This window comes from Pseudarthrobacter raffinosi, assembly GCF_023913835.1.
In the GTDB taxonomy this organism is placed as follows: domain Bacteria; phylum Actinomycetota; class Actinomycetes; order Actinomycetales; family Micrococcaceae; genus Arthrobacter; species Arthrobacter raffinosi.
Genome location: NZ_JAMXBG010000002.1, coordinates 1 through 115,343, shown reverse-complemented (window position 1 = coordinate 115,343; position 115,343 = coordinate 1). Strand labels below are relative to the sequence as shown.

Below are 115,343 nucleotides of genomic sequence, written 5' to 3'. Positions count from 1 at the left end.
GGCCTTCAGCCTTGTACTGGGCCAGCTGTTCCTCGGTGATGTGACGGTCAAACCCGTCATAACCCAGCTTGGGGTCGCGGGAAGCCGCACGGTGGCGGGCTTCGATTTCAGCCGGCGTGGAGTAGGACTCGTAAATGTGGCCGCCGGCCTTCAGCCGAGCGATGACATCCTGGTAGAGGTCGCTGCGCTGGGACTGGCGGTACGGCTCGTGCGGGCCTCCCACCTCGACGCCTTCGTCCCACGTGATGCCCAGCCACTTCAGCGCATCCAGCAGCTGGTGATAGCTTTCCTCGCTGTCCCGCGCCGAGTCCGTGTCCTCGATGCGGAAGACCAGGGTTCCCTTGGTGTGCCGGGCATAGGCCCAGTTGAACAGCGCCGTCCGGATCAGGCCCACGTGCGGGGTGCCCGTAGGTGACGGGCAGAACCGCACCCGGACCGGGGTTTCGGCAGTGACGGACGGGATGGCGGCAGGGTTCAGCGCGGAGGCAGTAGTCATAGTGGTTCCAACTTTACCCGTCAGCGGCGGACCACCGGGTTGGACAGCCGACCGATGCCCTCGATCTCCACGTCGTAGCGGTCCCCCGCGGTGACGAGGTCGACGCCGGCCGGAGTGCCGGTCATGATGACGTCCCCGGGGAGCAGGGTGAAAGCCTGGGACACGATGGAGACGATTTCCCGGACGCCGCGGATCATCTGGCTGGTGCTGCCGTCCTGGCGCAGTTCGCCGTTGAGCCAGCCCTTGATGGCCAGGTCTTCGGTGTCCAGCTCGGTCTCGATCCACGGTCCGAGGGGTGCCGACGTGTCGAAGCCCTTGGCCCTGGCCCACTGCAGGTCCGTTTTCTGGACATCGCGGGCGGTGAGGTCGTTGCCGCAGGTGTAGCCGAAGATGACGTCGTCGACGCGGTCTTCGGGGACGTCCTTGCAGATCCGGCCGATGACCACACACAGTTCGGCCTCGAACGAAACCTCGTCTGAGAATTCCGGCAGCACAATGGGGTCGCCGGGGCCGATGACAGAGGTGTTCGGCTTCAGGAACAGCAGCGGCTGCTGCGGGACTTCGTTGCCCAGCTCGGCGGCGTGCTCGGCGAAGTTGCGGCCGACGCCGATCACCTTGCTGCGGGGAATGATCGGGGCCAGGAGCCGGACGTCTTCGAGCTTGTGCTTGACGTGGGTGCGCTCCACCCCGTTGAAGAAGGGGTCGCCGTTAATGACAGTGATTTCCTCACTGCCGGGCTCACCTTCAACAACGCCGTAGAGGGGATCAGAATCGACTACAAACCTGGCAATACGCATGGTGGCTAGCCTACCGTCTTGAGCGGCAGCGGCTGCCCTGCGTCACGTCTAACTGTCACGCGTCAGCCCGCCCACGCAGGTAGTCAAGCTGCGCGGCCACCGACATTTCGGCTGCCGGCCGGACGGAAGGTTCGACGTCGGCGTACACGTCGTCTGCGACATCAACCACCGTCGCGTCCCCGCCAAGCCGGACAAGTGCAGCGCGGATCTGCGCCAGCCTCTCGTGCCGGTGCTCGCGGTAGGCACGCGTGATGGCCGCCAGGGAGGGCAGCACCGGACCGTGTGCCGGTAGGACGGTGGCCTGGCCAAGGGCTTCGAGCCGGTCCAGGGACCGCAGGTAGTCCCCCAGTTTGCCGTCCGGGTAGTCCAGCATGGTGCTGCCGCGGCCCAGAATGGTGTCGCCGGTCAGCAGAGAGCCATGCGGGCCGTCGTCGGGTAGGAAGAAGCAGACCGAATCCGAAGTGTGGCCCGGAGTGGCCACGACTCGGATGGTCACTCCCGCCGCCTGGATAGTTTCGCCGTCCTGCAGGGGCTCGCCGCCACCGTGGCAGTGCCGGGGATCGGCCGCGCGGACCGGGGCGCCCGTGAGTTCGTGGAGCCGCTGGGAACCCGCAGTGTGGTCGGCGTGCCGATGCGTCACGAGAATGAGTTCCACGGGGCCCACATCTGCGAGGCGGTGGAGGTGGCCTTCGTCCGCAGGACCCGGATCCACCACCACGGATGTACTGGCACCGGGGGCGGAGATGACGTACGAATTGGTGCCGTCCAGGCTCATGGGCCCGGGGTTGGGTGCCAGGAAGAAAGCCGTCAGCGGGCTGGCAGCGAGAGGAGTGCCGCTCGAGGTGGAGTTCACTGCACCATCTTCGCATCAGGACGGCACGGAATAACCGCACCCCGGGGTCGGGTTATGGCTGGTGTACCCACCGCCCAGAGAGAGCAGCCCGGCACACCCATGAGCACTTCACCCACCATTTCGTTGTCTGAACTGTTGTCCGGCGCCGACGCCGTGGGGCACGACCACGCGCTGACGGAGAAGAACAGCGGCCTGCAGCACATCCACAACCACGCGACCGGCGCCATTGTCTGGTTTCCCACGTGGCGGAAGTTCCGTGAGACCACCGACTGGCGCGAGGAAGTCGATGCTTTCGCCGAGGACCTCAAGTCGGGTTCACAGCTGGTGGAAAAAGTGGCGTCCCGTTCCGTAGCCGGAGAGTTGGAGTCACTCCTGAAGCGCGCAGCCGCAGCAAGTGATGCGAATATCTTTGTCCAGGACAACCTGACCAGGCACCTGACCCGGACCTGGGCTATTGCCGACGCCGTAGCCGAGGTAACAGGGAAGGACCTGCCCGGCGGCGGCACCATACCGTCCATCTTTGCTGACTACCCCTACGACGTTTACGCACAGGACGGCGGCGCCTTCGCCACCGCACTCTGGAACGACGTCATCGATGCCCGCCGCAACCGCGCCCTGGCCGACGAAGCGGCACGCAAAGCCCTGAAGCCGGTCTCGCGCAAGGCCCTGAAGAACGCTGCCCGGAAGGCCGCCCGCCGCTGAGGGTGCCTGGAATCAGCAACGCGGGGTCACTTAACGCCCATTCCGATGGGGATATCGGGCGTTAAGTGACCCCGCGTTGTGGTGGCCGGGGCGCGAAGGTGGTGCTTAGGCCAGGCGGGTCAGCCAGCCGTGGGTATCCGGCACGGTTCCGGTCTGGATGCCGAGGAGCTGTTCGCGGATGGCCATGGTGGTCTCCCCCGCCTTCGCGTCCTCGGAGCCGATGAATTCGGTGGTGTCCTTGAGGACACCGATCGGGGTGATCACCGCTGCGGTGCCGCAGGCGAAGACCTCGGCGATCTCACTGGAGGCCACGCCGTCGCGCCATTCATCAAGGGTGATCTTGCGCTCCGTCACCTCACGGCCCATGTCCTTGGCAACCTGCATCACGGAGGAGCGGGTCACGCCTTCCAGGATGGTCCCGCTGAGCGCGGGAGTGGCCAGTGAGCCGTCCTTCATCACGAAGAAAACGTTCATGCCGCCGAGCTCTTCCACGGCGTCATCGTTGAAGTGGTCCAGGAACAGCACCTGCTTGCAGCCGTTGGCTTCGGCTTCCTGCTGGGCGATCAGGGAGGCGGCGTAGTTGCCGCCGCACTTGGCCGCACCGGTGCCGCCGCGGCCTGCGCGGGCGTATTCGCGGGAGATCCAGATGGACACGGGCTTGAGTTCGCCGCCGAAGTAGTTGCCGGCGGGCGATGCGATCACTCGGAAGGACACCTCCCGCGCTGCCCGGACACCCAGGAACGCCTCGGTGGCGATCATGAACGGGCGCAGGTACAGGGCCTCGCCGTCACCGCCGGGAACCCATTCCTTGTCCGCCTGCACCAGTTCCCGGATGGCGCCGAGGAAGTATTCCTCGGGCAGTTCCGGAAGGGCCAGGCGTCGGGCCGACTTGTTCAGGCGGGCCGCGTTGGCCTCCGGACGGAAGGTCCAGATTGAGCCGTCAGCGTGGCGGTATGCCTTCAGGCCTTCGAAGATCTCCTGGCCGTAGTGCAGCACCGCGGCAGACGGGTCCAGGGAGATGGGTCCGTAGGCCTCAACGCGGGCGTTGTGCCAGCCACCCTCGCCTTGCTCGTCCACGCTGTAGTCGACGACGGCGGTGTGGTCGGTGAAGTAATTGCCAAATCCCGGGTTGGCCAGGATGGCTGCACGCTCTTCAGCTGACTTCGGGGTTGCCGAGAGCTGCTGGTTAAATTCGACGCCATGGGCGGTCTGAGTCATGGTTCCTCCACGATCGGCTGCCTTCTGAATGTGGTTCAACACTGAACCGCAGGGCAGCATTTGGTGATTCGAAACAAGCTTACGCCCGTTGGCAGGACCTTCCGGCCGGGCCTAGAGCGCTGCGGCGATGGCGTCCCCGACGGCGCTGGTACTGCGGGCGCCGCCGTCGCGGGTTTCGACGTCGGCGATCACCGCAGCTTCGATCCTACGGGCAGCGGCGGTGTAGCCGAGGTGGTCCAGCAGGAGCACCGCCGACAGGATGGCCGCGGTGGGATCTGCCTTCTGCTGTCCGGCGATATCCGGGGCCGAGCCGTGGACCGGTTCAAACATGGACGGGGCGGTGCGGTCCATGTTGATGTTGCCGGACGACGCCAGCCCGATGCCGCCGGTGATGGCTGCTGCGAGGTCGGTCAGGATGTCGCCGAAGAGGTTGTCCGTGACAATGACATCGAAGCGGGAGGGGTCGGTGACCATAAAAATGGTGGCCGCATCGACATGCAGGTAATCGTGGGTGACCTCCGGGAATTCCTGGGCCACCGCCTCGACGGTGCGTTTCCACAGGTGGCCTGCGTAGACCAGGACGTTGTGCTTGTGCACCAGGGTCACATGCTTGCGTTCCCGGGCGCTGGCGCGGCGGAAGGCATCGCGGACAACGCGCTCCACGCCATATGCCGTGTTCAGTGAGACCTCGGTGGCCACCTCGTGGGGTGTGCCGGTGCGAAGCGAGCCGCCGTTGCCCACATATGGACCCTCGGTTCCCTCACGGACGACGATAAAATCGATGGTGCCGGGATTGGCCAGCGGGCTCCCGACTGTTCCGTACAGCCGCGACGGCCGCAGATTGACGTAGTGGTCCAGGCTGAAGCGGAGCTTGAGCAGCATCTCCCGCTCGATGATGCCGGACGGAATCCGGGTGTCGCCGGGGGCGGCACCGACAGCACCGAAGAGGATCGCGTCCCGTGTACGCAGGTCGGCAAGGACATCATCCGGAAGGGTCTCGCCGGTGGCCAGCCAGTGCTCGGCACCGAGCTGGTAGTGGGTCTGCTCGAGGACAACGCCTTCAGCGGCGACAGCCTTTTCGAGGACTTTCAGTGCCTCGGCAATGACCTCTGGGCCAATGCCGTCACCGGGAATGACAGCGAGATTGATCGTGGATGCACTCATGCTCCAAGAATATTTAGATCATCCGCATGCCGGACAATCAGTCTCATTTACTGAGACGGAGGAGTGGGTCCTCCGGTGAGGCCACCACCACCACGTTGGTGCCCCAGGCATCACCCGTATAGCAGGAAATCAGGACCAGCCTGTGGGGTGCCACCTGCCAGATGGGGCTGTCTTTGAGGCCGGACTTGACGTAGTTAGTCACCGAGTCCACCAGGTAGGCCACTTCGCCCGTGGCTGTGGCCACGGTCAGCCTGTCACCAGCCGCCGCGTGTGTACTCAGCCGGTTGAACGGCGCATCCCGGTCCGTCCAGCTGTGCCCGGCGATGTACGTGGTATTGACCGAGCCCACTCCGGGCACGCCGTAGGGCAACAGCCAGTAGCCGTCCATGGTGGGGGGCGGCACGATGGTCTGGGTGGCTTGGTCCTCGCCCGTGGGTTCGAGCGGATGGACCACCACATCGATGTCTGCGGCCGGGTACACCAGCCGCTGCGGCGGCGACGCTGCCGGACCCGCCGGGACCGGGGCGCCGGTGTCCGTGGAGGGCGTGGGGGTGGACGGCGCTGGGGCCTGGGTGGTCGGCTGCACAGCAACCCCGGTCACGGTCGGCGACGGTCCCGGCCCGGCCAGGAATGGCAGAAACGCGAACGCCAGGTAGGCCAGCACACCGCACAGCACCACAAAGACGATGCTTTTGGTGGTGAAGAGCCTTCGATCGCTGTCCATGGTTACCCCGTTTGTGAGTCGGATTTGCCTGGTTTGCCGGCAGGCGCCGTGCCCTTGCGGCCACGGCGCCTGCCGGTGATTCAAACAGCGCCCCTGCGGGCGCCAGTAGCCGGCGTCATTCCTTCCGGGGCCGGGATACGGTACCGCTGGCTGCCAGGGTCCTGCGGGCAGCCACTCCCGCTGCAGCGAGCAACATTACGACGATGCCAGCGGCCCAGGGGGCGATGGAAACGTCAGTCGAACCTGCCATTGCTGTCTGGACATTGAAGCCAGGGTTGTTAGCGGCTACGGCACCTTGACCCGCCGGCGCACCCACAACAGCACCTCTGGGAGTTTCGCCCGGCGTCACCGGAGTAACAGCAGGCGGGACCACCGGAGGAACAACAGGCGGGACCACCGGAGGAACAACAGGCGGCACTACTGGCGGCACCGTTGTGGGAACGCAACCGTTGTTAAAGGTTGTCTGTCCCTTAGCCGTCCAGTTCTGGCCTGCAGGCAGCACGTTGCCGTTGTTCGGCGGGATGATGTCTTCAGTGTGCTGGTGGTTGGCGTTGGCGTGGCCGTTGAGCCCCTGCAGGGCGATCGTAATCGGCACGTACGGGTTCTTGTCCGAGCCGGTGGCGTGGCAGATGCTGATCTTGTGATCGCCACGGCCGTTACCCTCGCCTGGTGCGGCGCAGCCTGCATTCCAGATGCTGGCCTTGTCAAGGTTCTGGCCTCCGGGACGAACTTTCCCGTCGTTGGCCGGAATGATGTCCTCATCGTGCTGGTGGCCCACGTGGGCGTTGAGCGCGTTGAGGCTGATGGTCACCGGCACGTAGGGATTGCTTTCCGAGCCGGTGGCGTGGCAAATGGTGATCTTTTTCTCGTCCTCAGAAGGCGACGCGGTGGCCGGCGCTGTGGCACCCAATAGCGCAAGACCCGCGACACCAAAAGCGGCAAGGATCCGTTTCATTTCCGTCTCCATCCATTGTCTGGTCCAAACTGATCAGACGTGTGGAGGAACGGCGCCATCCCCGACACGGAGGGCTAAAGGCAAACGGACAGCATCGGGGCGACGGTTCTCCCAGATGCGAATCATCAGTTTGCTAACCAGATAAGGCTAGACAGACGGACACCAGGATGTCTCCAGTACTCAGTACCCGCCTTACAAGGTGGACCCTACTGACCGGACCCGGAACCGTACTCAGTCCGCGTACCAGCAAGTAGCCAGCCGGGACATACCTAGGCTTCGGCCGGCTCCTCATACTTGGGGAAGACGGGCGCCGGGGCCGGCAGCGGCGTACCGGCGACAATCGGCGTGGTGAGCGCGGAGAACTGGCGGGATCCGCCGTCGGGCTGTCCCAAGGTGTCCAACAGCGCGGCGGTAGCCGTGGGCATCACGGGCTGGGCCAGGATAGCCACGATGCGCAGCACTTCCAGCGTCACATACAGCACGGTGTTCATGCGTTCGACGTCGGTCTTCCGCAGTACCCAGGGAGCCTGCTCGGCAAAGTAGGCGTTGGTGTCCCCCAGGACGCCCCAGATGGCCTCGAGTGCGCGGCTGAATTCCTGCTTTTCGAAGGCAGCCCGGGCCGTCTCCAGGAGTCCGTTGGCCTGTGCCAGGATCGCGGTGTCTTCAGCCGTGAAGGCACCCGGAACCGGGACCCGGCCCTCGCAGTTCTTGGCCACCATGGACAGCGAACGCTGCGCCAGGTTGCCGAAGTTGTTGGCCAGGTCCGAGTTCATGCGGCCCACGATGGCCTCATGGTTGTAGCTGCCGTCGGCGCCGAACGGGACCTCTCGGAGGAAGAAGAACCGTACCTGGTCCAGCCCGTACTGCGCCACGAAGTCTGCCGGTGCCACCACGTTGCCGAGCGACTTGGACATCTTCACACCGTTGTTGTGCAGGAAGCCGTGGATCATGACGCGCTTGGGCAGCTCAATGCCGGCGCTCATCAGGAACGCCGGCCAGTAGATGGCGTGGAACCGTGAGATGTCCTTGCCGATCACATGCACATCGGCGGGCCAGAACTTCTTGAAGGACTCCGAGTCGACGTCCGGGTAGCCGACGCCGGTCAGGTAGTTGGTGAGCGCGTCCACCCAGACGTACATCACGTGCTTGTCGTTGCCGGGGACGGGGACACCCCAGTCGAACGTGGTGCGGCTGATCGACAGGTCTTCGAGGCCGCGCTTGACGAAGCTGATGACCTCGTTGAAGCGGGACTGCGGTGCCCCGAACTCCGGCTGGGCCTCATACAGCGCCAGCAGGCGGTCCTGGTAGGAGGACAGCCGGAAGAAGTAGCTCTCCTCAGCCGTCCACGTCACCTCGGTGTCCGTCTCCTTCGAGTACCGCACGCCGTCGTCCTTGACCAGGGTGTCGTCCTCCACGTAGAAGGCCTCGTCCCGGACGGAATACCAGCCCTCGTACTTGGACAGGTAGATATCGCCGTTGGCTTCCATCTTCTTCCAGATGGCCTGCGACGCGGCGTAGTGGTCAGCGTCCGTGGTCCGGATGAAGCGGTCGTAGGTAATCCCCAGCGCGGCGTGGGCAGACTTGTAGACTTCCGCGTTGCGGTCCACCAGCTCCTTGGGCGTGACGCCTTCCTTCTCGGCCGCCTGCGCAATCTTCATGCCGTGCTCATCCGTGCCCGTCAGGAACATCACGTCAAAGCCGTCAAGCCGTTTGAAGCGCGCCATGGCGTCGGTGGCGATGTACTCGTAGGCATGTCCGATGTGCGGAACACCGTTCGGGTAGGTGATGGCCGTGGTGATGTAGAACGGGGTTTTGGCTGTTGCGCTCACGTGCGGACGTTACCTTTGGTGCGGAGGGGCAGGGCTAGATCAGTTCAGTCAGCGTATCGCTCAGGCGGACCAGTTCGTGGTCGTGTGAAGCGACCAGTACAGCGATGCCGTCCGAGGTGGTGTCCTTGAGGATGCTGATGATGCGGTTGGCTGAGGCTCGGTCCAGGCTGGCCGTGGGCTCATCAACCACCAGCACGCGCGTACCCAGGATCAGGGCGCGGGCGATCGCCACACGCTGGCGTTCACCACCGGACAGCTGGGCCGGACGGTGCCGCATCCGGCGGCCCAGGCCCACCAGGTCCAGGAGGTCCTTGGCCATGTCGCGGCGCTGGTCCACCTCGCCGTCGGGCACGGCCGGCAGGAGGACGTTCTCGAGGGCGCTCATGCCGTCGATCAGGGCGCCGCCCTGGTCAACGTAACCGATCAGGGCCCGACGTCGGTCGGCGATTTCGTCGTCGCCCATGCTTTCGAGGGAATCACCTTCCCAGAAGACACGGCCCGACGTCGGCAGGGTCAGTCCCGCACCCACTGTCAGGATGCTGGTCTTGCCGGATCCGCTTCGGCCGGCCACGCAGTGCATCTCGCCGGCGTGCAGCGTGAGGTCGAAGTTCTCCACAACACTGACGGCTTCGGCACCGCTTTTACCGCCGCCATAGCGGATGGTGATGTCGCTCAGTTCCAGCGGGGTCCCGTGGTCCGCGGCCTTGACGATGGTGTTGGCACGGGTCTGCAGGGGCGACTCAGCCGGGCCGGACCTCCGGCTCCGGTAAACGTTCGTCTCGTTTGTCATTGGACCACTTTCGTTGCAATCGGTATCCAGCAAAGTACAGCCACGAGGCCGGCGACGCCGGCCCATAGCGCGGCATACGGGGCAAGGAGGAGCCCGATGCCCAGCGCGCCCAGGACGCCCAGCGGCAGGGCCACCGTGCCCACCAGCGCGTTTTCGAAAAGACGGACCTGGCGGAGCATGTCCGGGTTCCAGCCCATGGCCTCAAGGATGCCCAGGTACTGGCGTTTGGCGTTCAGCTCAAACCGGCCGGTGACCAAGGTCAGGACCAGCCCCACTGCGACGCCGGCGAGTGCCAGGAGCATGCTGGGCATTGCCACGCTTGCTGCGGCCAGGCCGCTGAGGGCGCTCGCTCCGGCAGCACGGGGGATGTCGATGAGCAAGGCAACCAGCCCGCCCACCGCGGCTCCGAACACTCCGACTGCGACGGCCAGGGACAGGGTGTTGAACTTGTTCGTGCTGAGCTGCCGGTTGGCAAAGGTCAGCGGGGAGTCCACCGGGATCAGCCGCTCGTCGTGCTGCGGTTCCTGGTCCACCTCATCACGGTGGCGCAGCTGTTGGGCGGCGAAGAAGGCCGCTGCCGCATACAGGACCAGGACGGAGGCTGAGACGATGGCTGTGGTCACGCTCCAGCTCACCAGGCTCAGGACGATCCCGGCTACCGCGAGCAGCGCAGCGCCGACACCGAATTCCTCAAGCACCCAGTTCCTGATGCGCACTTGGGTCCAGCCCATGGCGCGGAGGGTCCCGGCTTCACGTTTGCGTTTGCGGATGTAGCTGACGGTGGAGGCGCCGGTCAACAGCGCGGCTCCGCACAGGGTCAGGAAAAGCAGTGTCACGTTGGTCCCGGTGAGGGAGCCGGAGACTGCGTCCGCTGCATTCTGCCGGACCCAGGACTGCTGGACAGTGCCCAGCGCTGACTCCTTGCCGGCGTCGTCCTTGGAGTATCCGGGGACAAAAATGCTGGCGTCCTCTCGGGCGGAACCGGCCACAACAGTAGCCTCAAGACCCATTTCGCGGATCTCGCTGGCGAGCTTTTCGACGTCGGGCTGGGCTTCCTTCCAGCTGCCAGGAGCCTTGGCCCGGACACGTACGGCATCGATCACGGCGGCGTTGTCCTTGTAGCCGCGCGCTGCGGCCAGGCCGTAGAAGTCGGTGATGGCACCGGCCGACTGGCTCGCCAGTCCGGTGGCACTGAGTGAAGGCTTGAGTTCGGTACCGGTGACCGTCTTGCCTTCCGCGTCCTTGGTGAGGGTAAACGGAGTGGGGTCGTAGCCACCCAGCGGAAGGCGGTTGACGTCGCCGGCAGCTTTCTCAACAGCCGCGGGGTCGAAGGTCCCATAGACCATGGCCAGCGGAGCCGCGAGCTTTTCCCCTGTTGCCAGGTCTTCCCGGTAGGAACGTTCATCCACGGGCTCACGCTGGGTCTGGTCCACCGGGGCGCCGTTGGCACCCTTCTCCGGCAGGCGGTTTACAGTGACCCAGTCGCTGGGAACGGCGGTCTTCTGGACCGCACCATTGGCCGCGGCGTCGCCGTCCGTGTACTTCGGCGCGGCAGCGAAGTCGGTGCTCCACTTGGCCGGGGTGTAGAGGCCCTGGTTGAAGTTGCCGGCGCTGCCGAGGAGACCGGAGTGGTCGGTGGAGCCGGGCCAGGACAGCGCGAACGGGTCCTTGGACACAAACGGCAGGTAGTCCTTGCCGAGGGAACGCGTGGCGGTGCCGACTTCCTTGACAACCTTGCCCGCGGCGTCGATCTCCTCGATCTTTACGTTGTACTTAAGGTCCAGTGACGTGCCGGAACGGACAACCAGGGGAATGGCCTGCGAGTCCGCGGTCAGCTGTCCGCTGCGCTTCGCCTGCTGGTACTGCGTCATCAGCGGTGCCCAGTACTTGAGCTTGACACCGAGGAAGTCAGGGCCCTCGTTGAGCTCTTCCAGGCTGATGCCGTTGGTGAAGAGGCTTTCGAAGTGCCGGCCGATTGCTCCGGCGTTCCGCGCGTCAGCGGGCGGGGCCTTCTCCAGCGGGGCGAGGAAGTCGCCCGCCGAGCCGAGCAGTGCCCGCTCGGAGACGGGGTCGACGGCGACCACGGACTCGGTCACTTCGGGAGACAGGGGCAGTGACACCGAAAGGTTGAACAGGTTATGTTCGGAGCCGCCGGCTGGAGCGGGGAATTTGATGCCTGTCTCGCCTGCGGGTGGTGCGATCCGGATGCTGGTGCCCCCGGCAGCCTTCTCCTCGACGAGTTTGGCCTTTCCCAGGCTGCCCTCGGCGGTGGACTTGAACAGGGTCTGCTCGGAGACACCGTCGGAGCTGACGGCGCTGGCGGTCAGGCGGTAGTTCTTGGGGGTATCGCCGAGCACGGACTCAGCAGCGGGCCATTTGCTGGGATCTGTGGCGCCGGCGGCCTGGTCCGTGGTCGCTGTGCCTGCCAGCCCGGAGTTGTAGCCAAGGTAATCCATGGCGTCGAGCCGTGGCGCTTCCAGGTTCTGCGTCACGCGGGACACCAGGCTGATGGGTGCCGCCACGGACGTTCCGGAAAGCTTCCGGATGTTCTCGAGCTGGTCAAAGCCGATGCCGCCGCCACCGTTGGCGATCTCCGGCTGCATCAGCGCCCCGGAGCCTGCCTTGGCCTGGACCAGGACGTCGTAGAGACCCCGCGAGTTCTCATCCACCGTTCGATTGAGTGCGGCCTGCGACTGGCCTTGGACGAGGACCGACAAGCACATGGCTGCGATCAAGATGGCCGCGGTCAGCAGCAGCACTTTGCTTCTGATGAACCTCTGGACGGCGTTCATTGGGCTCCCTGAAACCTGGATTGCGTGCGCACACCGGGATCCGCAGGCGGCGGATATATAGGATTTCCTGCCTGGTGTGCAAAAAGTATTGGCCGGTCTGCCGGCGTGGTCCTGAAACAGGACCCAGCCATTGTAAGCAGACCGGCCAATCATACGTGGCCGACGTTAAGGTTCGGTCACGCGTAGTTGATGGCGGTGCGGTTCTCAGTCCTCGAGGTCCACTTCGCGGACCATTTCGGCGCCGATGCCTGCCTTGATGGCGTCAAGCACCTGCTGCGGAACGGAACTGTCGATGGTCAGCAGTGCCAGAACCTGGCCGCCTTCCGCCTGCCGTGCCACCTGCATGCCGGCAATGTTGATGTTGTTCATGCCCAGGATGTGTCCGATGGTTCCGATCACCCCAGGCCGGTCGGCGTAGGCCACCACCACGAGGTGCTCGCTGATGGGGATCTCAACGTCGTAGCCGTTGACGCCGACGAGCTTCTGGATCTGCTTCGGACCCGTGAGCGTACCTGCCACGGAGATCTGGCTGCCGTCGCTCAAAGCACCCCGGATGGTGAGGACGTTGCGGTAGTCCTCCGCTTCCGCCGTCGTGATGAGGCGGACGTTGATGCCGCGCTGTTCGGCGATGACCGGGGCGTTGACGTAGGAAACCTGCTCGGTCACCACATCGGCAAAGATGCCCTTGAGCGCGGCGAGTTCCAGGACCTTGACGTCCAGCGCCGCGATCTCGCCGGCCACCTCGACGTCGATCTGGGTCAGGGAGGCGTGGGTCAGCGCGGTGAAGATCCGGCCCAGCTTTTCGATCAGCGGGATGCCCGGACGGACATCGGAGGCGATCACGCCGCCGGCCACGTTCACGGCATCCGGTACGAGTTCGCCGGCCAGCGCCAAACGCACGGACTTGGCAACCGAGACGCCTGCCTTCTCCTGGGCTTCATCGGTGGATGCGCCCAGGTGCGGGGTGACCACCACGTTGTCCAGGGCGAAGAACGGAAGGTCCGTGCTGGGTTCCTTGACGAAGACGTCCACGGCTGCGCCGGCGATCTGGCGGTCCTGCAGGGCTGCGTAGAGAGCCTCTTCGTCCACGAGGCCGCCACGGGCCACGTTGACCACGTAGGCGGTGGACTTCATCTTGGTGAACGCGTCGGCGCCGAGCATGCCGACGGTTTCCGGCGTCTTGGGCATGTGGATGGTGACGAAGTCCGACTGGCTCAGCAGTTCATCGAGGGTGACGAGCTTGACGCCGAGCTGCGCGGCGCGGGCCGAGGTGATGTACGGATCGTAGGCGAGGATTTCGGTGTCGAAGCCCTGGAGGCGGGCAGCAACGAGGGCGCCGATGCGGCCCAGGCCGATGATGCCGATCTTCTTCTCGAATAGTTCGATGCCGGTGTACTTGGAGCGCTTCCATTCACCGTTTTTCAGCGCGGAGCTGGCCTGCGGGATGTGGCGTGCGAGGCTCAGGATGTGGCCCACCGTCAGTTCCGCTGCCGAAATGATGTTCGACGTCGGGGCGTTGACCACCATCACGCCGGCCTGTGTGGCGGCCTTAATGTCAACGTTGTCCAAGCCAACACCGGCGCGGGCGATGACCTTGAGGTTCTTCGCGGCGGCAATGGCTTCGGCGTCCAGGTGGGTGGCGGAGCGGACCAGGATGGCGTCCACGTCCGCGATGGCGGCGAGCAGCTGGGACCGGTCGGAGCCGTCAGTCTGGCGGATCTCGAAGTCCGGGCCGAGGGCCTCGATGGTGGCGGGCGAAAGTTCTTCGGCGAGCAGTACTACGGGTTTTGACACGAGTGATCCTCTGCGTTGCAGTCCTTGGGATGGAACAAGTCTAGGCGGACGGAAAGGCCGGGCTCACATTGTTAAGTGAACCCGGCCTCATGATGGCACCCCGAGGGGCACCCGCACAGCAGACTTAGCGGGCTGCGGAGCCCTCTACGTAGTCCTCGTCCGTCTGCTGCCAGGCGAACAGTGAGCGCAACTCGCGGCCAACGGCCTCGATCGGGTGCTGCTCAGCCTTGGCACGCAGGGCCTTGAACTCTTCGCCGCCGTTGTCCTGGTCGTCGATGAAGCGCTTGGCGAACGCGCCGCTCTGGATGTCGGCGAGGACAGCCTGCATGTTTTCCTTCACCTCGGGGGTGATGACGCGCGGGCCGGAGACGTAGTCGCCATACTCTGCGGTGTCGGAAACACTCCAGCGCTGCTTGGCGATGCCGCCCTCCCACATGAGGTCAACGATGAGCTTGAGCTCGTGAAGAACCTCGAAGTAGGCGATCTGCGGCTGGTAGCCGGCTTCGGTCAGGGTTTCGAAGCCGTACTGGACCAGCTGGGACACGCCGCCGCAGAGGACGGACTGCTCGCCGAAGAGGTCGGTTTCGGTCTCTTCGGTGAAGGTGGTCTTGATGACCCCGGCGCGGGTGCCGCCGATGGCCTTGGCGTAGGACTTGGCCAGGTCCCAGGCTGCGCCGGTGGCGTCCTGCTCCACGGCGATGATGTCCGGGATGCCTCGGCCGGCTTCGAATTCGCGGCGCACGGTGTGTCCCGGGGCCTTCGGGGCGATCAGGATGACGTCAACGCCCTCCGGTGCCTCGATGTAGCCGAAGCGGATGTTGAAGCCGTGGGCGAAGGCCAGGGCCTTGCCCGGGGTCAGCTTGTCCTTGATGGAGTCGTTGTAGATCGAGCGCTGGTACTGGTCCGGCGCCAGGATCATGATGACGTCGGCCCATTCGGCGGCGTCGGCAACGGTCAGGGCCTTGAAGCCGGCTTCTTCGGCCTTGGCGATCGACTTCGAGCCTTCCTTGAGGGCGATGACAACCTCGACGCCGGAGTCGCGCAGGTTCAGCGCGTGGGCGTGGCCCTGGGAGCCATAGCCAACAATGGCGACCTTGCGACCCTGGATGATCGACAGGTCGGCGTCGTCGTCGTAGAACATTTCAGTCACTTGGGTAACTCCTCTTGAGTGATTCACTGGTAATTAGTCTGGGGTGTTGCGGTACTGCACGGGCATTGCGCCGCAGGTGGGGCCGTGCCCCGCCTTAACTAAGCGCTGCGCAAAGCCCTGTCACTCATGGAGCGGGATCCCCGTCCAACGGCAAGGGTGCCGGACTGCACAATTTCGCGGATGCCGAAGGGCTCAAGCACTGAGAGCAGCGCCGTGAGCTTTTCGGGGTGGCCTGTTGCTTCAATGACCACGGAGTCTGTGGAGACGTCAACCACTGAAGCACGGAACAGGTCTGCAGCCTGGGTCACCTGCAGACGAGTCGCGGCATCCGCACGTACCTTGACCAGGATGTGGTCTCGCTGCACGGAAGATTCGGAGGTGAGCTCAACAATCTTGATCACGTTGACCAGCTTATTGAGCTGCTTGGTGACCTGTTCAATCAGGTCACCGTCGGCGTCGACGACGACGGTCATCCGGGACATGCCCGGAACTTCCGTCGGGCCCACGGCCAGGGAGTTGATGTTAAAGGCGCGTCGGGCGAACAGGCTCGCGACGCGGGTCAGTACACCGGGCTTGTCTTCAACCAGAACGGACAGTGTGTGGCGGGTCATGTTCAGTCCTCCTCTTCCCATTCCGGGGTCATGTTGCGGGCAACCTGGATCTGGTCGTTGCTCACGCCGGCGGGCACCATCGGCCACACCATGGAGTCGGGGCTCACGACGAAGTCGATAACCACGGGGCGGTCATTGATTTCGAGGGCCTTCTGGATGGTGGCATCAATATCCTCGTCCCGCTCGCAGCGGAAGGAGGCACAGCCGTAGGCCTCCCCCAGCTTGACGAAGTCAGGGATGCGGACGGATTCGTGGCCGGTGTTGAGGTCCGTGTTGGAGTAGCGCCCCTCGTAGAACAGGGTCTGCCACTGCCGGACCATGCCCAGCGAGGAGTTGTTGATGATGGCAACCTTGATTGGGATCTTGTTGATGGCGCAGGTGGCCAGTTCCTGGTTGGTCATCTGGAAGCAGCCGTCGCCGTCGATGGCCCAGACCACACGGTCCGGCTCCCCCACTTTGGCGCCCATGGCAGCCGGTACGGCATAGCCCATGGTGCCGGCGCCGCCTGAGTTCAGCCAGGCGTGCGGGCGCTCGTACTTGATGAACTGTGCCGCCCACATCTGGTGCTGGCCAACGCCGGCAACGTAGATGCCTTCGGGGCCGGTCAGCGCGCCGATGCGTTCGATGACGCGCTGCGGGGCGCTGAGCCCGTCCTCCGGCTCGGTCCAGCCCAGCGGGTAGGTTTCCTTAAGGTTGTTAAGGAACGCCCACCAGGTGGTGAGGTCCGGCGTGCCGGCGGATTCGAACTGGGAGCGTACAGCCTCGGTGAGCTCGGGGATGATTTCCTTGACGGATCCCACGATCGGCACGTCGGCGGTACGGTTCTTGGAGATCTCGGCGGGATCAATATCCGCGTGGATCACCTTGGCGTTCGGGGCGAAGGACTTCAGGATGCCCGTCACCCGGTCATCGAAGCGGGCGCCGAGCGTGATGAGCAGATCGGACTGCTGCAGCGCCGTGACCGCGGAAACCGTGCCATGCATGCCCGGCATGCCCACGTGCTGCGGGTGCGAATCGGGGAACACACCGCGTGCCATCAGGGTAGTGACAACGGGCGCACCCGTGAGTTCCGCCAGTTCGCGGAGTTCCGCGGCAGCGTGTGCCTTCACCACACCGCCGCCCACGTAGAGCACGGGTTTGGTGGCCGAGGCGATCAGCTTGGCAGCTTCGCGGACCTGCTTGTTATGGCCGCGCGTCACCGGGCGGTAGCCGGGGAGGTCGATCTTCGGCGGCCAGGAGAAGGTCATCTGACCCTGCTGGGCGTCTTTGGCGATGTCCACCAGGACGGGTCCCGGACGTCCGGACGAGGCCAGGTGGAAGGCCTCCGCCATAACGTGCGGGATGTCGTTGGGGTCGGTCACCAGGAACGAATGCTTGGTGATCGGCATGGTGATGCCAACAATGTCGGCTTCCTGGAAAGCATCGGTGCCGATCACACCGCTGGAGACCTGGCCGGTGATGGCCACCAGCGGCACGGAATCCATGTGGGCATCCATGATCGGGGTAACGAGGTTGGTGGCACCGGGGCCCGAGGTGACGATACAGACGCCCACCCGGCCGGTAACCATGGCATAGCCTTGCGCGGCGTGGCCGGCTCCCTGTTCGTGACGGACCAGTACGTGATTCATGCTGGAGGCCATCAAGGGGTCATAGGTAGGCAGGATAGCGCCACCAGGCAAACCAAAAATATCGTCGACGCCGAGTTCTTCGAGCGATCGGACAATAGCTTGCGAGCCGGTCATCACCGTTGGGGGTACAACGTTGTTCGGCCCAAGGACAGGAGAGACAGCGGCAAGATCAGCGACGACGGCGGCCTGGTCAGCCGTTCGGTCGGCGCGTTCCGGAGCCTTGGGGGCTCCAGCGGACTTAGTAGCCATCAGCGAGGGGCTGATCGGCGATCCTTTGCTCATCGGACTCTTCCTTGTGGATCATCTGTGTACTCGGAAATGCGGAAATAAAAAAACCCCTCAGCCTGGCGGCTTTTCGAGGGGTTGCGCGTGACGGTTCGTTACCAGTCGGGCTAGTGAGCCACGCGCTTGGTAAGGACGACGGCTGCATCTGCAGCGGCGCAGCTGGTAACGAATGCGATCATGCGTTCAGTTTTCCCTCTGTGTGAGATACATGTCAACGAGGACTGTGCGCATCTCACAGTGTGGACTTCATTGTCCACTGGTTGGCCACGTTCCCCAACTGGGTCGCAGTAACTGTCGTTATGAGCGCTCATAACGACAGTTACTGCTACCTAGTTGGGCTCAACCAGCAGCCGAGGTTGAGGAACGAAATCGTGCTACCCGCAGTATGCGCCGGTGGAGGCGCTGTGGACCAGCTTGGCATATTTGGCGAGCACGCCCTTGGTGAACTTGGCAGGGAGGGGCTCCCAGCCGATCTTGCGGGATTCGAGCTCGGCCTCATCAACCAGCAGGTCGAAGCTGCGTGCTGCGATGTCGACGCGGATCCGGTCCCCGTCCTTGACGAAGGCGATGGGGCCGCCATCGACAGCTTCCGGTGCAACGTGGCCGATGCAGAGGCCGGTGGTGCCGCCGGAGAAGCGTCCGTCGGTCAGCAGCAGCACGTCCTTGCCGAGGCCCGCACCCTTGATGGCGCCGGTGATGGCGAGCATTTCCCGCATGCCGGGGCCGCCCTTGGGACCTTCGTAGCGGATGACCACAACGTCGCCCTTGTGGATGGCGCCGTTGTCCAGCGCATCCAGTGCGCCCTGTTCGCGCTCGAACACCCGGGCGGTGCCCTCGAAGACGTCGGCGTCGAACCCTGCGCTCTTGACCACGGCACCTTCGGGCGCCATGGAGCCGTGCAGGATGGTGATGCCGCCGGTCTTGTGGATCGGGTTGTCCAGCGCACGGAGGATCTTGCCGTCCAGGTCCGGCGGGTTGATGGCCGCCAGGTTTTCGGCCACGGTCTTGCCGGTGACGGTGAGGCAGTCACCGTGCAGCAGGCCGGCGTCGAGCAGTGCACGCATGATGACCGGCACGCCGCCGATCTTGTCGACGTCGGTCATGACGTAGCGGCCGAACGGCTTCAGGTCGCCCAGGTGCGGGATCTTGTCGCCGATGCGGTTGAAGTCCTCCAGGTTCAGCTCGACTTCAGCTTCGCGGGCGATGGCCAGGAGGTGCAGGACGGCGTTGGTGGAGCCGCCGAATGCCATGGTGACGGCGATGGCGTTTTCGAACGCCTTTTTGGTCATGATGTCCCGGGCGGTGATGCCAAGGCGGAGCAGGTTGACCACTGCCTCGCCGGACTTGCGCGCAAATTCATCACGACGGCGGTCTGCCGAGGGCGGGGCGGCCGAGCCGGGCAGCGACATGCCCAGTGCCTCGCCGACGCAGGCCATGGTGTTGGCGGTGTACATGCCGCCGCAGGCGCCTTCGCCGGGGCAGATGGCGCGCTCGATGCGGTCAAGGTCGCCGAGGCTCATCTTGCCGGCGGCGCAGGCGCCGACGGCTTCGAAGGCGTCGATGAGGGTGACTTCCTTTTCGGAGCCGTCCTCCAGCTTGACCCAGCCCGGCATGATGGAGCCGGCATAGACGAAGACGCTGGCCAGGTCCAGGCGGGCGGCTGCCATGAGCATGCCGGGGAGGGACTTGTCGCAGCCGGCCAGGAGGACCGAGCCGTCGATGCGCTCGGCCTGCATGACGGTTTCGACGGAATCGGCGATGACTTCGCGGGAGACCAGGGAGAAGTGCATGCCTTCGTGGCCCATGGAGATGCCGTCGGAGACGGAGATGGTGCCGAACTGCATCGGGAAACCGCCGCCTGCGTGGACGCCTTCCTTGGCGCCCTGGGCCAGCCGGTTCAGGGACAGGTTGCAGGGAGTGATTTCATTCCAGGAACTCGCAACGCCGATCTGGGGCTTCGCGAAGTCGTCGTCGCCCATGCCGACTGCGCGGAACATACCGCGCGCGGGGGCGGCATGGATCCCGTCGGTGACGACCCGGCTTCGGGGCTTGATGTCGATCTTGTTCTCGGTTGCTGTTTGGGTGTCCTCACTCATGGGTCAAAGTCTATGACTCCGATCGGGACGCCAACGACCCGAACAGCACGTTTGGCCCATTTTCAGGAATATTTCGATCCAACAGTGGACGCTCGTCTCAAATTCTGAGACGGACCCTTACGGGCCTGCCGGAACCTAGACAGCCCCGTTCGCACCGACGTACCGTCAGGGAACGGCAACCGTGCCATCCGGACTGAAGGGCCCTGCTATGGATTTTGTCTTCTGGATTATCCTCATTGTGCTGATCGTGGGCGTTGTGTGGTGGCTGCTGAACCGCAGCAGCTCCTCGAGCACCGGTGACTCCACGCCCATCCGGACGGACGGCGGACTCTCCGGCGGAAGCGCAGCTGCCTCGGCGGAAGCCGCAGGCACGGCGGGCATCCCCAGTGCTGCGGGCTTCGGCGCTGCTGAGCCGACACCACCGACGACGGCGGACGAGGCGCCCGTGCGGTCCAGCACGGCAGAACCCCAGGAAGCCGGGGGTGGGCACAAGGCCGGCCTTGGAGAACCCAGCTTGGAAAAGGACACCATCGTCGGGCAGGACGCCGGTGTTGACCCCGACGTTGTCGGTTCCACTGTTACTGCTGGTGCCGCAGATACCGCTGGCGCCACAGACACTTCTGGTCCCGCAGAAACCGCTGCAGCCGATGCACGGGAACGCCCGTCCGCCGAAGAACTGTCATCCCCCGAGTCGGCTGGCTCTGGGGAACCCGGCCGACCTGGGCAGCTGGCTGGGCAAGAGGAGCCGGCTCGCCCGGAGTCGCTAGCAGCCCAGGAACCTGGCAGCAAGGAGAGTGTGAGCCGGCAGGCAGACGAAGCCGAGTGGGAAACCCAGTGGTCAGAGGCAAGCGCACCAGCCCAACCCGCCGCCAGCCACCGGCCGGCAGGCGAAGCGTCCACCGTAATTGCCGACACCCCAACGTCCGAAGCACCACCGGCCCAGGGCGCTGGATTTGTGCATCACCCGGAATACACGGAGCCCCATGCGCCCACGCTGCCCGGCGCAGAAACGGCCGCTGCGGAAGCCGAAGCCGCTGATACGCAACCCGAAGTGGCCGCCGCCGATTCAGCCCCGCACGCGGCAAGCGCCGCTCCCATGCAGGCTGCAGGATCCATGGAGGCCGCAGTAGCCACAGACACCGCAGTATCACCAGAGGCCGCTGAAGCCCGGACCATGGAGCCGGCAGCCGTGGCGGACTACGAAGCTGCACCGGAACCGACCGGGCATCTGGCCGCGGACCAGCCCTACGGCGCAGGTTCCGCGTCGCCCGGCCCGGATGGAAGCGGTCCGGCGGATTTCGAGGTCAAGGCCGACGCCGGAACAATGGTCTATTACGAGGAGGGGCATCCGGACTATGTGCAGACGAAAGCCGACGTCTGGTTTGAGTCGGCGGCCCATGCGGAAGCTGCCGGCTTCCGCGCCCCCCGGCGGACGCGTATCTGACCGGACGCAGACGCACTTTCGGGCCTTCGCGGCGGCCAAGCCCACTGCGGGCGCCTTCGCAGTGTGCCTGGCCGTGCTGCTGTCGGGCTGCACGGGGGACGCCAACGATGCCCCCACCGGCAATATCACAGGAACCGGGACCGGGGCCGGCCCGGGTAACGCCACGCCACCGGAGGTTGTGGCACGGCTCGATCTCCAGCTCGACATTCCCTGGGCCGCGGTATTCCTGCCGAACGGAACCGCCGTCGTCTCCGAGCGTGACTCTGCGCTGCTGAAAGCTGTCCGTGATGGCAGGGCGACCACCATCGGCCAGGTCCCCGGCGTGGCTCCTGGCGGTGAGGGAGGCTTGCTGGGACTAGCCCTCTCCCCCGGCTTTCCGTCCGACAACTACCTTTACCTGTACTTCACCTCGGCACAGGACAACCGCATCGCCCGGCTGAAGCTGACGGAACAGCCTGACGGATCCCTGGACCTTGGCGACCCCGAGGTGGTCTTTTCCGGAATCCCCAAGGCATCAACCCACAATGGCGGCCGGATCCGCTTCGGCCCGGACGGGTTCCTGTACGTGGGCACAGGCGACTCCCAGCGCCGCGAACAGCCACAGGACCGCAACGCTCTGGGCGGGAAGATCCTGCGGCTGACTCCGGAGGGTGACCCCGCACCTGGCAACCCTTTCGGCAATGCCGTGTACAGCTTGGGGCACCGAAACGTCCAAGGACTGGCGTGGGACAGCGCCGGCCGGCTCTGGTCCAGCGAGTTCGGCCCGGACGTCAACGACGAGCTCAACCTCATCGAGCCGGGAGCCAACTACGGCTGGCCCGCAGTAACCGGCGCACCTCACCGGGAGGCGTACCGCGACGCGAAGGTGGTGTGGCCTTCGACGGCGGACTCCTCACCCAGCGGCCTGGAAATTGCCGGGTCGACGGCCTACCTCGGCGCCCTGCGCGGCCAACGCCTCTGGACGGTGTCCTTGTCCGGCGAGGAGGCAAGCGCTCCTGTGGCCTATTTCACACGCGAATACGGCAGGATCCGGGACGTCATCCGGACTCCCGACGGCGGCTTCTGGCTGCTCACCAACAACAAAAACCCTGATTTTGTGCTGGTTCTGGCCCCTCCCGGCTGAACCTGGGGAGCATTGGGGCCTCGATTTCACATGGGTCGGAAGTTCGTGTAGAGTTTCATGTCGTTGCGGAGATCAACCGGGAAAGAAAAAGCCCGGTAGGTCACCACATAGGAGATGCACCTCTAGCTCAATTGGCAGAGCAATTGACTCTTAATCAATGGGTTCCGGGTTCAAGTCCCGGGGGGTGCACCAAAGAAACCCCGTCTTCACTGGCCACAAGCCGTGAAGACGGGGTTTCCTTTTTGCCCCTCGATCGCTGTGGGGTATTTGCGGGCTATTTATTCCCTGCTGCTCCGGGGAAAGAGCTGGGACACGCCGACATCACAGCCGACTGCCGCGAGACTCCGAATCCAACCACCTTTGGCTACCTCAGGCGGTGTCCTGCCGGCCCCGACCACACTTACAAGGCGAAGGCCGAGGCAGTGTTCAAATCCTCGAGAAGCGCCTGCCCTTCTGTGCTGGACGAGAGAGCTTTCAGTCACTAACCGCTTGGACGTGCTTTATCCGGAGATCGCCGCCGAATGGGACGCCGACCTCAACGCGGAGGTCCTCACGGGCAAACTCAGCGCGAACGCCTTCTATCCAAAGCACACCAGCATCGAGTTCGTCGATTTCCTGGGCCGGGACGCCGACGCCCACCCCGGGTTGAACTGCATGTTATCTGCGACAGCTATCACCCCGACCAGCTGTTCCCGGCTGAACATGGTGGAGATCTTCTTCGGGATCATCACCCGCCAGTGCCTCAAACGCGGGGCATTCAGCTCCGTGACAGAGCTGGGAGAATCTATGGAACGCTAGGGTGCGGAATGTGGCGGTACGTCCCTCATGCTCACCGTGATTGCCCAGCACGACAACCTGCCTGTGTCCGCCACCGGGCATGGTGACGGTATCAAATGTTAGTGCCCGAACCGGCGGTGATCGGAACCGAGGAATTAGCCATGGCTTCGAGACCCGCTGTCAGTCTGCATTCCGCCAGAAACGGGACGGAACTCCCACGTATAAGAGCCGTCAGCCTTGAGGCTCATCCGTAGGTGACCCCATGTGTCGCTAAACTTCCGCTGCACATAAGAGGGGCTGCTGGTGAACGCCCGGAGGCCGATTCCACCAGTGGACACCTGAAATTGTTGCATCCCGTCCGCAACGCACTGGTCCTCGTTGTTAATCGGGCAGGTCCGCTCATAATTGTGCTGTGAGCCGGACAGCAGCACACGAACGCGGTTCGCCCAGAACACGTCAATCCACGGCTTCGCCTTAGAGAAGCGGGTATGGCTCGACGTGTTGCTGGTGAAATACGGATCATGGTAGATAACCGCCAAATGCTTTCCAGCGGCCTTCGCCGCTTTCAGGTTGGCATCCATCTCCGAGGTCATCGCCTGCGCCCGCTTAGCGTTATAACGCCACGTGGCCGTAGGCGCGACAAGAATGTGCCAGTTGCCCTTGTCGAACGAATACCATTCAAGAGCGTCTTGGAACCGTACAACATCGGAGCTGGTCGCGCTCTTCACCGTGGACACGCACTGCCCATCCATGTACCGGTCAACGTCGTCATTCTCGCCGGGTTCAACATCATGATTCGGGCCAGCGGTCCAGTACGTCTTGGCCTTAGCCGGACCCCACAACTGGTTGTAAGCCTCGAGCTCGGTACAGGTGCCCTTGTCATACTGGAAATCGCCCAGCGCAAGGAAGTTGTCCAGCGAACCGTCGTTGAGACCGTCGATGATGCTAGCCGCATTTTTACCACTGTGCGACGTGGACGACGTGTTACCCGCAGGGTTTATGTCCCCGGTGGCAGCGAACTCAAACGACTCATCGGATGGCGGCCGCAGGGCAGCGGGAGTTGGATCGCCAGCCGCATAGACGCGAACCCAATCCACTCGCATCTCGCCGGCGCCGTTAACAGTGCTGTCTGGCTCCCAGTCCAGTTGTAGCGTCTGGTGCATCGGTCCGGGAGGCTGGTGCGTCGGGTCGTTGTCCTCAAACCACTTCACCCCATCGACGTAGCCGACGATCCCATTCGGAGACCAGTCAACCGCGTAGTTGTGGAACTGTGAAATGTCCAGAGCCTTGGCTGCCGACGTCTGCGAGTTCGAACATCCATAGTGGTAGAAGAACTTGATGACGTTCCAATCACCGGTCTTCTCTGCATAATTAACTTCGCCTTCACACGGCCAAATCCCACTATCCGGCCACAGGAGCAACACCATACGGTACTCGTTGTCACCCGAACCCGCCGCGCGGGCCTCCCACCTGCCGTACTTCTGGCGTCCAAACTTCGCGCTCATTCCAGCAGTCGTGCCGTCCGGGGTTCCAGTCATGACCATTTTGGAACCGTCTACCGTGACCTGCTGGGGACTCCGAATGCCATTCCCCGCGTGCCCGACACTGTTGTACACGGACCACTTCGCGGCGTCCGGTGCGCCGGTATAGTTGAACTCGTCGCCAGCGGTCGGCGTGCCCCAGTTCAGATCTGTCGCGGCCGAGCCTGTCGTTGGCGTAGTCGGCGTCGGCGTAGCTGATGCTGATGTGGCGGCCGGCGCCGCTGTCGTTACTGCCGGATCAGTTGAAGGGGCCGAGCAGCCGGCAAGGAGGATTGCCACGACCCCAAGGGCGACCAAGTGTTTCCGCATACGTCAGATGATAAGGGCATCGCGCGGCGAGACCTACGGCCAGATGCCGGTCGTGATGTTGAAGCAGCCCCTGAAGCCTTGATAGGTGCCGAGAGGATATGGACACTCCTATACCCAATGACGGGGATATATCCAGGCCACCGGTCTTCAGTTGAGACGTCCGGAACGTGCATGGTGGGTCCCGACGGGCCTCCTTCGGCGAACCACCATCGATTGCACCTCTTGGAAGTGGGCCCTGAACCGCTGCAAAATCACGCGGCCAAGACGCCACTTCTGGACGTTTCAGGGCACAAACCAAAAAGGGCACCACCACTGCGGAATTTTGCAGTAATGGTGCCAGTCAGATTTACCGGATTCCCGGGTTTGCTAGCTGAGCGGGGCACCGTCCACCAGGGCGCTGGTTGACGGCGAGGCGAACTGGCTGGCCAGCTCCCTGACCACAGCCTGGAGCTCCTGCCGCAGGGCGTCAGGGTCAATAGTTGCCGCGGCAAGCACTGAGCGTTCCATCTCAACGGCTGCGGCTGCGGCTTCCCGTCCGCTGTCCGTGAGGGACACTACCTGGCTGCGGCGGTCCGAGGTGCTGCGGACGCGGGCAATGTGGCCGTGGGACTCCAACCGGCTCAGGGTTTTACCCATGGTCTGGGCCTGAACGCGCACATATTGGGCAAGTTGGGCCTGTGTCATCGGCCCCTGCGCTGAGAGGACTTCGATAGCGATCACGCCGGCGTGCGTCAGTCCGATGGCGCTTAGCTTTTCGTTCCAGGAGTGTTCTACGAGGCGTGCCGCAGTGGACAATAGGCGCCCAGTGGGCCAGCGATCCATGTCAGGCATACCAGCAAGTATAGCTAAGGCTGGTTAGCACCGGTCCTGGATGCTTACTAAACTGGTGTGTTCCGCCTGCAACGAGGAGATTAACAGTGGCTGACAGACTCTTGACCGGCGACGTAGCGCCCGGCTTCACCCTGAAGGATTCGTCGGGTAAAGACGTCAACCTGGCTTCCGGCCACAGCGGCAGCACCATCCTGTATTTCTACCCAGCCGCCGCCACCCCCGGCTGCACGAAACAGGCCTGCGATTTCCGCGACAGCCTGGCATCCTTCACGTCGGCCGGTTATCGGGTCCTGGGCGTCTCCCCCGATTCGGTGGACAAACTTGCTGCCTTTGCCGCCAACGAGGACCTTAGCTTTCCGTTGCTTTCGGACGAGGACCATGCCGTGGCCGAAGCCTATGGTGCCTGGGGCGAAAAGAAGAATTACGGACGGACCTATGAGGGACTGATCCGCAGCACCGTGGTCATCGATCCCGATGGAAAAGTGGCGCTTGCCCAGTACAACGTCCGGGCCACCGGCCACGTCGCAAAACTCCGGCGCGACCTCAAAGTGGACGCGTAACGCATTACGCGGGAAGTGGCGCCGGTACGGGCGCCAGGAACCGGCTGACCGGAGCCCCGCCGGCCCGAGGCTACAATGGAAACTGGCATCCGCCGTCGTACGTTTTTATCCGTAGGCCATCTGGCCAAGGTTGAGACAACGGCGGCAACTGCCAAGCGCGAGTGGTGAAATTGGCAGACACGCAGGATTTAGGTTCCTGTGCCTTCGGGCGTGGGGGTTCAAGTCCCCCCTTGCGCACACTTACACAGAGATCCCGGGCCCACAGGCCCCGGGATCTCTGTCATTTAACTGTCCCAGCCACGGCATTCTCCCCCGGTTTGGCGCGCAATTAAAAACTCTTGGCGATCCACCCATCCGCTTCCGTGCTCCGGCCGAATACCCATTGAGACACCAGCCAAGGGCAGGTGCCCAACAGTCGGAAAAGGCCACGCGGCAGGCACAACGTCTGCCGCAGGCAAGAATCGGCACAAACAAGGAGAACCGAAATGCAGTCATTCAAGCGCACATCCTTCACCGTCGCAGGCGTTGCAGCTGCAGCCCTGCTGAGCCTTACCGCCTGCGGTGGAACAGCAACCACAACCCCGAGCTCCTCCGCTCCGGCCGCCGCACCGTCAGCAACGAAGATGGCCCCGTCACCGTCCGCCAGTGCTGCTGCCATGGATCCGGCCGCAAACCTCGTTGGCGCAGGCTGCGCCGGCTACGCAGAGAAGGTCCCCACCGGGGCAGGCTCGGTTGCCGGGATGGCCCTTGACCCGGTAGCGGTCGCGGCATCCAACAACCCCATCCTGACCACCCTCACGGCAGCTGTCTCCGGCAAGCTGAACCCGAAGGTTGACCTGGTTGACACCCTTAACGGCGGCGAATTCACGGTCTTCGCTCCGGTGGATGACGCCTTCGCCAAGATCGATGCCGCCACCATCGAAACGCTCAAGACGGACGACGCCCTGCTGAGCAAGATCCTGACCTACCACGTGGTCCCCGGCCAGATCACCCCTGACAAGATCGCCGGCACACACGCCACGGTCCAGGGCGGATCGGTCACCGTGACCGGCAGCAAGGATGCCCTCATGGTTGATGGCGCCAGCGTGATCTGCGGCGGCGTCCAGACCAAGAACGCCACCGTTTACCTGATCGACTCGGTGCTGATGCCCAAGTAGTCCGGCTTTCAAGCCCAGAGGCCTGTTCCGCAGCCGGAACAGGCCTCTGGCGTGTGTCCAGGGAGCACCGGGGTGTGTCAACTAGACTGTGTCCTTGGCCCGCAGTCCGCGGCGCCGGCCGGAAGCAGCCAGAGGTGATAGACGAGTGCCCAGAAGTACTTCGCGGCGAACGGTCATCAAGACCGGCGCCGTTTTTATGGCGTTAGGCCTGACCTCCTGTACCGGCAACCCACCGCCTTCGCCCTCGGCAACGTCTCCTTCGACGGCGCCCGCCGGCGCTGAACCCACCGAAACGTTCACGTTCGGCACGGCGTCCCAGCCCCTCGGCCTGGACCCCGCGCTCTCGAACGATGTGGAAAGCTACCGGATCACCCGGCAGATCCTCGAAGGCCTGGTGGGTGTGGACCAGACCACGGGCAAGCCCACGCCGCTGCTGGCAACGGAATGGTCCGAAGAAAACGAAGGCCGCTCGTACACGTTCAAACTCCGCAGCGGCGTCTCGTTCCAGGACGGCATGCCCTTCAACGCCGACGCCGTGTGTGCCAATTTCAACCGCTGGTTCGCCTTCTCGGCGGAACTGCGGCGGCAAGCGCCGGGAAGCTCGTTCAAGAGCGTGTTCAAGGCACATTCCGAGGACGCTGCGCTCTCCATTTTCAAGAGCTGCACGGCCCTTTCCGCTGACACTGTCCGGATCGACCTGACCCAGCGCTTCACTGCGTTCCTCCAGGCGCTCACCCTGCCGGCGTTCGCCATCGCATCCCCGGCCGCCCTGACGGCGGGCACGGCGGATGTCCTGGATCAGACCCGTGGCGGAAACCCGGTCTCCCGGTTCGCCACCAACCCCGTCGGCACAGGACCGTTCAGCCTGGCCGCCTGGGACGAGGCGAGAGTCCGGCTCATCAGCCACAAAAACTACTGGGGTGACCGCGGGCAGATCTCCACCATTAATTTCGTCACGTACGACCACCCCCAGACGCGGCTTCAGGCCCTCCTGGACGGCAAGATCGACGGCTACGACGCCGTCACGGTGGGCAACTTCGATCAGCTGGTCAAGCGGGGCATGCAGATCGTCCAGCGTGATCCCTTCTCGGTGATGTACCTGGGCATCAACCAGGAAATTCCGGTCCTGCAGAACGAAAAAGTGCGGCAGGCCATTGAGCTGGCCATCGATAAGGAAACCCTGATCCGCAAGTTCTTCATCGACAACACCGCCAAGGCCTCACAATTCGTTCCTCCGAAGATCAGCGGTTTCAATAATGACGCTCCCGCACTGGGCCACGATCCTGTCAAGGCCAAGGCCTATCTGACCGAGGCCGGCTACACCGGGGAAGAGCTCAGGTTCTACTATCCGCTTAACGCCACCCGCCCGTATCTGCCCACGCCGGAGAAAATCTACGCCGAAATCAGCAGGCAACTGACCGCCGTCGGGTTCAACATTAAGCCTGTCCCGGTGGACTGGTCCGAAGGCTATCTCCAGAAAGTGCAGTCACCCGGGGACCACGGGCTCCACCTGCTCGGCTGGAATGGCGCGTATGCCGATGCCGATAACTTTGTGGGCCCGCTGTTCGGCGAAAAGAACGGCGAATTCGGCTACCAGGACCCGCAGGTCTTTTCCAAGATCAACCGCGCCCGCGGCCTCCCTGCCGGCAAGGAACGCGACGAGCAGTACCACACCATCAACGCCCAGATCGCGGCCACCGTGCCGGCAGTTCCCATCGCCTTCCCCATCTCGGCGCTCGCACTCTCGGACCGCGTCAGCAGCTACCCGGCGTCCCCGGTACTGAGTGAAGTTTTCACAAAGGTACAGCTAAAGCCTTGACGGCCCGGCCCAATTTCAGTATGCGGGCCGCCCGGGGATATTCTTTGACAGCCAGAGCCGCTGCTATCGGAGACTGATTGTGACCTTCATATCCAAGACCCAACATGCCGACGTCGTACTGATTGGCGGCGGCATCATGAGCGCCACGCTCGGGGCATTCATCAAGCAGCTTGAACCGAACTGGACCATCTCCCTGTTCGAACGCCTGGATCAGCCCGGGCTGGAAAGCTCCGACCCCTGGAACAACGCCGGAACGGGCCATGCCGCCCTGTGCGAGCTCAACTACTCCCCCGCAGCCAAAGACGGCTCGGTGAACCCGGCCAAGGCCCTGCTCATCAACGAACAGTTCCAGCTGTCCCGCCAGTTCTGGTCCCATCTTGTGGAAGAATCCCTGATCGGCTCGCCGAAGGGCTTCATCAACACCGTCCCGCACATGAGCTTTGTCATCGGCGAGGACAACACCAAATTCCTCAAGACCCGCTACGAAGCGCTCAAGCCCCACACGCTGTTCCGCAGCATGGAGTACTCCGAGGACCAGGCCCAGATCGCCAAATGGGCGCCGCTGATCGTCAAGGGCCGCGACGCGAAGCAGCGTATCGCCGCCACCCGGGCAACCGAGGGGACCGACGTCGACTTCGGGGCACTGACCCGTGAGCTCACCACCTACCTCGGGAACAACGGCGTCGAAATCAATTACGGCCATGACGTCAGCGGCATCTCCAAGGCGTCCGACGGCGGCTGGGACCTTTCGATCAAGCACCCGGCTTCCGGGGAACACGGCAAGATCCACGCCAAGTTTGTGTTTGTGGGCGCCGGCGGCGGCGCACTGCACCTCCTCCAGGCCTCCGGCATCCCGGAGAGCAAGGGCTTTGGCGGATTCCCCGTGTCCGGCCAGTTCTTCCGCTGCACCGACGAGAAACTTGCCGCCCAGCACAGCGCCAAGGTATATGGCCAAGCTTCGGTGGGCGCGCCGCCCATGTCGGTCCCGCACCTTGACACCCGGTACGTCGACGGGAAGCGTTCCCTCCTGTTCGGCCCCTATGCCGGCTTCTCCACCAATTTCTTGAAGAACGGCTCGTACCTTGACCTGCCGTTGTCCATCCGGCCCAGCAACATCATCCCGATGCTTGCAGTCGCCAAGGACAACATGGACCTCACCGCGTACCTCGTCAAGGAAGTTGCCAAGCGCCACGGGGACAAGGTGGAAGCGCTGCGCGAGTACTACCCCGAAGCCAAGGACGGCGACTGGGAGCTGATCACCGCCGGCCAGCGTGTGCAGATCATCAAAAAAGACCCGAAGCGCGGCGGCGTGCTGCAGTTCGGCACGGAAGTCATCGCCGGCCGTGACGGCACCATCGGTGCGCTGCTGGGCGCCTCGCCCGGCGCGTCCACAGCGGTGCCCATCATGATTGAACTGCTGCAGAAGTCCTTCCCGAAGAACTTCAAGGGCTGGCAGGGCAAGCTCAAGGACATGATGCCGGGCTACGGCGTGAAGCTGGATGAGAATCCGGAACTTGCTGCCGAACTCGAAACGGCAACGGCCAAGGCACTGCAGCTGGAGAGCGTTTCCGCCAACCACTGACGTCCGGCCGCCCGCCGGGCGTCAGGCCGGGCTGGACGGTCCGGGCCTCAGGCCCGGCTGGACGGTCCGGTCCGGTCCGCAGGAGTACGTCAACCCCACAGGAGAGACCCGCGATGTTCCGGCTGGCACAACTTTCATTGGCAAACCGGGCGCTGATCGCGCTGATCACCGTCTTCGCGACGGTGTTCGGCGTGATCACCATGTCATCGCTGAAACAGGAACTCATCCCCTCCATTGAGTTCCCGCAGATCACCGTCCTCTCCGCCATGTCCGGCGCCTCGCCCGAAGTGGTGGACAAGCAGGTCAGCGCACCGCTCGAAACCGCCCTGAACGGCGTCGAAGGCCTGGAGTCCACCTCCTCGACGTCACGCAACGGCGTCTCGCAGATCTCCATGGTGTTCACCTACGGGACAAACCTCGACCGCGCCCGGAACCAGATCGACCGCGCCATCTCCAACGCCAAACGCTCCCTGCCGGAGGACGTGCAGCCGCAGGCCATCGCGGGCAGCATCAGCGACTTCCCCATCGTGTTCCTGGCAGTGTCCTCGGACAAGCCCCTCAGCGAACTCAACGCCGACCTGGCACGCCTCTCCGTTCCCCGGCTCCAGAAGATCGACGGCGTCCGGGGAGCCGACGTGACCGGCGGCGCCACCCAGCACATCGAGATCCTCCCCCGGCCCGAGGCGATGGCCGCCAAGGGCACCACGATCGAGTCCATCCGGAACGCCCTCTCCAACAACGGCGCGCTGATCCCGGCCGGGACCATCCAGGAGCAGGGCAAGACGCTATCCCTCCAGATCGGCAGCCCGGTGGATTCCCTGGACGCCATCAAGGCGCTACCCGTGGGCGGAGCCAAGGATGCCGCGACCATCGGCACGGTAGCCGACGTTAGCCTGCAGGATGACGAACGGACCTCCATCACCCGGACCAACGGCCAGGAAACACTGGCCGTCTCCGTGACCAAGAAGCCCGACGGCGACACCGTGGGAATCTCCCACGCCGTGAACGACTCGTTGGCGGCCCTGGAGGCCGAGCTGGGGTCCAACGCAAAGTTCACGGCGGTGTTCGACCAGGCCCCGTTCATCGAGAAGTCCATCAAGGACCTCACCACCGAGGGCCTCCTCGGGCTGGGCTTCGCCGTCGCCGTCATCCTTGTCTTCCTGATGTCAGCCCGCTCCACCCTTGTTACCGCGGTCTCCATTCCGCTGTCGCTGCTGATCACCTTCATTGGCCTGTCCGCGACGGGCTATTCACTGAACATCCTGACCCTGGGCGCGCTGACCATTGCGATCGGCCGGGTGGTGGACGACTCGATTGTGGTGATCGAAAACATCAAACGCCACCTCAGCTACGGGGAGGAGAAAGTCCCCGCGATCCTCACCGCAATCCGGGAGGTGGCCGGCGCAATCACCGCCTCCACCTTGACCACTGTGGCGGTCTTCCTGCCCATTGCCTTCGTGAGCGAGCTCGCCGGCGAACTCTTCCGGCCGTTCGCCCTGACAGTCACCATGGCGCTGCTGGCATCCCTGCTGGTATCGCTGACCATCGTTCCGGTCCTGGCCTACTGGTTCCTCAAAAGCCCCGCCGGTTCCGCCCCCGCCGGTTCTCCCGCCGCTGGTTCGCCCGCTGCCCGCGAAGCTGCCGCCCGGGCTACTGCCGCCGCCCGTGCCCAGGCCCAGGAAGCCGAACAGAAAAGCCGGCTGCAGCGTGCCTACCTGCCCGTCCTCAGCAAGACCCAGAAGCACCCGGTGCTGACCCTCGTCGCCGCCGTGCTGGTACTCGGCGCCACGGCCGCCATGACGCCGCTGCTGTCCACCAACCTCCTCGGCGATTCCGGCCAGAACAGCCTGACTGTCCGCCAACTGATGCCAGCGGGCACAAGCCTGGCCGACACCAGCGCAGCCGCCATCAAGGTCGAGGACGTCCTCCGCGGCATCGAGGGTGTCAGGAATGTCCAGCTCACCTCCGGAAACGCGCAGGCAGGTTTTGCCGCCCTGACGTCCTCCGGCGCCGCCAACTCCACGTTCACGGTGGTGACGGATGAAAAGGCCAATCAGGCGAAGCTCCAGGAAACCGTCCGGACCGAAGTGGGCAAGGTGGCCGGTTCCGGGAAGATTACCGTCGGCACGCAGCAGGGTGGCTTCGGGACGTCCTCCACGGTGGACATCACCATCAAGGCGGCAACGTCCGAGGACCTCCGCACAGCCAGCGAGGCCATGGTGGAAGCAATGACCGGCGTGCCGGCGACCAGCGAGGTGGCAACCAACCTCGCGGCCAGACAGCCGGTGGTCCAGGTCAAGGTTGACCGGGCCAAGACCGCCGCGGCCGGACTGAACGAGGAACAGGTGGCCGGCGTCCTGGCTGCCACCATCAGCCCCATCCCCGCCGGCACGGTCCGGATCGACACCAACGACTTTCCGGTCCAGATCGGCAAGGGCACCCGGTTCACCAGCATTGACGCCGTGCGCAACATCGCGCTCCCTGCATCCGGCGCCCCCGTCACCCTGGGCAGCATCGCCTCAGTGGAACAGGTTGACGTGCCGGTCTCCATTACCGCCAGCAACGGCCAGCGGACCGCCAAAGTGTCAGTCACGCCATCGGGCTCCAACCTCGGTGCGGTGAACGCGGAGGTGCAGAAGCGCCTCACGGAGGTCAGCCTCCCCGCAGGGGTCACCGCCGAACTCGGCGGCGCCACCACCCAGCAGGCCGAGTCCTTCCAGCAGCTGGGCCTGGCGCTCCTCGCCGCGATCGCGATTGTCTACGTCATTATGGTGGCCACCTTCAAATCGCTGATCCAGCCCCTGATCCTTCTGGTGTCCGTTCCCTTTGCCGCCACCGGCGCCGTGGCCCTGCTGCTGGCCACGGGCGTTCCGCTGGGCCTGCCGTCGCTGATCGGCATGCTGATGCTTGTGGGCATCGTGGTTACCAACGCCATTGTGCTCATCGACCTCATCAACCAGTACAGGCAGCCACGGGACGGCCGCGGCGGGATGAGCGTGGCGGACGCAATCACCCATGGCGCCAGGCAGCGGCTCCGCCCCATCCTGATGACCGCGCTGGCCACCGTTTTCGCCCTGACACCCATGGCGCTTGGCCTGACCGGGGGCGGCGGCTTCATTTCCCAGCCGCTGGCCGTGGTGGTGATCGGCGGCCTGGTTTCTTCCACAACGCTGACCCTGGTGCTGGTTCCCGTGCTGTACCGGCTCGTGGAGGGACGGCGGGAGACAAAAGCACTGCTCCGTGCCATGCAGCAGCGCCCGGAATTTGCGGCAGCCGACGACGTCGATGCCGAGTTCCGCGACTGGACCACCGGCATGGTGCCCCGCGTCAGTGGCCGCCGTGCCGCTCCGGGCGACCCCCTGTAACACCTGGAATATTCTCGCCGGCGAGGCGTTATATCCGTCGATACATGCAAACGCATGAAAATCGGGTATAGTAGAAGCAAGCTCAGAGAAGCCCAGGAAACGGAAGGCACACCATGCAGATAGGCGTATTCAGCGTCAGTGACATCACCACTGACCCCACCACCGGCCGGACCCCCACGGAGAACGAACGCATCAAGGCGGCCGTGGCGATCGCCAAAAAAGTCGAGGAAATCGGCATGGATGTCTTCGCCCTCGGCGAGCACCACAACCGCCCGTTCTTCTCGTCCTCGCCCACCACCACGCTCGCGTACATCGCAGCGCAGACCGAGCGGATCACCCTCTCCACTGCCACCACGCTGATCACCACCAACGATCCGGTCAAGATCGCCGAAGACTTCGCCATGCTGCAGCACCTGGCTGACGGCCGCGTAGATCTGGTCCTGGGCCGCGGCAACACCGCTCCGGTATACCCGTGGTTCGGCAAGAACATCCAGGACGGCGTGGAACTGGCCATCGAGAACTACAGCCTGCTGCGCCGGCTGTGGGACGAGGACACGGTGAACTGGTCCGGCAAGTTCCGCACGCCGCTGCAGAACTTCACCTCCACCCCGCGACCGCTCGACGGCGTGGCCCCCTTTGTGTGGCACGGCTCCATCCGCACGCCGCAGATCGCCGAAGTGGCCGCCTACTACGGCGACGGCTTCTTCGCGAACAACATCTTCTGGCCCAAGGAGCACTACCAGCAGCTGATCAGCCTCTACCGTGAGCGCTACGAGCACTACGGTCACGGCAATGCGGACCAAGCCATCGTGGGCCTCGGCGGCCAGTTCTTTATGCGGAAGAACTCCCAGGACGCCGTGAAGGAATTCCGGCCCTACTTCGACAATGCGCCCGTCTACGGCCACGGCCCTTCGCTGGAGGACTTCACCTCCCAGACACCGCTCACCGTGGGCAGCCCGCAGGAAGTCATCGAAAAGACCCTGACGTTCCGCGAGTACTTCGGCGACTACCAGCGCCAGCTGTTCCTGATCGACCACGCAGGCCTGCCCCTGAAGACAGTGCTGGAGCAGCTTGACCTGTTCGGCGAGGAAGTCCTCCCGGTCCTCCGCAAGGAATACGCTGCCCTCAAGCCCGCCCACGTGCCGGATCCGCCCACGCATGCCGGCCGCGTTGCCGCCCTGATGGCTGCACCGGCGCCTGAGACTGCCCCTTCGGAGGCCTGATGGCTGCCGACGGAAACGAATCACCCATCCGCTTGGCGGCGGAAACCTGGGAATCCCTGTTCCGGGCGCAGGTTGCCGTCATGCGCAGGCTGCAGGCCGGAGCTGCCTTCCGAAAGGTGGCCATCAACGAGTACGACGTCCTGTTCACGCTGTCCCGGTGTCCGTCCGGCTGGCTCCGGCTCAATGAACTCAATGACCATGTCCTGCTGAGCCAGTCGAGCCTCAGCAGGCTGGTTGAGAGGCTGGAGAAGCGCGGGCTCGTGGTCCGGATGGCTGCCCCCGACGACGGCCGCGGCGTGCTGCTGAAGCTCACCGAGGAAGGGGCCGCCCTCCAGAAGGAGATCGGCCGGGAGCACGTGCGGGACATCTCCAGCCTGGTGGGGCCGGCCCTGACGGCTGCCGAGCAGAGGGAACTCCAGCGACTGACCGAGAAACTCCGGCATTCCGTGGGAGCGCGGCCGGCAAAGTAACTGCCTGGGAAATATCTGGCCGGGAAGTAACTGCCCGCCAGTAACCGGGCCGTGCGGGAATCTCAGCCCAGCATGACCAGCTTGGCCGGATCTTCCGGAGGCAGCTGGCCGTTGACCACAGCGCTGACGCGCAGCTCGTTCAGCGTGAGGCGCCCGCCCACTGTGGACAGGAATGCGGTGTCCGAGGAGTCCCGGCCAGCGGTGATTCGCAGCATCGACTCCCGCGGGGCCAGCCCCGTGGGGTCGATGACGTGCCAGGCGCCATTGACATGTGCCTCGGCTACCGCGTGGAAATCCATGGGGCTCAGCCCCGGCGCGTACACGGCGGTGAGCCGGGCCGGGACGTCCTTGGAACGCAGCAGGGCGATGGCCAGGTGCGCGAAGTCCCGGCACACCCCCCTGCGGTGCAGGAGGGTTTCCACGGCGCCGTCAGTTCCCCTGGAGGACCCGCTGATGTACCGCAATTCCCCGAAGACCCAGCTCCGCACGGCCTGGAGCAGTTCGGCGCCGTGCAAGCCGCCGAATTCGGCATATGCCGTGGGCAGGAGCCGGTCCGACTCCGCGTAGCGGCTTGGCCGCACGTAGCGGATGAGCTCAGCCAGGGTGGCTTCTTCGGGAACGGCCTGCCCGGCCACCGTCGCTGAGTACTCAACGGTGACCTCGGCCGGTTCAGTCAGCTCCATGTAGTGCAGGCGGCCGCCATGATGGTCCGTGAGTTCCTGCAACGGAACCGGCTGACCGTCGGCCGTGACAGTCAGGGATTCATCAAACGAGGTATAGCCGGGATTCCTGGCTACGGCGATGGCCAGGGCTGCCTTCGTGTCGGCGATGGTCCTGAAAACCATACGTGCTGAAACGGTGCGTTCCATGTATCTCCGGGGTGTGAGGTAGTGGCAGAACTTTCCGCGCTGGCCCGGGGTTGAGGGGCAAGGGGCAGGACTAGTTTTTGATCTCCAGAGACATTAGCATCCGTTGGACGTTCGCGAATTCCGAGTTCTCGTCCACGTACTTTTCGGCCTGGCCCAGGGTGTCAAACGCCTTCGCGGGGGCCACCTTCTCATCCGGGGCGAAGGCCTTCAGGACTCCGAGGTCACCGAACGAGTAGTCCCCCTTTCCGGCCGGGCCACGGACCACATTCCGCAGTTCGCAGGCCTGGCCGTCAGCCCCGCCCACAATGTTGGTGATGCCGTAGGAACCGAAGTAGCGGTAGCCCTGGATGACGCGGAACACCACGTGCGGGGCGATGGTGCCTTCCCCCGTCAGGCTGGGAAGCTCCACCGGCACGCTGCTGATCACAACGTACGGTTTCCGGGCAGTCTCGGGGCACTCGGACGACGACGACGGCATTCCTGTCCGCAGTGTGGCCACCACCGTGCCGTCCGGCTTTTTCACCTCGATCTTCAGGGCACCCGGCAATGTCCCGTCCTCGGGCGTGACGGACTGGGCGATCCATTCCTCCGGCAGGTCGAAGCTGACGGTCTTCGCCGGATCGGTAAAGGTCTTCCAGGCAGCAGCTGTTGCGGCCGGGCCGGGTGCTCCGGACGTCGACGCACCTGCTGTGGCAACAGGACCCGACGACGGGGAACCGGTAGCGCCGGCGGTTGAGGTCGTACTGGCGCCTGGGCTGGCCGATGTCTCCGGCTGCGCCGTCCATGCCGAATCGCTGTTACCAGGCGCGCTGCAGCCGGCCGCCAGTCCACCGGCCATCAGCAGCGCTACCGTCCGCACTCCCCACATTGCCGCCTTGTGTGTCATGCAGCCAGCCTATCGGCGGGCGACGGTGGACAAGGGCCGGAGCCTCGTGTCGCCGTCGGACATTCCCCGCGCGCAAGGGACTAGGCTGGTGCCTATGGCGGATGAGCAGTACGGCGCGGACCTTGAGAGCCTGGCGGACATCTCCGCCATCGACATTGCGGACTGGCGGCTGCGGACATTTGCCCTGTACGACACGGTACGGAAGGTTGCCGCTGAAGATCCGGCGGAGGCCCATTCCCTTTGGCGGCATGAACGCGACCGGATGTTCGCAACGCATCCGGCCTCGGCCCTCAGCGCTAGGGAAAAATCGCAGTTCTCCGGCCTGAAGACGGCCGATTACGATCCCATCTACCGCTTCTATGTGCCGCTGACCCTTGAGGGAGCCGGCCGGGAAATGACCGTGGAAACCGCCACTGACGGCGTGGTCCGGTTTGTCCGGCTGGGCACGTTCGATCTTCCCGAGCTGGGCCAGCTCGGCGTGTGGAAGTTGCACGGCTACGGCGGCGGAATCTTCGTTCCGTTCCGGGACGCCACGGCCGGCCAGCCCGGTGGAAGCTACGGCGCCGGCCGGTACCTCCTGGACACCATCAAGGGCGCGTTCCACGGGGTCCATGGCTCGGGGGCGGGCGCGGAGTTTGTCCTGGACTTCAACTTTGCCTACAACCCGTCCTGCGCGTACAACGAGGCTTGGGCCTGCCCGCTACCCGGCCCGTCCAACCGCCTGGCTGTGGAGATCCCGGTGGGCGAGCTGTACTGAGCCTGCCGCAGCCGGCCACCGGCCGCCGGAGGACGTAGGATGTCATCATGACTGCCAGCGCCCCCCGCCGCCTTGCCCGTGTCCGCCCCCTGTCCCCGGCTGTTGCCGACGAACATTTCTTCGTGGCCAATGACGCCCCCGACTTCGGCTCCGACGCAGGCCGGTCCTGGACAGTTGTTGATTCCCCCTTCGAGGCGTCCCGCGCGAACGCCAACCACCCGGCCCGGCCCGGCTGGGAAGCCGGGACTGCAGTAGACCAGGACTCGTTCACCTTCCTGGCGCCATCCGTCCCCGCCAACGTCTTCGGCATGGCGCACAACACCGGCCAGGCCGGCCGGGACCTCCCCCCGCAGGCCTTCCACAAGGCGGCATCGAGCGTGATCGGCCCGGGCGAGGCCATCGAGCTGAGCTCCACGGTGGGTTACGTTGACCCGGAAGCCGAACTGACCGTCGTCGTCGGCCGTTCTGTCCGCGGCCTTACGCTGGAGACGGCCCGCAGCGCCATCCTGGGCTTCACCATCGGCAACGATGTCTCGGCCCGCGATCTGCAGAAGTCGGACGAGCTGTGGATCAGCGCCAAGAGCCAGGACACCTTCACTCCCGTGGGCCCATGGATTGTGACGGACCTCGACGACTCGGACCTGTCCATCAGCATCGTCCACAACGGCACCGAACTGAAGGCCGCCAGCAGCACCGATCTCGGCTGGAAGGTGGACGAAATCCTCGTCTACCTCAGCTCCTTTATGACCCTGCACGCCGGCGATCTGGTCCTGACGGGCTTCCCGGCAGAGTGTGCCCGCATCCACCCCGAAGACACAGTGGTGTGCCGCGTGGAGGGCATTGGCGAGCTCAGCAACCCGGTCAAGGCGGCGTCCTGGGAGGAACCACCGGCCTGATATGTCAGGCTTGACCCATGGAGACCCCTGCTGCGCCCGCCGCCCAGCTGACGCAGCAGCCCACGCGCGGTGCGCCAGCCACCAAGCATTACCGCGGAATCTTCAGGTTTCCGCTGGTGCGGCAGCTCCTCCGCTTCACGGGCGTCGGCATTATCTGCACCGCCACCTCCCTGGCGCTCTATGCGTTGCTGCGCCCCTGGCTGGGACCGCAACTGGCCAACGCGGCCTCCCTGGTGCTGACGTCTTTGATGAACACGGCACTGAACCGCAGGCTGACGTTCAAGATCTCCGGGCAGCGCCGGATGGCCCGCGACCACCTCAACGGCGTGATCGTCATCGTCGTGGCGCTGGTCATCACCGGCGGCAGCCTGGGCGTGCTGCACTGGCTGCACCCGGACGCCACCGTGTCCGATGAGCTGTGGACCACCACCCTGTCGGGCTTCGTGGCCACCGCCGTGCGGTTCACGATGCTGCGGCACTGGATCTTCCGCCGCGCCCGCCACATCTGAACCGCTCCCCTACGCTCTCCCAAGTAGGTAGCGCTATCTGTCGTTTTGAGCCTCCAAAACGACAGATAGCGCTACATAGTTGGGCAGGTTGGGGGTCGCTAGCTGCGGCCGAGGGTCCGGACACTCCCGACGGCGGTGCCCACGGCTGCCGCCGCTTGCTCCAGTTCCTCGGATGTCACCGTTGAGGTGAAGCTGAACCGCACAGCTGTCTGCGCGACCTCGGCGTCATAGCCCAGCGCGGTCAGCACCGGCGACGGCGCGTCCGAGCCGGCGGCGCACGCCGAACCGCTCGAGCACACCACGCCCTGCCGCTCCAGCTCCAAGAGCACGGATTCGCCGCTGGTGCCGGGGAAGCAGAACGACGCTACTGACGGCAGCCGTTCCGTCCGGTGCCCGGTGAGCAGGGCTCCCGGGACTGTGTCCAGGATGGTGGCGATGAAGTGTTCGCGGAGGCCTGCCACTCGGGCGGCCAGTTCCGGCCGTTCGGCGTGGGCGAGCGTCAGGGCGGTGGCCAGCGCCACTGCTCCTGCCACGTTTTCGGTCCCCGACCGCCGGCCGCGTTCCTGCCCGCCGCCGTGCACCAGGGGCTCGACGCGGGTCCGGCCGCGGAGGTACAGCACGCCGCAGCCCTTGGGTGCGCCGAGCTTGTGGCCGGAAATGCTCAGGGCATCCACGCCCAGCGCCTTGACATCCAGGGGCAGCCAGCCGGCGGCCTGGACGGCGTCGGTATGGAACGGGATGCCCATCGCGGTGGCCACTGCAGCCAGTTCCGCAACCGGCTGGATGGTGCCTACTTCGTTGTTCGCGTACATAATGCTGACGACGGCGGTCTCCGCCCGGAGCACGGCGGCGAGCGCCGCGGGCGCCACCCGGCCGGCGCTGTCCACGGGAACCACATCAACGGCGAAGCCGTGGAACCGCTCCAGGTACCGGGCGGACTCTTCCACGGCGGGATGTTCGACGGCGCTGATCACCACGCGGTTCACCGACGGATCCGCAGCCTGCCGGGCCAGGGCGATGCCCTTCACGGCCAGGTTGTCCGCCTCCGTACCGCCCGAGGTGAAGGTGACCTCACCCGGCCGGCAGCCGAGCACCTTGGCCACGGCGGCGCGGGCGCCTGCGAGCGCCGACGCAGCGGCCTCGCCCAGGGTGTGGTGGCTGGAGGGGTTGCCGAACTCGCCGCTTAGGTAGGGCCACATGGCCTCGAGGACTTCGCGGCGGACGGGCGTGGTGGCGGCGGCGTCGAGGAAGATCATGGCCGAATCAGCCGGCCCTCAGTTCGACGTCAAGGCCCAGGTCCAGGGCAGCCACGCTGTGGGTGAGGCCACCGATGGAGATGACGTCCACGCCCGCGGCCGCGATGTCCGCCACGGTGGACAGGTTGACGTTGCCACTGGCTTCCACGATGGCGCGCCCTGCCACCTGCTTGACGCCTGCACGGAGCTCCTCGAGGGTGAAGTTGTCCAGCATGATGGTGTCCACGCCGGCGGCGAGGACAGGCTCGATCTGCTCGGCGCTGTCCACTTCCACCTCGAAGTGCGTGGTGTGCCCCAGCTGGGCCTTGGCCGCGACAAGCAGGGCGGTGAGCTTGGCGGGGTCCCCGCCGGTCATGACGGCCAGGTGGTTGTCCTTGGCCAGCACGGCGTCGGAGAGGCTGTAGCGGTGGTTGGCTCCCCCGCCGCAGCGCACCGCGTAGCGCTCCAGCACCCGCAGGCCGGGGGTGGTCTTGCGGGTATCGGTGATGCGCGCTTTGGTACCTTCGACAAGCTCTACGAATTCCGCGGTCTTGGTGGCGATGGCGCTCATGCGCTGGACCAGGTTCAGCGCGACCCGTTCGGCGAGCAGCACGGAGCGGGCGCTGCCCCTCACCCGCGCGAGATGGGTGCCGGCGTCGAACGCTTCACCGTCTGCAAGCAGTAACTTCACGTCAGTCTCCGGATCAATGTGCTTCATGGCGTCGCGGAACACCGTTCCACCGCTGAAGATGCCGGGCACGCGGGCGTTGAGCACTGCCGTGGCGCGGGCGTCAGCCGGGATCAGCAGCTGGGAGGTGATGTCGCCGCTGGGCGCGTCCTCGGCAAAGGCCCGCTCCAGGATGTCCCGGACGGGTGCTGCGGGGAGGGTCAGGCTAGTCATGGACGAGGCTCGCTTTCCGGCTCATGGTGTAACGCTTATCAAAATGTTCGACGGCGGCCACGCTGTCGCTGCGGTAATGCGCCCCCAAGGATTCCCGCCGCTCCCGCGCGGCATGCACCAACAGCTGCGCAGCCAACAAAAGATTGGCATCCTCATGCTCCCGAGGATCGAGGGAATCAGGCACGTTGACCGGATTGTCAGCAGAGGCCCACGCCCCAAGCAAGCCAGAAGCCTCCCGCAACAACCCGCCACTACGCAAAACCCCAGCGTCGGCAGTCATCAACCGCCGAAGAGCCACCCGGGAAAACGGCTCGGGCTCCGCAAACGACGTCTCGACAGGCCCAGGCGACGGAACGGTCTCAAACTCCCAGGCTGGCACCTTGAGGGCCGGCTCGTCAGTAGCCGCACCCAACGGGAGCGCCGAATCGTCGTCCGAGGGTGCTCCGGAAGCGTGCGTCAAGGGGAGGCCGCCAGCGGCCGAGGGCCCACGCGATCCGGGTTCCCTGGCCGAGCTTGCGAGGTTAGGGAGATCGTGGGGAGCACGCGGAGGAGCAGCGTCGGGCGACACCCAACCCGCGCCGTCGCTCAAGAATGCGGAGACTGCCCGCCGCCCAAAGACAAGTCCTTCAAGGAGAGAGTTGCTGGCAAGCCGATTAGCCCCTTGAACGCCGGTGCAAGCAACCTCACCGGCGGCAAGCAACCCAGGCACCGAGGTCCGCCCGTAGAGGTCGGTAAGGACCCCACCCATCCAGTAGTGCGCGGCTGGGGCCACGGGGACGAGTTCGCGGGTCCAGTCGACGCCGGCTTCGCGGGTGCGTTGGGTGATGGTGGGGAACCGCTTGGCCAGGTAGCCCTCGCCCCTCCGGGCTTCGACCACCATGGCGTCAAGGAAAACGTGCCCGTTTGGATCCCCAAGGGTCGCGAGGTGCAGGGCGATGCTGCGGGCGACGACGTCGCGCGGGGCGAGCTCCGCGTCGACGTGATAGGCGGGCATAAAACGTTCGCCGTTAGCGTCCAGCAGGATGGCGCCTTCGCCGCGGACGGCTTCGGAAATCAGGAGCGGTTCGGTGCCGTTGCCGGCTGCCTCAAGGGCATCGGCTGGCAGCACCATGCAGGTGGGGTGGAACTGGAAGAACTCCAGGTCCGCCACGGCGGCTCCGGCCCGCCAGGCGAGCGCCAGCCCGTCGGCAGTTGCCACGGCAGGGTTGGTGGTCTGGGCGAACAGCTGGCCCGCTCCCCCGGTGGCCAGGAGCACGGCATCGCCGTGGACGCCGAGTTCCCGCCCGTCGTGGAGGAAATTCACACCCGCCACGCGGCCATCGCTCTGCGACAAGGACGTGACCTGGGCGTGCCCGATGACCTGGATCCGGCCAGCGGCCTGAGCATCCAGGACGGTCCTGATAAGTGCTCTGGCCACGCCGGCACCGGTGGCATCGCCGCCGGCGTGCAGGATCCGCGGCGCGGAATGGGCGGCTTCGAGCCCGAGCGAGGGGTCGCCGTCGTCGTCCATGTCGAAACGCACGCCGAAGCGTTCCAAGCCGGCGATATCCAGGCGGGCCTCCGTGCAGAGCACGCGGACAGCCTCCTCGTCGCAGTGCCCGGCCCCGGCCTTCAGAGTGTCTGCGAGGTGCGCGGCCACAGTGTCCCCGGGCGCGGGTTCGTCGAGGACGGCGGAGATGCCGCCTTGGGCGTAGTACGTATTGCTGTCCGCGAGCGCGCCCTTGGTCAGCAGCACCACTTCGGCGCCGGCATCGGCGGCCAGCAACGCGGAGTAGAGTCCCGCAATGCCGCTCCCGACGACGATCAGCCGCCGGGGTGCCGGACCACCGGCTGGGCTCTCTGCGCTCATGTGGGGCTCGTTTCGGTTTCCGGGGTTACAGGAGGTGGACTAGAGCGGACACGCTACACAGGACGCGAGGCGAGCATACGCTCAAGCGCGGTCTTGGCGTTGTCCTGGACGGAGTCGTCCACGCTGATGCGGTTGACGATGCGGCCTTCGACGAACTCCTCCAGGACCCAGGCGAGGTAGCCGGGGTGGATGCGGTACATCGTGGAGCAGGGGCAGATCACCGGGTCCAGGCAGAAGATGGTGTGCTGCGGGTATTCTGCGGCAAGCCGGTTCACCATGTTGACCTCCGTGCCGATCGCGAAAGTGGTCGGTTCGGTGGCCGCTGCAATGGCCTTCTTGATGAAATCGGTGGAGCCGGCTGAATCGGCGGCGTCCACCACCTCCATGGGGCACTCGGGGTGCACAATCACGTTGACGCCGGGGAACTCGGAGCGGGCCTTTTCGATCTGACCGACGTTGAAGCGCTTGTGGACCGAGCAGAAGCCGTGCCAGAGGATCACGCGGGAATCGAGCAGGGCCTGTTCGTCGTTGCCGCCCAGTTCCTTGCGCGGGTTCCACATGGGCATCTGTTCCAGCGGCACACCCATGGCTTTGGCGGTGTTGCGGCCCAGGTGCTGGTCAGGGAAGAAGAGGACCCGCTGGCCGCGTTCGAAGGCCCATTCCAGGACCACTTTGGCGTTGGAGGAGGTGCAGACGATGCCGCCGTTCCGGCCGCAGAAAGCCTTCAGGGCGGCGGAGGAATTCATGTAGGTGACTGGAATGACCGGAACCCGCCCCTCGGCGTCGGCCTCGGTACCGAGAATCTCTTCGAGCTGTTCCCAGCACTCCTCCACGGAGTCGGTGTCCGCCATGTCCGCCATGGAGCAGCCGGCAGCGAGGTTGGGCAGGATGACGGCCTGTTCCGGGGTGGAGAGGATGTCCGCGGTCTCGGCCATGAAGTGCACGCCGCAGAAGATGATGGCCTCAGCGTCGGGCCGGGTGAGGGCGGCGTTGGCCAGCTGGAAGGAGTCGCCCACAAAGTCGGCGTACTGGATGACTTCGTCGCGCTGGTAGAAGTGGCCCAGGATCACTGCCCGGTCCCCGATCTTTTTCTTGGCCACGCGGATACGCACATCGAGCTCGGCATCGCTGGCGAGCTTGTATTCCTCCGGAAGCTGGCCCTGGCGCGGCGTGGCGGCCGGGGCAACGTCCGCGCTGGAGGCGCCGGGTCCGTAGGCAGGGGCACCCGCGAGGGCTTCGGCAAGGTCGTATTCCCACGGGCCCTTGGCGAGCGCCGGGCTGCAGGTGGATGCTGTTTTGCCTGCTGCCGCGCTTCGGGCCGCGCTTTCGGCTTGTTCGCGCGTGATCAGCTGGATGGCTGTGTTGACGCTGCTCATGGTGTGCTCCTGTTATCGGGGTCAAGGCCAGGACGGCCGGTGAAGCGGTAAAGACGTGGCGGGCGGTGCTTGCCGCCCTGGAGGTATTCGCCGGTTTCTTCGATCTCCGGCGTGGATTTGAGCTGGCGGCGGAAGTTGGCCGGGTCCAGCCGGGTGTCCAGGACGGCTTCATAGACCTCCCGGACCTGGGCGAGCGTGAAGTACTCCCCCAGGAAGTGGTAGGCCACGGAACCGTAGGCCAGCTTGTTCCGCAGGCGCCGGAGCGCGTACTCAACAATGGCGTTGTGGTCGAAGGCCAGGTCCCCCACCTTGTCTGCCCGGAACCACTTCACGTTCTCCGATTCGTCGGCCAGGGCGGCCTCGGTGGGCTGGACCAGCGCCCAGTAGACGATCGACACCACACGCTGGGTGGGTGAGCGGTGCAGGCCGCCGAACGCGTAGAGCTGCTCCAGGTAGCTCGGTGTGAGTCCGGTGGTTTCCTGCAGGTTCCGGGACGCGGCATCCTGCAGGGATTCAACGTGCGTCAGCGGTCCGCCGGGAAGGGCCCAAAGGTCCTTGTACGGCTCGCGAATCCTGCGGACCAGGGGAAGCCAAAGGGTAGGCCGGCCCGAGGATTCGCTGGGCCGCAGGGCGAAAATGACGGTGGATATCGCGAGCGAGGGGGCAGCGGTGGCCCGCTCGGAGACGTTCGCTGAGCTGCTGTACACGGTCACTCACCCGCTCCCTGCTTCTGGGCTTCAGTGCCATCACTTAGTTAAAGTCAAATTGACTAGAACTGATTCTACGGCCACATTCCTCTGATTCAAAATGTTTCGCCGCCACGCGTAACCGGGCAACGGCCCCTTGGGCTGGTCCCCGGAGCCCTACTCCGGCTGCCTGGCGGCCGCGGCTTCGAGCAACTTCAGCGTCCTGCCCTGGAAATGGGTGTTAAGGACAATCACGGCCGACGCGCGGAGCACGGTCCTGGTGGCGATCATCGCATCCAGAACACGCTGCAGGTCCGGATTGGACCGCGCGGCGATCCTCGCCATAAGGTCCGAACTGCCCGAAACGGTGTGGACCTCGATCAGTTCCGGGATCGCGGCCAGCGCCTCGGCTACCGCACCGTGGCCCAGGTCCTGGTTGATGGTCAACTTAGGCGGTAAATTCAAGTGGTCCCTGCGGGGGCACCAACCCCAACCCCAAGAAGGTTCACAGGCATGACATCGAAGTCCACGGCAGTGCGGCCGGAATCCCACCTCGGCCACACCATGAAACCCCGGCAGCTCACCATGATGGGGCTGGGCAGCGCCATCGGCGCCGGCCTGTTCCTGGGTTCAGGGGCCGGCATCCAGGCCGCGGGGCCTGCCGTGCTGATCTCGTACCTGGTCGCCGGGACGCTCATCATCCTGGTGATGTGGGCGCTGGGCGAGATGGCCGCTGCGAATCCCACTAGCGGCGCGTTCTCCGTCTACGCCGAGCGGGCCCTGGGAAAAACCGCCGGCGCCACAGTGGGCTGGCTGTGGTGGCTCCAGCTGGTGGTGGTCATCGCCGCGGAAGCCCTGGGCGCGGCGGGCCTGCTGTTTTCCGTCTGGCCGGTTATCCCCGTGTGGGCCCTTGCCCTGATCTTTATGGTTGTGTTTACGGCCATCAACCTGACGGGCGTCAAGAACTTCGGCGAGTTTGAATTCTGGTTCGCCATCCTGAAGGTTGCCGCTATTGTGGCGTTCCTGGCCGTGGGGGTCGCCCTGCTGCTGGGCTTCCTGCCCGAGGTAGCTTCGCCCGGACTCGCTAACATCACCACTGATTTTGCCACCGCCGGGCTTGGCGGAATCGCCACGGCATTGTTCGTGGTGATCTTTGCCTTCGGCGGAACCGACATCGTGGCCGTGGCCGCCGCGGAAACGGAGGACCCGGAGCACAGTGTGGGCAAGGCGATCCGCACGGTGCTGTGGCGCATCCTGGTCTTCTACATCGGGTCGGTCTTTGTCATCGCGGCCGTCCTGCCGGTCTCCTCCGAAGGACTCGCCTCGCCCTTTGCCGGCGTGCTCGACGCGGCCCGGATCCCGGGCGCCGGCACGGCGATCACCCTGGTTGCCGTCGTCGCACTTCTCTCTGCACTGAACGCCAACCTCTACGGCGCGTCCCGCATGGTGTACTCGCTCGCCGAACGCGGCGAGGCTCCCCGGTTCCTGGCCAGGCTCAGCGGCGCCAGCGTGCCCGTGGTGGCGGTGGGCGTGTCCGTGGCGTTCGGCTTCTTCGCCACCGTCCTGGAGCTGCTGTTCCCGGACCGGATCCTGCCGGCCCTGTTCCAGCTGGTCGGATCCACGTGCCTGGTGGTCTGGGGCACGGCCCTCGTCTCGCAGCTGATCCTCCGGCGCCGCACGGACCGGGACGGTGCCGAACTTCCGCTGCGAATGAAGGGATTCCCGGGCCTGACTATCTTCGGACTCGTCCTCCTTGGCCTGATCTTCGCCGTCGGCTTCAGCGCGGAAAGCAGCCGCGGACAGCTGCTGAGCACCTTCGTTCTGGTTGCCTGCCTCGCGGCAGCCTGCTGGCTCAGCGCCCGGCTCACCACCCGCGATCGCCTACCCAAGTAGCAGCAGATGTCGTTATGAGCCGGCAAAGTCAACTGGTGGAAGCAAGTTGGGTGAGGGGCAGAAAGACCGACGGCGGCCCGCACTGTACAAATTGCGAAGCCGCCGGCCGAGCGGGATCCAACGAGTATTGGAGTACCGCCGTGGCTGAAATTTCCTTCCCGCTCCCGGACCTCGGCGAGGGCCTGATCGAGGCGACCGTGCTTGAGTGGCTGGTTTCGCCCGGCGATCAGGTAGAGCGTAACCAGCCGCTGGTGGAGATGGAAACCAGCAAATCCGCTGTTGAACTGCCCAGTCCGCAGGCAGGTAAAGTGGTCCGTATCTTCGGTGGGGCAGGCGACAGGATCAATGTCGGCGAACCCCTGATCGTGTTCGAGGTGCCGGATAACACCGCCGGAATCGTGGGCACGGTCCCAAAGCGAGGCACCGACGCGCCCGGGTCCGCCTGAGCGCCGTACTTGATGAGGACTGACACCATGAGCGGCAGGCACACCGGCGAGATGCATTCCCACACCGTTGAGGGCACGGACCCCCAACTTTTTGTGGAGGTGCACGACCCCCAGAACGACGCCGGACTGCGCCCTGTGCTGCTGCTGCACGGCTTCTCCTCTTCCAGCAAACTCAACTGGCATGACACCGGCTGGGTGGCGGCCCTGCTGGAGGCCGGCCGCCGCGTCATCACCGTGGACCTGCCAGGACACGGCCGCAGCGGAGCCCCCGAGGACATGGACTCCTACTCCCCCAGCCGGATTCGCGCAGATCTGCTGCAGATAGCGTTCGACGCCGGCGTGCGGCCATTGCACGACGGTGACCCCACCAGCGGGGTGGACGTTGTGGGCTATTCCTTGGGCGCCCGGCTCGCCTGGGAATTCGGCGCCACCCAGCCCGAGATCGTCCACCGCCTGGTCCTGGGCGGACCGAACATCGCCGATCCGCTGGCAGCCTTTGACCTCATCGCAGCGCAGAACTACCTCGCCGACGGAACCCCCATCGCGGACGAGTCCACGGCCGGCCTGCTCAAGATGGCCATGCTCCTGCCGAGCAACAACATCTTCGCGCTGCTGTCCCTGGTGGATGCCATCAAGGCCGAGCCCTTCGATCCTGCCGAAGCCGTACCCCACATGCCGATGCTCCTTGTGGCCGGCGACCAGGATGAACGTGCGGCCACCATGCCGCAGCTTGCCGCACTCGGAATCCGGGCAGGGTCCATGGCTGAACAGCTGACGTTGCCTGGCCGCAACCACACCAACGCCATCACCAGCCGGGCTTTCAAACAAGGCGCCATCGCTTTCCTGGGGGTCTGACCAGTGGGGGTCTGATCAGTGCGCGGCTGATCCCTGACAGGGATTTCATAGCTCCCGCATAGGTTCCGCTGCTTGGATCGTCAGATGCACGATTCTTCCCAGCCGCGCGCCCGCCGCACGGTCGCCGCCCTACGCCGCCGTTCCGCCCTGGTGGCTGCCGCCGGTTTCCTCGGCGTCGTCCTGATCGCTGCCGCCTACGTACTGGCCCCTGCCCGGCCCGGGCAGGGTGCGGCATCGCGCGCATCAATTGGCATCGACACCTTTTCAAGCTCCGCCCCGATTGACGCGGGCCTGGACACAGCCATCGATGTCATCATCGGCGCCAACAGCCAGTACCAGGTGGGCGTTGCGCTGATGGCTACCGACGGCGGGGCCGTGCACCAGTACGGCGTGGAGGAACCGTTCGAGGCAGCGAGCACGGCCAAGATCCTGACCGCTGCTGCCTATTACCACCTCGTGGAGGAGGGTTCAGCGTCCCTCGATGATCCGCTGGGCGCGTTCACCTCGGAGTTCCAGATCCAGGCGATGGTCCAGGACAGCAACAACGAATCGTGGAGCCTGCTGATGGACGCAGTGGGCCTTTCCGAACTTTCGGAGTATGCCGACTCCATCGACGTCACGTATGACCCAGAGGTGAATACGCTTTCGACCGCCGAGATGGCCCATATCCTGGCGGAACTGTTCGAGGGCCGGCTCCTGGACCAGGAGCATACGGAGCAGCTCCTGTCCTATATGCAGGACACCAACTACGAAAACCTCATTCCGGCCACAGTTCCGGACGGCGTCACCGTCTTCCACAAATACGGGCTGCTCGATAACGAACTCCACGACGCCGCCGTCCTCTTGATGTCCTCCGGCAGCTACGTGCTGGTGGTTTTCACGAAGGGTGCCGACCTGAGCGACATCCCGGAACGGACTGTCGTGATCAAGGAAATCACCAAGGCTGTTACCGCCGCCCTCTCGTAACTGAGCAGCGGTGGGAGGAAGTATCCCCGGTTCCCGGCGCGGCAGCAGAAGGTAGGCTGGAAGCGTGGCGGAGACGGCCGGAGAGGGAACAATGAGCACGCGTTTTGAAGACCGCACCGATGCCGGTGAACGGCTGGCGGCGGTGCTCACGCAGTTCCGGGAACGCCCCGACACCATCGTCCTGGGGCTGGCCCGCGGCGGCATCCCTGTGGCCGCCGCGGCTGCCAAGGCCCTGTACCTGCCACTCGGCGCCGTTCTGGTCCGGAAACTCGGCATCCCCGGCCACGACGAAACAGCGTTCGGTGCGCTGGCCTGGTCGGGAGGCCGGATAGTGCGCCTGCTCAACCGTCCCTTGATCACCCGCATTCTGGACCACGGCGTCCGCCAGGAGTGGCTGGACGAAGTGGAGAAACGCGAGAGGGCCGAGCTGCTCCGCCGGGCCGCGACTTACCCGGGGATCAGCAACGACCTCACCGGTCAAACGGTTCTACTGCTCGACGACGGCCTGGCCACCGGAGCCACCATGCGCGCTGCCGCCGAGGCAGCCCGTTCCGGTGGTGCGGCACGCGTCGTCGCCGCAGCGCCGGTGGGTTCGGTGGAAGCCTACACGGCCGTGTCGCGGGTGTGCGACGCCGTGCTGTGCCTGCATCTGCCGGGCAAGTTCCGCGCCGTTGGCAGCTTCTACCGGCACTTCGAACAATTGGCTGATGAGGACGCCATCAGCCTGCTGAACCAGTAGGCCCGACGGCAACACCGGGCCCGGAAAGCCAATCGGCGGGTCCAGGCCAGCTGGCCCGAACCCGCCGTTCTGCGATGCGCACAACTTTTAGTGGTGGCTGCTGACGCCCAGCGGGTTGCCCTTCGTCTCCTTGGCAAGCACAACCCCGACAGCCGAAATCACGCACAGGATCATGATGTAGATGCCGATGGATCCGGTCCATTTGGTGCTCTGCAGCAGAGTCTCGGCAATGGTTGCGGCGAAAGCACCACCCAGGATCGCACCGAACGCGTACCCGATGGAGATGCCCGAGTAGCGGACATTGGCCGGGAACATCTCGGCGTACATCGCCGACATGGGGCCGTAGGACAGACCGAGTCCGATGGTCAGGACGAAGAGCGCCACGCCGTAAAGCCAGATGTTCCTGGTGTCGATCAGGGCAAACATCGGGATCATCCAGACGAAGATGATCGCATACCCGATCAGGAACGTCTTGACCCGGCCGATCCGGTCTGAGAGCCAGCCGCCGGCGAGCGTGAAGATCAGCCAGCCGAAGGAGGCGAGGGTGGTGGCGAGCAGGATTTCCGGGACCGGCATCTTCAGCGTCCTGGTGGCGTAGGAGATGAAGAAAGCGATCAACAGGTAGCCAGCGGCATTGTTGGCGATGAAGATCATGGTCGAGTAGAGGACTGGCCTCTTGTGGCTACGAATGAGCTCGCTGAGCGGCGCCCTGCTTTCGGCCTTTCGGGCCGCCATCTCCTGGAAAACGGGGCTCTCGGCCACGGCCCGCCGGATCAGGTATCCCACCACAATCAGCACGATGGACAGCAGGAACGGAACCCGCCAGCCCCACGAAGCAAAGTCTTCCTTGGACATGTTCGAGTTGAGTATGAAGAGCAGGCCGGTGGCCAGGATCATGCCGACCGGGACGCCGATCTGCGGGTACGCGCCGAACACGCCGCGCCGGCTCTTGGGGGCGTGCTCCACTGCCATCAGGGCAGCGCCGCCCCATTCACCGCCGGCGGAGAAGCCCTGGGCAATGCGGAGGATGATCAGCAGGATGGGGGCCCAGACGCCGATCTGCGCGTACGTCGGCAGCATGCCGATCAGAGAGGTGGCTGCGCCCATCATCAGGAGGGTGAAGACCAGCATGGCCTTGCGTCCGAGCCGGTCACCAAGGTGGCCGGCAACCACTGCACCCAGCGGGCGGAACAGGAAGCTGATGCCGATCAGCGCGAAGGACAGGATCTGGGCCAGGCCCGGATTGGATTCGTTCAGCGGAGCCAGGAACAGCGGGGACAGCAGGGTACCCGTCAGTTGGGCGAAGATGAAGAAGTCGTACCACTCGATGGTGGTGCCGACCAGCGTTGCTGCGAGGACCTTGCGTTCCTCGTGCTTGCTGCTCGGGCCCGCCTCGGAATCGACGCGTGAAGTTTCGGTCATTGGAACTCCGTGGCTTGGGGCAGCCTGGTTGGGGATAACGGCTGCCGACGGTGGATTTGGGCCGTCCGATTTACTGATCGAACGGTCAGTTAGTATGACGTTACGCGAAGATGTGATGAAACGCACTCTTTTTCTTGATTCTCCGCACGGATCAGTTCCACAGTTGATGCGAGTCAGTTCCATAGTTGAACTTCCTTTTCGGAATCAGCACAGGGCTTTTCGAAATCCGCACGCAGTCCAAGCGAGGGAAGCACCGTCACGGCACCCGGGCAGCGCCCGTGCAGCCGCCTAGGATGGGACCCATGACGTCCACCGCAGTCCCCGCCGGAGCAGCTCAGGCTTCGCCGTCCCAGACCCTGTCGCGCGGAATCCGTGCGCTGGAAATCCTGGCGGCCGCGGAGACTCCCTTGACCATTGCGGAACTTGCCGACGCCATGGGGGTTCACCGTTCCGTGGCCTACCGGATCCTGCGGACCCTGGAGGACCACTCCTTGCTGGTGCGCGATGACGCGGGCAGAGTCCAGCCGGGGCCCGGGCTGGCTGTCCTGGCGCGTGGGGTTGCCCGCAACCTGCAGACGGCGGCACTGCCGGAACTGACGCAACTCGCGAACTCCCTGACCATGAGTGCCTTTGTGGCCGTCTGGGACCGCGATGACTGTGTCACGCTGGTCACCGTGGACCCGCGGCATACCGGCGCCGCCATCGTCCAGCACCCCGGCTCCCGGCATCCCATCAGCGCCGGTGCCCCTGGAATTGCGATCCAGTCCGCCTATTCAGAAGCTGAGTGGCATGCGGCAGCCCCGGGAATCCCCTACCGGCCCGAGGCGGGAACCGCGCGGCAGCTGGGCTATGCCGCCAGCCACGATGAAGTCATCGCCGGAGTCTCCTCCGTGGCAGTTCCGGTCATGGTCCCTGCCGGACGGCCAGCCGCGCTGGCCGTCGTCTATATCCGGGCAGCCCAGAATCCGGACGAAATCGCCGCTGCGCTGATGGCGGGTGCCGCGCGCATTGAGGCCCAGCTGGGCTGACCATTGCACACGCCGCCTGGCCGTGACCAGCGCCCGGCGTCGATCAGTGGCGTTTGCGGAGAATGACGGCGGCCGCGGCACCAAGCACCAGCAGGCCGCCGGCGGCAATCACAGGCACAATGAAGGCTGCGTGGTAGCCGTGGGCCTGCGCCAGCTGGCCACCAACGGCGGCCCCCAGTGCGGTGCCCGCCACGATCCCGCTTGCCAGAGCTGTCATCACGGTCCCGAGCCTTTCCACCGGCGCCACCAGGCCTCCAATCGCGAAGACCGTGACCATCACGGGGCCCACGGGCAATCCCAGGACCAGAAGCACCGCAATCATGCCGCCCAACGATCCGGGCACCAGAAGCAGCAGCGCGAGCACCGTCATGAGTGCCGCGCTAATCAGCCACCGGGCGGCGGGAGTGAAGCGCTGGGGCCAGTACGCCACGGACAGGGCTGCGGCGGCCGAACTCAGTCCCATGACCGCATACAGCAGTCCGGCGATCTCCGAGGTGGCGAAACTGGCGGAGAAGGAGCTCAAAGCCGTCTGGGCGGACCCGAAGAAAGTGCCCATGGCCACCATCGCCAGGACGGGCAGTGCGACGACGGTGGGAATCCTCGCAGCCTTGCGCGAAGCTGCCGAGCCCCGGTTCAGGGGAACCGCCTTGTGGGTGGAGTGCACGGCAAAGGCGGGCACCAGCGTGATGGTCATGGCTGCGGCCAGGGCCAACGGCAGCCAAGGGGCCACCAGGCTGGCCAGGATACCCACCAGAGCCGGTCCCAGCACGAACGTCAGCTCATCAGCCGTGCCTTCGTACGACAGGGCCGTGTCCAGATCCCTGCCGCCCTTCGCTTCCTTGCCCCGCGAGGTGAGCGCCATCCAGCGCACCCTGGCCAGCGGCCCTACCTGCGGGCAGCTGGCACCGGCAAGGAATGCGGCGGCGATCACGGCACCGGGAAAGAATCCGGCTTCGGGCGCAGCCAAGGCCGTGCCGATCAGCGCCAGCACCGCCAACGTGTTAAGCACGGCCGCCACCAGGAGGACGGGCCGCTGCCCCCTGCGGTCTGCGAGCGCTCCAAAGACCGGGGCGCCCAGGGCTGAGCCGATCCCCACAGCACCGGCAACTGTGCCACCCAGCGCGTACGAGCCGGTCACGGACGTGACGAGGGTCAGGGCACCGACAGTCAGCATGGCCAGGGGAAGCCGGGCGAACAGGCCCAGCGGGATAAAGCTGCGGCCTGCGAGGTGCGGGAGCCTGGCGAACCGCCCGGTGGGCGGAGCCAGCGCAACGGAGGCTGGTGCAGCGGAGGATGGTGCAGCGGAGGCAGGCGCAGTGTCAGGAGCGAGAGGCGCTTCCACGGAAGCAGGCAAGAAGGACATTGTTGAAGAGTTCAAGGTTCCGGGCTCGTTCAGTAATGCGCATCGTCCCTCCTCCCGATGCGCGCGACCCGGTAACTATCCAATTATAGAGGCCGGCTGGGGCCAGTCCACCCCGGCATGGCCGCCGTCACACCAGCGCTTCGGCGGCGTCGGAAATGCGGAGGGTGGAACCGTTCCGGCCCTTGAGGACCTGGAGCTGGGTTCCGATACGCTGTTTCATTTCCCCCACATGACTGACGAGACCCACAACGCGCCCGCCGTCGCGAAGGCCTTCGAGGGCATCCATCACCTGTTCCAGGGATTGTTCGTCCAGGCTGCCGAAACCCTCGTCCACAAAGAGCGTCTCGATCTGGATGCCGCCGGACTCCTGCTGCACAACGTCTGCCAACCCCAGGGCGAGTGAGAGGGACGCCATAAAGGACTCGCCGCCGGAAAGGGTGGAAGTATCCCGGCGGTGCCCGGTCCACTGGTCCACGACTTCAAGGCCCAACCCGGATTTCGCGCCCCGCGCGGCCTTGGCGTCTGAATGCTGTAGCAGGTAGCGGCCATCGCTCATGGCCACCAGGCGTTCGGAAGCAGCCAACGCCACCTGTTCAAGCCGTGCCGCGAGGACGTAGCTGTTCAGGCTCATGCGGTACGTGTTGTCTCCCCGGCCTGCGGCGGTATCAGCCAGGGCTGTAAGCAGCTGGGCGCGCTCCCGCGGAACCCGCCCGGAACCGGCAAGCCGTTCGTAGTCATTGCGGACAGCGGCCAGCGATTCCACACAGCGCACGGCCATACCGGCGGCGAGATCGGCGGCGCGCGCCTCCTCCCCGGCCTGCTCCGCGACGGTTTGCAGCTCCGCAATGAGGGCTTCATCCACCGCTGGATGGGCTGCGGCTTCCGTCCGTGCCAGCAGCAGATCCTCGGATGCGAACAACTCGGCAATCCGCGCCTGTTCGTCGTGCCCGGCCCGGACCTCAGCCAGCAGGGCATCGGCGTCGGTGGCCGACAGCAGCTGCGCCCGGGCTTCAAGGTCAGAACTGAAACCAGCCTCCGGCAACGCCAGGTCAAGCTGGATCCGCGCTTCCTCGGCCCTGGCCCTGGCCCTGCTGAGCAAGGCCTGGGCCTCCACGGCCTTCTCCAGTGTGGCGGCAGCTTCCTGCACCGACCGCAGCCGGCGTGTGAGGCTGCGGTGGCCGCCACGCAGGCCGGAGAGCGCCTCGTCAAGCGACGCCAGCTGGTCCACGAGTCCCGACAATTCAACGGTGACCTGCGCGAGTTCGGATGTTGCTCTTTGCCTGGCGGAATCCGCTGCGGTAAATCTGGCTTCGGCTGCCTCAAGCTGCTGCCGGAGGTCAGCGAGGTTTTTCACCGCCAGCTGCGACTCGTCGGCGGCGGTGCAGGCAGACTCGAAGGCCGCAAACGCATCCTCTTCGGGCGTGTCCCCTCCTTGGCCTTCAAGGACAGCCACCAACTGGTTCGCGTCGCCCAACTCACGGGCACGCGCTGCCAGCTTTGTCTCTGCGGCCTCATGGTCCTGCTGGGCAGCTTCCTCGGCCTGGCTGAGGCCCACCGCTGACGCCGCAGCCTCCGCGGGAGCCGGGTGGTCCGCACTGCCGCAAACCGGGCACGCCTCTCCCTCGGCCAGCTGCGCAGCGAGTTCGGCGGCGGCGTTGGCGAGTCTTTCCTCGCGCAGGTCCAGCCAGCGGAGTTTCTTCTCGAGCTGGATCTCCCGGGACGCCGAGTGGCGCTCCGTGGCGAGCCCCTGCGCCGCCCGTGCCGCCGCGTAGCGCCGGACGACGTCAAGAAGTTCCTCAGCCGCAGCGGCTTCCTTGGCGTGCAGGATGGCGGCTGAGGCCAGTTCCGTCAGGGGCTCGAGGCCCGCCGTCAGGGTTTCCTGCTCCGTGCGGAGGGCCTGCAGCGAAACGCCCAGGTCAATGTCCTTTTGGGTGAGTTCCTGCTGCTTCGTGCTGAGTGCGGCACGCCTGGCAACGAGTGAATGGAGGCGTTCTTCGTCCGGCAATCTTGCTTCCACAACGGCCAACAAGGACCGGAGCAGGCTGAGCTCACCAGCGATATCAAGGGCCCCTGCGGCGGAGACCCCGCCATCGGAGTGGTCCGCATCCCAGGCGCCAAGGTCCAGCTGGTCCAGTTCGGGGTCTTCATCCGCCGCCATGCGCAGCAGTGTGATGGCGGATTCCATGGCTCCCGCCGCGTGCCGGACCTGGGTCTGGCTGGACTGGACTGCATGCAGCTGGCCCGAGAGCACCTCGGCGCGGCGGTGCTGTTCGAGGCGGACGGCATGGACCTCCAGTGACGGCAGGGTTGCCTCTGCGGCTGCCTTCCTGGCCTCGGCGGCTGCCAGTTTGCGGTGCCGTTCCCGCCGCGCGGACTCGCTCTCCAGCCGGCCGGAGGTGTGCCTACTGACAGCTGCTGCAGCCTCCGCCGCAGCAGCCAGTTCCCCTGCGCGGTGGGCCACTGATTCCTGCAGCCATTCGATCCGGGCAGAAGATTCCTCCTGGGCAGGAGCTGCGGAATCGTCAATGGCCAGCGCGGCGGCCTCGGCTTCCGCCCGCGCCGCCAGCAGCTCAAGCTCCGCGTTCAGCCGGGCAACATCGTTCCGCGCGGCCTGCGCCTGCGCCGCCAATTCCTGTTCCAGGGCCTCGAACCGCTGGGTGCCGAAGAGCTTCTGCAGCAGTTCCAGGCGATCGGCTGCCTTGGACCGCAGGAAGGCGGCAAAATCGCCCTGCGGCAGCATCACCACGCGGGTGAACTGTTCCCGGTCCATTCCCAGCAGGGCGGTGATTTCAGCGCCGGCTTCGTCATTGCGTCCGGATCTCTCCGTCCACGTCCCGCTGACGCGTTCCCGGAGGAGCGTTTTGGCCTGCTGTGTGGTGAAGCCGTTCTTCCCCCGGGCACTGGGTTTATCCCAGGCCGGCGACCTGGTGACTTCGAAGTGGCGGCCCTGAGCGGAAAACTCGCAGGTTACCGCCGGTTCGAGCGACGGCTCGGCATGATCGCTGCGCAGGCGCTTACCCTCCTGGCGCGCCCCCGGCACGGATCCGTACAGCGCAAAGCAGACAGCGTCCAGCACGCTGGTCTTGCCTGCTCCGGTAGGGCCGTTGAGGAGGAAGAGCCCGTGGGCGCTCAACCTGTCGAAGTCGATTTCCTCGGTGCCCGCAAAGGGCCCGAAGGCGGAGATGGCAAGGCGGTGGATCCTCATAGCGATCCCTCCGTCAGGCGTACGTTATCCAGCGCCGCGGCGATAGCCGACCGCTCGGCGTCGTCCGCGTCCCGCCCCCGCACATGATCGAGGAATCCGCAGCAGAGCGAGAGATCATCCTGGGCTTCGGCGAGGCGGCTGCTGTAGCTCTTGGACGCCTTGACGGTGCCGCCCTGCGGATCAAAGCCGAGGACCAGCGTGTCCGGAAAACGGGCCCGCAGCCGCTCCATGGCCTGCGCGGGCCGCTGCTCATCCGTCAGGGTGATCTGGCAGAACGCCCCTTCGGCCCAGGAATGTTCCGCTGACTCCAGGAGCTCCGAGATATCGCCGCGGAGCACAGCCAGCTTCCGCGGGGCTTCCCACGACAGTTCCGATACGCCGGTCACACCGTCCGGGCCGACGTCGATCAGCCAGCTGCCCTTGGTGTGCTTGGCTTCGGAGAACGAGTAGGCCACGGGCGAACCCGAGTACCTGACCTGCGGCGACAGGGTCTGGCGGCCGTGCAGGTGCCCCAGCGCGGTGTAGCTGAATCCGTCGAAGAGGTCCAGGGGCACGGCTCCGACTCCCCCGATGCTGAGGTCCCGTTCGCTGTCTGAGCTGATCCCTCCGCTGGCGAACGTGTGGGCGAGGACCACCGAATGGACGGTTCCCGCTGCGCTGCGCTCCGCGAGGTCTGCCCGGATGCGGTCAGTGGCGACGCGGGTGACTTCGAAGTGGCTGGCGGTTTCTGCACCGAGTTGTTCGGCGACGAGGCGCGGTTCCAGCCAGGGGATTCCATAGATGGCCAGGACAGCGCCCGGAGTCCCGCCGTCACCCGTCTCCAGGGGCAGGACGACTGGCTGGTCCAGGTCCGACAGCCGGGTCCGCAAGTGGACGCCGCCACGTTCCAGCAGCCGGGAGGCGAAGCCCAGCCGGATGGCGGAGTCGTGGTTGCCGGATGTCAGCACCACAGTGGCGCCGGCCGCCGTGAGCCGCACCAGGGCATCGTCCAACAGCCCCACGACGTCGACACCGGGCAGGGCGCGGTCGTAGACATCGCCGGCGATCAGGACAACGTCAACGGCGTTTCCGGTGACGGCGCTGACGAGCTGATCAACAAATGACCGCTGGGCGTCCAGCATCCCGACGCCATGGAAGGACCTGCCCAAGTGCCAGTCCGAAGTGTGCAATAACCGCATATTCTTACGCTAGCGGCTGCCACCGACAGTTTAGGAAACCGCCGCAACAGGCCGTTGCCCAGTCAGGCCAGCTAGCCGCGCTTTCCGTCGAAGAATTCCTGGGCCTCGTCGCGGTTGTCCGGCTCGTCCGCGGCGGAATGAACCGGTGCGGCCTTGGCCGGGGCAGCTGCCTTGGCCGGCACCTCGGCGGCCTCTTCGACGACGTCGGCATCCTCGTCGTCGTCAAAATCCTCAACGTCGTCGGCAGCACCGCCGACGGCGGCACTGTCGTCATATACTGGTCCGTCAGCGTCTGAAGCAGTAACGGCAGCAACCGGCTCGGCGAACCCCCGGAAGACCAGCCCGGCGATGGCTGCGCCCGCCAAGGGAGCAACCCAGAAAAGCCACAGCTGCTCAAGGGACCAGCTGGAGCTGAAGACGGCCGAGGCCGTAGCGCGGGCGGGGTTGAACGGCGCATTGCCCACGGACAGGCCCAGCTGCAGCAGGACAGCGCAGGCGAGGCCCACGGCTACGGCGGCTGCCGTCTTGTTGACGTTGTTGCGTGCAGTGGTGCCCAGGAAGACTGCAACCAGGATGGCGGCCCCGAGCACTTCCAGCAGGAGCACGCCGGCGAGGGGCGCCTGGATGATGGAATGTTCGCCGAATCCGGCGGTCACGGTGTCGAACGCCGTCCGGCTGTCCTGGATGCCCGGCAGTGTGCGCAGGATGCCGAAGAGTGCGAGGGCGCCCAGGAGCCCGCCCACCAGCTGCGCGCCGATGTAAGCAGCGGCGTCACCGAGCCGGATCCGGCCGGCAACGGCGTGGCCAACGGTCACCGCCGGGTTGAAGTGTCCGCCGGAAACGTAGCCGAAGGCCAGCATCGCCGCGGTCACTGCCAGGCCTGCTGCGAGCGCGGCGGGCAGCGGGCTGGACTGCGGGATGGAGAACAGCGGCACGCCCAGGCCTGCCACCACGATGAAAAGGCTGCCAAAGGCTTCGGCAGACAGCCTGGACACAAGCCCGTACCGGATTTCGGCACCGCTGCCGGCAGTCAGCCCGGGGGCGGGGTCACGGTGGACGGGCACAGGCGTGGTCATGGTGGGGCAATCCTTTTCGTTGGGGTTTGGTGCCTTTGCATTCTGCCAAGGGATTCTGGGCGTTGGCTGAGTCCGAGCTTAGTGGACGGACGGCGTGGCGCCCCGGCGCGTTCCACCTCCGCCCCACGGTAAATTTACTGTCATGAGCATTGAACCGGGCGCCGTTGCCGCGCCCCCGCTGAAGTCCCGCATCCACGGCTGCCTCCTGGGCGGGGCCTTGGGCGACTCGCTGGGCTACGCGGTGGAGTTCGACTCCGTGGAAGCGATCCGCAGCCGCTTCGGCCCGGACGGCCTGACAGACTTCTCCGCGCTCGACGGCGGCAGTCACTTTTCGGACGACACGCAGCTGACGCTGTACACCGTGGACGGGCTGGTGGAGGTGCTCGAATGGGCCAATGACGGCGTGGGTGCCGACGCGAACGCCTGCCTGTGGCTGGCCTATCTCCGCTGGCTGGCCACCCAGGGCGAGTCCTTACCGCCGCAGGCCCCGTCGCAGCCGCCTCGGTGGATCGACGGTCATGAGGTCCTGAGGCACCGCCGCGCTCCGGGAAACGCGTGTATCAGCGGGTTGGCCACCGGGGAGATGGGCACGGTTTACCGGCCGGTGAACCCGGACTCGAAGGGCCGCGGAACGGTGATGAGGTCGGCACCGTTCGGCCTGATTCCCTTCATAGCGTCCGACGCCGTCTATAAGTTGAGTGCCGACGCCGCCTCCCTGACGCACGGCCATCCGTCCGCACGGCAAAGTGCCGGCAGCTTCAGCCTGCTGATCCACCGCCTGGTGGCCGGTGACACCCTGGCGGACGCGGCGGCGGCGGTCCTGGCCGAAGTCCGTGGCCTGAAGGATGTGGCGGCGGAACTTCCCGAGCGGCTTGAAGCGGCCATCCGCTGTGCGGGAACAGGCGACCTGTCGCCGGAGGAACTGGTTCGGCAGCTCGGCGAGGGCTGGGTCGCGGAGGAGGCGTTCGCCGTCGGGCTTTACACTGTCCTGGCCACAGCGCCGGATGCGGACTCCACACTGTCGCCGCAAGACCATTTCCGGGCGGCCATGGCGCTGGCCGTCAACCACAGCGGCGCCAGCGATTCCACGGGATCCATCGGCGGAAACATCCTGGGCGCCTACTACGGCGAAGAGTGCCTGCCCCCGGAATGGCTCGACGCACTCGAAGGGCCGGACGTCATCCGCGGCATGGCCGACCTTCTGGTGGGCGTTACGACCGCCTGAGCGCGACGTTGTTGCAGGCCTCGCAGATGCCCTCCGGGATCAGGCCCCGGCGCTGCAGCACTCCGAAGATGACGCAGCCCAGGCAGAATCCGGCGAAGGCCTCCAGGGAGGCAGCCGCGATGAGTATTGCCAGCGCAATCCACGCTGCCGGGGCGGCACCGGCAAGGAACAGGATCAGCGCCGTGGTGGAGACTACGGTCCCCATGCCCTGGGCAAAACGCTTGGGCGGTCCGGGAACCAGGCGAACGCGGCCCAGACGGGGTGCCAGGACCTTGACGGAGAGCAGGGCCAGCGGCGAAATCCGTGGGCCGAAGAGCACCCGCAGCCAGAAGCCCGCGGCGATCAGCACGAGTCCCCAAACGGACCCGCTCAGCAGTGTGGCGCCCGCGAGGAGCACCACCAGGCCGGCGGTGATCCGGGCCGCGTATTCATTGACGGGGTTGGGAAAGGCGAACACGGCGGACCAGTTGATTCCGGTTGTTTGGCCGTCCGTTAGTTTGCTCATCCTGCAAGGCTAGGAGCCGGGCACGCCGCAGGGAAGATTTGTTGCGCCGGATGAACGCAGTGCGGCTCAGCCGCCCACCATCTGCAGGAACTCGCCTTCGGAGAGTACTTCGATGGGCTGGCCGCGGTCGTGGAGCTCCAGGACGCGCCGGGCCTTGCCGGTCAGCCTGCCGGACCGCAGGTCCGCGGCCACAAAGCCGTCACCCACCACCAGCACCGTGGTGCGGGCGGTTACCCGGCTTTCCGGCCGGGCACCCAGCTCGGCCGAACGCACCTTCGCTTCCGGCCGGGCCATGGAGAGCTCGCCGGTGAAGACAACGGTCTGGCCGTACAGCGGGTGGGACGGTTCGGCGTCGGCATTGGGGACGGGGTTGTCGCCCTCCTCCGGCCACCCGGACAGGAACGGGCGCACCAGCGCGGCGCTGTTTCCGCCAGCGGCGCCGGAAAGGGCGGTAAGGCTGGCTTTGGACAGGACATCGTGCGCCGGGTCAAACGCCTCCTGGTGTGGCAGGACCAGGCCCAGCGACAGGTAGAGCTCGGCAATGCTGTTGGCGTTGTTCCGGGCAGCGATGTCGATCAGGATGCCGGCGCAGGCACGGGCGTCTTCTGCGGCATCGTGATGGTTGACCAGCGGCACACCGGCTTCCTCTGCGGCGAACGGCAAGGAATTGGAGACGAGGGAGTAGCACCGCCGGGCCAGCATCACCGTGCAGACGTAGTCGTAGGCAGGGCCGGGCAGGCCGGACACCTCAAGCCCTGACCGGATCACTCCAAGGTCAAAGGCCGCGTTATGCGCCGCCAGGATGTCGTCCCCGATGAAGGCACCAATCTCCGGGAACAGCTCACCGAAGCGGGGACGGCCGGCCACGTCCGTGGCCTTGATGCCGTGGACCCTGACGTTGTGGTACTCGAAGTGGTCGTGGTTGACCGGCGGCCGCATCAGCCACGACGCCTCATCCACCACGCGCCCGCCCCGCACCTTCGTCAGGCCAACCGCGCACGGTGAACCCCGGAAGCCATTGGCTGTCTCGAAGTCGATCGCCGTAAAGTCCAAACCCACGGCCCATACTTTACCGCCGTGCAGGGCCGTTCCCGTGTCACCGGGGCGGCCCTGTCGCGGATATCACGCGGACGACGCCGGGTAGCGAGGGTGCGTCAAGTACCCTGAGTAGGTGAACTTTCTTGCGATCAGCGACCTTGCCGTGCCCATGCTGGGTGGTGCAGGACCGGTCCAGCCGCAGCTGGCATCGTTCCTGCCCGACTGGCTGAACCCCCAGATTTTCTTGGCCGATCCAGCACTTGCGCCCTGGGTGGTGCTGCTGGTCTGCGGAATTGTCTTCGCCGAAACGGGCCTGCTGGTGGGATTCTTCCTTCCCGGCGATTCGATGCTGTTCACGGCGGGGCTGCTGGTGGCAACGGACACCATCCAGTTCAATGTCTGGCTCCTGGCGCTCCTGATCACCATTTCCGCCATCATCGGCAACCAGACCGGCTACCTGATCGGTTCCAAGGCCGGCCCCGCTATCTTCAATAAGCCGAACTCCCGCCTCTTCAAGCGCGAAAACGTGGAGAACGCCCATGCTTTCTTCGAAAAGCACGGCGGCAAGGCACTGATCCTCGCCCGCTTCGTGCCGATCATCCGGACCTTCGTGCCCGTGATCGTTGGCGTGGCCCAGATGAACAAAAAGAAGTTCTTCCTGTTCAACGTGATCGGCGCGGTCCTGTGGGGCAGCGGCGTCACGCTGTTGGGCTACCTGCTCGGTGACAGGGTCCCGTGGGTCCGGGAGAACCTGGACATCATCTTCATCGTCATCGTGCTGGTCTCCGTGATTCCCATCGGCATCGAAGTACTCCGCGGAATTTCCGCCAAGCGCCAGGCTGCCAAGTTCGGCACGGACGCCGTCGAGGAATTCATTGAGGAACACGAACCCGAGGCCGAGCGGAAGACCCACCGGGACCACTGAGCCCCCACCACGCAGCCTGTCACTACTCCCCGGCCACTCCGCCCGGAGTCACCGTCCAGATATCGGCATTTCTAACGGCTTTTGGGCGCGATATCTGGACGGTGAACTCCCGTTAGGTCACTGGCGGGCGAGCGCGCCGACGATGGCCGGCAGGAGGGCCCGGAAGGCCTTCCCGCGGTGGCTGATCGCATTCTTTTCTTCCGGTGACAATTCAGCGCAGCTGCGGTCCTCGCCGGCCGGCCGCAGCACGGGGTCGTAGCCGAAGCCACCGTCACCGCGGGGTTCGCGCAGAAGGGACCCCTCAAGCTGGCCGTATTCCACCACTTCACGGCTCGCGGCACCCGGCCCGGGGACCGCCAGTGCCGCAGCGCAGACAAATGCCGCTCCCCGGTGCCCGTCCGGGACATCGGCAAGCTGGTCCAGTAAAAGCCTCAGGTTGGCGGCGTCGTCACCGTGCCGGCCAGACCAGCGCGCGGAAAAAATTCCGGGCGCCCCGCCCAGCACGTCGACGGCCAGCCCCGAATCGTCGGCGATGGCCACCAGCCCAGTGGCCTCCGCAACGGCCCGCGCCTTCAACAGCGAGTTTTCGGCGAACGTCACGCCGGTTTCGACGACGTCTGGCGCACCCACCGCCGCGGCGTCCACCACCTGCGTGTCGACGTCGAGCCCGGGGACCTGTCCGCGCAGCAGCTCCCGGAGCTCCCTGAGCTTGCCCTTGTTGTGCGTGGCCAGGACGAGGCGCGGTACGGGCGCGCCGTCAGGTTCAGCGTTCGGGTTCACAGTGTCCTGGTTCACAGTGCGTCGGCGAGGGTTTCGCGCTGGATCGCCGCCAGTGCGGTGGTGCCCAGGAGGGCCAGGTCCAGCAGCTGGTTCAGCTCGTCCCGGTCGAAGGGAGCACCCTCTGCGGTGCCCTGGACTTCCACGAACTTCCCGGATCCGGTGACCACCACGTTCATGTCGGTTTCGGCGCGGACGTCCTCAACGTAGGGCAGGTCCAGCATGGGCACGCCGTCGATGATGCCCACCGAAACCGCTGCGATCGTGTCGATCAGGGGCTGGGCGTTCTTGGCGATCAGCTTGTTGTCGCGGGCGAAGCGGATGGCGTCCGCCAGTGCCACGTAGGCGCCGGTGATGGCCGCGGTGCGCGTTCCGCCGTCGGCCTGGAGGACGTCGCAGTCCAGGACGATCGTGTTTTCGCCCAATGCCTTGGTGTCAATGATGGAACGCAGCGAGCGTCCGATCAGCCGGGAAATCTCGTGGGTCCGCCCGCCGATTTTCCCCTTGACAGATTCGCGGTCAGAACGGGTGTTGGTGGCCCGGGGAAGCATGGCGTACTCCGCCGTGACCCAGCCGCGGCCTTCGCCCTTGAGCCAGCGCGGCACGCCCGCCGTCAGGGACGCCGTGCACAGGACCCTGGTGTTGCCGAACTCGATGAGGGCCGATCCCTCGGCCTGCTTGGACCATCCGCGGGTGATGCTGATGGGGCGGAGCTGGTCGGGGGCGCGGCCATCGGCGCGCACTACGGGCACTGCGGTTGCTTCAGAAGTCATGCCTTTAGCTTATCGACTCACGACGAGCCGTCCCGCCGCAGAGCGTGCAGCGGGCCAGCCATTGCACTGGACCAGAGGGGCAGCGGGTCAGACGGTGTAGTGCACACCGGCCACGGCAACGGCCACGTCGCCGCCGAACACGGGGCGCGCTTCGGCCATAACAGTGGTGGGCGATGTCCAGACGGGGATGTGCGTGAGCAACAGCCGGCGTGCGCCCGCGCTCTCCGCGGCCTCGCCGGCACGCTTTCCGGTCAGGTGGACATCCTTGATGTCGTCGTCGCGGCCTTCCTCAAAGGCGGCCTCGCACAGGAACAGGTCAGCGTCCTTTGCCGCTTCCTCCAGTCCTGCGCAGGAATCGGTGTCCCCGGAATACGTCAGGATCCGGCTGACAGTGTTGCCTTGCTTGTCCGGTTCGGTCACTTCCACCCGCAGGGCGTAGGCCTCCTCCACGGGGTGGTTCACCGCGAACGGCGTCACCGTGAACGGCCCCACCGTGACGGATTCCCGTTCGGTCCAGTTCGTGAAGTCGAATTCCTCGTGCATCCCCGGATCGAGTTCCAGGCCGTAGGCGGTGGCCATCCGGTCCGCCGTCGCGGCGGGGCCCCACACCGGAATCCTGCCTCGTCCCCAGCCGCCGGGCTTCCAGCGGACGGCCACGTGCAGGCCGCACAAGTCCATGCAGTGGTCGGGGTGCAGGTGGGTGAGGAAGATCGCGTCGATGTCCTCAAGGTCCGTGTATCGCTGGATGGCGCCAAGGGCTCCGCTGCCAAGGTCCATCACGATCTTCCACGTCCGCTCGCCGTCGTTGGCGGTCAGGAGGTAGCAGGACGCCGGCGAGCTCGGGCCGGGAAACGAGCCGGTGCAGCCGACGATGGTGAGCTTCACAGGGCAGGTCCTCCGGCCCGATGGGCGCCCACAAAGTTCGAAATCCGAGGTCCCGACGACGACTGCCGGGCGCTGGCGGTCTGCGCGGCCGCGATCATCTCGGGGGTGATCCGTGCCAGGCTGCCGGTGGGGTATTGGGCCGCCACATGGTCCACGTGCCGGACGGACAGGACCTCCGGCCCCAGGAAACGGCGGGCCAGCGTTTCGAACTGGCCGGCGTCACCGGTGGCGATGAAGTGGTGTTCCGGCGGTGCTACAGCAGTGCGCTGAAGGTCGTGAGTGGCGAGGGCCCGGTACACGTCCTTCGCCGTTTCCTCCGCGCTGGACACGAGCGTCACGGCGTCACCCATCACGAAGGAAATGACGCCGGTCAGCAGCGGATAGTGCGTGCAGCCCAGCACCACGGTGTCCACGCCTGCCGCCTTCAGCGGCGCCAGGTACTCTTCGGCAATAGCCAGCAAGGCGGGTCCGGTGGTGATCCCGGCCTCCACGTAGCTCACGAACTCGGGGCAGGCCACGGACGTGATGGCCAGGTCCGGCGCGGCGGCAAACGTGTCTTCGTAAGCCCGTGAACCAACGGTGGCGGAGGTTCCGATGACGCCGATACGCCCGCTGCGGGTGGCAGCGACAGCCCGCCGGACGGCCGGCTGGATCACCTCGATGACGGGGATGCCGTATTTCGCCGTGTACCGCTCGCGGGCGTCCCTCAGGACAGCGGCCGACGCCGAGTTGCAGGCAATGGTCAGCAGCTTGACGCCGGAGTCCACCAGTTCGTCCATCACGCCCAGGGCGTTGGCGCGCACTTCGGCAATGGGCAAGGGCCCGTAGGGCCCGTTGGCGGTATCCCCCACATAGAGGATGGACTCGTTGGGGAGCTGGTCGATGATGGACCGCGCCACGGTCAGTCCGCCGACACCGGAATCAAAGATGCCGATGGGGCGGGACCCCACCTGGGCGGTGGTGCTGCTGGCTGCGGAGTCCGATGCGGCTGCGCCTGACGGATCCATGCTCGAGGCTGTAGTCATGATTATTCGAGGATAGGTCTTCCCCGGGGCCGCAGCCATCACATTGTGGCGCCCGACTCATGTCAATTTTGTCACAGTGGCGGTCGAATCCCGGACCAGGACAGCAGTTCAGGCCCGTGAGTCCAGGGACTGGAGCATCGCCTGGACCAGTGATTCCTGCAGCCACGTGGTGAAGTTGTACACCAGGGCGAGGTAACTTTCCACGTCCTCGGCCTGGGACCAGTCCTGCATCAGGTGCACGTGTTCGGCGTCCTCTTCATCCCGGATATCCAGGCGTTCCGCCAGCACCAGGCGCACATCGTTCAGGGCCATGGACCAGAACCTTGCCCCTTCGGCGGTGAGGACCACTTCGTCCCTGTCCAGGTCCAGCGCGGCAGCGCGCAGCGCGCCGATCTTGGTTTCCCGCAGCGAGCGCTCGGTGAGCTGGCGGAACTCCAGGGACGCGCCGTCGTCGTTCTTCATCACGTTGGGCAGTAACCGCTTAACGGCACGGTCCGTCGGTTCCTGGACGTCCATATCCAGTCCGATCAGGGCGGCCAGCGGATCCTGGCTGGTGTGTTCGGCCGGCTGGAGCATGGAGATGACGTCATCGATCAGGCTGCGGAGCAGTTCCCGTTCGGCGGGTTCCAGGAACCCGGTGATGCCCTTGAGCCCGTATTTGAATGCCTTAGCCACGTTTCCCCTTGCCCTGCCCGGACCCGCCGGATTTTCCTGCGTTTTTGGAGTTTCCACCATTCCCGCCGGTGGCCTTCTCCACGGTGGCCCAGAGGCCGAAGCCGTGCATGGCCACGGCATGCCGCTCAACCTGTTCCTTGCTGCCGTGGGCAACAATGGACCGGCCCTTTTTGTGGACTTCCATCATCAGCTTGTTGGCTTTGGACTCGGAGTAGCCGAAGTAGCTTTGGAAGACATAGCTGACGTAACTCATCAGGTTGACGGGATCGTTCCAGATCACCAGGTTCCAAGGGATGTCCGGGGCGGTCAGGGAGTCCGTGGACGCCTCTGTCCCGGTCCGGGTGCCCTCCTGTGTATCAGGGCCGAGCGCAACGCTTAAGGTCATCTGTCCATTCTATGGGGATGCACACTAGAGTGAATTTTGTGAGTACCTCCGCCAGCTGGGACCATCCCCGCACGTCCTTTTATACAGACCACTACGAGCTGACCATGCTGCAGGCGTCCCTGCACTCGGGCGCCGCACACCGCAGGTCGGTCTTCGAGGCTTTTGCCCGGCGCCTGCCGGACGGCCGGCGGTACGGGATTGTGGCGGGAACGGGCCGCCTGCTGGAAGGCATCGCCGACTTCCGGTTCGGCGAAGCCGAGCTGGACTTCCTGGGGCGGACCGGCGTGGTCAACCAGGACACCCTGGACTACCTGGCGAACTACCGCTTTTCCGGTGACATCTGGGGCTACTCGGAAGGCGAGGCGTACTTCCCCAACTCCCCCATCCTGATTGTCGAATCAACGTTTGCCGAGGCCTGCATGCTGGAAACCTACCTGCTCTCGGTCCTGAACCATGACAGTGCCATCGCCTCCGCCGCCTCCCGCATGATCACCGCGGCCGGCAACCGGCCCTGCATTGAAATGGGATCCCGGCGGACCCACGAGGAATCGGCAGTCGCGGCAGCCCGCGCCGCCGTCATTGCCGGGTTCGACAGCACCTCCAATCTCGAGGCCGGCTTCCGGTACGGCATCAAAACGGTAGGGACCGCCGCGCACTCCTTCACGCTCCTCCACGACACCGAGCGGGAAGCGTTTGAGGCGCAGATCGCCTCCCTCGGACCCGGCACCTCGCTGCTGGTGGACACGTACGACGTCGAGGCAGCCGTGCGTGCCGCCGTCGAGTTGGCAGGGCCCAAGCTGGGAGGCGTCCGGCTGGACTCCGGCGACCTCGTGGCCCAGGCCCAATGGGTCCGGCGCCTCCTGGACGAGCTCGGCAACGTGAACACCAAGATCGTGGTCACCTCGGACCTGGACGAGTTCGCCATCGCCGCGCTGCAGTCCGCCCCGGTGGATTCCTACGGTGTGGGCACCTCGCTGGTCACCGGTTCCGGTGCACCCACAGCGAGCATGGTCTACAAGCTCGTCAGCCGCACCGACGACGCCGGCAATTTCGTCTCCGTGGCGAAAACCGCCAAGAACAAAACCAGCATGGGCGGCCGGAAGTACGCGCTGCGCAAGCTCAACGAGCGGGGGGTGGCTACCCAGGAAATTGTGGGCATCGGCCACCGCCCCGAAGACGACGGCAACGACCGGCCGCTGCTTCAGCAGTTTATGAAGAACGGCGAGCTGCTGCCGGGCTGGACCGGACACGAGGGTGTGGTCCGCGCCCGCCAACGGCACGCGGACACCATGGCCGAACTGCCCGGTGTCGTCAACCGCCTGCAGCGCGGCGAGCCTGCCATCCCCACTATCTACGAGGAGAACTGATGTCCCGCGCCCTGATCATCGTTGACGTCCAGAACGACTTCTGCGAGGGCGGCTCCCTGGCCGTGGCCGGCGGTGCCGGTGTTGCCGGAGCCATCAGCGAGTACGTGGACGCCCATCACAATGAGTTCGACCACATAGTTGCCACCCAGGACTGGCACATCGATCCCGGCGCGCATTTTTCCGACACGCCCGATCACAAGGACAGCTGGCCGCGGCACTGCGTGGCCGGCACTCGCGGCGCAGAACTCCATCCGGACCTGGACAGCGAATACATCCAGGCCTACTTCCAGAAGGGCCAGTTCGCCGCGGCGTACTCCGGCTTTGAGGGCCTGCTGGCACCTGAGGATGCCGTCCCCACAGGGGAACGGCAGCCGGGCGCCATGCCCGCTGACGCAGATGCCTACGCACCGGCGGACAACGCCATCGGACTGGACGACTGGCTGCAAAGCCACGATGTGGAGGACGTTGTAGTGGTGGGGATCGCCACCGACTTCTGCGTGATGGCCACCTCGCTGGACGCGGTCCAGGCCGGCTACTCCGTCACGGTCATCCGCTCACTCACCGCCGGCATTGCCGAGGACCTGGAGGATGCCGTCGCCGAAATGGAGCTGGGCGGCGTCGAAGTCGCGTAAGTACTACTTCCGGCCGATGAACCAGTCCTGGAGCTTCCGCAGCCTGGACTGAAGCTGTTCCTCGTTCGCCTGGGCCACCGGGGGGCCGCCGCAGACGGTCCGCAGCTTCGTGTGCACCACACCGTGCGGGGTTCCGGTCCGCGCCGACCAGGCCGCCACGTTCTTGGCCAGTTCGTTGCGCAGGTCCATCAGCATCCGGTGGTCCGGTATGGCCGGCGCCGCGGTGGCCGGCTCGGCTGCCGGTGTGCGCCGGTTCTTGCGGTTGAGCTGTTCGTGCTGGCGCTGCCGCAGCAGCGTCCCCACCTGCTCGGCATCCAGCAGTCCGGGGATGCCCAGGAAGTCCAGTTCGTCCTCCGAGCCCACTTCTCCCCCGGTGCCGAACTCGCCGCCGTCGAACAATACGCGGTCGAAGGACGCCTGTGAGTCGAGGGCCTCGAACTTGCCCTTGGTGAGGCTGTCGGACGCCTTGTCCTCCCGGTTGGCCTCTTCCATCAGCGAGTCCTCGGGATTGAACAGGCCGTCGCTGTCTTCTTTCTCGGGGCGGTCCAGCGCGTGGTCGCGTTCGGCCTCCATCGAGTTGGCCAGGGCCATCAGCGTCGGCACGGACGGCAGGAAGACCGAGGCCGTTTCGCCGCGTTTCCGGGCGCGCACAAAGCGGCCCACTGCCTGGGCGAAGAACAGCGGCGTCGAGGTGGACGTCGCATAGACGCCGACGGAGAGCCGGGGCACGTCCACGCCTTCTGACACCATGCGGACGGCCACCATCCACCGTTTCTCGCTCGCGGTGAATTCCTCGATCTTGCTGGAGGCCTTGGCGTCGTCGGAAAGGATCACGGTGGGCGATTCGCCGGTGATCCTTTTCAGCTGCCCGGCATAGGCCCTGGCATCCTCGTGGTCCGTGGCGATGACCAGCCCGCCGGCGTCCGGAACCGTGCGGCGCACTTCGCTGAGGCGTTTGTCCGCCCCCGCCAGGACAGCGGGAATCCATTCCCCGGCCGGGTTCAGCGCCGTCCGCCACGCCTGCGACGTGATGTCCTTGGTGACCGCGGACTCGCCCAGTGAGGCCGCCATTTCCTCGCCGGCACTGGTGCGCCACCGCATCTGGCCCGAGTAGGCCATGAACATGACCGGGCGCACCACATGGTCACGCAGGGCGTTGCCGTAGCCGTAGGTGTAGTCCGCTTTCGAGCGCCGGATGCCGTCCTTGTCCTGCGCGTATTCAACAAAAGGGATGGGCGAGGTGTCGGAGCGGAACGGCGTACCGGTCAGGGAGAGGCGCCGTGCCGCAGGGTCAAACGCTTCGCGGAGGCCGTCGCCCCAGGACAGGGCTTCGCCACCGTGGTGGATCTCGTCAAGGATCACCAGCGTGCGGGCGGCCTCGGTCTTGGCGCGGTGCAGCATGGGTTTGCTGGCCACCTGCGCGTATGTGACAGCGACGCCAACGAAACCGCGGCCGTGCTGGCCATCGGAGTTCTTGAAGTTGGGGTCGATGGCGATGCCCACCTTGGCAGCGGCGTCGGCCCACTGCCGTTTCAGGTGGTCCGTGGGCGCCACGATGGTGACGCGGTTGACCGCCCCTGATTCGATGAGCATGGAGGCCACTCGCAGCGCGAAGGTGGTCTTGCCGGCGCCGGGAGTTGCTACGGCCAGGAAGTCGCGGGGATCGGTCCTGAAGTAGAGGTCAAGGGCTTGCTGCTGCCAGGCACGGAGTTTTTGGGCGGTTCCCCAGGCTGCGCGTTCCGGATAGGCCGGTGGCAGGGTGGGGCCGCCAAAGAGCGTCTCCGTCACTACTTGTTGTTGCCCGAGTCCCCTCCGGGACCCTTGCCGCCGTCGTTCCCCGGGCGGAGGCCGTCATAAACCTCTTTGCACATGGGGCACACCGGGAACTTCTGCGGATCCCGGCCCGGCGTCCACACTTTGCCGCAGAGGGCAATGACAGGATCACCCGTCAGCGCGGATTCCATGATTTTTTCCTTGCGCACGTAGTGCGAGAAGCGTTCCCGGTCACCGGGCTCCACTTCCTGGCGCAGCTCTTCGCGCTCGATGGTTGCCGTGGACGTTCCAGCCCCGGAAAGCTCGCGCATCGGGTCGTTTTCGAGAGGGTCCGTCATGCTAGTCATGGCATCCATCTTAGCGTCCCGGGACGGAGGACGTTCGACGGCGGGAGGACCGTTTTGCACTCACTGCACCCGCCGCCGTCGGCTGTTCCGCGCAACGCCGCTAGGCACCCGCCCGTGGTGTGTGGCCGGAATTACAGCTCCTGCCAGTCAGGTTTGTGATCGTACGTGTGCCGGTAGAAGTCGGCGAGCTTCAGCGACGATGCCGCGGCCTGATCCACCAGGATGGTGGCGTGCGGGTGGAACTGGAGGACCGAGGCCGGGCAGATGGCGGCGACGGGTCCTTCCACGAAGTCGCGGACGGACGGTGCCTTCTGTGCCCCGGTAGCGATGAGGACAACGTGCCGGGCCTCGAGAATGGTGCCCAGCCCCTGGGTCACCACATGGTGCGGCACCTCTGCCAGGCTGCCAAAGAACCTGGCGTTGTCCCGGCGGGTCTGCTCGATCAGCGTTTTGATGCGGGTCCGGGATGCGAGCGAGGAACCGGGCTCGTTGAAGCCGATGTGGCCATCCGTACCCACGCCCAGGAGCTGCAGGTCCACTCCGCCCGCTGCCCGCATGGCCTCCTCGTAGGCGGAACAGGCCGCGGGCAGGTCCGCGGCCGCCCCGTCAGGCGTATGGACGTTGCCTTCGGCGATGTTGACCCGGCTGGTGAATTCCCGCCGGATGACTTGCCTGTAGGACTCCGGATGCCCGTGGTCCAGCCCCACGTATTCGTCCAGGGCAAAGGCATGGGCATTGCTGAAGTCCAGCCCGTCACGCTGGTGCCGCGCCGCCAGCTCGTCGTACACCGGCAGCGGCGATGACCCGGTGGCGAGGCCCAGTACGGCGGCGGGCTTGCGCCGGAGCAGGGCCTCGATGGTATCGGCGACGAGCTGTCCGATCTGCTTGCTGCCCTGGAGGATGACAACTTCCATGTCCGGCCGCCCTTCTGGTCTTTTACGGAATCAACGGTTGACGGTCAGTTGGGCCAGCAGTTCGGGTCCGCGGGCATCAAGCCACTTTCCACCCAGCCGAATGCCCGCCCCAAACAGCGCCAGTCCCAGCATCAGGCCGACGGCCAGGTTGGCCCACCCGAACATGGCATTCCCCGTGACCAGCTGCGCGATGAGCAGGCCCACCTCAGGCAGGACCAGCAGGCTCAGGACGCCCATGCCGGCAAACTGCACCACCAGGGTCTGCCCTACATTGCCCGGGGGCTTCTTGAACGGGCTGTCCCCGGGCAACGGGACGGCCACCGTGTAGCGTGCCGACACCACGGACGACAAGCCAAGCCCGGTGAACAGGATGCCCAGGCTCAAGCCCAACTGGCCGGGCAGTTCCGACCAGCTGCCGGTAAAGAAGTACTGGCCCACTGCAAAGATCAGCACCACGGGCAGGGCAAAAGCCAGGCAGGCCAACGCCCTGCCCAGCCGGTCGTCCACACCGCGGACGCCCGTGGCCACATGCAGCGCGAATGCCGTGTTGTCATAGGAGACGTCCGCTGAGATGGACCAGGCCAGCAGGAAGGCAGCCAGCGGTGCAGCCACCGCCAGTACTCCGTAGTCACCGGACTGGCTGCCCTGGAACACCAGCAGGATGGGGAGCAGCGGGACCACCACCAGGGAACCGGAATAGCGGGGATCGCGCAGCCAGTACGTCAGCGCGCGCGCTGTTACTGCACCGGCCGGTGTGGCCGGCAGCAGGTCGAACAGCCCCAGTTTGCCACCCTTGCGGCTCCCGCTGCCGGCGTAGGGCGGTTTGACCAGGGCCCGTTCAAGGAGCAGTTTCCAGCACCAGGACAGGACTGCGAGGGTTGCAGCGGCGATCACGAGTTTCAGTGCGGCCGCTCCCGGGCGGCCAACCGCAACATCACCACCGAGGGACCACGCGGCACCAAGTGGCGTCCAGGACAAGGTGGCAGCCAGCTCCGGCAGGAAACCCGTCGAGGCGGTGATGCCCCTGCCCACGCCAGCGACGATCGGGCCCATCAGGACCAGCGGGACCATAAATGCGATGGCGCTGACATCCTTGAACCGGCGCGACGACGCCAGGCTGGCGGTGGCGGTGGTGACCACTTTGGACAGGACAATACATGTCAGAACGCCGACGGCGGCGCCCACCAGTGCGGCAACCGCGGGAAGGGGGCCACGGGCCCAGGTCCACACGGTGGCGAGCGCTGCGAGCGCCGTGGCCAGGCCGGGGATGCCGATCAGCCCACCGAGGGCCAGCCCCGTGAGCAGTTGGCGCATGGGGATGGCGGAGGTGGTGAAGCGGGCAGGGTCCAGGGTCAGGTCCGCGGCGGACGCGACCACCGGAATGAGGCCCCAGCCCAGGAGGGCCGCTGAACCACCAAGCACCACAACCGTCCGGGCCAGTTCGGGGTCTACAGTGCGCAGCAGGACCAGTGCCACGACCACTAGTCCCACCAGCCCCAAGGCATAGAGACCGCCGAACGCCAGGCCGACGAGCTGCCAAGGGCTGCGGCGAAGGCCGTTCCGCAGCAGGGTCAGTTTGAGCCTTAGGAGGTGCGCAACCATTCCAGGCCTTCCGTGTGGTTGCGTCCGCCGACCAGCTGGACAAACCTTTCTTCCAGCGTTGCCCCGGCGCGGACTTCGTCCACGGTCCCGGTGGCGAGGAGCCTTCCGGCCGCCACCACGGCGACGTGGTCGCACATGCGCTGGACCAGGTCCATAACGTGGCTCGAGACGATCACCGTCCCGCCGGCGGCTACATAACTGTCCAGGATGGACCGGATGTTGGCCGCCGAGACGGGATCCACGGACTCGAAGGGTTCATCGAGCACCAGCAGCCGCGGGGCGTGGATCAGGGCCGAGGCGAGGGCGATCTTTTTTGTCATGCCGGCCGAATAGTCCACCACGAGCGTCCCGGCGTCCTCGTAGAGGTCCAGGGCGGACAACAGCTCCCCCACACGGGAGGCCACCACGTCTTTGTCCATGCCACGCAGCAGCCCCGCGTACGTAACCAGCTGTTCGCCGGTGAGCCGGTCAAAGAGGCGGACACCGTCAGGGAGGATGCCCATCAGCTTCTTGGCCTCCAGCGGCCGGGCCCAGACGTCCACCCCATGGACAACGGCTGTCCCGAAGTCGGGCCGCAGCAGGCCGGTGGCCATGGACAGCGTGGTGGTCTTGCCGGCGCCGTTGGGCCCCACGATGCCAAAGAATGAGCCTGCCGGGACGTCGAGGCTGATGCCGTCCACGGCGATTTTTCCGCCGAAACGCTTGGCGAGGCCGCGGATGGACAAGGCCGGAACGGGCCCCCCGTGCACCACCGGATCAGAGTGGGGATCAGGATGCGCAGCAGTCATGATGCCAGCCTAGACCCAGGGCCCTGCCGAAGGGGTCCTCCCGCGGGAGTAGTGCAAAGGCGTAGGGAACCCTAGAACGAATGCCGCGGCATGGCCCGTTCGTACTGCGGTGCCCAGGGGAGGTCGTGCCCCAGTTCAAACGCCGCACGGAGCCACCAGTGCGGATCCCGGAGCGCGGCCCGGGCAATAAGCACGCCGTCGGCCTGCCCGGTGGCCACGGCATGCTCGGCCTGGCCTGCGGAAGTCAGCAGGCCCACGGTGCCTGTGGGGACCCCCGCTTCGCGGCGGATGCGTGCGGAGAACTCCGTCTGGTAGCCCGGACCCGGACTGATGTCCTGGTGGGCCACGGCCCCGCCGCTGGAGACGTCGATGAGGTCCACTCCGTGCTCCGCCGCCTGGGCGGCCAGCCGGACCGAAGCCTGGACATCGACGCCGCCCGGCGCCCAGTCGGTGGCTGAAATCCGCAGCAGCAGGGGCATGGATTCGGGGATGACGTTGCGGACGGCATCAACGACGGCGAGCATCAGCCGGTTCCGTCCGGCCTCGTCCCCGCCCCAGGAATCGGTCCGCGTATTGATCAGCGGGCTTTGGAACTGGTGCAGGAGGTAGCCGTGCGCGCCATGGATCTCCACGGTGTCGAAGCCGGCGTCCACGGCACGCACGGCGCCGGCCGCGAAGTCGGAAATGATGTCCTGGATCTGCGCCTCGGTCATCGCGGCGGGTTCGGCAAAGCCGTCGAAGGCAAGCCGTGACGGCCCCACCGTGGGCCAGCCGCCGTCGGACTCCGGGACGCTCCCCCGCTGCCCGGCGAACGGCCAGTAGGCGGACGCTTTCCGGCCGGCGTGGGCAAGCTGGGCGCCGATCTTCGCTTCCGCGGCACCGTGCCGGTGCACAAAGGACGTGATCCGCTGCCAGGCCTCGGCCTGTTCGTCGTTGTACAGCCCGGTGTCGCGGGGGCTGATCCTGCCGGCCGCGTTCACAGCGGCCGCCTCGGTGAGGATCAACGCCGCGCCGCCCGCGGCAAAGGAGCCCAGATGCATCAGGTGCCAGTCGTTCGGAACCCCCGGGGCGCCGTCGGGACCGCAGCTGTACTGGCACATGGGTGATACCCAGCCGCGGTGCGTGAGCTCCAGGGAGCGGAGCTTGAGCGGCTGGAACAGGGCCGGCACTAGAACAGGACCCTGGCGAGTCCTTGGCGTGCCTTGGCAACACGGGGGTCGGACGTGCCCACCACGTCGAAGAGTTCCAGGAGGCGTACGCGGGCTGTCTCCCGTTCCGGGCCGAAGTTCCGGCCGATGAAGCTGACCACGCGGTTCAGCGCGTCCTCCACGTGACCGCCGGACACGTCCAGGTCCGCCACGCCCAGCTGGGCGGCCAGATTGTCAGGTTCGTTGGCGGCGAGGGTACGCAAGGCTTCCGAGTCCTCGGCGGAGAGCGGCTGGAGCCGGGCCATCAGCTCCACCTGGGCCAGGCCGGCCTTGGCCTCGGCGTCGGCGGGCATTTCCAGCAGGGCCTGCCGGTAGGCCACGGCGGCGGCCTCATAGTCGCCCGCCTCAATGGCGTCGAACGCGGCCTGGTGCAGCGGCGGAAGAGGTGCTGGTTCAGTCTCCATGGGCGCACTGCCCCCGCCGAGGCTGCCCGTAACCCCATTGGCCGCCGCGACTTTCAGCAGTTCATCCAGGAGGGGCCGGATCTGGGATTCCTCGGCGCCGCCTTGGAAGAGCGGTACGGGCTGGCCTTTGAGGACGGCGACGGCGGTGGGGACGGCCTGGACCTGGAAGGCCTGTGCCAGCTGCGGGAAGGCTTCGATGTCCGCCGCCCCCAAGACCAGGCGGCCGCCGTAGCTGTTGATGACCCGCTCCAGCGAGTCGAGCATCGCGGCGGATTCCGGCGAGTATGCGGCCCATAGCGCGAAGACCACCGGAACCTGGGCGGAAAGCTCCACGAGTTCCTGGAAATTGCCTTCGGTGACAGTGACCCGCAGCGGTGCCGCGCCGTCGTCGGGCGTTACCGCACCCGCTTCTGCGCTGGCACCCGCATCCCCGGAAACAGGCGGATTGCCGGGAGCCGCAGGAGGCGCCTGGCCCTGTTTCAGGGATGAAAGGTCGACGGCGCCACGCAGGTTAAGCAGGCTGGCAGCGGCTGGAGGGACTGGGCGGGAAGCTGGCGAACTCATGCTTTCCACTCTAGCCACTCCGGCCGCTGCCGGGGGTACTGCATCAGGGACTGGACCCTGCGGGCCTATTTGAAGCTTGCGCCTACCAGCCCGCGCGTTGCGGCCACCAGCTTGATGGGATCCGTAGAACCTGCCGGCGGAACGTAGACCGCCATTGATTCAGCAAAGTTCAGGACCATGCCGGTGGTGGTTTCCTTGCCGCCGGCGAGGGCCGCGGCGTCGTCGCCGATGGTGAGCTTGTCACCGGAGGCTTTGGGCGTGCCTTCAAAGCCGAAGTTGATCCGGCCCAGCACCAGCGCCCCGCCGTCGGCCGTCCGGAACACCACAGTGCTTTCCGGTACTACCTTGTGGGTGAAGGAGAAGTTGCCGTTTTCGCCGGACTTGACTACCTCGGCCTGGTAGGAGAGCGTGTCGGCGATGTACGGCGAGGATGCGCCCTCCACCAGCTTGTCCTTGAAGCTCGACTCTGAATTCGTCAGGCGGTCGGCCAGCCCGGCCAGGGCTTCTTCGCCGCTGTACAGCAGGCCGGATTTGTCGTTGGCGGCCAGCGTGTCGGTGCCGTTCCGGCCGATGGCGGGGAACGTAGTTCCCGGCTGCAGCGGGGTGGTCTCGGTCAGCTTGTAGTTCTCCCGCGGGGAGGGCTGGACCAGGGTGAGCAGCTGCGGGACGACGTTGCCGTCACCCTGCGTAACGGCGAGGACTGAACGCGGCCAGCTGCGGTCGCTGGTGACCACCGTGGTGAGGAGCTTGGTGGAACGGACGGGCATCCGGGCTTCATAAGTGCCCACCTGGGAACGGATCTTGTAGTTCTGCGTACGGACCTCAAGCTCCGTCCCGGCTACGCGCTCTGCGAGCTTGGCTGCGTCCTTTGCGGCGTCACCGGCGTCGGCGGTGCTGGAGACCTGCTCCAGGATCCTGCGGAACTGGGCGTCCAGGAGGACCGGCGCGGCCGCCTGGGCGGCCTCCGGCGATGCTGATTCGGGAGCCGGCGCGGGCGTGGTGGCAGCGTTCGCAGCAACACCCGTTCCGGCCACAACGAGGGCGGTCACTGCGGCGGTGACCATGCCGCCGGACACCATGCCGAGCCGTGAGGCGGACCTTGCCTCGGCCTTGGCCCGGGCGCGCCGGGCGAACAGGCTTCCCGTGCCGCTGCCTTCGCCGTCCCGCTTGCGTGCGAACAGGACCAGCAGGGCAATGCCGGCGAGGATCAGCAGGCCGCCAATCACCATAAGCGGGATGGCCCACGGGGTGGAGGTGTCATTCGGGAACGTCATGGAGATCGACGATGGGGCGGGCTTGGTGCCATCGGACGCCAGCAGCAGTGACCATTCGCCGTCAGCGGGCGGTGTCCACGAGTACTCCAGCTCACCGCTCGCGTTCTCAGTGGAAACCCAGAGGTCGGATCCGGACGGATTCGGCGCCGTGGCGTCGCCGTCGGCGTGCTCAACCTGCAGGGATTTGTTGTCCTCGGAAACCCCGGTGATGGTGTTGTGGGCCGTCGGGCCCACCCAGGCCTCCACGTCGTCAGGCCGGCCGGCCGCCAGCATAAAGTTGCCGTCGCCTTCGATCTTGATCTTCACCGTTCCGCCCTGCGCAGTGCGCAGGTTCTGGTCGATGACGGTCAGTGGCGCCTCGGCGGCATCTGCCGGGGCGGAAGCCGTAAAGGTCTCGGAGGGAGCCCAGATTGTCTTCTGGCCAATACCGGCCAGAAGTGTCAGGAGGCCGAGCAGCACGAGTGCAACTGCAGTCTTGAAGCGCAAAGGAAACACCTATCATTCGCGGGGGTTTACCTTCAATAGTAACCGTTTTGTTACCAGAACCCCCGTTTGGGCGCCAGCGGGGTCCGGAATCGGCGGCGCCCGGACGGCCCGGCGGGCGCCCTCGCTCCTGTTGGCAAGGCTGCTGATAGTGTTTGCGATGATCATCACACCGGCCCGCAAATGCGGCGCCACGCACGGAACAGGCCCCAGAATCCAGTGACTGACAAGACGGAAGAGTCCTCCACGGGACACGAAAATCAACCGGCCGCTGGCGCTTTGGAATCCTCGCCGGACACGCCTGCGACGGCGAAGCGACGGGGCTCCGCAGCTGCGGCCCTTGGCCAGCTTGTGCGGCGCCTGCGCCAGCCGCTGCCGGGCGCCCAGCCCAGGCTCCGGTTTGAGATCCCGCCGGAATACAACCACACGGAAGAACCTGCCGCCACCGAAGACGGCGAGACTGGCGGGAGAGCCGCGCAGTTTGGCCGCCCGGGTCCCCGGATGTCGATGCAACATCCCCTCTATATGGGCTTCATGGGCACTGTAGGGGTGGGCCTTGCCCTGCTGGTCTACTGGATCGGCTCCAACACCACGCAGCTGCTGCTGTGGATTGTGGCTGCCCTGTTCATTGCACTAGGCCTGGAACCCGTGGTCGGCTGGCTGGAGAACCGCCGGATTCCCCGCCCGGTCGGCATTCTCCTGGCCGTCCTGGTCCTGGTGGTGGCCGTGGGAGGTTTCTTCGCTACCCTCATCCCCACCATCGTGGAACAGGTCACCCAAATTGTGGTGCAGGCACCCACCTGGGTACGGGACTTCATCGATTCTGAGTTCTTCCGCAACGTGGATGACCAGTTTGGTGTGCGCGACCGCATCAACGAGGAACTCGACAAGTTCGTCAACAACCCCGAGGCGATGGGCGGGATCTTCGGTGGAGTGGTTGGCTTCGGCTCCACCCTGGCCAACGGTCTCTTCGGCACATTGATCGTCCTGGTCCTGAGCCTCTACTTCCTGGCAGCCCTCCCGGCCATGAAGAAGTGGGGCTACCGGCTGGCGCCGCGGTCCCGCCGGGCCCGGGTTGAAGCCCTCTCCGAGGAGATCACCCGGTCCGTCGGCAACTACGTGATCGGGCAGGCCTGCGTGGCATTGCTCAATGCCACGTTCGCGTTCATCGTGATGTCCATTGTGGGTGTCCCGTTCGCCCTCTTGCTGGCCTTCGTGGTGGCACTGCTGGCATTCATCCCCCTGGTGGGCGGCATGATCGCCGGCATCGTGGTCCTGCTGATCGCCTTGACGGTCGGGTGGCAGACTGCCGCCGTCTACGGCATCTGCTACTTCGCCTACCTCCAGTTCGAGGCCTACTTCATCTCGCCGCGCATCATGCAGAAAGCCGTGGCCGTGCCGGGCGCCGTCGCCGTGATCTCCGTGATTGCCGGCGGCAGCCTGCTGGGAGTCCTGGGGGCGCTGATCGCCATCCCGACGGCGGCGGCCATCCTGCTGCTGGTCAAGGAGATCTACATCGTCCGCCAGGACAAGCACTAGCGGACAGGCGCCAGCGGACAGCCACCAGCGAACAGGCACTAGTAGCGGCAGCCGCTAGGCAGCCGCAGTGGCCACCGGGCCGTTCCACACCTGCGGCAGGCCTTCGGGACCGGAGCCTGCCTCCGTCACCTCATCGACGATTTCGTTGAGCACGCGGGAAGCGTATTTCTCCCCCACCCAAAGGTGCTTGGCGCCGTCGACACCCACCACCCGGGCCTGCGGCACCAGGCTGAAACGTTCAGCGGCGGCGGCGGGCTGGAGGTAGTCGTCATGCTCCGGCACGAGGACGGTGAGCGGCTTGGCGGAGTCCGCCCAGAGACGCAGGTGGGCGTCGGTGGCGCGGTGCAGCGGAGGCGACAGCAGGACGGCACCTTTAATCTGGCTCGCCACCGGCTCAACGGCACCGTACATCAGCGCCAGTTCGGTGCCGAAGGACCAGCCCACCAGCCAGCGGTTGGGCAGTTGGCGTTCGACGGCGAAACGTACCGCCGCCTCAACGTCCTGCCGCTCGCCGATCCCCTCTTCGAAGGAACCTGCGCTGGTTCCCCTCGGCGACTCGGTCCCGCGCGTGTTGAAACGAAGCACAGCCACGCCGGCCAGGGCCGGAAGCCGGTAGGACGCCTTGCGGTACACGTGCGAGTCCATAAAACCGCCGTGCGTCGGAAGCGGATGCAGGGTGATCAGCGTCGCGGTGATCTGGCCGAACTCGGGCAGCGCCAATTCCCCCACCAGGGTGTGGCCATCCTCCGTGCGGAGCTCGATGTTCTCGCGCCGGGCCGGCAGCACCGTTGACGCGCGGATGGGTGCGGGCCCTGTTGGCTGGCTGAATTCGTACGACGCCGGATCAAAAGTCATGCCTGCCAGCTTAGCGACTCCCGGCGTCCGCAGGCGCAGTGCGCTGGCTCTTAACGCGGCTTCTGCGGGGCGGAGCCGTTCGCCCGGGCTATTCCGAGTCAGCGGTATCGGTACGTCCGGGACAGCCAGCAGTTGGTGTGCCAGTGGCGGCGCTCAGCCAGGCCTGCGGCCGCACCGAATATGTGATCGTCCTTCCAGACCACCAGGTGGGCGATGCCGGGGACCACAGCGGTGGAACAGCCGGGGCAAATGTAGGTCTTTTCCGCGTTCCTGGCGGTCATGGTCCTGACCGTCCACTCGCCGTCGGGCGCGCTTTCCCGGCGGGCGATTCCAGCCCGCGCCCGCTCCAAATCCAACTCCGGAACGTCGCCGTTGCCCTTCTTGCCGGCAGGCTTTCCGCCAGCTACGCCCGGCTTTCCGGAGGCAGGGCGGCGGGGACGGTTGGAACGCGGCATGCCTCCATTCTCCCCCAGCCCCGGTAGTGTGTACGGCGTGCGACTTGTCATAGCCCGATGTTCAGTTGATTATGTTGGCCGGCTCAAAGCCCATCTCCCCCTTGCCACCAGGCTCCTGCTGGTCAAGGCCGACGGCTCGGTGCTGGTTCATTCCGACGGCGGCTCCTATAAGCCGCTGAACTGGATGAGCCCGCCCGCCACCCTGCGGGTGTCCTCGCCGGAGGACATTGACCTGGAGCTTGGCGTCACGGAACAGTGGACCGTCCAGTCCGCCAAGACCGATGACCGCCTGATCATCAACATCCACGAGCAGCTGCACGAGAGCGCCCACGACCTTGGGGTGGACCCCGGTCTCATCAAGGACGGCGTCGAAGCCGACCTCCAGCGCCTGCTTGCCGATCAGATCGAGACCCTGGGCTCAGGTTTTTCGCTCATTCGCCGCGAATACTTCACCGCCATCGGCCCGGTGGACATCCTGGCCCGCGACGCCAGCGGGGCCACGGTGGCCATCGAGCTGAAGCGGCGGGGCGACATTGACGGCGTGGAGCAGCTCACCCGCTACCTTGAACTCCTGAACCGCGATCCGCTGCTGGCCCCGGTCCGCGGCATCTTCGCTGCCCAGCAGATCAAGCCGCAGGCCAAGGTGTTGGCCAACGACCGCGGCATCGACTGCATCACGCTGGACTACGACGCCATGCGCGGTGTGGACGACAGCGACTCCCGGCTTTTCTGAGGGCCCGCAATCCGCTTTTCTGACGCCGAGTTCCGCTTTTCTGACGCCGGATATCCGCACCGATGACGCCTTCGACCCCCTGACAAGGGGATTCATCCGTTTTATACCGCAAAATTTGCCGTATTGGCCGTTAAGACCGTTGACCTGACGGAATCGGCGTGAAATTCTTAGACCAGTCTTTGTGTAGGTGTTTTTCATGCTCGCAAGACATGTTGCGAGCGCGAAGCTCCTGCAGCGCAGGTTCCCAGGAACGGCATTGAAGGATTCTTCTCGCGGAGTGACCGAGTCCGGCACGAGGTGTGCCGGACTTAGACAAGTTCCATAATGAGGAGAAATAAATGGCACAGGGAACCGTCAAGTGGTTCAACGCTGAAAAGGGCTTCGGCTTCATCACCCCGGATGACTCCGATGGCGATGTCTTCGTTCACTACTCGGAAATCCAGACCGGTGGCTTCAAGACCCTCGACGAGAACCAGCGCGTTCAGTTCGAAATCGGTCAGGGTGCCAAGGGCCCCCAGGCTACCGGCGTAACGCTGGTCTAGTCCCCCGCCCGGCGGCCGCCATCTGTGTGGCCTCCAGCGAAGAAAAGATCCCCGGCATCCGTGCCGGGGATCTTTTCTTTGTCCGCAATGTCTTTGTCCACCGTGACTTTCCAGTCGCAAATCGTTCGGGCCGCTGTGAGGATCAGCTTCCCTGGCCCACCAGGCCCCGGACCAGCCGTGCCCCCTGCCGCAGCGAAAGGCCGGGCAAATAGGCCCGGGTGAGCGCCCGTCCGATCGCCGGCAACTGCAGCGGATCCTGGTAGTACAGGTAAAGCGTCCGGTACTCGGGTTTGAAGCGTGATTTGAAAGCCGCCAGGGACCGGAATCCGTAGACCGGTTCGAGGGCGTGGCCCACCACATCGAGGATGCGGACGAGGTTCTCTGCCGGCACCGGCTCCCCCGGCGTTTCGTCGCCGGGCCGGCTGGCGAGCGGGGACCCGGAGAGCGAGATCACCTCCACGGATTCGCGCAACTCCAGGACCGCCGAAGCAATGAGGAACTCCATCACCCCGGGGAATCCGTCAGCGCCCCGGCGCATAACGTCCAGAGTGCGGCTGACCAGCGTCCCGCCGTCGTAAACGGGCAACCAGCTCGTGACCCCGTGCACGTGGCCGTCGCCGTCCACGGCCAGGCAGCAGAGCACTTCGTCGTCCATCAGCTCATCCATGCCGCCCAGCGTGAATCCCATTTCCGGAACTGATTTTCCTGCCGCCCATTCCTCCGACACTTCGCTGAGCCGGGCACGCAGGGCGGACGGAAGCCCGTGGTACGTGCCCCAGACGGCTTTGACGCCCATCTTGGCGGCGCGGTTGCGGGCAGTCCTGACGTTCTGCCATTCCTTGCCCGTGAATTCAAGTTGCCGGACGGACAGCCTGGTCTCCTGCGCTACCGACACGCGCTGGAAGCCCCGGTCCCGCAGCAGGGGCCACAGCGTGTCATCGCACGAGTAGAAGGCCGGGATGAGCGCGCGGTTGCCGCAGTAGGAAAGAAACCCTTCGGCAGTCCGCTGACGGGAGTCTGCCGCACCGAAGGGACCGGCCAGCGTCAGGGCAACACTGCCGTGCAGCTGGTAGGCGACGGCGCCGCGTGCATCCGGGCTGAACCAGTACCGGTTGGGCTCCCAGAGGGCCATCCACGACAGTGAATCGCCGCCCTCGTGCAACAGCTTCCGCGCGGCGGCCCTGTCGTCGTGGCCCGAATCGCTGCCATGATGCCGGCCCAGGAGCACGGACCAGACGCCGGCCAGGGCAACCAGCCAGAAGACCGGTCCGGAGTATCCAAAGATCAGGGACTCAAGCCCGTTCCGTTCAGCAAACACCCGGTGGTAGAGATTCGGCAGTGGGACCGGCAGATACTGCCTGGACAGTTCGGCCAGCAAGCCCAGCAGGCCGCCGTCGCGCGTCATTCCCCCAGCGGCAAACCAGGCCAGGGCGTAGCTCGCGGCCAGGAGGAGCCAGACGCCACCGACCACCGCCAGGAGCCGACGGCGGGCGGCAGGGATCGTCTCGACGCGGAACTGGCGGCGGTTAGCCCAGAGCAGGACCGCCAGCAGCAGTGGGACGATCACCAAAGGCAGGATGTGGGCAAAACCTGAACCCATGGCGGCTGTGTGCGGCCGCGCGGGATAGTGCGGGATCAGCGCGAACAGGGCCAGGTAGACGGCGGCCATCGCCGTGACGGCCAGCTGAAGGGCCAATGTGATGCGCAGTGCCATGCGGCGGCCGCGGCGCATTCCGTCAGCACAGATGAGGAGCAGAACCACCGGCACTACTGCCAGGGCGAGGCCAAAGGGTCCGGCGAAGCCCGTCCGCCCCACCTCCAGGCAGGATGCCACCACTGTTGTTCCACAGTTTGCTTCGAGCTGACCCAATGTGGGCATGGGGTTCAACACCACGTCCCGGAGCAGCGCAAGCGGGCCGGTGGGCGTCCGGGCAACGGCGGTAAGAATGGGTCCCACGGCAAACACGGCCACCGTGAGGGCGAGCAGGTTCCTGGTTTCCCTGCCGCTCGAGCGGGGCGGATGAAGCTGGCCGTGGTCGCCCTGGTTCCACCAGCTGCCTGCGAGACCCACCGCTGCACCTACCAGGCCGATGACGGTCTCGGCATGCCCCACATACAGGACCAGCAGGAGCGACACCGAGAGCAGCGCCGTCCGCAACCGGCGCCGCCACAGAACAGGGATCCTGCCGCTCGCGGCCAGCGACGCCGCAAGGATAGCGGCGTAGGGACCGATCAGGCTATTGTCGGCCATCAGCCCCAGCCAGCCGTCTCCCGCATACCTCGCCAACTGGGTCAGGAGCAGGAAGACTGTGACAGCAACAAACTGGCCGCCGAGGAAAAACGCCGCAGTCTGAAGGGGCCCAAGGTTCCTCTCGGCCAGGCCCAGCAGCAGCAGGATCATCAGGGACGCCACCAGGTAGGCCAGCGGGTTCGTGGCAAAGAACAGTGACGTCACCAGTGCCCACCAGTTGCCAGCCTTCAGACCAGGGGCGCTGACGCCTGCGAGGGATAGAAGCTCTTCCGGCGGTCCGCTGAGGAAGCTGCCGGTTGCCGCCCCGACCAACAGGAAAATGCCGAGGATGCTGAGCGTCAGTGGCACCGACCGCAGGTAGCCCCGCATTCTTCGGCCAGCCGGAAGCAGGACGGCTGACCAGAGCAGGGCCGGCGCACGGGATTCGCCAGCTTCCCTCATTTCGCCCACCCCCAGTGAGCAGCCAGCAGCTCAAGCCCGTTGTCCATGCCGGGAGTCAGCACGTCCCACGAATGGCCGGTGTGAGCCACCACGTCCGAGCCCACGGTGAGACCTGCCCCGCGGGCCGCCGCCTCAAGGGTCCGCAGATTTGCGACGAACTCCGCATCTGTGGCCCCGGCCGCGAAATACGCCACGCTGCCAGGATATTTGCGCTCCTTCAACAGCGTCAGCGGTATCTGGGCATCAAAGGCAGCGGTGTCGCCGTGGAAGGCCGCATCAACCGTTTTCTGGCGTTCCTTGGCCAGCGCAGGCTCGCTCTCGCTGGAAAAGGCGAGAACACCCGTGTACAGCTCCGGGTGGCGGGTGGCCATCTGAACTGCGCAGGTGGCACCAAAACTGAAACCGCCGATGGCCCATTGCCGGTGGTCGGAGTCCACGTCCAACGTTCCCGAGATCCATGCCGGCACATCGACAGAGAGGTAAGTGTCTGCCTTGGCGATGGCGCTGTCCATGCAGAGATTGTTCGCTGACTGGTTGCCGTTGGGATCAACCACCACAACAACAGGCGCCGCTCCCCCATGCCGGGCGGCGAAAGTGTCCATGCGTGCCGGGAGCGACCCGCCGGTCAACCAGTCGGCAGGGCCGCCGGGCTGGCCGGGGACCAGAACCAGGACCGGAAGGCTGGGACGATTCGAAGCAAAGTAGGCCGGTGGCAGGTAGATGTACGAGTCGCGTGCCTGGAGACCCGAGGACGTTCCTGGAATGGATGCGGTGCGAACAACGCCGTCGGCAGGGATCTCATTGGAGGGTTTCCATCCGTCCAGGGGCGTGGCAGGGCTGTCCGGCTGGCGCATCAGCTCCTGTTCCAGGGCCGGGATGCGGCTCAGCGCCGTTCCTGTCAGGTCCGCAACTGTCCGGTTGAGGCCGAAATACGCGTTGATCTGAACCGCAGCCAGCAACACTACGGCCAGGAGGGCGAGCACATCGAGCGCACGGCGGCGCCACGACGCCGTGGGGAGCCGGAGCAACACCAGCAGGAGGGCGGCCACGGCCGGGAACACCCAGGCCAAGACGTCGAACGGCAGTTCTTCGGGGAAGGCAGAGGCCCAATAGATAAGGATCCAATGGACCAGGAGCACCACGGCGGCGGCTGCGGCAACAGCGGCGGCAACACTGAGGAACCAGCGGCGGCGGCCAAGGACGCGCGGAGGCCAGATCAGGGACAGAGCCGCGGCGGCACCAAGGACCCAGGCGGCCCAGTACACCGGTCCGTCGGTCAACCGGATATCAGCAATCCAGTCCACGTGGCTAGCGCCAGGTACCCACGCCGATGACCGGCCCGGCTTCCAGCCAGGAGGACAGCCCCGCGTACGCATCGAATTTCATGGCCAGCCGCAAATCCTGGTCTTCGTACCGCAGTTCAACAATCACGACGTCGGGCTGGACCTTCACGGCCTCGGCCTCGGTGGGCTTGCGGCGGCCCAGCAGCTCCAGGGAGCTGCGCTTGAACTTATGTTTGGGACGCACACTCAGTGACAGCAGGCGGAACCATTCAAGGTCGTTATCCTGATAACGACAAACCCCCATCTGCCAGCTGTTTCCAGCAACGCAAATGGAGGCGTCCACTGTGCCAAGGGCGCGCCGCAGATTGAAGCGGCGCACCCCCGAAAGGCCCAGTGCGAAAATCAGCAATCCGAAAACGATTGCCAAGGAGATGAACGTAAAAGTCGGAGCGTCCATCAGGGTCGTGCTAGCGGATCCCAGCAGTAGCCGCGTCACCCAGTTGGGCGTTGTCAGCAACAATCACCACGCGGTTGTTGTCGACGGAGAAGAATCCGCCGTCAACAGCCACGGCAATGCGGTTCCCGGAAACCGGCTCGATGGCCAGTTCACCTTCGGCCAGGATCGCCAGCAGGGGCGAGTGGCCGGGCAGGATTCCGATTTCACCATCGCTGGTGCGGGCCTTGACCATCTTGGCCGCTCCAGACCACACGAAGTGATCCGCTGCGACAATCTCAACCTCAAGCTCAGCCATACTACTTGGTCTGTTCCTGGATCTTGGCCCACTGGCGCTCGACATCGTCCAGGCCGCCGACGTTGAAGAACGCCTGCTCGGCTACGTGGTCGAAGTCGCCGTCGCAGATAGCGGTGAAGCCTTCAACCGTGTCCTTGATGGTGACGGTGGAGCCTTCGACGCCGGTGAACTGCTTGGCGGTGTAGGTGTTCTGGGAGAGGAACTGCTGGATGCGGCGTGCACGCGACACGACGATCTTGTCCTCTTCCGACAGTTCGTCAACGCCGAGGATGGCGATGATGTCCTGGAGTTCCTTGTTCTTCTGCAGGATCTGCTTCACACGGACAGCCGTGGTGTAGTGGTCCTGACCGATGTACTGCGGGTCCAGGATGCGGGACGTCGACGTCAGCGGGTCAACGGCCGGGTACAGACCACGGGAAGCAATTTCACGGGAAAGTTCCGTGGTTGCGTCGAGGTGTGCGAAGGTCGTGGCCGGGGCCGGGTCGGTGTAGTCATCTGCGGGGACGTAGATGGCCTGCATCGAGGTGATCGAGTGGCCCTTGGTGGACGTGATGCGCTCCTGGAGGAGACCCATCTCGTCTGCCAGGTTGGGCTGGTAGCCCACGGCCGAAGGCATACGGCCGAGGAGGGTGGAAACCTCGGAGCCTGCCTGGGTGAAGCGGAAGATGTTGTCGATGAAGAGCAGCACGTCCTGGTTCTGCACATCGCGGAAGTATTCCGCCATGGTCAGAGCGGACAGTGCAACACGCAGACGCGTTCCCGGCGGCTCATCCATCTGGCCGAATACAAGGGCGGTGTCCTTCAGGACGCCAGCCTCTTCCATTTCAACCCAGAGGTCGTTACCTTCACGGGTACGCTCGCCGACACCGGCGAATACCGAGGTACCACCGAAGTTGCGAGCCACACGGGTGATCATTTCCTGGATCAGAACCGTCTTGCCCACGCCGGCGCCACCGAAGAGGCCGATCTTTCCACCCTTGATGTACGGGGTGAGAAGGTCAATGACCTTGATGCCGGTTTCCATCATCTCGGTGGAACCCTCAAGCGTCGCGAAGGCCGGAGCCTTGCGGTGGATGGGCCAGCGCTCGGTGATCTCGAGTTCCGACTCAGCCACGTCAAGCGGCTGGCCGAGGACGTTGAAGATGTGTCCCTTGACGACGTCGCCGACCGGCACGGAAATGGGGGCTCCGGTGTCCACGACAGCGGTACCGCGGACCAGGCCGTCGGTTGCCTGCAGGGAGATGGCGCGAATGACGTTATCGCCGAGGTGCAGGGCAACCTCGAACGTGATCGTCTTGGTCTCACCGTTGAGGGTAATCTCCGTGGTGAGGGCGTTGTAAATCGAGGGGATTGCGTCAGCCGGGAATTCGACGTCGACAACCGGGCCAATAACACGTGCAATACGGCCGGTAGCACCGGTCGTCGCGGCTACGTGTTCGGTAGCAGTGGCAGTCATCTCTCTCACTTCACTCAGTAGATGGCGTAGGGGTTAAGTTTACTTTGGTGCAGGTACAGCTGGATCCGGGCTCGTGGAGGCTAGGACGCGTTCAACGCGTCAGCACCGGCCACGATCTCGGAAAGCTCCTGCGTAATTTCAGCCTGGCGGGCAGTGTTGCGCAGACGCGTGAACTTCTTGATGAGGTCCGTGGCATTGTCGCCGGCGGACTTCATTGCCCGCTGGCGGGCAGCGAGCTCCGAAGCTGCTGCCTGCAACATGGCGGCGAAAATGCGTGACTCGATGTAGCGCGGGAGCAGGGCATCAAGAACCTGCTCCGCTTCCGGCTCGAATTCGTAGAGCGGCAGGAGGTCCGACTCGGACGCCGCCTGCTCTTCGACAACCTCAAGCGGAAGAAGACGGATAACCGTCGGCTCCTGCGTCACCATGGACTTGAAGCGGGTGTAAACGACATGGATCTCGTCTACGCCGCCCTCTTCGTAGTCTGCAGCGAAGGCTTCGAGCAATGCCGCGCCGACCTCACGTGCAGTTCCAAACTCCGGCGCGTCAGTGTTGCCGGTCCACACGCGCTCGTAAGAAAGGTTGCGGAAGTCGAAGTACGCCTGAGCCTTGCGGCCCATCACGTACGTCTTGACTTCTTTGCCCTCCTCGTGGAGCAGCTCGGTGAGACCGACCGCCTGCTTAAGCACGGTCGCCGAGTAGGATCCTGCAAGGCCGCGGTCTGCACTGATAACCAGAACAGCTGCCCGGCGGATTTGCGTCGGCTCGGTGACCAGCGGGTGGTCGATTTCGCTCTGGCTTGCAACAGCAGAAACGGCACGCGTAATCGCGTTTGCGTAAGGCAGTGAAGCCGCTACGCGTGCGCGGGCCTTGCCAATGCGCGAGGTAGCGATCAGTTCCATCGCCTTGAAGATCTTGCGCATCGACGTGGTCGAGCTGATCTTCTGGCGGTAGACCCGAATCTGGGCTCCCATACTTTTCCTTTCCTAAGATCCCGGTGGCCGGGACTGCCGGAACCTCGGGGTTCCGACAGTCCCTGCCAGCGAAACTAGCGCTTCTGCTTGACGATCTTTTCCTGGTCTACATCGGCTTCCGAGATAGCTTCGTGCTCCTCGTGGCCGGCGCCTACCAGGCGGTTGTCACCTTCACCGAAGAAGCCCTTTTTGAAGGCCACAATCGCGGTCTTCAGTGCTTCAGCGGTGTCATCGTCCATAACGTTGGTCTGCGCCAGCGTGGTCAGGATGGAGGACTTGTGCTTGAGGTGCTCCAGGAATTCGGTCTCAAAGCGGTTGATGTCCTCAACCGGAACCTCGTCGAGGTGGCCGTTGGTACCTGCCCAGATGGACACAACCTGGTTCTCGATCGGGAACGGTGAGTACTGGCCCTGCTTGAGCAGTTCCATCAGGCGGGCGCCGCGGGTCAGCTGCTGGCGCGATGCGGCATCGAGGTCCGATGCGAACATGGCGAAAGCCTGCATGTCGCGGTACTGGGCCAGTTCCAGCTTCAAAGTACCGGAGACCTTCTTCATGGACTTGACCTGCGCAGCACCACCCACGCGGGACACAGAGACACCCACGTCGACGGCCGGACGCTGGTTGGCGTTGAAGAGGTCCGACTGCAGGAAGATCTGGCCATCGGTAATGGAGATCACGTTCGTCGGGATGTAGGCAGAGACGTCGTTTGCCTTGGTTTCGATGAGCGGCAGGCCGGTCATCGAGCCGGCACCGAGCTCGTCGGAGAGCTTGGCACAACGCTCCAGCAGACGGGAGTGCAAGTAGAAGACGTCGCCCGGGTAGGCTTCGCGTCCCGGCGGGCGGCGCAGCAGCAGTGAAACTGCACGGTAGGCCTCGGCCTGCTTGGAGAGGTCATCGAACACGATGAGGACGTGCTTGCCGCCGTACATCCAGTGCTGGCCGATGGCCGAACCGGCGTACGGTGCCAAGTACTTGAAGCCTGCCGGGTCAGACGCGGGGGAAGCCACAATGGTGGTGTACTCCAGTGCGCCGTTGTCCTCGAGGGTCTGACGGACAGCCGCGATGGTGGATGCCTTCTGACCGATTGCCACATAGATGCAACGCACCTGCTTGGTCACATCGCCGGAAGCCCAGTTGGCCTTCTGGTTGATGATGGTGTCGATGGCGATAGCCGACTTGCCGGTCTGGCGGTCACCGATGATCAGCTGACGCTGACCGCGGCCGATCGGGATCATGGCGTCGATAGCCTTCAGACCGGTCTGCATCGGTTCGTGAACCGACTTACGCTGGGTCACGCCGGGCGCCTGGAGTTCCAGTGCACGGGTGGTTTCGGCCTTGATTTCGCCGAGGTCGTCGATGGGCTGGCCCAAGGGGTCAACCACGCGGCCGAGGAAGGCGTCGCCTACCGGTACGGACAGAACCTGACCCGTGCGGTGGACTTCCTGGCCTTCTTCGATTCCGGTGAAGTCACCGAGTACGATGACACCGATCTCGCGGACGTCAAGGTTCTGGGCCAGGCCCAGTGTGCCGTCTTCAAAGCGAAGCAGCTCGTTCGCCATGACCGAGGGAAGGCCCTCAACACGGGCGATGCCGTCACCTGCGGTTGTTACACGGCCAACCTCTACGCGCTCAGCGTTTCCGGGTTCGTAGGACGCCGCGAACTCGTTCAACGCATTACGGACGTCGTCGGCGTTGATGGTCAATTCGGCCATCTGCAGTCCCTGCTCTCCTGTTTTCGTGATCATCGTTGCTCACGATGACCGGGGTTTCGTTTCGTTAAGTTGTGCTTGTCCGGCTATCCGGCCAGTTGGCGGTGAAGCTGTCCCAGCCGGGTTATAACCGAAGCGTCGAGCACTTCGTCACCCACCTGGACACGGATTCCGCCGATCAGTTCAGGATCAACGGTGATGTTGATCTTGAGCTCGCGACCGTACAGGGAATTAAGCCCTGCCTGGAGGCGAGCGAACTGCGTCTCCGTCAAGGGACGGGTGACGCTGACCGTTGCAATCCAGCGCTGTTGCCGTTTGGCTGCCAGCTCGGCGAACCGGGCTACGAGCCGCGTCGGCTTGATGCCGCGGGGCTGGGAAACTGCCTGCGCGATGAGGACTTTTGCTTCCTCGCCTGCGCCGGGATGCAGCTTCTGCGCCAACCCGGTCTTCGCTGCAGCACTGGCCTGCGGCTCAGACAGAGCACGTTGTACCTCGTGGTTGGAGGCAACGGCCTGGTTGAAGGAGAACAGATCGTTCTCCAGCTCTTCCAGCCCAGAGATTCCGGAGGCAGAAACGGCCGACTTGTTTTCAGCAACGGCGATAACCACCGTCGCGGCAAGCGTCTCGAGTGCATCGCCGATATCTCGGGCCGATGCCCAGCGTGAACTGGCCAGTCCGCCCGCGATGTCCGCAGCCTCAGCGGAGACTTTTCCGCCAACAAGCTGCCTGACAAGCGCCGACTTTTCGTCACCGGTGCGGGACGGGTCAGTCAGGGCGCGGCGCAAGCCAGCCGAGCTGTCCACCGTTCCCAGGATTCCGAAGAGTTCCTTAGCCAACTGCAGCGAGGCCAACGGAAGCTTTGCTTCCAGTTGGGTCAGCGCCGTGGTCAGCGATTCGCTCGATACACCTGACATTACTTAGCTGCACCTGCGTTCTGGTTCTCCAGATCTGCCAGGAAGCGGTCAACCACACGGGCAGAACGCTCGTCATCGTTGAGTGCTTCGCCAACGATGCGGCCTGCCAGCGTGGTGGCCAGCGTGCCTACCTCGGAGCGCAGAGACACAACTGCGGCCTGGCGCTCCGATTCGATCTGCACGTGTGCCTGGGCCGTGATGCGGGCAGACTCAGAGGCGGCCTTTTCCTTCAGATCTGCAAGGATCTGGGCGCCTTCTGCACGGGCTTCCTCGCGGATGCGGTTGGCCTCGGCACGGGCATCGGTCAGCTGCTGCTTGTACTCTTCGAGTGCTGCAGAAGCCTCTGCCTGCGCCTTTTCTGCCTTGGCAATGCCACCTTCAATGGCCTCGGCACGCTCTGCAAACGTCTTCTCGAACATCGGGACAACGAACTTGACCACGATGTACATGAGGACAGCAAAGCCGGCGAGAACGACGCCCATTTCCCAGACGTTGGGAACGAGCGGGTTGGTCGCCTCGGCGCCTTCCACGGCGGCTGAGATGATCGTTTGATACATAATTCACCCGTCCTTATCTACTCGGTTCTGGATGTTCGCTTGGTTCTGAAGTCAGACTAGAGAACGAAAGCGAAGACCAGGCCGAGGATGGCGAGGGCTTCAGTCAGCGCGAGGCCGAGGAATGCGATCGGCTGCAGGACGCGCTGGGCTTCCGGCTGACGTGCTACGCCGTTGATGTAAGCAGCGAACACGAGGCCAACACCGATACCACCGCCGATTGCGGACAGTCCGTAGCCGATGAGGTTGAGGGAGCCGTTGATGGTGCCTTCCATTTTTCTTCCTTTCAAGATGCCATCTATGTGGCAGGTTGTTTGGGTTGCTTCATCCCCGTGAGGGGAAGTTTGTGGGTGCCTAGTGGCTGTCCGCGTGCAGGGCGCCTTCGATGTAAATGGCGGTCAGCAGCGTGAAGACGTAGGCCTGCAGGGCCATGATCAGTGCTTCCAGCATGTACATGGCAACTGCGCCGGCGATGACCAGAAGGGAGGTTCCCTTGAGCAGGATGTTCTCCTGCATCACCAGGAACTCAATGCCGGAACCGGCGATCATGACGATCAAGTGTCCTGCCAGCATGGTGGCAAAGAGACGGAGGCTGTGTGTGACCGGCCGGACCAGGAAGTTCGAGATGATCTCGATCGGGATCACAATCGGGAGAATGTAGACCGGGACGCCGGACGGCACGGTGGCCAGCTTGAAATACTTCAGGCCATTCTTCTTGATGCCGATGGCAATCCAGGTGACGTACACAATGCCCGCGAGGACATAGGCGCCGCCAACGTGCGAGAAGCTTGGGAGCTGGATCACGGGAATGGCGCCGTAGATGTTGTTCACCAGAATGAAGAAGAAAAGGCTGAACAACAGCGGGACATACTTCATGAAATCTTTGCCGCCGATAATGTCTTTTGCAATGCCGTTTCGGACAAAGCCATAAGCCATTTCACCAGCGAACTGGAGCTTGCCGGGAACAAGCTGCTGCTTCCGCGCAGCTAGCAGAAAGAATGTGGCGATAATGACGACCGACAGGATTACCAGCAGCATCTGCTTGGAGAATCCGTCAGCCACCCCCCACGGCAGGATTGCCGGCAGGTGCATTTCTTCAATTCCAGGAGGATTGAACTCTCCTGAATCTTGGGCCGGGAGCGCAAGCGCGATCAACGCGTTTCCTCTCTGCAGTGTCCATCATTGGGCGTTGGTCGAGGACCCGCGGAATTGTGCTCCGCAGCTCCCCCTGTGAAATTATTTGGCATTTGTGTTTCCGTCCGCGGACGGGCCGCTGTCTGCGCCGCTCTTACCTGCCGTGGTTCTGGAACTGGTAAGGCCATGCATGTGGGAAAGATAGAAACCTCCGAGAGCTCCAAGCAGAGCGCCTGCGAGCACGATCCAGCGGGTTCCCCACAGATAATCCAGACCCCACCCTATCAAACTCCAGACGATGATTCCGCCAATAATGTAGCTAAAGACGGCCATTCCGGCGTTGTATCCGCCGTCGTTGTTTTCGGCCGACACCCCCGGCGTGGGCGCAGCGTTCTTGGGCACGGAGGATCCGTTTTTCGCTGTTCGTTTCCGATCAGGCATCGTTCGGCTCCTTGGGCTCGGGGTCGTTGTAAATCTGCAGGCGCGCCTTGCTGAAGCCATAGATTTCGGCAGCCTGCCAGAAGACAACAGTGGCAACGGCACCAATCAGGAACCATCGGTCGTGAAGCCAGGCAGGTGCTCCGATCACAAACAGGACAACCGCGAAACCCACGACCTTGACAAAGTAGGTGGCCGCGAACATTCCGATGGCACCGGAGGGGTTGTTGCGCCCCACGAAGTGGCCCACGAGAAGACTAATGGCGAAGAAGAGCATCACCAGGAGGCCGCCCAAAGTACTGGACAGAACGCCGCTGGGGCCGTTCAGGATCACAGCCGGGATGCCCGCCAGCATCAGTGCGCCTGCACCGGCAGCTGAACTGAGTGCGAGGAGGCGAAGCCACAGCGAGCGCGCGGGACCGGAAACACCAACGGGTCCGCTGCCGGACGAACGTCCGGGTTCGGCGTTGGAGGTCATAAGATCCCAATCGTCGGCGCCCTGGGGCTGGGTGGAGGGGCAGCTTAGGCTGCCCCTAAATTCTACACGAGATAGAAATAATTCCGAACGCCGTTACGCCGGCGACTGGTCACTGTGGCGGCGCAGGTAAGGCCAGGCCGTAATCAGGCCCATGACCAGCGTGGCGAAGATGTCGGCGGCCAATACAACTTGCCAAGGGAAGACGGCAAACGCCAATCCCCCGAAGGACAGGACGGCGGTCCAGAGGTACATCAGGATCACGGCCGTCCGGTGCGAGTAACCTATATCCAGCAGCTTGTGGTGGAGGTGGCCGCGGTCTGCGGACCATGGCGAACGTCCCCGCGCTGTCCGGCGGACGACGGCGAGGCCCAGGTCAAGCAGTGGCAGGAACAGCACGGCGAAGGGCAGCAGAATCGGTATGACTGTGGAGATACCGTTGGCGCGGTCGTACAGCCCTGACGTGATCTGGCCTGTGGAGACGATGCCGGCGGCTGCCATCAGCAGGCCGATCAGCATGGCACCGGAATCGCCCATAAAGATCTTGGACGGGAACCAGTTGTGCGGCAGGAAGCCGATGCAACTGCCAACGACGACGGCGGTGAGCAGGGTGGCCAGGTCCGAATAGTCCAACAGGACGGCATTCCTGTGCACCCAGTACGCCGTGAAGAAGAAGGCAGTTCCGCCGATGATGGCCACGCCGGCGGCCAGCCCGTCGAGGCCGTCAATGAAGTTGAAGGCGTTCATGGTGGTGACGATGAGCCCGGCCGTCAGCACGACGCGGAGCAGTTCGTTCTCCAGATAGATCGGCTCCGGAACCCACGGGACGATGGTCATCCGGACGCCCCAAATGGCCACCACCAGGGCTGCGGCGCTCTGGCCGATGAGCTTCACCCACCAACGGATATCCAGGAGGTCATCCGCGATCCCCACCAGCACGATCAGGGCCGCGCCCGCCAGGACGCCCCACGGCGAGAAGTTGTTCCGGTAGATGTCCTTGACGAAGAAGGACTGGCTGGCCACGAGGAGGGCCACCAGCACGCCGAGGAAGATGGCTACCCCGCCCAGCCGGGACACCGGCGTCGTATGCATGTCACGGCTGCGGATGGGGGCGTGGAGTTCAAGCCGGTGCCCGATGACGCGGGCACCCCAGGTGGCTCCGTAGGACACGACGGCAGCCGTCAGCCCCATAAGCAGGTACATAATCATGCGATAGCGGCCGTTTCGTCGGTGTGCGGCGCAACCCTGCGGGTGCGCACAGGCATGGACAGCGGCCCGAACAGGTGGTCCTCGATCGATGGGCTCACTGGCGGGGAATCTGACTTTCGATAAATGAAACTTCTCCGTCGCCGGGCGCGCAGCAGGCAGTGCTTGGTGCCTTACAGGGCTGTATTACAGTGGACTCTAGTCAAGATACTAGCGCCAACGGCTCCATGGCTTCGCGCCACACTGGCGCATTGCGAGCGGGGAATCCCCTGAAGGCCATGCTGAAAGGAATCCCCATGACCGTCCGGGTTGCAGTTGCCGCCGTGACATTTAACCGTCATAAAGAGCTGTCCGTCCTGCTGGACGCCATTAATGCGCAGTCCGCGGCAGTGGACACCATCTGCCTTGTCGACAGCGGCACGGACCCCGCACGCGATGTTGCCGCGCGGCACCCAAATGTTGATTACGTCCGTTCCGAAGCGAACCTCGGCGGGGCAGGCGGCTTTGCCCTCGCCGCGCTGAAGGCGGTGGCCAGCGGAGCCAAATGGGTCTGGATGATGGACGACGACGCCGAGCCGGCAGATCCCGAATGCCTCGCCACGCTGCTGCGTGAGGCTGAGGCACGCGACCTTGAAGCCGTGGTCCCGCTGGTGGTTGCCCCCGGCCATCCCGACCGGCTGTCCTTCTTCTTCCGGCTGGACGGGAAAGTCACCCATGACCGGGCCGAACTGGAAAAAGTAGGTTTCCTACCCAACGACGGACACTTCTTCAACGGTGCCCTGATCAGGTCCGACGTGTTTTTCAAGGTGGGCCTGCCGGACATGCGCCTCTTCATCCGCGGCGACGAGGTGGACTTCACCATCCGCCTCCGCAAGGCGGGCATCCGGTTCGGCACGGTGACCACCACCGCCATCACCCACCCGCATGCGTTTTCCGAGACGAAGCACGTCTTTGGTGCACGATGGCATGTGATCGTGCCGGATTCGGCGTTCAAACGTTACTACTACTACCGCAACCGCGGGTACCTGATCCGGCGCTATTTCCGGGTTAAGTCGCTGGTGGCCGACGTCGGCGGCTATCTTGGCTATTTTGCGCAGCGCCGTGACCTGAAGGGACTGCTTGCCTGGGCAAGTTCCTTCTCGAAGGGACTGCGTGCCAAGGGCTTCGCGCCGCTGGAGGACCAGAAGTTCTAGGACACGCGCCGCAGCCGGCGGCGGGCCAGCAGCCACAGCAGCACCCACGGCTCGCCAAACACGCGGTACGCCACGCGGCGGGGATGCAGCAGCAGGCGCCATGCCCACTCAAGCCCGAGCCTCCCGAGCCATCGAGGTGCAAGCTTCTGGATTCCGGCCAGCTGGTCGATAGCGCCGCCCACCGTGCAGTAGATGGCCGGCGGGAGCGTGTCGAGCTGGCGCTGCAGCACTGATTCCTGCAGCGGCATTCCCAACCCGAGCAGGACGAGCTGGGGCTGCTGCTCCGCGAGCCAGCGCACAGCGGCCGTTTCGACGTCGTCGTTCCAGCCTTCGCCGGGCAGGCCCGCTATCGTGGCACCGGGAACAATGCTCCGGAGTTTTTCGACAGCCAAGGCGTTCGCCTCGGCGCCGGCGCCAACCACCGCAATCCGCTTCAGGCCGGCAACCTTGCCCAGGGACGGCAACCAGTCCGTGGAACCCAGCCGGTACTCCATGACCGGCCCCACGGCATTCCCCGTCCGGCTCCACAGCCAGAGCACCGGTGCCCCATCGAGGAGCACCACGTCGCTCTCCTCATAAACGGAACGAAAGCCGGCGTCGGAATGTGTCAGCGTGACACTGTGCAGGTTATGTCCGACGACGGTCCGCTTGGTCCCGTCGGCGACGAACCCCGCCAGCACCTCAAGCAGGTCGTCAACCTTGAGCGGCGTGGCGTCCACGCCCAGGACGGGGATGTGCTGGCGTGCCAGGCTCACCCGTCAGTCTCCCGAACCGGCGCGGACGGCTCGTTGGCAGCTTTTTCAGCTGCCGGCTCTTCAGCGGCCGGCTCTTCAGCGGCCGGCCCTTCAGCGGCTGATTCGGCCGGCAGAGCGACTTCTTCAGATTCTTCCTCGGGCTCAGCCATCGGAATCTCGCCCAGGCCCAAGACGCCCGGAACGTGCGCCCGGAGTTGCTCCAGGGACACAGCGCCGTTGCGCACCACGCGCAGCAGCGTCCCGGTGGCATCCACGATTGTGGAGGGCACGGCGTCAGTTCCTTCCACAGGCCGGAAACCGCCTTCGAGGTAGACCTCCACGGACTCCGCGAGCTGGGCACGTGCCTCCGCGGCGGTCTGTGCCGGCGGCTGGCCGGTCCGGTTGGCGGAGGAAACGGCCAGCGGACCGGTCAGCGTCAGGAGTTCCTGGGCCACCTCGTCGGCGGGCATACGCAGGGCCACCGTTCCCTGGGTCTCACCCAGGTCCCAGTCCAGTGACGGCTGGGCGTGCAGAATCAGGGTCAGTCCCCCCGGCCAGAACGCCTCGGCGAGCTTGCGGGCATCAGCGGAAACATCTGTGGCCAGGCCGTCCAGCGCGTTGATCCGGGGAATCAGTACCGGCGGCGGCATGGTGCGGCTGCGCCCTTTGGAGGCCAACAGCATGGTGACGGCCTGCGGCGAAAAGGCGTCGGCGGCAATTCCGTAGACCGTGTCCGTGGGGAACACCACGCACTTCTTTTCGCTGATGGCACGCTGGGCATGCTCCAGGCCAAGGGCGCGCTGATCCTCGGACGTGCAGTTGTAGGTTGTGGTCACTGGCCTATTCTTTCATCACTCGTGGTGCGGACCGGCAAGGACGGCGCTCGTGGCGCGTTCCTTGCCGTTGAGGTCCAGGTGCGTGGTGATCTCCCGCCAAGCACCCGTCCGCTGCATCATGCCGGCGATCCAGCCGGCCTGGACTTCCGCGTGTTCCATCACGAAGTAGCCGCCGGGAACCAGCAGCCGGGCAGCCGAGGCGGCCGCCGCCGTCGGAAGTTCCATGCCGTCCGCTCCCCCGCCGTACAGGGCTTCGGGAGGATCGTGCAGGGCAACTTCGGGTTCATTCGGGATGGCTTCGGCGGGAATGTAGGGCGGGTTGGAGATTACGACGTCGAAGGTTCCGTTAAGTTCCGGCAGCGCGTCGCGGAGGTCCCCCAGCACCAGCTTGACGCCCAGGGGCGCCAGGTTCCGGGCCGCCCACGCGTGCGCGAACGGACTGTATTCCACGGCGTGGACTTCAGCGCCGGGCACCTCGTGGGCGATGGAGCCGGCTATTGCGCCCGAGCCCGTGCCCAGGTCAACAATCCGCGGGTGTGCCATCCCCTTGACGTGGTCGATGACCAGCTGCACAACGGACTCTGTTTCCGGCCGGGGGATAAAAACCCCCGGCCCGACGGCGAGCTCCAGATACCTGAAGTGCGCCACTCCGGTGATGTGCTGCAGCGGGATCCGTTGGGCCCGTTCAGCGACAAGTTCGGCATAGCCAACAGGCGCTGGAGTGTCCCCCAGCATCATCGCCCGGAGCCTCCCGAGCCCCACACCAAGCAGGTGGTCCGCCAGGAGTTCCGCGTCGACGCGGGGGCTGGGGACCCCGGCGTCCCGGAGGATCACCGTGGCCTCGCTGACGGCAGCCGCGAGGGACTGCCCAGACCCGAGTGTCATGGGTGCCGGCGGCTAGTCGCCGATGGCGTCCAGGCGTGCCTGTTCGTCCATCTCGATGGCGGACTGGATGACCGGTTCCAGGTCCCCGTTCATGACCTGGTCCAGGTTGTAGGCCTTGTAGCCGGTGCGGTGGTCCGCGATCCGGTTTTCCGGGTAGTTGTACGTGCGGATGCGCTCAGAACGGTCCATGGTGCGGATCTGGGATTTACGCTGGGCCGAGTTCTCGGCGTCGATGATTTCCTGCTGGTGCGCCAGAATGCGGGCGCGGAGCACGCGCATGCCGGCTTCGCGGTTCTGCAGCTGGGATTTCTCGTTCTGCATGGCCACCACGATGCCGGTGGGAAGGTGCGTGATACGGACAGCGGAGTCCGTAGTGTTCACGGACTGGCCACCGGGACCCGACGAGCGGTAGACGTCGATCTTGAGGTCGTTCTGGTTGATGTCCAGCTCTTCGGGCTCGTCAACTTCGGGAAGGACCAGGACGCCGGCGGCAGAGGTGTGGATGCGGCCCTGGGATTCGGTGACGGGCACACGCTGCACGCGGTGGACGCCGCCTTCGAACTTGAGCCGTGCGTAGACGCCCTCGGCAGGATCGTTCGAGTTGCCCTTGACGGCCATCTGGACGTCCTTGTAGCCACCGAGATCGGATTCGTTGGCCGAGATGAGTTCAGTCTTCCAGCCGCGTGATTCCGCGTACCGGGTGTACATCCGCAGGAGGTCGCCGGCGAAGAGCGCGGCTTCGTCGCCGCCTTCGCCGCCTTTGACCTCCAGGATCACGTTGCGGGCGTCGTCGGGGTCCCGCGGAATGAGGAGCCTGCGCAGCTTCGCAGAAGCCTGCTCCAGCGCTTCTTCCAGCACGGGAACCTCGGCAGCAAACTCAGGGTCCTCCGAGGCCATTTCCTTCGCAGCGGCGAGGTCGTCCTCCAGGGCATGCCACTTGTTGTATGCCTCCACGATGCCATTGAGCTGCGCAGAACGCCGCCCCAGCTTCCGGGCCAGCCGCTGGTCAGCATAGACAGCAGGATCACCAAGCTGCGCCTGGATAGCATCATGCTCATCAAGCAGGCCCTGTACGGACTCAAACATTTTCAAAACCTCTTTCGACTCTTACAAGTCTAGTTTCACGAGACTTAACGACGAACCGCTCAAAATATGCCGGCCAAAGGGCCGGCATATTTTGAGCGGTGAGCGTAGCTACTTGTCGTTATCCGACTTCGCACCAAGCGTTGTCTTCTGGACCTGCATGAGGAACTCGACGTTGCTCCCGGTCTCCCGGATCTTGTTGGTCAGCAGCTCAAGGCTCTGCTGCGTTTCGAGTCCGGAAAGGACGCGCCGCAGCTTCCACATGATCTTGACTTCCTCGGGGGAAAGCAGGTTCTCTTCGCGGCGTGTGCCGGACGCGTTGACGTCCACGGCCGGGAAGATGCGTTTGTCCGCCAGCTGGCGGGACAGGCGGAGCTCCATGTTGCCGGTGCCCTTGAACTCTTCGAAGATGACCTCGTCCATCTTGGAACCGGTCTCCACGAGGGCGGTTGCCAGGATGGTCAGCGAGCCTCCGTTTTCGATGTTGCGGGCTGCACCGAAGAAACGCTTCGGCGGGTACAGCGCGGCGGAGTCGACGCCACCGGACAGGATACGGCCGGAGGCCGGTGCTGCCAGGTTGTAGGCGCGGCCCAGGCGGGTCATGGAGTCCAGGAGGACCACCACGTCCATGCCCATTTCCACCAAGCGCTTGGCGCGTTCGATGGAGAGCTCGGCCACGGTGGTGTGGTCATCGGCCGGACGGTCGAAGGTGGAGGCAATAACCTCACCCTTGACAGTGCGCTGCATGTCCGTGACTTCTTCGGGACGCTCGTCAACGAGCACCATCATGAGGTGGACCTCAGGATTATTGATGGTGATGGCGTTAGCGATGGACTGCAGGATGAGCGTCTTGCCGGCCTTCGGCGGGGAGACGATCAGGCCACGCTGGCCCTTGCCGATCGGGGCGACCAGGTCGATGACGCGGGGGCCGATCTTCTTGGGATCCGTCTCAAGGCGCAGGCGCTCGGACGGGTACAGCGGAACCAGCTTGGCGAATTCGACGCGGTCCTTGAGCTCTTCCGGCGTCTTTCCGTTGACGGAGGTGACGCGGACCAGGGCGTTGAATTTCTGGCGGGCGGTCTGCTGGCTGCGGTCTTCGCCTTCACGCGGTGCACGAATGGCACCGACGCAGGCGTCGCCCTTGCGCAGGTTGTACTTCTTGACCTGGGCGAGGGAGACGTAAACGTCGTTCGGACCCGGCAGGTAACCGGAGGTGCGGATGAACGCGTAGTTCTCCAGCACGTCCAGGATGCCAGCGACGGGCAGCAGGACGTCGTCCTCGGTGACCTCGACGTCGTCGACGTCCGGTCCCTGGGTGCGTCCCCGACGGCGGTCGTTGCGGTCGCGGAAGCGGTCGTTGCGGGAGTTGTCCCGGCTGTCCTGGCCACCCTGGCCGCCGGAGCGGTCATTGCGGTCGTTCCGGTCGCGGCGGTTGCGGCGGTTGCGGCGGCTGCCGCCGTCGGAATCGTCGTTATCGCGGCTGTCATCGCGACGGGCGCCGTCACGCTGGCCGGAGTCACGGTTGCCTGCGTTGTCGCGGCCACCATCGGTGGTCTCGCGGGCGGTGGTTTCACGAGCCGTGGTTTCACGGGCTGTGCTGTCACGGGCCGTGGTGTCGCGGGCGCCACGGGTGCGGCCGCTCTCGCGGCGGTCAGCACGCTGGCTGTCGCCGGATTCGGCGCCCTGGGTTTCCGTGCGCTGGGAATCGGCACGCTGGGTTTCGGTGCGGTCAGCCTGGCGCTGCTCAGCGGCGGGCTGCTCGGCCGGAGCCTCAGTGGCTTCTGCCTGCGTTGACATGGCGGCCGCATCGCCGCGGCGCCGGTTCCGGGTGCGCGGCTGGCGGCGTTCGCCCTCAGCTGCTGCGCCGGCCTCAACGGGCGCTGACGCCGGAGCCTCAACGGGCGCGGCGGCCGGAGCTTCAATGGCCGTTGCCGCGGCGGGGGCCGCAACTACTCCGTCACTGACAGCGCGGCGGCTGCGTCCACGGCCACGGGCACGGGTCCCCTCAGTGGCCGGGGCCTCCGAGGTTTCGCTGGCGGCAGCCACCGGTACGGTAGCGGCCGGGGCTACGTGGTTTTCGGTCGCCTTCTCGGCAGCCTTGGCCGGGGCCTTGCTGGCTGACGTGCCTGCGCGATGGGCGGAAATGGCGGTCACCAGATCCCCCTTACGCATGCGGGATCCACCGGAAATCCCCAGCTGGCTGGCAAGTGCCTGCAGCTGGGCGAGCTTGAGGCCGGCGAGGCCACTGCTCTTGGCGGGTACGGCCGTTGACGATCCGGCAGCAGAAGTTGATGGTTCCACAGCTGAAGACAGCTCAGTGGTTTCGGTCACGAAGGATCCTTCCCCCTCGACGGCGTCCAGACTGGGAGCTGGACGCGATGATTTGATCTGGGCTGCAGTTCAGATCTGCAGCCGCATTTTCGGTCTTGCCGGTTGGATTTCGGCCAGCAGGGCCGGATACTGATTCACCTCACGCACCGATTAATGGCGGGGCGCTGGGCTGACTATTCAGGGGCAGACAATTCAGCTGCAGATTCCTGCGACAGACCAAGCAGGCGGCACCGGAAAATATTGCGCAGTAGGAGATCACTAACAACTGAATGCAGCTGCCGATCAGATAGGCGGAATTACCGCCGGTGCAAGTCCACCTTAGCACCTTCGACGTCCACTGCCAGCTTTAGCACGCGCCAGCCGATGCCCGGCGTGTTCGCCTCTGTAAAGGACTCAATAAACCCAAGGACCTCGGCGGCTTCGGCTTCGCCGTCGGCGAGAACCAGGACCGTAGGTCCGGCACCCGAAACCACTGCCGCGTGGCCCGCGTTGCGCAGTGCCCTGATGAGGGACGCGCTGGGCCGCATCGCCTCGGCCCGGTAGCTCTGGTGCAGGTAATCCTCGGTGCCGGCGTGCAGGAACTCGGGCTTCTGGGTCAGCGCATGGATCAGCAGCGCAGCCCGTCCGGAGTTCATGGCCGCCGCATGATGGCCCACAGACGCCGGCAGCAGGGCGCGCGCGGCCTCGGTGGACAATTCAAAATCGGGGACGGCCACGATGGGAATCACGGAACCGGCCACGGAAGCGCACGTGCTGCTGTACCGGTCACTGTCCTGCCATGACAGCGCCAGTCCGCCGAAAATCGCGGGCGCGACGTTGTCCGGATGGCCTTCCATCTCGCTGGTCAACTGCAGGATCCAGTCCCGCCCGCGACGCGCCGCTTCGGGCACCATGGCATTGGCGGCCGAGACGGCCGCCACCACTGCCGACGCCGATGATCCCAGGCCCCGGCCATGGGGGTTGACGTTCGTCGCCGTGATCCTGAGGCCGCCGTGCCGGTAACCAAGCCGGGAAAAGGCAGCCTCCATCGCCCTGACCACCAGGTGGCTGGCGTCCTGCGGCAGCGTGTCCGCCCCCTCACCGCTGAGCTCGAAGACGAGCTCAGCGGATTCGAGGCTTTCCACCGTCAGGGTGTCGTGCAGTGCCAGGGCGAGGCCCAGGCTGTCGTAACCCGGTCCGAGGTTTGCGCTGGTGGCCGGGACCCTGACGGTGACGCGCTGGCCTGCTTCGATGACGGGCAGGTCAACGGCGGTGGGCGAGGTGGTTTCCAAGGCTACTTTTCTTCCAGTCCCAGTTCAGCTGCGACTGTCACGACATCGTTTGAGACCTTGACCGGCTGCACTTCACTGCCGTCCTCGGTCCGGAGGGCCCACTGGGGGTCCTTGAGGCCGTGGCCGGTCACGGTGATGACGATGGTCTTGCCGGTCGGAACTTCACCGGCGGCGTGCTTCTTGAGCAGTCCGGCCACACCGGCGGCGGAGCCGGGCTCCACAAAAACGCCTTCGCGGGCGGACAGCCAGCGGTGGGCATCCAGGATCTGTTCGTCAGTCACGGCGTCGATGAATCCGCCGGACTCGTCACGTGCCGCGATGGCACCGTCCCAGGACGCCGGGTTGCCGATCCGGATGGCAGTGGCGATGGTGTCCGGTTCCGTGATGGGGTGCCCTGCCACGAACGGTGCCGCGCCGGCGGCCTGGAAGCCCCACATCTGGGGGGTTTTGGTGGATACGGCGGGCAAGGTTCCGGCCGTGTCGGATTCGAACGGCGCCGAGTACTCCTTGTAGCCCTTCCAGTACGCCGTGATGTTGCCGGCGTTGCCTACGGGCAGGACGTGGATGTCCGGAGCATCGCCGAGCGAATCAACAATCTCAAACGCGCCCGTCTTCTGGCCCTGGATGCGGGCCGGGTTCACGGAGTTGACCAGGAACACCGGGTAGGACTCCCCCAGCTTCCGTGCAATGTCCAGGCAGTTATCGAAGTTGCCGTCCACCTGGAGCAGCGTGGCGCCGTGCGCGATGGCCTGGCTCAGCTTGCCCATGGAGATCTTGCCTTCGGGGACCAGCACAGCGCATTTCAGTCCCGCTGCCGTGGCGTAGGCCGCGGCGGACGCTGAGGTGTTGCCGGTTGACGCGCACACGACGGCCTTGGCGCCGGACGCGACGGCGGCCGTCATGGCCATGGTCATGCCGCGGTCCTTGAACGAACCGGTGGGGTTCATCCCCTCGACCTTTAGGTACACCGTGGAACCGGTGAGCTCGGAGAGCTTCTGCGCGTGGACCAGCGGAGTGCCGCCTTCGCCCAGCGTGATGACCCTGGTGGATTCCGTTACGGGCAGCCGGTCAGCGTATTCGCGGATAACGCCGCGCCATTGGTGAGCCACTTAGACTCCTTCTACCCGCAGAACGGATGTCACTGAATTGATGACGTCCAGGCCTTTGACGGCCTCGACGGTGGCTGCGAGGGCAGCCTCTGATGCGCGGTGGGTAACGATCCGCAGTTCGGCAGACTCCACGTTGGACTCTGCGTCCCGGTGGATGGTCTGCCGCATGATTTCGATGGACACGCCGTGCTCCGCAAAGAGCTGGGCGATCCGGGCCAGCACGCCGGGCTGGTCAGCGACGTCCAGGCCGATGTAGTAGCTGGTGATGGCTGAGGCGATGGGCAGGGCCGGGACGTGGCCGGTGGTGGTCTCCGTGCGTCCCGGGCCGCCCAGCACAATGCGGCGGGCGGCCGAGACAAGGTCACCCAGGACGGCGGACGCCGTCGGGGTTCCGCCGGCACCCTGGCCGTAGAACATCAGCTCGCCGGCGTTTTCCGCCTCGATGAAGACCGCATTGAACGCGCCACGAACGGCGGCCAGCGGGTGCTCGCGCGGCAGCAGCGTGGGGTGCACGCGCACGGAAACGCCTTCGCCGCCGTCGGCATCCGTGAGCTTTTCGGCAATGGCCAGCAGTTTGATGACAAATCCGGCGTCCTTGGCTGCAGCGATGTCCGCCGCGCTGACGGACGTGATGCCTTCGCAGTGGACGTTCTCCAGGGCGAAGCGGGTGTGGAAGGACAGCGACGCGAGAATGGCGGCCTTGGAGGCGGCGTCGTGGCCTTCGATATCGGCGGTGGGGTCAGCTTCGGCGTAGCCAAGGCGCTGGGCCTCGGCGAGGGCGTCAGCGAACTGCGCGCCGGTGGAGTCCATCTGGTCCAGGATGAAGTTGGTGGTGCCGTTGACGATACCCAGCACGCGGGTAATGCGGTCGCCGGCCAGACTGTCCCGGATGGGGCGCAGGATGGGGATGGCACCGGCTACGGCGGCCTCGTAGGACAGCTGCACGCCGGCCTTGTCCGCCTCTTCGTAGAGAGTGGGGCCGTCCTGGGCGAGCAGGGCTTTGTTGCCGGTGACTACACAGGCGCCGTTGCGCAGCGCGGAGAGGATCAGCGTGCGGGCAGGCTCGATCCCGCCCATAAGCTCGATCACCAGGTCGGCGTCCTTGACCAGGGTGTCGGCGTCGGTGGTGAAGAGGTCCTGCGGCAGGTCCACATCCCGCTTGGCATTGACGTTGCGCACCGCGATGCCGCTGAGCTGCAGGCGGGCCCCGGTACGGGCGGCAAGGGCGTCGGCGTCCTCAATGAGAATCCGCGCAACCTGGGCCCCAACGTTGCCACAGCCCAGCAGGGCTACTTTCAGGGTTCGCAATTCAGTCATTCGGCACTCCCATGTCGCGGTTAAGCAGATCTTCTTCGGTTTCCCCGCGGACAATCAGCCGGGCAGATCCGCCGCGCACCGCGACAACGCCCGGCCGGGCCAGATAGTTGTAGTTGCTTGACAGGGCCCAGCAATAGGCGCCGGTCCCCGGTACAGCAAGCAGATCACCGGCTGCCACGTCCTCGGGCAGATATACATCTCTAACAACTATGTCGCCGCTCTCGCAATGTTTGCCCACTACGCGGGACAGCTGCGGGGACGCGGCGGACGTGCGTGAGGCCAGAATCGCCGAATAATCCGCGTCGTAGAGCACCGGGCGGGCGTTATCGCTCATGCCTCCGTCCACTGACACATAGCGGCGCGGATGCGTAACGTTCTCGTTGGCCTCTGAATCGCCCGGCGCGTCGACGCGGACAGTTTTCAGGGTACCCACCTCGTACAACGTGAAGGTGGTGCTGCCGACAATCGCGCGTCCGGGTTCGATCGAAATCCGGGGAGCAGTTATACCCAGCTCAGCACACGTGGAACGCACGACGGCGGCCATCGCCTGCGCGACGTCAGCTGCGGGGCGCGGGGTGTCCACCGGGGTATAGGCAATGCCGTAGCCGCCGCCGAGGTCCAGCTCGGGCATCACGATGGAGTACTTTTCCTGCATGGCAGCGTGGAAGCGCAGGAGCTTCTGCGCGGCGAGTTCAAAGCCGTCCGGCTCGAAGATCTGCGAGCCGATGTGGCAGTGCAGGCCCAGCAGTTCGATGCTGGCGTATTCCGTGGCCGCAGCCACGGCCTCCTCCGCTGCTGACAGTCCGGCCTGCTCGGTGGTATCCCCGGCCATGGATAGACCGAACTTCTGGTCCTCGTGGGCGGTGGCGATGAACTCGTGGGTGTGCGCGTGGACGCCGGGAGTCAGGCGCAGCATAACGTTGGCAATTTCGCCGCGGCCCGAGGCGATTTTGGCAACGCGGTCCAGCTCATCGAGGCTGTCCACCACAATTCGTCCCAGCTTCATATCCAGCGCCCGGTTGATCTCGGCGTCGGATTTGTTGTTGCCGTGCAGGCCCAGGTTTTCGCCCTTGATGCCGGCCCGGGCCGCCACCGCGAGCTCGCCGCCGGAACACGTGTCCAGCCGGAGTCCTTCGTCTGCCACCCAGGCGGCTACTGCTGTGCACAGGAAGGACTTGCCAGCATAGTAGACGTCCACTCCCCCGCAGATGTCGGCAAACGCGGCATCAAAGGCGTCCTTGAAGGAACGTGCGCGGGCCCGGAAGTCTGTCTCGCTCATCACAAAGAGCGGCGTGCCGAACTGCGCCTTGAGCTCGCTGACGGCGATGCCATCGATGGCGAGCTCACCGGCGTCGTTCTTCCGCACATCCTGCGCCCACATGGGCTCGTGGAGCGCATTCAGGTCCGCGGGAACGGCCAGCCACTCGGGAGCCAGCGGGGATCCGCTGTTGGTGTCCTCTGCTGACACCTTCTGCGTCGAAGTTTCCTGTGCCGACATCAGTTTCACATCCGTTCCGGTGCGGACACGCCCAGCAGATCCAGTCCGTTGGCCAGCACCTGGCTGGTGGCGTCGTTCAGCCACAGGCGAGTGCGGTTGACGTCGGTGACGGCTTCGTCGCCCTGCGGGGCAACACGGCAGGCGTCGTACCAGCGGTGGTAGGCGCCGGCAATGACCTCGAGATGGCGGGCCACACGGTGGGGTTCACGCAGTTCGGCGGCTTTGGCCACAATCGAGGGGTAGCTGCCCAGGTAGGAGAGCAGTTCGTTTTCCGTGGCGTGATCCAGAAGTGAAGCATCGAACGCGCTCCGATCCACGCCGGCAGCCACAGCGTTGCGGGCGGTGCCGCGGGACCGGGCGTGGGCGTACTGGACGTAGAACACCGGGTTCTCGTTGCTGTGCTTCTTCAGCAGATCGGGATCCAGGGTGAGCGGGGAATCTGCCGGGAAGCGGGCCAGGGAATAACGAACGGCGTCCTTGCCCAGCCAGTCGATAAGGTCCTTGAGCTCGATGATGTTGCCGGCACGCTTGGACAGCTTGGCGCCGTTAACGGACACCAGTTGGCCGATCAGCACCTCGATGTTCACCTCGGGATCATCGCCCGCGCAGGCCGCAATGGCCTTGAGGCGGTTGATGTAACCGTGGTGGTCCGCGCCCAGGAGGTAGATCTTTTCCGTAAAGCCGCGGTCCTTCTTGGAGAGGTAGTACGCGGCGTCCGCGGCAAAGTAGGTGGGTTCACCGTTCGCGCGGATCATCACGCGGTCCTTGTCGTCCCCGAAGTCGGTGGTGCGCAACCAGACCGCACCGCCGTCGTCGAACACGTGGCCCTGCTCGCGAAGGCGGGCGACGGCATTTTCGATGTGGCCGGTGTCGTGCAGTTCCTGTTCTGAGAAGTAGACGTCAAACGCAACGCCAAAATCGGCAAGGGTGTCCTTGATGTCCTTCATCTGGGCCTTGTAGGCGGCGGCGCGGATGACAGGAAGTGCCGCCACCTCGGTGAGTTCGCGGATGTCGGGGTGCTGGGTGAGGACGTCGTGGCCGAGGTCGGCGATGTACTGGCCCGGGTAGCCGCCGTCCGGCACCGGAAGTCCATGCAGCCGCGAGTAAACAGAGTTTGCGAACACGTTCATCTGCGAACCGGCGTCGTTGATGTAGTACTCGGCGGTGACCTCCGCGCCCGAAGCACGCAGCACACGTGCGATGGCATCGCCCAAGGCTGCCCAGCGTGTGTGGCCGATGTGCAGCGGACCGGTGGGGTTCGCCGACACAAATTCCATGTTCACCACGTGGCCGGCGAGCGTGGTGGTGGTGCCGTAGTCACGTCCGGCTTCCACGATGGCCTTCGCCAGGGCACCCGCAGCGGCGGCGTCCACGGTGATGTTCAGGAAGCCGGGGCCAGCGATATCCACGGCAGCGACGCCGTTGATGGACTTCAGCCGGGCGCTCAGGACGGTGGCGAATTCGCGCGGGTTGGTGCCGGCCTGCTTGGACAGCTGGAGGGCGATGCTGGTGGCCCAGTCGCCGTGTTCCCGGTTCTTCGGTCGCTCCACGCGCACCTCATCAGGGACAGCTGATGCGGAAAGCGCGATTTCGCCGGCGGCGACGGCGTCTTTCAGGCAGGCGGATATGGCGAGGGAGAGTTCTTCGGGAGTCACCCCTCTAGCCTACCGGGGGCCGCCACTGGGACGAATTTGGGGGTGGTGCGTGACTGGTTCCGCACAACTTTTCCTCACAGCGGACGCACTGCTGATTCACAGGGTGAACCATTACGCTGAATCCGACGTTGAGTACAGCGCAAGCACCCAGCCCACGAAACGAGCCCCATCATGAGACCGTCAGTCCGCAAGAGTGTTTTCGTCGGCATCGCCGGCCTGTCCCTCGCTGGAACGGTGGCCGGCTGCGCGCCGTCGGCCACGCCCGCGGTGCCCGCCGCGGCTTCCGACAGCACGTCCGGCGCCACGACGGCCCCTTCCGGCACGGCATCATCGCCGGCCAGCAGCGCCTCCCTCTACCAGGACGGCACCTACAGCGCTGACGGCACCTATGTTTCCCCCAACGGGACCGAAACCGTGGGGGTTGAGCTGACGCTCGCCGCGGGCACGGTCACGGCCGTGAACATCACCCAGCACCACTCGAACCCCAACACCCGGAAATTCCAGGGCGAATTCGCCGGCGGGATCGCAGCGCAGGTTGTGGGCAAGAGCATCGACGAACTCAACGTCTCCAAGGTGGCAGGATCCTCGCTCACCAGCGGCGGCTTCAACCAGGCGCTGGACAAGATCAAGGCCGAGGCCCAGTAGGCCGTGCCGGACCCGGAGGACTTCCGCTTCGACGGGATCGGAACCCGTTGGGAAATCTCCACCCCCCGTCCGCTTGACGCCAGCGTCCGTGCCCGGCTGCTCGCCTTGGTGGAGCGGTACGACGGCGACTGGTCCCGGTTTAGGTCCGATTCGACCGTCGGTGCCATGGCCCGCCAGCCCGGGCGGTATGAGCTGCCGCCGGAAGCGGCGGACCTTGGCCGGCTGTACCGCTCGCTGTATGAGGTCACCGGCGGTGCAATGACGCCGCTGATCGGTGGCAGCCTGGAGCGCCTCGGGTACGACGCCGCCTATTCCCTGCGGCCGGCAGGGAACGCGCTTCCGGCACCCCGCTGGGAGGACGTCCTGACGTGGGACGGCAACGTGCTCACCACGACCGCTCCCCTGGTCCTGGACATCGGTGCCGCCGGTAAGGGGCAGCTGGTGGACCTTCTCGCTATTGAGCTGCGCTCCTGCGGCGTGGACTCCTTCGTGATTGACGCCAGCGGCGACCTGCTGCACCGCGGGCCTGATCCGGTCTCCGTGGCGTTGGAGCACCCGTACGATCCGGCGAGGGCCATCGGGACCGTGCCGCTGGCAGGCGGCGCATTGTGCGCGTCAGCCTCAAACAGACGGGCGTGGGGCGACGGCCTGCACCATGTGCTCGATGGCGCAACAGGGCTGCCCGTCAGTACGGCGGTAGCCACGTGGACCATGGCAGAAAGCACCGTAGTTGCCGATGCCCTGGCCACCGCCCTGTTCTTTGTTCCGGGCAAAGAATTGGAACGGAGTTTCGATTTTTCCTGGCTGACGGTTTTTTCTGATGGAAGCGCTGCCTACTCGGACGGATTTGAAGGGACACTGTTCTCATGAGCCCCGTTGACGCCCCCAAGGCAACTGCCGTTTTCACTGCCGGCCGGCTGGACACCCTGCTGGGCAAGTACACGATGTACCGGCTGATCCTGCTGGTGCTGGCAGCCCTTGCCACGTACAGCCTTCTGCTGAATGCCCTTGGCTGGCTCACTTTCGGCATCCCGCAGATGCTGGTGCACTTGATGCTGTGCCTTGGCCTGACCTACGTGTCCAACCGAGGGCTGGCTGCCCTTTTCCACGTCCGCCCGCATTCCGAGTCGTCGCTGATCACCGGCCTGCTCCTGTACTTCCTCTTCTGGCCCTCCTTTATGCCCCTGGATATGGCGGGAGTGGCCTTGGCCTGTGTGCTGGCCTCCGCCTCGAAATACGCGCTGGCCTGGCGTGGCCGGCACATCTTCAACCCCGCCGCCGCCGGGGCGTTTGTCACCGGGCTGACGGGGCTGAACATCGCAACGTGGTGGGCCGCCACGCCTGCCATGCTGTGGCTGCTGGTTCCGGGCGTCCTCCTGGTGCTCTACCGGACGCGTAAGTTGCTCATGGCGGCCGTGTTCCTTGTGGTTGCCACATCAATTGTGAGCGCTGAGCTGCTGCAGGCAGGGCTTACCCTGGGCAGCGCACTCTGGCAGGCCCTGGCGCAGCGGCCGCTGCTGTTCTTCGTCGGCTTTATGCTGACGGAGCCGCTCACCCTCGCTCCACGCCGCTGGCAGCAGCTCGCGCTCGCCGCACTGGTTGGTGTGGTGTTCGCAGTGCCGTACAACTTCAGCTTCATCGCCAACTCGCCGGAGCTGGCCCTGCTGGTCGGCAACCTGCTGGCGTTCCTTGTGGGCCAGCGCGGCGGGCTCAGGCTCCGGTTCGCTGGCTCCCGCCCTCTGACGCCCAGCACCACAGAGTTCGCCTTTGAACCGTCCCGGCCCGTCCGGTTTGTGCCGGGACAGTACATGGAACTGGATCTGCCGCACGCCAAGTCTGACGGTAAAGGCCGACGCCGGGTGTTCAGTTTGACCAGCGCCCCCGGTTCGGGGACGGTGAAGTTTGGCGTCCGGACGGCGGAGCCCCTGTCCGCGGCGAAGAAAGTCCTGCTGGACCTGAAGCCTGGTGATGAGGTGGCCGCCACATCCGTGGGCGGAGATTTTGTCTTGCCCCGCGATCCCCGGGCCCCCGTCCTCCTGATAGCCGCGGGCATCGGTATCACGCCCTATCTTGCGCAGCTGGCTTCCGGCGCCGCGCAGGACCGGGACGTGGTTCTCCTGCTGCTGGCGCGCAACGCTGCCGAAATTGCCTACACTGCCGAGCTGCAGGCGTCCGGGGCGCGCATCCTGGCACGCCTCGCAGACGGTTCGGTCCCGCCGTCGTTCATCACCGATGCCGGGACGCTGGAATCCGGGGGCGCTTCAGCTGGCGCCCGTCTGGACGGAGATTCCCTGAAGGCCCTCGTTCCCGACATTGCCGGCCGGGCTGTCTACATCTCCGGGTCCCCTGCGAGCGTCGCATCGCTGCGCCGTGCAGCCCATAAGGCCGGCTCGCGCCGGGTATACGTGGACTCTTTTTCGGGCTACTGAGCAGGGCCGTTTTTCCTTGCAGGCACCTTCCTGCTAAGCTCTAGGACGTCCCGCTGGCAACGGCAGGATCCCTGAATTGCCCTCGTAGCTCAGGGGATAGAGCGTCTGCCTCCGGAGCAGAAGGTCGTTGGTTCGATTCCAATCGAGGGCACATATGAAACCCCCGCCGCTTGCAAAAGCGGCGGGGGTTTCTGCGTTCCTCCCCCCACAGGCGCGAGCGGATCCTCACAGACACTTGAGGCCCTGCCGAGCTGGGCAGCCGGACACATGAGGCCCTACCGAGCTGGCGCGGCCGGACACCGGCCGCATGTTTATTGCGACGGGCTGTGGCACGCCGGTTTATTGCGGCGCGGCTGTGGCACTCCGGCTTGTCGGACTCCGCGGCTGACGCTGCGCCTCAATACCCAGCCCGCGACATGGCCCGCGCTAAGGCGGCGTGGTGCATAAGGCTCCTGTTGTTTCCGGTGCTGGCAACGTCGGTGGTTCCCAGTCGGGGTGTTCGCTCGCGTAGTGCCGTCCGGTGGGTGAGATCCAACCGGGTGGTTCATTCTTGCCCGCGGTGGTGGGTTTCCATGCGGTGGTGTGTCTGAGCCGGTGGTGTTTGTGGCACGGCTGGCCGAGATTACTGATCCCGTTGGTGCCGCCGTGGCCCCAGGCGAGGATATGGTCGGCTTCGTTGTCGAGGGAGTGGTTGCTGCAGCCGGGGAACGGGCATTTCCCGTCGCGCAACCTGAGCCATTGGCGTTGGGCTTTCGTGAGCCGGTAGCTGGTCCGGCCGATCTCGAGCGGTGCGCCATCGCGGGGATCGATCAGGACGCGGTGGAAGGATTCGGCACCGTCGGCGATCAGGTGGCGGG

At 65.2% G+C, this 115,343-nt stretch carries 103 protein-coding genes, 3 tRNA genes and 1 pseudogene (1 of these 107 running past the window's edge); 34 read left to right on the top strand and 73 right to left on the bottom strand.

The window, feature by feature from the left end; genetic code table 11:
- The 3 genes in view from gltX to NG697_RS02305 are tightly spaced (at most 55 nt apart) and all read right to left on the bottom strand, a layout consistent with a single transcriptional unit that may run on beyond the window.
- Window positions 1-496: the start of a glutamate--tRNA ligase gene (gltX, locus tag NG697_RS02315; protein ID WP_252613502.1), read on the bottom strand. The gene continues 1,019 nt to the left of window position 1, outside the view; 496 of the gene's 1,515 nt are visible here — the first part of the coding sequence; its start codon is at window positions 494-496; its stop codon lies off the left edge, out of view.
- A gap of 20 nt (window positions 497-516) precedes the next feature.
- Window positions 517-1,293, bottom strand: coding sequence for a fumarylacetoacetate hydrolase family protein (locus NG697_RS02310; RefSeq protein ID WP_058932084.1), 777 nt, complete (start codon window positions 1,291-1,293; stop codon window positions 517-519).
- 55 nt (window positions 1,294-1,348) lie between these two features.
- Window positions 1,349-2,146, bottom strand: a complete 798-nt coding sequence (locus NG697_RS02305; RefSeq protein WP_252613500.1) for an MBL fold metallo-hydrolase — start codon at window positions 2,144-2,146, stop codon at window positions 1,349-1,351.
- A 99-nt stretch (window positions 2,147-2,245) separates the two neighbouring features.
- Between NG697_RS02305 and NG697_RS02300 the strand changes: the two genes are divergently transcribed.
- Complete coding sequence (locus NG697_RS02300; RefSeq protein WP_252613498.1) at window positions 2,246-2,848, top strand: hypothetical protein; 603 nt, start codon at window positions 2,246-2,248, stop codon at window positions 2,846-2,848.
- 105 nt (window positions 2,849-2,953) lie between these two features.
- Here NG697_RS02300 and NG697_RS02295 read toward each other — a convergent pair whose 3' ends face one another.
- The 12 genes from NG697_RS02295 to ilvD form a co-directional block, all read right to left on the bottom strand.
- Window positions 2,954-4,066, bottom strand: coding sequence for a branched-chain amino acid aminotransferase (locus NG697_RS02295; protein ID WP_252601440.1), 1,113 nt, complete (start codon window positions 4,064-4,066; stop codon window positions 2,954-2,956).
- Between the two features lie 111 nt (window positions 4,067-4,177).
- Window positions 4,178-5,230: a 3-isopropylmalate dehydrogenase gene (locus NG697_RS02290; RefSeq protein ID WP_252609931.1), complete on the bottom strand. Its 1,053-nt coding sequence runs from the start codon at window positions 5,228-5,230 to the stop codon at window positions 4,178-4,180.
- Window positions 5,231-5,273: 43 nt separating this feature from the next.
- A complete protein-coding gene (locus tag NG697_RS02285) occupies window positions 5,274-5,954 on the bottom strand; it encodes a class F sortase (RefSeq protein ID WP_252609929.1) in 681 nt (226 codons plus the stop codon).
- A gap of 115 nt (window positions 5,955-6,069) precedes the next feature.
- Window positions 6,070-6,909: a hypothetical protein gene (locus NG697_RS02280; RefSeq protein WP_252613496.1), complete on the bottom strand. Its 840-nt coding sequence runs from the start codon at window positions 6,907-6,909 to the stop codon at window positions 6,070-6,072.
- Window positions 6,910-7,178: 269 nt separating this feature from the next.
- Complete coding sequence (gene metG, locus NG697_RS02275; RefSeq protein ID WP_252613494.1) at window positions 7,179-8,738, bottom strand: methionine--tRNA ligase; 1,560 nt, start codon at window positions 8,736-8,738, stop codon at window positions 7,179-7,181.
- Between the two features lie 34 nt (window positions 8,739-8,772).
- Window positions 8,773-9,528 carry an ABC transporter ATP-binding protein gene (locus NG697_RS02270; RefSeq protein WP_252613492.1) on the bottom strand — a complete coding sequence of 252 codons (756 nt, stop codon included), beginning with the start codon at window positions 9,526-9,528 and terminating at the stop codon, window positions 8,773-8,775.
- A complete protein-coding gene (locus NG697_RS02265) occupies window positions 9,525-12,320 on the bottom strand; it encodes an ABC transporter permease (RefSeq protein ID WP_252601454.1) in 2,796 nt (931 codons plus the stop codon). Before NG697_RS02265 ends, NG697_RS02270 begins: the two co-directional genes overlap by 4 nt.
- Window positions 12,321-12,524: 204 nt before the next feature.
- A complete protein-coding gene (gene serA, locus NG697_RS02260) occupies window positions 12,525-14,114 on the bottom strand; it encodes a phosphoglycerate dehydrogenase (protein WP_056349234.1) in 1,590 nt (529 codons plus the stop codon).
- A gap of 124 nt (window positions 14,115-14,238) precedes the next feature.
- A complete protein-coding gene (gene ilvC, locus NG697_RS02255) occupies window positions 14,239-15,264 on the bottom strand; it encodes a ketol-acid reductoisomerase (protein WP_058932075.1) in 1,026 nt (341 codons plus the stop codon).
- Window positions 15,265-15,362: 98 nt separating this feature from the next.
- Window positions 15,363-15,875 carry an acetolactate synthase small subunit gene (gene ilvN / locus NG697_RS02250; RefSeq protein ID WP_028271611.1) on the bottom strand — a complete coding sequence of 171 codons (513 nt, stop codon included), beginning with the start codon at window positions 15,873-15,875 and terminating at the stop codon, window positions 15,363-15,365.
- Between the two features lie 2 nt (window positions 15,876-15,877).
- Window positions 15,878-17,785 carry an acetolactate synthase large subunit gene (locus NG697_RS02245; protein ID WP_252601457.1) on the bottom strand — a complete coding sequence of 636 codons (1,908 nt, stop codon included), beginning with the start codon at window positions 17,783-17,785 and terminating at the stop codon, window positions 15,878-15,880.
- 377 nt (window positions 17,786-18,162) lie between these two features.
- A complete protein-coding gene (gene ilvD / locus NG697_RS02240; protein WP_252613490.1) occupies window positions 18,163-19,884 on the bottom strand; it encodes a dihydroxy-acid dehydratase in 1,722 nt (573 codons plus the stop codon).
- A gap of 208 nt (window positions 19,885-20,092) precedes the next feature.
- Here ilvD and NG697_RS02235 point away from each other — a divergent pair, with 208 nt between their 5' ends.
- From NG697_RS02235 to NG697_RS02220, 4 genes are all read left to right on the top strand, one after another.
- Window positions 20,093-21,328 carry a sunset domain-containing protein gene (locus tag NG697_RS02235; protein WP_252609919.1) on the top strand — a complete coding sequence of 412 codons (1,236 nt, stop codon included), beginning with the start codon at window positions 20,093-20,095 and terminating at the stop codon, window positions 21,326-21,328.
- The gene (locus NG697_RS02230; RefSeq protein WP_252613488.1) at window positions 21,282-22,451 is read left to right on the top strand and encodes a PQQ-dependent sugar dehydrogenase; all 1,170 of its coding nucleotides are present in this window, start codon (window positions 21,282-21,284) and stop codon (window positions 22,449-22,451) included. Before NG697_RS02235 ends, NG697_RS02230 begins: the two co-directional genes overlap by 47 nt.
- Before the next feature lie 116 nt (window positions 22,452-22,567).
- Window positions 22,568-22,643, top strand: a tRNA-Lys gene (locus tag NG697_RS02225).
- A 297-nt stretch (window positions 22,644-22,940) separates the two neighbouring features.
- Window positions 22,941-23,249, top strand: a complete 309-nt coding sequence (locus NG697_RS02220) for a hypothetical protein (RefSeq protein ID WP_252601469.1) — start codon at window positions 22,941-22,943, stop codon at window positions 23,247-23,249.
- Window positions 23,250-23,383: 134 nt separating this feature from the next.
- On the opposite strand, the gene NG697_RS02215 is transcribed toward NG697_RS02220, so the two are convergent.
- Together NG697_RS02215 and NG697_RS02210 are read right to left on the bottom strand one after the other, a co-directional pair.
- Entirely contained in the window at window positions 23,384-25,048 is a 1,665-nt protein-coding gene (locus tag NG697_RS02215) for a family 16 glycosylhydrolase (RefSeq protein WP_252613482.1), read from the bottom strand.
- A gap of 396 nt (window positions 25,049-25,444) precedes the next feature.
- Window positions 25,445-25,900, bottom strand: a complete 456-nt coding sequence (locus NG697_RS02210) for a MarR family winged helix-turn-helix transcriptional regulator (protein ID WP_252601520.1) — start codon at window positions 25,898-25,900, stop codon at window positions 25,445-25,447.
- Window positions 25,901-25,995: 95 nt separating this feature from the next.
- Here NG697_RS02210 and bcp point away from each other — a divergent pair, with 95 nt between their 5' ends.
- The 8 genes from bcp to NG697_RS02170 all read left to right on the top strand — a co-directional run bounded on the left by bcp (window position 25,996) and on the right by NG697_RS02170 (window position 36,085).
- Entirely contained in the window at window positions 25,996-26,469 is a 474-nt protein-coding gene (gene bcp / locus NG697_RS02205) for a thioredoxin-dependent thiol peroxidase (RefSeq protein WP_252601475.1), read from the top strand.
- Window positions 26,470-26,624: 155 nt separating this feature from the next.
- Window positions 26,625-26,706: transfer RNA gene (locus tag NG697_RS02200), tRNA-Leu, on the top strand.
- A 248-nt stretch (window positions 26,707-26,954) separates the two neighbouring features.
- Entirely contained in the window at window positions 26,955-27,626 is a 672-nt protein-coding gene (locus NG697_RS02195) for a fasciclin domain-containing protein (RefSeq protein WP_141140923.1), read from the top strand.
- 196 nt (window positions 27,627-27,822) lie between these two features.
- A complete protein-coding gene (locus tag NG697_RS02190) occupies window positions 27,823-29,445 on the top strand; it encodes an ABC transporter substrate-binding protein (RefSeq protein ID WP_252613639.1) in 1,623 nt (540 codons plus the stop codon).
- A gap of 79 nt (window positions 29,446-29,524) precedes the next feature.
- A complete protein-coding gene (locus NG697_RS02185; protein ID WP_252601482.1) occupies window positions 29,525-31,027 on the top strand; it encodes a malate:quinone oxidoreductase in 1,503 nt (500 codons plus the stop codon).
- A gap of 113 nt (window positions 31,028-31,140) precedes the next feature.
- A complete protein-coding gene (locus NG697_RS02180; protein ID WP_252609905.1) occupies window positions 31,141-34,392 on the top strand; it encodes an efflux RND transporter permease subunit in 3,252 nt (1,083 codons plus the stop codon).
- Between the two features lie 113 nt (window positions 34,393-34,505).
- Window positions 34,506-35,615, top strand: coding sequence for an LLM class flavin-dependent oxidoreductase (locus NG697_RS02175; RefSeq protein ID WP_252601486.1), 1,110 nt, complete (start codon window positions 34,506-34,508; stop codon window positions 35,613-35,615).
- Complete coding sequence (locus tag NG697_RS02170; protein ID WP_252601489.1) at window positions 35,615-36,085, top strand: MarR family winged helix-turn-helix transcriptional regulator; 471 nt, start codon at window positions 35,615-35,617, stop codon at window positions 36,083-36,085. The genes NG697_RS02175 and NG697_RS02170 overlap by 1 nt, the downstream gene beginning before the upstream one ends.
- Before the next feature lie 62 nt (window positions 36,086-36,147).
- Here NG697_RS02170 and NG697_RS02165 read toward each other — a convergent pair whose 3' ends face one another.
- Complete coding sequence (locus tag NG697_RS02165; RefSeq protein ID WP_252601492.1) at window positions 36,148-36,954, bottom strand: transglutaminase-like domain-containing protein; 807 nt, start codon at window positions 36,952-36,954, stop codon at window positions 36,148-36,150.
- A 70-nt stretch (window positions 36,955-37,024) separates the two neighbouring features.
- Window positions 37,025-37,840, bottom strand: coding sequence for a hypothetical protein (locus NG697_RS02160; protein ID WP_252613480.1), 816 nt, complete (start codon window positions 37,838-37,840; stop codon window positions 37,025-37,027).
- 94 nt (window positions 37,841-37,934) lie between these two features.
- Here NG697_RS02160 and NG697_RS02155 point away from each other — a divergent pair, with 94 nt between their 5' ends.
- The 3 genes from NG697_RS02155 to NG697_RS02145 are packed head-to-tail and all read left to right on the top strand — an operon-like array spanning window position 37,935 to window position 40,002.
- Window positions 37,935-38,597, top strand: a complete 663-nt coding sequence (locus tag NG697_RS02155; RefSeq protein ID WP_252601498.1) for a DUF1684 domain-containing protein — start codon at window positions 37,935-37,937, stop codon at window positions 38,595-38,597.
- 47 nt (window positions 38,598-38,644) lie between these two features.
- Window positions 38,645-39,493 carry a fumarylacetoacetate hydrolase family protein gene (locus NG697_RS02150; RefSeq protein ID WP_252613478.1) on the top strand — a complete coding sequence of 283 codons (849 nt, stop codon included), beginning with the start codon at window positions 38,645-38,647 and terminating at the stop codon, window positions 39,491-39,493.
- A gap of 17 nt (window positions 39,494-39,510) precedes the next feature.
- The gene (locus tag NG697_RS02145; protein ID WP_252613476.1) at window positions 39,511-40,002 is read left to right on the top strand and encodes a GtrA family protein; all 492 of its coding nucleotides are present in this window, start codon (window positions 39,511-39,513) and stop codon (window positions 40,000-40,002) included.
- A 98-nt stretch (window positions 40,003-40,100) separates the two neighbouring features.
- On the opposite strand, the gene NG697_RS02140 is transcribed toward NG697_RS02145, so the two are convergent.
- The 6 genes from NG697_RS02140 to NG697_RS02115 all read right to left on the bottom strand — a co-directional run bounded on the left by NG697_RS02140 (window position 40,101) and on the right by NG697_RS02115 (window position 46,496).
- Entirely contained in the window at window positions 40,101-41,258 is a 1,158-nt protein-coding gene (locus tag NG697_RS02140; protein ID WP_252613474.1) for a cysteine desulfurase family protein, read from the bottom strand.
- Between the two features lie 7 nt (window positions 41,259-41,265).
- A complete protein-coding gene (nadC, locus tag NG697_RS02135) occupies window positions 41,266-42,138 on the bottom strand; it encodes a carboxylating nicotinate-nucleotide diphosphorylase (RefSeq protein ID WP_252613472.1) in 873 nt (290 codons plus the stop codon).
- Complete coding sequence (locus NG697_RS02130; RefSeq protein WP_252613470.1) at window positions 42,131-43,987, bottom strand: L-aspartate oxidase; 1,857 nt, start codon at window positions 43,985-43,987, stop codon at window positions 42,131-42,133. The genes nadC and NG697_RS02130 overlap by 8 nt, the downstream gene beginning before the upstream one ends.
- 53 nt (window positions 43,988-44,040) lie before the next feature.
- Complete coding sequence (gene nadA, locus NG697_RS02125; protein ID WP_252613468.1) at window positions 44,041-45,363, bottom strand: quinolinate synthase NadA; 1,323 nt, start codon at window positions 45,361-45,363, stop codon at window positions 44,041-44,043.
- Window positions 45,360-46,070, bottom strand: a complete 711-nt coding sequence (locus NG697_RS02120; protein ID WP_252610026.1) for an NUDIX hydrolase — start codon at window positions 46,068-46,070, stop codon at window positions 45,360-45,362. The genes nadA and NG697_RS02120 overlap by 4 nt, the downstream gene beginning before the upstream one ends.
- Before the next feature lie 156 nt (window positions 46,071-46,226).
- Window positions 46,227-46,496, bottom strand: coding sequence for an Lrp/AsnC ligand binding domain-containing protein (locus tag NG697_RS02115; RefSeq protein WP_509908552.1), 270 nt, complete (start codon window positions 46,494-46,496; stop codon window positions 46,227-46,229).
- 66 nt (window positions 46,497-46,562) lie between these two features.
- Here NG697_RS02115 and NG697_RS02110 point away from each other — a divergent pair, with 66 nt between their 5' ends.
- The 5 genes and pseudogenes from NG697_RS02110 (at window position 46,563) to NG697_RS02090 (ending at window position 50,948) form a co-directional block, all read left to right on the top strand.
- Window positions 46,563-47,942 (top strand): amino acid permease, encoded by a 1,380-nt coding sequence (locus tag NG697_RS02110; RefSeq protein ID WP_252613467.1) that lies wholly within the window; start codon window positions 46,563-46,565, stop codon window positions 47,940-47,942.
- Between the two features lie 140 nt (window positions 47,943-48,082).
- Window positions 48,083-48,411, top strand: a pseudogene (locus NG697_RS02105) (biotin/lipoyl-containing protein).
- A gap of 4 nt (window positions 48,412-48,415) precedes the next feature.
- Window positions 48,416-49,243, top strand: coding sequence for an alpha/beta fold hydrolase (locus NG697_RS02100; protein ID WP_056349303.1), 828 nt, complete (start codon window positions 48,416-48,418; stop codon window positions 49,241-49,243).
- A gap of 84 nt (window positions 49,244-49,327) precedes the next feature.
- A complete protein-coding gene (locus NG697_RS02095; RefSeq protein WP_252613464.1) occupies window positions 49,328-50,209 on the top strand; it encodes a serine hydrolase in 882 nt (293 codons plus the stop codon).
- A gap of 91 nt (window positions 50,210-50,300) precedes the next feature.
- The gene (locus tag NG697_RS02090; RefSeq protein WP_104061201.1) at window positions 50,301-50,948 is read left to right on the top strand and encodes a phosphoribosyltransferase; all 648 of its coding nucleotides are present in this window, start codon (window positions 50,301-50,303) and stop codon (window positions 50,946-50,948) included.
- Window positions 50,949-51,035: 87 nt separating this feature from the next.
- Here the strand turns inward: NG697_RS02090 and NG697_RS02085 are convergent, their stop codons facing one another.
- Complete coding sequence (locus tag NG697_RS02085; protein WP_248760052.1) at window positions 51,036-52,370, bottom strand: MFS transporter; 1,335 nt, start codon at window positions 52,368-52,370, stop codon at window positions 51,036-51,038.
- A gap of 302 nt (window positions 52,371-52,672) precedes the next feature.
- Between NG697_RS02085 and NG697_RS02080 the strand changes: the two genes are divergently transcribed.
- Complete coding sequence (locus NG697_RS02080) at window positions 52,673-53,398, top strand: IclR family transcriptional regulator (RefSeq protein WP_252600058.1); 726 nt, start codon at window positions 52,673-52,675, stop codon at window positions 53,396-53,398.
- A 43-nt stretch (window positions 53,399-53,441) separates the two neighbouring features.
- Here NG697_RS02080 and NG697_RS02075 read toward each other — a convergent pair whose 3' ends face one another.
- From NG697_RS02075 to NG697_RS02060, 4 genes are all read right to left on the bottom strand, one after another.
- On the bottom strand, window positions 53,442-54,761 hold the full coding sequence (locus tag NG697_RS02075) for an MFS transporter (protein ID WP_252600059.1): 1,320 nt from the start codon (window positions 54,759-54,761) through the stop codon (window positions 53,442-53,444).
- A gap of 127 nt (window positions 54,762-54,888) precedes the next feature.
- Window positions 54,889-57,966 carry an AAA family ATPase gene (locus NG697_RS02070; protein ID WP_252613462.1) on the bottom strand — a complete coding sequence of 1,026 codons (3,078 nt, stop codon included), beginning with the start codon at window positions 57,964-57,966 and terminating at the stop codon, window positions 54,889-54,891.
- The gene (locus tag NG697_RS02065; protein WP_252613460.1) at window positions 57,963-59,144 is read right to left on the bottom strand and encodes an exonuclease SbcCD subunit D; all 1,182 of its coding nucleotides are present in this window, start codon (window positions 59,142-59,144) and stop codon (window positions 57,963-57,965) included. The genes NG697_RS02070 and NG697_RS02065 overlap by 4 nt, the downstream gene beginning before the upstream one ends.
- Before the next feature lie 71 nt (window positions 59,145-59,215).
- Window positions 59,216-60,220 carry an aquaporin gene (locus tag NG697_RS02060; RefSeq protein ID WP_252613458.1) on the bottom strand — a complete coding sequence of 335 codons (1,005 nt, stop codon included), beginning with the start codon at window positions 60,218-60,220 and terminating at the stop codon, window positions 59,216-59,218.
- Between the two features lie 142 nt (window positions 60,221-60,362).
- On the opposite strand from NG697_RS02060, the gene NG697_RS02055 reads away from it, so the two are divergent.
- A complete protein-coding gene (locus NG697_RS02055) occupies window positions 60,363-61,445 on the top strand; it encodes an ADP-ribosylglycohydrolase family protein (RefSeq protein WP_252609870.1) in 1,083 nt (360 codons plus the stop codon).
- On the opposite strand, the gene NG697_RS02050 is transcribed toward NG697_RS02055, so the two are convergent.
- Together NG697_RS02050 and NG697_RS02045 are read right to left on the bottom strand one after the other, a co-directional pair.
- Complete coding sequence (locus tag NG697_RS02050; RefSeq protein ID WP_252609869.1) at window positions 61,432-61,950, bottom strand: DUF4395 domain-containing protein; 519 nt, start codon at window positions 61,948-61,950, stop codon at window positions 61,432-61,434. The genes NG697_RS02055 and NG697_RS02050 overlap by 14 nt on opposite strands.
- 66 nt (window positions 61,951-62,016) lie before the next feature.
- Entirely contained in the window at window positions 62,017-63,009 is a 993-nt protein-coding gene (locus NG697_RS02045; protein ID WP_252613456.1) for a 3'-5' exonuclease, read from the bottom strand.
- A 127-nt stretch (window positions 63,010-63,136) separates the two neighbouring features.
- Here NG697_RS02045 and NG697_RS02040 point away from each other — a divergent pair, with 127 nt between their 5' ends.
- Window positions 63,137-63,913 (top strand): DedA family protein, encoded by a 777-nt coding sequence (locus NG697_RS02040; protein WP_252600144.1) that lies wholly within the window; start codon window positions 63,137-63,139, stop codon window positions 63,911-63,913.
- Window positions 63,914-64,030: 117 nt separating this feature from the next.
- Here NG697_RS02040 and rdgB read toward each other — a convergent pair whose 3' ends face one another.
- The 6 genes from rdgB to clpS all read right to left on the bottom strand — a co-directional run bounded on the left by rdgB (window position 64,031) and on the right by clpS (window position 68,433).
- Entirely contained in the window at window positions 64,031-64,708 is a 678-nt protein-coding gene (gene rdgB / locus NG697_RS02035; RefSeq protein WP_252600066.1) for an RdgB/HAM1 family non-canonical purine NTP pyrophosphatase, read from the bottom strand.
- The gene (rph, locus tag NG697_RS02030) at window positions 64,705-65,463 is read right to left on the bottom strand and encodes a ribonuclease PH (RefSeq protein WP_058932038.1); all 759 of its coding nucleotides are present in this window, start codon (window positions 65,461-65,463) and stop codon (window positions 64,705-64,707) included. Before rph ends, rdgB begins: the two co-directional genes overlap by 4 nt.
- An 87-nt stretch (window positions 65,464-65,550) precedes the next feature.
- Window positions 65,551-66,348, bottom strand: coding sequence for an MBL fold metallo-hydrolase (locus NG697_RS02025; protein ID WP_252609863.1), 798 nt, complete (start codon window positions 66,346-66,348; stop codon window positions 65,551-65,553).
- Window positions 66,345-67,412: a glutamate racemase gene (gene murI, locus NG697_RS02020; protein ID WP_252609862.1), complete on the bottom strand. Its 1,068-nt coding sequence runs from the start codon at window positions 67,410-67,412 to the stop codon at window positions 66,345-66,347. The genes NG697_RS02025 and murI overlap by 4 nt, the downstream gene beginning before the upstream one ends.
- Before the next feature lie 69 nt (window positions 67,413-67,481).
- Window positions 67,482-68,048 carry a DUF2017 domain-containing protein gene (locus NG697_RS02015; protein WP_141140950.1) on the bottom strand — a complete coding sequence of 189 codons (567 nt, stop codon included), beginning with the start codon at window positions 68,046-68,048 and terminating at the stop codon, window positions 67,482-67,484.
- On the bottom strand, window positions 68,041-68,433 hold the full coding sequence (gene clpS, locus NG697_RS02010; protein WP_252600070.1) for an ATP-dependent Clp protease adapter ClpS: 393 nt from the start codon (window positions 68,431-68,433) through the stop codon (window positions 68,041-68,043). The genes NG697_RS02015 and clpS overlap by 8 nt, the downstream gene beginning before the upstream one ends.
- A 38-nt stretch (window positions 68,434-68,471) precedes the next feature.
- Between clpS and NG697_RS02005 the strand changes: the two genes are divergently transcribed.
- Together NG697_RS02005 and NG697_RS02000 are read left to right on the top strand one after the other, a co-directional pair.
- Window positions 68,472-69,800, top strand: a complete 1,329-nt coding sequence (locus tag NG697_RS02005) for a nicotinate phosphoribosyltransferase (protein WP_252613454.1) — start codon at window positions 68,472-68,474, stop codon at window positions 69,798-69,800.
- Window positions 69,800-70,432, top strand: coding sequence for an isochorismatase family protein (locus NG697_RS02000; RefSeq protein WP_248760022.1), 633 nt, complete (start codon window positions 69,800-69,802; stop codon window positions 70,430-70,432). The genes NG697_RS02005 and NG697_RS02000 overlap by 1 nt, the downstream gene beginning before the upstream one ends.
- 3 nt (window positions 70,433-70,435) lie before the next feature.
- Here NG697_RS02000 and NG697_RS01995 read toward each other — a convergent pair whose 3' ends face one another.
- The 8 genes from NG697_RS01995 to NG697_RS01960 all read right to left on the bottom strand — a co-directional run bounded on the left by NG697_RS01995 (window position 70,436) and on the right by NG697_RS01960 (window position 79,792).
- On the bottom strand, window positions 70,436-72,220 hold the full coding sequence (locus tag NG697_RS01995; RefSeq protein WP_252600072.1) for a DEAD/DEAH box helicase: 1,785 nt from the start codon (window positions 72,218-72,220) through the stop codon (window positions 70,436-70,438).
- Window positions 72,220-72,561 (bottom strand): DUF3039 domain-containing protein, encoded by a 342-nt coding sequence (locus tag NG697_RS01990; RefSeq protein WP_056349372.1) that lies wholly within the window; start codon window positions 72,559-72,561, stop codon window positions 72,220-72,222. Before NG697_RS01990 ends, NG697_RS01995 begins: the two co-directional genes overlap by 1 nt.
- A 122-nt stretch (window positions 72,562-72,683) precedes the next feature.
- Window positions 72,684-73,466 (bottom strand): glucosamine-6-phosphate deaminase, encoded by a 783-nt coding sequence (gene nagB / locus NG697_RS01985; protein ID WP_252613452.1) that lies wholly within the window; start codon window positions 73,464-73,466, stop codon window positions 72,684-72,686.
- A gap of 30 nt (window positions 73,467-73,496) precedes the next feature.
- Window positions 73,497-75,068, bottom strand: coding sequence for a transporter (locus NG697_RS01980; RefSeq protein ID WP_252613450.1), 1,572 nt, complete (start codon window positions 75,066-75,068; stop codon window positions 73,497-73,499).
- Window positions 75,050-75,856, bottom strand: coding sequence for an ABC transporter ATP-binding protein (locus tag NG697_RS01975; RefSeq protein WP_252613448.1), 807 nt, complete (start codon window positions 75,854-75,856; stop codon window positions 75,050-75,052). Before NG697_RS01975 ends, NG697_RS01980 begins: the two co-directional genes overlap by 19 nt.
- Window positions 75,857-75,927: 71 nt before the next feature.
- Window positions 75,928-77,025, bottom strand: coding sequence for an NADH:flavin oxidoreductase/NADH oxidase (locus NG697_RS01970; protein WP_252600076.1), 1,098 nt, complete (start codon window positions 77,023-77,025; stop codon window positions 75,928-75,930).
- Complete coding sequence (locus NG697_RS01965; protein ID WP_252613446.1) at window positions 77,025-78,032, bottom strand: tetratricopeptide repeat protein; 1,008 nt, start codon at window positions 78,030-78,032, stop codon at window positions 77,025-77,027. The genes NG697_RS01970 and NG697_RS01965 overlap by 1 nt, the downstream gene beginning before the upstream one ends.
- Window positions 78,033-78,097: 65 nt before the next feature.
- Window positions 78,098-79,792 (bottom strand): DUF8094 domain-containing protein, encoded by a 1,695-nt coding sequence (locus tag NG697_RS01960; protein WP_252613444.1) that lies wholly within the window; start codon window positions 79,790-79,792, stop codon window positions 78,098-78,100.
- A gap of 276 nt (window positions 79,793-80,068) precedes the next feature.
- Here NG697_RS01960 and NG697_RS01955 point away from each other — a divergent pair, with 276 nt between their 5' ends.
- Window positions 80,069-81,328, top strand: coding sequence for an AI-2E family transporter (locus NG697_RS01955; protein ID WP_374209884.1), 1,260 nt, complete (start codon window positions 80,069-80,071; stop codon window positions 81,326-81,328).
- Between the two features lie 54 nt (window positions 81,329-81,382).
- Here the strand turns inward: NG697_RS01955 and NG697_RS01950 are convergent, their stop codons facing one another.
- Together NG697_RS01950 and NG697_RS01945 are read right to left on the bottom strand one after the other, a co-directional pair.
- Window positions 81,383-82,183 carry an alpha/beta hydrolase gene (locus NG697_RS01950; protein WP_252613440.1) on the bottom strand — a complete coding sequence of 267 codons (801 nt, stop codon included), beginning with the start codon at window positions 82,181-82,183 and terminating at the stop codon, window positions 81,383-81,385.
- A gap of 98 nt (window positions 82,184-82,281) precedes the next feature.
- Window positions 82,282-82,638, bottom strand: coding sequence for an Rv1322 family protein (locus NG697_RS01945; protein WP_252600081.1), 357 nt, complete (start codon window positions 82,636-82,638; stop codon window positions 82,282-82,284).
- A gap of 37 nt (window positions 82,639-82,675) precedes the next feature.
- On the opposite strand from NG697_RS01945, the gene nucS reads away from it, so the two are divergent.
- Window positions 82,676-83,371: an endonuclease NucS gene (gene nucS / locus NG697_RS01940; RefSeq protein ID WP_104061289.1), complete on the top strand. Its 696-nt coding sequence runs from the start codon at window positions 82,676-82,678 to the stop codon at window positions 83,369-83,371.
- A gap of 338 nt (window positions 83,372-83,709) precedes the next feature.
- The gene (locus NG697_RS01935) at window positions 83,710-83,913 is read left to right on the top strand and encodes a cold-shock protein (RefSeq protein ID WP_011692441.1); all 204 of its coding nucleotides are present in this window, start codon (window positions 83,710-83,712) and stop codon (window positions 83,911-83,913) included.
- Window positions 83,914-84,055: 142 nt separating this feature from the next.
- Here the strand turns inward: NG697_RS01935 and NG697_RS01930 are convergent, their stop codons facing one another.
- From NG697_RS01930 to NG697_RS01865, 14 genes are all read right to left on the bottom strand, one after another.
- On the bottom strand, window positions 84,056-86,605 hold the full coding sequence (locus NG697_RS01930; RefSeq protein WP_252613438.1) for a bifunctional lysylphosphatidylglycerol flippase/synthetase MprF: 2,550 nt from the start codon (window positions 86,603-86,605) through the stop codon (window positions 84,056-84,058).
- On the bottom strand, window positions 86,602-87,909 hold the full coding sequence (locus tag NG697_RS01925) for an alpha/beta hydrolase (RefSeq protein WP_252613436.1): 1,308 nt from the start codon (window positions 87,907-87,909) through the stop codon (window positions 86,602-86,604). The genes NG697_RS01930 and NG697_RS01925 overlap by 4 nt, the downstream gene beginning before the upstream one ends.
- Before the next feature lie 4 nt (window positions 87,910-87,913).
- A complete protein-coding gene (locus NG697_RS01920) occupies window positions 87,914-88,345 on the bottom strand; it encodes a DUF2550 domain-containing protein (RefSeq protein ID WP_252613434.1) in 432 nt (143 codons plus the stop codon).
- 10 nt (window positions 88,346-88,355) lie between these two features.
- Entirely contained in the window at window positions 88,356-88,640 is a 285-nt protein-coding gene (locus tag NG697_RS01915; protein ID WP_056349400.1) for a F0F1 ATP synthase subunit epsilon, read from the bottom strand.
- 1 nt (window position 88,641) lies between these two features.
- Window positions 88,642-90,096 carry a F0F1 ATP synthase subunit beta gene (gene atpD / locus NG697_RS01910; RefSeq protein WP_252600085.1) on the bottom strand — a complete coding sequence of 485 codons (1,455 nt, stop codon included), beginning with the start codon at window positions 90,094-90,096 and terminating at the stop codon, window positions 88,642-88,644.
- Window positions 90,097-90,176: 80 nt separating this feature from the next.
- Window positions 90,177-91,070 carry a F0F1 ATP synthase subunit gamma gene (locus tag NG697_RS01905; protein WP_252600086.1) on the bottom strand — a complete coding sequence of 298 codons (894 nt, stop codon included), beginning with the start codon at window positions 91,068-91,070 and terminating at the stop codon, window positions 90,177-90,179.
- A gap of 74 nt (window positions 91,071-91,144) precedes the next feature.
- Window positions 91,145-92,782, bottom strand: a complete 1,638-nt coding sequence (gene atpA / locus NG697_RS01900) for a F0F1 ATP synthase subunit alpha (RefSeq protein ID WP_252600145.1) — start codon at window positions 92,780-92,782, stop codon at window positions 91,145-91,147.
- Window positions 92,783-92,865: 83 nt separating this feature from the next.
- The gene (locus NG697_RS01895) at window positions 92,866-93,693 is read right to left on the bottom strand and encodes a F0F1 ATP synthase subunit delta (protein ID WP_252600087.1); all 828 of its coding nucleotides are present in this window, start codon (window positions 93,691-93,693) and stop codon (window positions 92,866-92,868) included.
- On the bottom strand, window positions 93,693-94,250 hold the full coding sequence (locus NG697_RS01890) for a F0F1 ATP synthase subunit B (protein ID WP_252609854.1): 558 nt from the start codon (window positions 94,248-94,250) through the stop codon (window positions 93,693-93,695). Before NG697_RS01890 ends, NG697_RS01895 begins: the two co-directional genes overlap by 1 nt.
- Window positions 94,251-94,306: 56 nt before the next feature.
- On the bottom strand, window positions 94,307-94,522 hold the full coding sequence (gene atpE / locus NG697_RS01885; protein WP_056349415.1) for an ATP synthase F0 subunit C: 216 nt from the start codon (window positions 94,520-94,522) through the stop codon (window positions 94,307-94,309).
- Between the two features lie 79 nt (window positions 94,523-94,601).
- Window positions 94,602-95,402 carry a F0F1 ATP synthase subunit A gene (atpB, locus tag NG697_RS01880; protein WP_056349417.1) on the bottom strand — a complete coding sequence of 267 codons (801 nt, stop codon included), beginning with the start codon at window positions 95,400-95,402 and terminating at the stop codon, window positions 94,602-94,604.
- Window positions 95,403-95,483: 81 nt separating this feature from the next.
- Window positions 95,484-95,822: a hypothetical protein gene (locus NG697_RS01875; RefSeq protein ID WP_227008120.1), complete on the bottom strand. Its 339-nt coding sequence runs from the start codon at window positions 95,820-95,822 to the stop codon at window positions 95,484-95,486.
- Window positions 95,815-96,297 carry a Cg1360 family ATP-synthase-associated protein gene (locus NG697_RS01870; RefSeq protein WP_252613432.1) on the bottom strand — a complete coding sequence of 161 codons (483 nt, stop codon included), beginning with the start codon at window positions 96,295-96,297 and terminating at the stop codon, window positions 95,815-95,817. The genes NG697_RS01875 and NG697_RS01870 overlap by 8 nt, the downstream gene beginning before the upstream one ends.
- Window positions 96,298-96,390: 93 nt before the next feature.
- Window positions 96,391-97,503: an MraY family glycosyltransferase gene (locus tag NG697_RS01865; RefSeq protein WP_252565138.1), complete on the bottom strand. Its 1,113-nt coding sequence runs from the start codon at window positions 97,501-97,503 to the stop codon at window positions 96,391-96,393.
- Between the two features lie 293 nt (window positions 97,504-97,796).
- Here NG697_RS01865 and NG697_RS01860 point away from each other — a divergent pair, with 293 nt between their 5' ends.
- Window positions 97,797-98,693: a glycosyltransferase gene (locus tag NG697_RS01860; protein ID WP_252609850.1), complete on the top strand. Its 897-nt coding sequence runs from the start codon at window positions 97,797-97,799 to the stop codon at window positions 98,691-98,693.
- On the opposite strand, the gene NG697_RS01855 is transcribed toward NG697_RS01860, so the two are convergent.
- The 10 genes from NG697_RS01855 to argS form a co-directional block, all read right to left on the bottom strand.
- Window positions 98,690-99,448, bottom strand: a complete 759-nt coding sequence (locus NG697_RS01855) for a WecB/TagA/CpsF family glycosyltransferase (RefSeq protein ID WP_252609849.1) — start codon at window positions 99,446-99,448, stop codon at window positions 98,690-98,692. The genes NG697_RS01860 and NG697_RS01855 overlap by 4 nt on opposite strands.
- Window positions 99,445-100,263 carry an L-threonylcarbamoyladenylate synthase gene (locus NG697_RS01850; RefSeq protein WP_252613430.1) on the bottom strand — a complete coding sequence of 273 codons (819 nt, stop codon included), beginning with the start codon at window positions 100,261-100,263 and terminating at the stop codon, window positions 99,445-99,447. The genes NG697_RS01855 and NG697_RS01850 overlap by 4 nt, the downstream gene beginning before the upstream one ends.
- A gap of 15 nt (window positions 100,264-100,278) precedes the next feature.
- On the bottom strand, window positions 100,279-101,148 hold the full coding sequence (gene prmC, locus NG697_RS01845) for a peptide chain release factor N(5)-glutamine methyltransferase (RefSeq protein WP_104061165.1): 870 nt from the start codon (window positions 101,146-101,148) through the stop codon (window positions 100,279-100,281).
- Between the two features lie 12 nt (window positions 101,149-101,160).
- Entirely contained in the window at window positions 101,161-102,234 is a 1,074-nt protein-coding gene (gene prfA, locus NG697_RS01840; RefSeq protein WP_058932004.1) for a peptide chain release factor 1, read from the bottom strand.
- A gap of 108 nt (window positions 102,235-102,342) precedes the next feature.
- Window positions 102,343-104,562 carry a transcription termination factor Rho gene (gene rho, locus NG697_RS01835; RefSeq protein ID WP_252613428.1) on the bottom strand — a complete coding sequence of 740 codons (2,220 nt, stop codon included), beginning with the start codon at window positions 104,560-104,562 and terminating at the stop codon, window positions 102,343-102,345.
- Window positions 104,563-104,858: 296 nt separating this feature from the next.
- Window positions 104,859-105,833, bottom strand: coding sequence for a homoserine kinase (gene thrB, locus NG697_RS01830; RefSeq protein ID WP_252600094.1), 975 nt, complete (start codon window positions 105,831-105,833; stop codon window positions 104,859-104,861).
- Window positions 105,834-105,835: 2 nt separating this feature from the next.
- Window positions 105,836-106,942 (bottom strand): threonine synthase, encoded by a 1,107-nt coding sequence (gene thrC, locus NG697_RS01825; RefSeq protein ID WP_141140976.1) that lies wholly within the window; start codon window positions 106,940-106,942, stop codon window positions 105,836-105,838.
- Window positions 106,943-108,259: a homoserine dehydrogenase gene (locus NG697_RS01820; RefSeq protein WP_252600095.1), complete on the bottom strand. Its 1,317-nt coding sequence runs from the start codon at window positions 108,257-108,259 to the stop codon at window positions 106,943-106,945.
- Complete coding sequence (lysA, locus tag NG697_RS01815) at window positions 108,252-109,757, bottom strand: diaminopimelate decarboxylase (protein WP_252600096.1); 1,506 nt, start codon at window positions 109,755-109,757, stop codon at window positions 108,252-108,254. Before lysA ends, NG697_RS01820 begins: the two co-directional genes overlap by 8 nt.
- A 5-nt stretch (window positions 109,758-109,762) precedes the next feature.
- Window positions 109,763-111,412: an arginine--tRNA ligase gene (gene argS / locus NG697_RS01810; protein ID WP_252600097.1), complete on the bottom strand. Its 1,650-nt coding sequence runs from the start codon at window positions 111,410-111,412 to the stop codon at window positions 109,763-109,765.
- 171 nt (window positions 111,413-111,583) lie between these two features.
- Here argS and NG697_RS01805 point away from each other — a divergent pair, with 171 nt between their 5' ends.
- The 4 genes from NG697_RS01805 to NG697_RS01790 all read left to right on the top strand — a co-directional run bounded on the left by NG697_RS01805 (window position 111,584) and on the right by NG697_RS01790 (window position 114,637).
- Window positions 111,584-112,057 (top strand): FMN-binding protein, encoded by a 474-nt coding sequence (locus NG697_RS01805; RefSeq protein ID WP_252600098.1) that lies wholly within the window; start codon window positions 111,584-111,586, stop codon window positions 112,055-112,057.
- A 3-nt stretch (window positions 112,058-112,060) separates the two neighbouring features.
- A complete protein-coding gene (locus NG697_RS01800; RefSeq protein WP_252613426.1) occupies window positions 112,061-112,927 on the top strand; it encodes an FAD:protein FMN transferase in 867 nt (288 codons plus the stop codon).
- The gene (locus NG697_RS01795; RefSeq protein ID WP_252613424.1) at window positions 112,924-114,486 is read left to right on the top strand and encodes a ferredoxin--NADP reductase; all 1,563 of its coding nucleotides are present in this window, start codon (window positions 112,924-112,926) and stop codon (window positions 114,484-114,486) included. Before NG697_RS01800 ends, NG697_RS01795 begins: the two co-directional genes overlap by 4 nt.
- A 78-nt stretch (window positions 114,487-114,564) precedes the next feature.
- A tRNA-Arg gene (locus tag NG697_RS01790) sits at window positions 114,565-114,637 on the top strand.
- 275 nt (window positions 114,638-114,912) lie between these two features.
- On the opposite strand, the gene NG697_RS01785 is transcribed toward NG697_RS01790, so the two are convergent.
- Window positions 114,913-115,343: HNH endonuclease signature motif containing protein (locus tag NG697_RS01785; protein WP_252613422.1), on the bottom strand; the 431-nt coding region annotated here is incomplete at its 5' end.

Coding starts and splice junctions, on each gene's coding strand:
- NG697_RS02310 (WP_058932084.1), bottom strand. CDS start 1,293: ATGCGTATTGCCAGGTTTGTAGTCGATTCTGATCCCCTCTACGGCGTT.
- NG697_RS02300 (WP_252613498.1), top strand. CDS start 2,246: ATGAGCACTTCACCCACCATTTCGTTGTCTGAACTGTTGTCCGGCGCC.
- NG697_RS02295 (WP_252601440.1), bottom strand. CDS start 4,066: ATGACTCAGACCGCCCATGGCGTCGAATTTAACCAGCAGCTCTCGGCA.
- NG697_RS02290 (WP_252609931.1), bottom strand. CDS start 5,230: ATGAGTGCATCCACGATCAATCTCGCTGTCATTCCCGGTGACGGCATT.
- NG697_RS02285 (WP_252609929.1), bottom strand. CDS start 5,954: ATGGACAGCGATCGAAGGCTCTTCACCACCAAAAGCATCGTCTTTGTG.
- NG697_RS02280 (WP_252613496.1), bottom strand. CDS start 6,909: ATGAAACGGATCCTTGCCGCTTTTGGTGTCGCGGGTCTTGCGCTATTG.
- NG697_RS02270 (WP_252613492.1), bottom strand. CDS start 9,528: ATGACAAACGAGACGAACGTTTACCGGAGCCGGAGGTCCGGCCCGGCT.
- NG697_RS02265 (WP_252601454.1), bottom strand. CDS start 12,320: ATGAACGCCGTCCAGAGGTTCATCAGAAGCAAAGTGCTGCTGCTGACC.
- ilvN (WP_028271611.1), bottom strand. CDS start 15,875: ATGACCCGCCACACACTGTCCGTTCTGGTTGAAGACAAGCCCGGTGTA.
- NG697_RS02245 (WP_252601457.1), bottom strand. CDS start 17,785: ATGAGCAAAGGATCGCCGATCAGCCCCTCGCTGATGGCTACTAAGTCC.
- ilvD (WP_252613490.1), bottom strand. CDS start 19,884: ATGAGTGAGGACACCCAAACAGCAACCGAGAACAAGATCGACATCAAG.
- NG697_RS02235 (WP_252609919.1), top strand. CDS start 20,093: ATGGATTTTGTCTTCTGGATTATCCTCATTGTGCTGATCGTGGGCGTT.
- NG697_RS02230 (WP_252613488.1), top strand. CDS start 21,282: ATGCGGAAGCTGCCGGCTTCCGCGCCCCCCGGCGGACGCGTATCTGAC.
- NG697_RS02210 (WP_252601520.1), bottom strand. CDS start 25,900: ATGGATCGCTGGCCCACTGGGCGCCTATTGTCCACTGCGGCACGCCTC.
- NG697_RS02195 (WP_141140923.1), top strand. CDS start 26,955: ATGCAGTCATTCAAGCGCACATCCTTCACCGTCGCAGGCGTTGCAGCT.
- NG697_RS02190 (WP_252613639.1), top strand. CDS start 27,823: ATGGCGTTAGGCCTGACCTCCTGTACCGGCAACCCACCGCCTTCGCCC.
- NG697_RS02180 (WP_252609905.1), top strand. CDS start 31,141: ATGTTCCGGCTGGCACAACTTTCATTGGCAAACCGGGCGCTGATCGCG.
- NG697_RS02175 (WP_252601486.1), top strand. CDS start 34,506: ATGCAGATAGGCGTATTCAGCGTCAGTGACATCACCACTGACCCCACC.
- NG697_RS02170 (WP_252601489.1), top strand. CDS start 35,615: ATGGCTGCCGACGGAAACGAATCACCCATCCGCTTGGCGGCGGAAACC.
- NG697_RS02165 (WP_252601492.1), bottom strand. CDS start 36,954: ATGGAACGCACCGTTTCAGCACGTATGGTTTTCAGGACCATCGCCGAC.
- NG697_RS02160 (WP_252613480.1), bottom strand. CDS start 37,840: ATGACACACAAGGCGGCAATGTGGGGAGTGCGGACGGTAGCGCTGCTG.
- NG697_RS02155 (WP_252601498.1), top strand. CDS start 37,935: ATGGCGGATGAGCAGTACGGCGCGGACCTTGAGAGCCTGGCGGACATC.
- NG697_RS02150 (WP_252613478.1), top strand. CDS start 38,645: ATGACTGCCAGCGCCCCCCGCCGCCTTGCCCGTGTCCGCCCCCTGTCC.
- NG697_RS02145 (WP_252613476.1), top strand. CDS start 39,511: ATGGAGACCCCTGCTGCGCCCGCCGCCCAGCTGACGCAGCAGCCCACG.
- NG697_RS02140 (WP_252613474.1), bottom strand. CDS start 41,258: ATGATCTTCCTCGACGCCGCCGCCACCACGCCCGTCCGCCGCGAAGTC.
- nadC (WP_252613472.1), bottom strand. CDS start 42,138: ATGACTAGCCTGACCCTCCCCGCAGCACCCGTCCGGGACATCCTGGAG.
- NG697_RS02130 (WP_252613470.1), bottom strand. CDS start 43,987: ATGAGCGCAGAGAGCCCAGCCGGTGGTCCGGCACCCCGGCGGCTGATC.
- nadA (WP_252613468.1), bottom strand. CDS start 45,363: ATGAGCAGCGTCAACACAGCCATCCAGCTGATCACGCGCGAACAAGCC.
- NG697_RS02110 (WP_252613467.1), top strand. CDS start 46,563: ATGACATCGAAGTCCACGGCAGTGCGGCCGGAATCCCACCTCGGCCAC.
- NG697_RS02100 (WP_056349303.1), top strand. CDS start 48,416: ATGAGCGGCAGGCACACCGGCGAGATGCATTCCCACACCGTTGAGGGC.
- NG697_RS02095 (WP_252613464.1), top strand. CDS start 49,328: ATGCACGATTCTTCCCAGCCGCGCGCCCGCCGCACGGTCGCCGCCCTA.
- NG697_RS02090 (WP_104061201.1), top strand. CDS start 50,301: ATGAGCACGCGTTTTGAAGACCGCACCGATGCCGGTGAACGGCTGGCG.
- NG697_RS02085 (WP_248760052.1), bottom strand. CDS start 52,370: ATGACCGAAACTTCACGCGTCGATTCCGAGGCGGGCCCGAGCAGCAAG.
- NG697_RS02080 (WP_252600058.1), top strand. CDS start 52,673: ATGACGTCCACCGCAGTCCCCGCCGGAGCAGCTCAGGCTTCGCCGTCC.
- NG697_RS02075 (WP_252600059.1), bottom strand. CDS start 54,761: ATGTCCTTCTTGCCTGCTTCCGTGGAAGCGCCTCTCGCTCCTGACACT.
- NG697_RS02070 (WP_252613462.1), bottom strand. CDS start 57,966: ATGAGGATCCACCGCCTTGCCATCTCCGCCTTCGGGCCCTTTGCGGGC.
- NG697_RS02065 (WP_252613460.1), bottom strand. CDS start 59,144: ATGCGGTTATTGCACACTTCGGACTGGCACTTGGGCAGGTCCTTCCAT.
- NG697_RS02060 (WP_252613458.1), bottom strand. CDS start 60,220: ATGACCACGCCTGTGCCCGTCCACCGTGACCCCGCCCCCGGGCTGACT.
- NG697_RS02055 (WP_252609870.1), top strand. CDS start 60,363: ATGAGCATTGAACCGGGCGCCGTTGCCGCGCCCCCGCTGAAGTCCCGC.
- NG697_RS02050 (WP_252609869.1), bottom strand. CDS start 61,950: ATGAGCAAACTAACGGACGGCCAAACAACCGGAATCAACTGGTCCGCC.
- rph (WP_058932038.1), bottom strand. CDS start 65,463: ATGACTTCTGAAGCAACCGCAGTGCCCGTAGTGCGCGCCGATGGCCGC.
- murI (WP_252609862.1), bottom strand. CDS start 67,412: ATGGCTGCGGCCCCGGGGAAGACCTATCCTCGAATAATCATGACTACA.
- clpS (WP_252600070.1), bottom strand. CDS start 68,433: ATGACCTTAAGCGTTGCGCTCGGCCCTGATACACAGGAGGGCACCCGG.
- NG697_RS02000 (WP_248760022.1), top strand. CDS start 69,800: ATGTCCCGCGCCCTGATCATCGTTGACGTCCAGAACGACTTCTGCGAG.
- NG697_RS01990 (WP_056349372.1), bottom strand. CDS start 72,561: ATGGATGCCATGACTAGCATGACGGACCCTCTCGAAAACGACCCGATG.
- nagB (WP_252613452.1), bottom strand. CDS start 73,466: ATGGAAGTTGTCATCCTCCAGGGCAGCAAGCAGATCGGACAGCTCGTC.
- NG697_RS01980 (WP_252613450.1), bottom strand. CDS start 75,068: ATGGTTGCGCACCTCCTAAGGCTCAAACTGACCCTGCTGCGGAACGGC.
- NG697_RS01975 (WP_252613448.1), bottom strand. CDS start 75,856: ATGACTGCTGCGCATCCTGATCCCCACTCTGATCCGGTGGTGCACGGG.
- NG697_RS01965 (WP_252613446.1), bottom strand. CDS start 78,032: ATGAGTTCGCCAGCTTCCCGCCCAGTCCCTCCAGCCGCTGCCAGCCTG.
- NG697_RS01950 (WP_252613440.1), bottom strand. CDS start 82,183: ATGACTTTTGATCCGGCGTCGTACGAATTCAGCCAGCCAACAGGGCCC.
- NG697_RS01945 (WP_252600081.1), bottom strand. CDS start 82,638: ATGCCGCGTTCCAACCGTCCCCGCCGCCCTGCCTCCGGAAAGCCGGGC.
- NG697_RS01935 (WP_011692441.1), top strand. CDS start 83,710: ATGGCACAGGGAACCGTCAAGTGGTTCAACGCTGAAAAGGGCTTCGGC.
- NG697_RS01930 (WP_252613438.1), bottom strand. CDS start 86,605: ATGAGGGAAGCTGGCGAATCCCGTGCGCCGGCCCTGCTCTGGTCAGCC.
- NG697_RS01920 (WP_252613434.1), bottom strand. CDS start 88,345: ATGGACGCTCCGACTTTTACGTTCATCTCCTTGGCAATCGTTTTCGGA.
- NG697_RS01915 (WP_056349400.1), bottom strand. CDS start 88,640: ATGGCTGAGCTTGAGGTTGAGATTGTCGCAGCGGATCACTTCGTGTGG.
- atpD (WP_252600085.1), bottom strand. CDS start 90,096: ATGACTGCCACTGCTACCGAACACGTAGCCGCGACGACCGGTGCTACC.
- NG697_RS01905 (WP_252600086.1), bottom strand. CDS start 91,070: ATGGGAGCCCAGATTCGGGTCTACCGCCAGAAGATCAGCTCGACCACG.
- atpA (WP_252600145.1), bottom strand. CDS start 92,782: ATGGCCGAATTGACCATCAACGCCGACGACGTCCGTAATGCGTTGAAC.
- NG697_RS01895 (WP_252600087.1), bottom strand. CDS start 93,693: ATGTCAGGTGTATCGAGCGAATCGCTGACCACGGCGCTGACCCAACTG.
- NG697_RS01890 (WP_252609854.1), bottom strand. CDS start 94,250: ATGTATCAAACGATCATCTCAGCCGCCGTGGAAGGCGCCGAGGCGACC.
- atpE (WP_056349415.1), bottom strand. CDS start 94,522: ATGGAAGGCACCATCAACGGCTCCCTCAACCTCATCGGCTACGGACTG.
- NG697_RS01875 (WP_227008120.1), bottom strand. CDS start 95,822: ATGCCTGATCGGAAACGAACAGCGAAAAACGGATCCTCCGTGCCCAAG.
- NG697_RS01870 (WP_252613432.1), bottom strand. CDS start 96,297: ATGACCTCCAACGCCGAACCCGGACGTTCGTCCGGCAGCGGACCCGTT.
- NG697_RS01865 (WP_252565138.1), bottom strand. CDS start 97,503: ATGATTATGTACCTGCTTATGGGGCTGACGGCTGCCGTCGTGTCCTAC.
- NG697_RS01860 (WP_252609850.1), top strand. CDS start 97,797: ATGACCGTCCGGGTTGCAGTTGCCGCCGTGACATTTAACCGTCATAAA.
- prmC (WP_104061165.1), bottom strand. CDS start 101,148: ATGACACTCGGGTCTGGGCAGTCCCTCGCGGCTGCCGTCAGCGAGGCC.
- prfA (WP_058932004.1), bottom strand. CDS start 102,234: ATGTTTGAGTCCGTACAGGGCCTGCTTGATGAGCATGATGCTATCCAG.
- NG697_RS01820 (WP_252600095.1), bottom strand. CDS start 108,259: ATGACTGAATTGCGAACCCTGAAAGTAGCCCTGCTGGGCTGTGGCAAC.
- lysA (WP_252600096.1), bottom strand. CDS start 109,757: ATGTCGGCACAGGAAACTTCGACGCAGAAGGTGTCAGCAGAGGACACC.
- NG697_RS01805 (WP_252600098.1), top strand. CDS start 111,584: ATGAGACCGTCAGTCCGCAAGAGTGTTTTCGTCGGCATCGCCGGCCTG.
- NG697_RS01795 (WP_252613424.1), top strand. CDS start 112,924: ATGAGCCCCGTTGACGCCCCCAAGGCAACTGCCGTTTTCACTGCCGGC.